Annotated in this window: 106 protein-coding genes and 2 tRNA genes (2 of these 108 running past the window's edge); 62 read left to right on the plus strand and 46 right to left on the minus strand. The window is 70.5% G+C overall.

Features of this window, described 5'->3' with window-relative positions; translation table 11 throughout:
* From ACLBXP_RS16105 to cyoA, 6 genes are all read right to left on the minus strand, one after another.
* Nucleotides 1–182, minus strand: the 5' end (the start) of a protein-coding gene (locus ACLBXP_RS16105) for a DUF47 domain-containing protein (RefSeq protein WP_447668741.1). The gene continues 475 nt to the left of window position 1, outside the view; the window shows 182 of its 657 coding nt (coding positions 1–182); it begins with the start codon at nt 180–182; its stop codon lies off the left edge, out of view.
* A 95-nt stretch (nt 183–277) separates the two neighbouring features.
* Nucleotides 278–1036, minus strand: a complete 759-nt coding sequence (locus ACLBXP_RS16110) for an SURF1 family protein (RefSeq protein WP_447668742.1) — start codon at nt 1034–1036, stop codon at nt 278–280.
* 37 nt (nt 1037–1073) lie between these two features.
* Nucleotides 1074–1490: a cytochrome o ubiquinol oxidase subunit IV gene (gene cyoD / locus ACLBXP_RS16115; RefSeq protein WP_447668743.1), complete on the minus strand. Its 417-nt coding sequence runs from the start codon at nt 1488–1490 to the stop codon at nt 1074–1076.
* The gene (cyoC, locus tag ACLBXP_RS16120) at nt 1487–2131 is read right to left on the minus strand and encodes a cytochrome o ubiquinol oxidase subunit III (protein WP_447668744.1); all 645 of its coding nucleotides are present in this window, start codon (nt 2129–2131) and stop codon (nt 1487–1489) included. Before cyoC ends, cyoD begins: the two co-directional genes overlap by 4 nt.
* A gap of 4 nt (nt 2132–2135) precedes the next feature.
* Nucleotides 2136–4139, minus strand: a complete 2004-nt coding sequence (gene cyoB / locus ACLBXP_RS16125) for a cytochrome o ubiquinol oxidase subunit I (RefSeq protein WP_447668745.1) — start codon at nt 4137–4139, stop codon at nt 2136–2138.
* 133 nt (nt 4140–4272) lie between these two features.
* Nucleotides 4273–5439 carry a ubiquinol oxidase subunit II gene (gene cyoA / locus ACLBXP_RS16130; RefSeq protein ID WP_447668746.1) on the minus strand — a complete coding sequence of 389 codons (1167 nt, stop codon included), beginning with the start codon at nt 5437–5439 and terminating at the stop codon, nt 4273–4275.
* Nucleotides 5440–5809: 370 nt separating this feature from the next.
* Here cyoA and ACLBXP_RS16135 point away from each other — a divergent pair, with 370 nt between their 5' ends.
* Entirely contained in the window at nt 5810–7144 is a 1335-nt protein-coding gene (locus tag ACLBXP_RS16135; RefSeq protein ID WP_447668747.1) for an MFS transporter, read from the plus strand.
* Between the two features lie 24 nt (nt 7145–7168).
* Here the strand turns inward: ACLBXP_RS16135 and ACLBXP_RS16140 are convergent, their stop codons facing one another.
* The 3 genes from ACLBXP_RS16140 to ACLBXP_RS16150 form a co-directional block, all read right to left on the minus strand.
* Nucleotides 7169–7912, minus strand: a complete 744-nt coding sequence (locus tag ACLBXP_RS16140; protein ID WP_447668748.1) for a Crp/Fnr family transcriptional regulator — start codon at nt 7910–7912, stop codon at nt 7169–7171.
* Nucleotides 7913–8033: 121 nt separating this feature from the next.
* A complete protein-coding gene (locus ACLBXP_RS16145) occupies nt 8034–11321 on the minus strand; it encodes a helicase-related protein (RefSeq protein ID WP_447668749.1) in 3288 nt (1095 codons plus the stop codon).
* Between the two features lie 308 nt (nt 11322–11629).
* Nucleotides 11630–12673, minus strand: coding sequence for a glutamine synthetase beta-grasp domain-containing protein (locus ACLBXP_RS16150; RefSeq protein ID WP_447668750.1), 1044 nt, complete (start codon nt 12671–12673; stop codon nt 11630–11632).
* Between the two features lie 402 nt (nt 12674–13075).
* Between ACLBXP_RS16150 and ACLBXP_RS16155 the strand changes: the two genes are divergently transcribed.
* A complete protein-coding gene (locus ACLBXP_RS16155; protein WP_447668751.1) occupies nt 13076–13270 on the plus strand; it encodes a DUF2735 domain-containing protein in 195 nt (64 codons plus the stop codon).
* A gap of 52 nt (nt 13271–13322) precedes the next feature.
* Here the strand turns inward: ACLBXP_RS16155 and ACLBXP_RS16160 are convergent, their stop codons facing one another.
* Nucleotides 13323–14258, minus strand: a complete 936-nt coding sequence (locus ACLBXP_RS16160; protein ID WP_447668752.1) for a glutaminase — start codon at nt 14256–14258, stop codon at nt 13323–13325.
* A 316-nt stretch (nt 14259–14574) separates the two neighbouring features.
* Here ACLBXP_RS16160 and ACLBXP_RS16165 point away from each other — a divergent pair, with 316 nt between their 5' ends.
* A complete protein-coding gene (locus ACLBXP_RS16165; RefSeq protein WP_447668753.1) occupies nt 14575–14886 on the plus strand; it encodes a hypothetical protein in 312 nt (103 codons plus the stop codon).
* A gap of 10 nt (nt 14887–14896) precedes the next feature.
* Nucleotides 14897–15304, plus strand: a complete 408-nt coding sequence (locus tag ACLBXP_RS16170; RefSeq protein WP_447668754.1) for a hypothetical protein — start codon at nt 14897–14899, stop codon at nt 15302–15304.
* Between the two features lie 104 nt (nt 15305–15408).
* Here ACLBXP_RS16170 and ACLBXP_RS16175 read toward each other — a convergent pair whose 3' ends face one another.
* Nucleotides 15409–17109, minus strand: coding sequence for a DEAD/DEAH box helicase (locus tag ACLBXP_RS16175; protein WP_447668755.1), 1701 nt, complete (start codon nt 17107–17109; stop codon nt 15409–15411).
* Nucleotides 17110–17320: 211 nt separating this feature from the next.
* Here ACLBXP_RS16175 and ACLBXP_RS16180 point away from each other — a divergent pair, with 211 nt between their 5' ends.
* Nucleotides 17321–18436, plus strand: coding sequence for a calcium:proton antiporter (locus tag ACLBXP_RS16180; RefSeq protein ID WP_447668756.1), 1116 nt, complete (start codon nt 17321–17323; stop codon nt 18434–18436).
* A gap of 16 nt (nt 18437–18452) precedes the next feature.
* Here the strand turns inward: ACLBXP_RS16180 and ACLBXP_RS16185 are convergent, their stop codons facing one another.
* The gene (locus tag ACLBXP_RS16185; RefSeq protein ID WP_447668757.1) at nt 18453–19172 is read right to left on the minus strand and encodes an FAD-binding oxidoreductase; all 720 of its coding nucleotides are present in this window, start codon (nt 19170–19172) and stop codon (nt 18453–18455) included.
* The gene (locus ACLBXP_RS16190) at nt 19165–19770 is read right to left on the minus strand and encodes a sulfite oxidase-like oxidoreductase (protein WP_447668758.1); all 606 of its coding nucleotides are present in this window, start codon (nt 19768–19770) and stop codon (nt 19165–19167) included. Before ACLBXP_RS16190 ends, ACLBXP_RS16185 begins: the two co-directional genes overlap by 8 nt.
* 218 nt (nt 19771–19988) lie before the next feature.
* On the opposite strand from ACLBXP_RS16190, the gene ACLBXP_RS16195 reads away from it, so the two are divergent.
* Nucleotides 19989–20294: a hypothetical protein gene (locus ACLBXP_RS16195; RefSeq protein ID WP_447668759.1), complete on the plus strand. Its 306-nt coding sequence runs from the start codon at nt 19989–19991 to the stop codon at nt 20292–20294.
* A gap of 3 nt (nt 20295–20297) precedes the next feature.
* On the opposite strand, the gene ACLBXP_RS16200 is transcribed toward ACLBXP_RS16195, so the two are convergent.
* The 7 genes from ACLBXP_RS16200 to ACLBXP_RS16230 all read right to left on the minus strand — a co-directional run bounded on the left by ACLBXP_RS16200 (nt 20298) and on the right by ACLBXP_RS16230 (nt 27162).
* Nucleotides 20298–21218: a DMT family transporter gene (locus tag ACLBXP_RS16200; RefSeq protein ID WP_447668760.1), complete on the minus strand. Its 921-nt coding sequence runs from the start codon at nt 21216–21218 to the stop codon at nt 20298–20300.
* Between the two features lie 80 nt (nt 21219–21298).
* Nucleotides 21299–22408 (minus strand): aldo/keto reductase, encoded by a 1110-nt coding sequence (locus ACLBXP_RS16205; RefSeq protein WP_447668761.1) that lies wholly within the window; start codon nt 22406–22408, stop codon nt 21299–21301.
* A 22-nt stretch (nt 22409–22430) separates the two neighbouring features.
* Nucleotides 22431–23114: a nickel pincer cofactor biosynthesis protein LarB gene (gene larB, locus ACLBXP_RS16210; protein WP_447668762.1), complete on the minus strand. Its 684-nt coding sequence runs from the start codon at nt 23112–23114 to the stop codon at nt 22431–22433.
* On the minus strand, nt 23111–23926 hold the full coding sequence (locus tag ACLBXP_RS16215) for an adenine nucleotide alpha hydrolase (RefSeq protein WP_447668763.1): 816 nt from the start codon (nt 23924–23926) through the stop codon (nt 23111–23113). Before ACLBXP_RS16215 ends, larB begins: the two co-directional genes overlap by 4 nt.
* Nucleotides 23923–25179, minus strand: a complete 1257-nt coding sequence (locus tag ACLBXP_RS16220) for a LarC family nickel insertion protein (RefSeq protein ID WP_447668764.1) — start codon at nt 25177–25179, stop codon at nt 23923–23925. Before ACLBXP_RS16220 ends, ACLBXP_RS16215 begins: the two co-directional genes overlap by 4 nt.
* A 141-nt stretch (nt 25180–25320) precedes the next feature.
* The gene (locus ACLBXP_RS16225) at nt 25321–26412 is read right to left on the minus strand and encodes a PAS domain-containing protein (protein WP_447668765.1); all 1092 of its coding nucleotides are present in this window, start codon (nt 26410–26412) and stop codon (nt 25321–25323) included.
* A gap of 477 nt (nt 26413–26889) precedes the next feature.
* Nucleotides 26890–27162 (minus strand): hypothetical protein, encoded by a 273-nt coding sequence (locus ACLBXP_RS16230; protein WP_447668766.1) that lies wholly within the window; start codon nt 27160–27162, stop codon nt 26890–26892.
* Nucleotides 27163–27404: 242 nt separating this feature from the next.
* On the opposite strand from ACLBXP_RS16230, the gene ACLBXP_RS16235 reads away from it, so the two are divergent.
* The gene (locus ACLBXP_RS16235; RefSeq protein WP_447668767.1) at nt 27405–27797 is read left to right on the plus strand and encodes a hypothetical protein; all 393 of its coding nucleotides are present in this window, start codon (nt 27405–27407) and stop codon (nt 27795–27797) included.
* A 168-nt stretch (nt 27798–27965) separates the two neighbouring features.
* Here the strand turns inward: ACLBXP_RS16235 and ctrA are convergent, their stop codons facing one another.
* Nucleotides 27966–28667 carry a response regulator transcription factor CtrA gene (gene ctrA / locus ACLBXP_RS16240; RefSeq protein ID WP_447668768.1) on the minus strand — a complete coding sequence of 234 codons (702 nt, stop codon included), beginning with the start codon at nt 28665–28667 and terminating at the stop codon, nt 27966–27968.
* Between the two features lie 421 nt (nt 28668–29088).
* Between ctrA and fliI the strand changes: the two genes are divergently transcribed.
* From fliI to ACLBXP_RS16255, 3 genes are all read left to right on the plus strand, one after another.
* Nucleotides 29089–30435 carry a flagellar protein export ATPase FliI gene (gene fliI, locus ACLBXP_RS16245; protein ID WP_447668769.1) on the plus strand — a complete coding sequence of 449 codons (1347 nt, stop codon included), beginning with the start codon at nt 29089–29091 and terminating at the stop codon, nt 30433–30435.
* Nucleotides 30436–30500: 65 nt separating this feature from the next.
* Entirely contained in the window at nt 30501–30908 is a 408-nt protein-coding gene (fliJ, locus tag ACLBXP_RS16250) for a flagellar export protein FliJ (RefSeq protein ID WP_447668770.1), read from the plus strand.
* Nucleotides 30909–31051: 143 nt separating this feature from the next.
* A complete protein-coding gene (locus ACLBXP_RS16255; RefSeq protein ID WP_447668771.1) occupies nt 31052–32104 on the plus strand; it encodes a lysylphosphatidylglycerol synthase domain-containing protein in 1053 nt (350 codons plus the stop codon).
* 111 nt (nt 32105–32215) lie between these two features.
* On the opposite strand, the gene flhA is transcribed toward ACLBXP_RS16255, so the two are convergent.
* Nucleotides 32216–34372 carry a flagellar biosynthesis protein FlhA gene (gene flhA / locus ACLBXP_RS16260; RefSeq protein WP_447668772.1) on the minus strand — a complete coding sequence of 719 codons (2157 nt, stop codon included), beginning with the start codon at nt 34370–34372 and terminating at the stop codon, nt 32216–32218.
* A gap of 151 nt (nt 34373–34523) precedes the next feature.
* Here flhA and ACLBXP_RS16265 point away from each other — a divergent pair, with 151 nt between their 5' ends.
* Entirely contained in the window at nt 34524–34862 is a 339-nt protein-coding gene (locus ACLBXP_RS16265) for a hypothetical protein (RefSeq protein ID WP_447668773.1), read from the plus strand.
* Nucleotides 34863–34896: 34 nt separating this feature from the next.
* A complete protein-coding gene (locus tag ACLBXP_RS16270; protein ID WP_447668774.1) occupies nt 34897–35628 on the plus strand; it encodes a hypothetical protein in 732 nt (243 codons plus the stop codon).
* On the opposite strand, the gene ACLBXP_RS16275 is transcribed toward ACLBXP_RS16270, so the two are convergent.
* From ACLBXP_RS16275 to ACLBXP_RS16285, 3 genes are all read right to left on the minus strand, one after another.
* A complete protein-coding gene (locus tag ACLBXP_RS16275; protein ID WP_447668775.1) occupies nt 35625–36785 on the minus strand; it encodes a diguanylate cyclase domain-containing protein in 1161 nt (386 codons plus the stop codon). The genes ACLBXP_RS16270 and ACLBXP_RS16275 overlap by 4 nt on opposite strands.
* 189 nt (nt 36786–36974) lie before the next feature.
* Nucleotides 36975–38216: a capsule biosynthesis protein gene (locus tag ACLBXP_RS16280; RefSeq protein ID WP_447668776.1), complete on the minus strand. Its 1242-nt coding sequence runs from the start codon at nt 38214–38216 to the stop codon at nt 36975–36977.
* Between the two features lie 109 nt (nt 38217–38325).
* Entirely contained in the window at nt 38326–38979 is a 654-nt protein-coding gene (locus tag ACLBXP_RS16285; RefSeq protein WP_447668777.1) for an ABC transporter ATP-binding protein, read from the minus strand.
* Between the two features lie 212 nt (nt 38980–39191).
* Between ACLBXP_RS16285 and ACLBXP_RS16290 the strand changes: the two genes are divergently transcribed.
* From ACLBXP_RS16290 to ACLBXP_RS16300, 3 genes are all read left to right on the plus strand, one after another.
* On the plus strand, nt 39192–39986 hold the full coding sequence (locus tag ACLBXP_RS16290; RefSeq protein WP_447668778.1) for an ABC transporter permease: 795 nt from the start codon (nt 39192–39194) through the stop codon (nt 39984–39986).
* A gap of 112 nt (nt 39987–40098) precedes the next feature.
* Nucleotides 40099–41355 (plus strand): N-acetylmuramoyl-L-alanine amidase, encoded by a 1257-nt coding sequence (locus ACLBXP_RS16295; RefSeq protein ID WP_447668779.1) that lies wholly within the window; start codon nt 40099–40101, stop codon nt 41353–41355.
* 170 nt (nt 41356–41525) lie between these two features.
* Entirely contained in the window at nt 41526–43949 is a 2424-nt protein-coding gene (locus ACLBXP_RS16300; RefSeq protein ID WP_447668780.1) for a penicillin-binding protein 1A, read from the plus strand.
* Nucleotides 43950–43974: 25 nt separating this feature from the next.
* Here ACLBXP_RS16300 and ACLBXP_RS16305 read toward each other — a convergent pair whose 3' ends face one another.
* From ACLBXP_RS16305 to ACLBXP_RS16325, 5 genes are all read right to left on the minus strand, one after another.
* Nucleotides 43975–44304 carry a DMT family transporter gene (locus ACLBXP_RS16305; protein WP_447668781.1) on the minus strand — a complete coding sequence of 110 codons (330 nt, stop codon included), beginning with the start codon at nt 44302–44304 and terminating at the stop codon, nt 43975–43977.
* Complete coding sequence (locus tag ACLBXP_RS16310; RefSeq protein ID WP_447668782.1) at nt 44301–45413, minus strand: NAD(P)H-dependent flavin oxidoreductase; 1113 nt, start codon at nt 45411–45413, stop codon at nt 44301–44303. The genes ACLBXP_RS16305 and ACLBXP_RS16310 overlap by 4 nt, the downstream gene beginning before the upstream one ends.
* 70 nt (nt 45414–45483) lie before the next feature.
* Complete coding sequence (locus tag ACLBXP_RS16315) at nt 45484–46551, minus strand: acyltransferase family protein (protein WP_447668784.1); 1068 nt, start codon at nt 46549–46551, stop codon at nt 45484–45486.
* 51 nt (nt 46552–46602) lie between these two features.
* A complete protein-coding gene (locus ACLBXP_RS16320) occupies nt 46603–47157 on the minus strand; it encodes a copper chaperone PCu(A)C (protein ID WP_447668785.1) in 555 nt (184 codons plus the stop codon).
* Between the two features lie 66 nt (nt 47158–47223).
* A complete protein-coding gene (locus ACLBXP_RS16325) occupies nt 47224–47583 on the minus strand; it encodes a hypothetical protein (RefSeq protein ID WP_447668787.1) in 360 nt (119 codons plus the stop codon).
* Nucleotides 47584–47825: 242 nt separating this feature from the next.
* On the opposite strand from ACLBXP_RS16325, the gene ACLBXP_RS16330 reads away from it, so the two are divergent.
* The 9 genes from ACLBXP_RS16330 to thiL all read left to right on the plus strand — a co-directional run bounded on the left by ACLBXP_RS16330 (nt 47826) and on the right by thiL (nt 55772).
* Nucleotides 47826–49130: a L,D-transpeptidase family protein gene (locus ACLBXP_RS16330; protein WP_447668788.1), complete on the plus strand. Its 1305-nt coding sequence runs from the start codon at nt 47826–47828 to the stop codon at nt 49128–49130.
* Nucleotides 49131–49371: 241 nt separating this feature from the next.
* The gene (locus tag ACLBXP_RS16335; RefSeq protein WP_447668789.1) at nt 49372–49554 is read left to right on the plus strand and encodes a hypothetical protein; all 183 of its coding nucleotides are present in this window, start codon (nt 49372–49374) and stop codon (nt 49552–49554) included.
* Nucleotides 49555–49974: 420 nt separating this feature from the next.
* Nucleotides 49975–51279: a serine hydroxymethyltransferase gene (gene glyA, locus ACLBXP_RS16340; protein ID WP_447668790.1), complete on the plus strand. Its 1305-nt coding sequence runs from the start codon at nt 49975–49977 to the stop codon at nt 51277–51279.
* Between the two features lie 124 nt (nt 51280–51403).
* On the plus strand, nt 51404–51940 hold the full coding sequence (gene nrdR, locus ACLBXP_RS16345) for a transcriptional regulator NrdR (protein WP_447668791.1): 537 nt from the start codon (nt 51404–51406) through the stop codon (nt 51938–51940).
* Nucleotides 51937–53118, plus strand: coding sequence for a bifunctional diaminohydroxyphosphoribosylaminopyrimidine deaminase/5-amino-6-(5-phosphoribosylamino)uracil reductase RibD (gene ribD, locus ACLBXP_RS16350; protein WP_447668793.1), 1182 nt, complete (start codon nt 51937–51939; stop codon nt 53116–53118). The genes nrdR and ribD overlap by 4 nt, the downstream gene beginning before the upstream one ends.
* Entirely contained in the window at nt 53079–53726 is a 648-nt protein-coding gene (locus ACLBXP_RS16355) for a riboflavin synthase (RefSeq protein ID WP_447668794.1), read from the plus strand. The genes ribD and ACLBXP_RS16355 overlap by 40 nt, the downstream gene beginning before the upstream one ends.
* A 101-nt stretch (nt 53727–53827) precedes the next feature.
* Nucleotides 53828–54322, plus strand: a complete 495-nt coding sequence (gene ribH, locus ACLBXP_RS16360) for a 6,7-dimethyl-8-ribityllumazine synthase (RefSeq protein WP_447668795.1) — start codon at nt 53828–53830, stop codon at nt 54320–54322.
* Nucleotides 54319–54780, plus strand: coding sequence for a transcription antitermination factor NusB (gene nusB, locus ACLBXP_RS16365; RefSeq protein WP_447668797.1), 462 nt, complete (start codon nt 54319–54321; stop codon nt 54778–54780). The genes ribH and nusB overlap by 4 nt, the downstream gene beginning before the upstream one ends.
* On the plus strand, nt 54777–55772 hold the full coding sequence (thiL, locus tag ACLBXP_RS16370) for a thiamine-phosphate kinase (RefSeq protein WP_447668799.1): 996 nt from the start codon (nt 54777–54779) through the stop codon (nt 55770–55772). Before nusB ends, thiL begins: the two co-directional genes overlap by 4 nt.
* A gap of 4 nt (nt 55773–55776) precedes the next feature.
* On the opposite strand, the gene ACLBXP_RS16375 is transcribed toward thiL, so the two are convergent.
* Nucleotides 55777–56079, minus strand: a complete 303-nt coding sequence (locus ACLBXP_RS16375) for a hypothetical protein (protein WP_447668800.1) — start codon at nt 56077–56079, stop codon at nt 55777–55779.
* Nucleotides 56080–56478: 399 nt separating this feature from the next.
* Between ACLBXP_RS16375 and ACLBXP_RS16380 the strand changes: the two genes are divergently transcribed.
* From ACLBXP_RS16380 to ACLBXP_RS16395, 4 genes are all read left to right on the plus strand, one after another.
* The gene (locus tag ACLBXP_RS16380; protein WP_447668802.1) at nt 56479–58626 is read left to right on the plus strand and encodes a sodium-translocating pyrophosphatase; all 2148 of its coding nucleotides are present in this window, start codon (nt 56479–56481) and stop codon (nt 58624–58626) included.
* 195 nt (nt 58627–58821) lie between these two features.
* Complete coding sequence (locus tag ACLBXP_RS16385; RefSeq protein ID WP_447668804.1) at nt 58822–59913, plus strand: alkene reductase; 1092 nt, start codon at nt 58822–58824, stop codon at nt 59911–59913.
* Between the two features lie 161 nt (nt 59914–60074).
* The gene (locus ACLBXP_RS16390; protein WP_447668895.1) at nt 60075–61961 is read left to right on the plus strand and encodes a PAS domain-containing protein; all 1887 of its coding nucleotides are present in this window, start codon (nt 60075–60077) and stop codon (nt 61959–61961) included.
* Between the two features lie 9 nt (nt 61962–61970).
* Complete coding sequence (locus tag ACLBXP_RS16395) at nt 61971–62660, plus strand: HAD hydrolase-like protein (protein WP_447668805.1); 690 nt, start codon at nt 61971–61973, stop codon at nt 62658–62660.
* A 29-nt stretch (nt 62661–62689) separates the two neighbouring features.
* Here ACLBXP_RS16395 and ACLBXP_RS16400 read toward each other — a convergent pair whose 3' ends face one another.
* Nucleotides 62690–63187 carry an outer membrane protein assembly factor BamE gene (locus tag ACLBXP_RS16400; protein WP_447668807.1) on the minus strand — a complete coding sequence of 166 codons (498 nt, stop codon included), beginning with the start codon at nt 63185–63187 and terminating at the stop codon, nt 62690–62692.
* Between the two features lie 181 nt (nt 63188–63368).
* On the opposite strand from ACLBXP_RS16400, the gene ACLBXP_RS16405 reads away from it, so the two are divergent.
* The 12 genes from ACLBXP_RS16405 to ACLBXP_RS16460 all read left to right on the plus strand — a co-directional run bounded on the left by ACLBXP_RS16405 (nt 63369) and on the right by ACLBXP_RS16460 (nt 75606).
* A complete protein-coding gene (locus ACLBXP_RS16405; protein ID WP_447668808.1) occupies nt 63369–63917 on the plus strand; it encodes a ubiquinol-cytochrome C chaperone family protein in 549 nt (182 codons plus the stop codon).
* The gene (locus ACLBXP_RS16410) at nt 63914–64423 is read left to right on the plus strand and encodes a YceD family protein (RefSeq protein ID WP_447668809.1); all 510 of its coding nucleotides are present in this window, start codon (nt 63914–63916) and stop codon (nt 64421–64423) included. Before ACLBXP_RS16405 ends, ACLBXP_RS16410 begins: the two co-directional genes overlap by 4 nt.
* 131 nt (nt 64424–64554) lie before the next feature.
* Nucleotides 64555–65589 carry a phosphate acyltransferase PlsX gene (plsX, locus tag ACLBXP_RS16415; RefSeq protein ID WP_447668811.1) on the plus strand — a complete coding sequence of 345 codons (1035 nt, stop codon included), beginning with the start codon at nt 64555–64557 and terminating at the stop codon, nt 65587–65589.
* A 105-nt stretch (nt 65590–65694) separates the two neighbouring features.
* Entirely contained in the window at nt 65695–66669 is a 975-nt protein-coding gene (locus ACLBXP_RS16420; protein ID WP_447668812.1) for a beta-ketoacyl-ACP synthase III, read from the plus strand.
* A gap of 140 nt (nt 66670–66809) precedes the next feature.
* The gene (locus ACLBXP_RS16425) at nt 66810–67124 is read left to right on the plus strand and encodes an integration host factor subunit alpha (RefSeq protein ID WP_447668813.1); all 315 of its coding nucleotides are present in this window, start codon (nt 66810–66812) and stop codon (nt 67122–67124) included.
* Nucleotides 67125–67207: 83 nt separating this feature from the next.
* Nucleotides 67208–67690 (plus strand): MerR family transcriptional regulator, encoded by a 483-nt coding sequence (locus ACLBXP_RS16430; protein WP_447668814.1) that lies wholly within the window; start codon nt 67208–67210, stop codon nt 67688–67690.
* 174 nt (nt 67691–67864) lie between these two features.
* The gene (locus ACLBXP_RS16435; RefSeq protein ID WP_447668815.1) at nt 67865–68263 is read left to right on the plus strand and encodes a hypothetical protein; all 399 of its coding nucleotides are present in this window, start codon (nt 67865–67867) and stop codon (nt 68261–68263) included.
* 104 nt (nt 68264–68367) lie between these two features.
* On the plus strand, nt 68368–68823 hold the full coding sequence (locus ACLBXP_RS16440; RefSeq protein ID WP_447668816.1) for an Ig-like domain-containing protein: 456 nt from the start codon (nt 68368–68370) through the stop codon (nt 68821–68823).
* Nucleotides 68824–69051: 228 nt separating this feature from the next.
* Nucleotides 69052–71004: a PrkA family serine protein kinase gene (locus ACLBXP_RS16445; protein ID WP_447668817.1), complete on the plus strand. Its 1953-nt coding sequence runs from the start codon at nt 69052–69054 to the stop codon at nt 71002–71004.
* 106 nt (nt 71005–71110) lie between these two features.
* Complete coding sequence (locus tag ACLBXP_RS16450; RefSeq protein ID WP_447668818.1) at nt 71111–72406, plus strand: YeaH/YhbH family protein; 1296 nt, start codon at nt 71111–71113, stop codon at nt 72404–72406.
* 32 nt (nt 72407–72438) lie between these two features.
* Nucleotides 72439–74010, plus strand: coding sequence for a SpoVR family protein (locus ACLBXP_RS16455; protein WP_447668819.1), 1572 nt, complete (start codon nt 72439–72441; stop codon nt 74008–74010).
* Nucleotides 74011–74505: 495 nt separating this feature from the next.
* Complete coding sequence (locus tag ACLBXP_RS16460) at nt 74506–75606, plus strand: HD-GYP domain-containing protein (protein WP_447668821.1); 1101 nt, start codon at nt 74506–74508, stop codon at nt 75604–75606.
* Between the two features lie 8 nt (nt 75607–75614).
* Here the strand turns inward: ACLBXP_RS16460 and ACLBXP_RS16465 are convergent, their stop codons facing one another.
* Nucleotides 75615–75896, minus strand: a complete 282-nt coding sequence (locus tag ACLBXP_RS16465; RefSeq protein ID WP_447668822.1) for a hypothetical protein — start codon at nt 75894–75896, stop codon at nt 75615–75617.
* 183 nt (nt 75897–76079) lie between these two features.
* Here ACLBXP_RS16465 and ACLBXP_RS16470 point away from each other — a divergent pair, with 183 nt between their 5' ends.
* Both ACLBXP_RS16470 and ACLBXP_RS16475 read left to right on the plus strand, forming a co-directional pair.
* Complete coding sequence (locus ACLBXP_RS16470) at nt 76080–77327, plus strand: amidase (protein WP_447668823.1); 1248 nt, start codon at nt 76080–76082, stop codon at nt 77325–77327.
* A gap of 101 nt (nt 77328–77428) precedes the next feature.
* Complete coding sequence (locus tag ACLBXP_RS16475; protein ID WP_447668825.1) at nt 77429–78007, plus strand: PepSY domain-containing protein; 579 nt, start codon at nt 77429–77431, stop codon at nt 78005–78007.
* Nucleotides 78008–78282: 275 nt separating this feature from the next.
* Here the strand turns inward: ACLBXP_RS16475 and ACLBXP_RS16480 are convergent, their stop codons facing one another.
* Nucleotides 78283–79359 carry a DUF2778 domain-containing protein gene (locus ACLBXP_RS16480; RefSeq protein ID WP_447668826.1) on the minus strand — a complete coding sequence of 359 codons (1077 nt, stop codon included), beginning with the start codon at nt 79357–79359 and terminating at the stop codon, nt 78283–78285.
* Between the two features lie 269 nt (nt 79360–79628).
* Between ACLBXP_RS16480 and ACLBXP_RS16485 the strand changes: the two genes are divergently transcribed.
* Together ACLBXP_RS16485 and ACLBXP_RS16490 are read left to right on the plus strand one after the other, a co-directional pair.
* Nucleotides 79629–79964 carry a PsiF family protein gene (locus tag ACLBXP_RS16485; RefSeq protein WP_447668828.1) on the plus strand — a complete coding sequence of 112 codons (336 nt, stop codon included), beginning with the start codon at nt 79629–79631 and terminating at the stop codon, nt 79962–79964.
* 147 nt (nt 79965–80111) lie between these two features.
* Nucleotides 80112–80912 (plus strand): lytic murein transglycosylase, encoded by an 801-nt coding sequence (locus ACLBXP_RS16490; protein ID WP_447668829.1) that lies wholly within the window; start codon nt 80112–80114, stop codon nt 80910–80912.
* A 181-nt stretch (nt 80913–81093) separates the two neighbouring features.
* Here ACLBXP_RS16490 and ACLBXP_RS16495 read toward each other — a convergent pair whose 3' ends face one another.
* The 4 genes from ACLBXP_RS16495 to ACLBXP_RS16510 form a co-directional block, all read right to left on the minus strand.
* Nucleotides 81094–82104 carry an SDR family oxidoreductase gene (locus tag ACLBXP_RS16495; RefSeq protein WP_447668830.1) on the minus strand — a complete coding sequence of 337 codons (1011 nt, stop codon included), beginning with the start codon at nt 82102–82104 and terminating at the stop codon, nt 81094–81096.
* Between the two features lie 92 nt (nt 82105–82196).
* On the minus strand, nt 82197–82613 hold the full coding sequence (locus tag ACLBXP_RS16500; protein WP_447668832.1) for a hypothetical protein: 417 nt from the start codon (nt 82611–82613) through the stop codon (nt 82197–82199).
* A gap of 47 nt (nt 82614–82660) precedes the next feature.
* Nucleotides 82661–82894, minus strand: coding sequence for a hypothetical protein (locus tag ACLBXP_RS16505; protein WP_447668834.1), 234 nt, complete (start codon nt 82892–82894; stop codon nt 82661–82663).
* A 100-nt stretch (nt 82895–82994) separates the two neighbouring features.
* Nucleotides 82995–83588, minus strand: coding sequence for a MucR family transcriptional regulator (locus tag ACLBXP_RS16510; protein WP_447668835.1), 594 nt, complete (start codon nt 83586–83588; stop codon nt 82995–82997).
* Nucleotides 83589–83973: 385 nt separating this feature from the next.
* Between ACLBXP_RS16510 and ACLBXP_RS16515 the strand changes: the two genes are divergently transcribed.
* Together ACLBXP_RS16515 and ACLBXP_RS16520 are read left to right on the plus strand one after the other, a co-directional pair.
* On the plus strand, nt 83974–85662 hold the full coding sequence (locus tag ACLBXP_RS16515; RefSeq protein ID WP_447668837.1) for a methyl-accepting chemotaxis protein: 1689 nt from the start codon (nt 83974–83976) through the stop codon (nt 85660–85662).
* Between the two features lie 279 nt (nt 85663–85941).
* Nucleotides 85942–86214 (plus strand): hypothetical protein, encoded by a 273-nt coding sequence (locus ACLBXP_RS16520; RefSeq protein WP_447668838.1) that lies wholly within the window; start codon nt 85942–85944, stop codon nt 86212–86214.
* 264 nt (nt 86215–86478) lie between these two features.
* Here the strand turns inward: ACLBXP_RS16520 and ACLBXP_RS16525 are convergent, their stop codons facing one another.
* On the minus strand, nt 86479–86772 hold the full coding sequence (locus ACLBXP_RS16525) for a hypothetical protein (RefSeq protein ID WP_447668839.1): 294 nt from the start codon (nt 86770–86772) through the stop codon (nt 86479–86481).
* A 335-nt stretch (nt 86773–87107) separates the two neighbouring features.
* Here ACLBXP_RS16525 and ACLBXP_RS16530 point away from each other — a divergent pair, with 335 nt between their 5' ends.
* Together ACLBXP_RS16530 and ACLBXP_RS16535 are read left to right on the plus strand one after the other, a co-directional pair.
* Nucleotides 87108–88355 (plus strand): calcium-binding protein, encoded by a 1248-nt coding sequence (locus ACLBXP_RS16530; RefSeq protein ID WP_447668840.1) that lies wholly within the window; start codon nt 87108–87110, stop codon nt 88353–88355.
* Between the two features lie 311 nt (nt 88356–88666).
* Nucleotides 88667–89827 carry an acyltransferase family protein gene (locus ACLBXP_RS16535; RefSeq protein WP_447668841.1) on the plus strand — a complete coding sequence of 387 codons (1161 nt, stop codon included), beginning with the start codon at nt 88667–88669 and terminating at the stop codon, nt 89825–89827.
* 301 nt (nt 89828–90128) lie between these two features.
* Here ACLBXP_RS16535 and ACLBXP_RS16540 read toward each other — a convergent pair whose 3' ends face one another.
* Both ACLBXP_RS16540 and ACLBXP_RS16545 read right to left on the minus strand, forming a co-directional pair.
* On the minus strand, nt 90129–90488 hold the full coding sequence (locus tag ACLBXP_RS16540) for a hypothetical protein (protein ID WP_447668842.1): 360 nt from the start codon (nt 90486–90488) through the stop codon (nt 90129–90131).
* A 703-nt stretch (nt 90489–91191) separates the two neighbouring features.
* Nucleotides 91192–91269, minus strand: a tRNA-Pro gene (locus tag ACLBXP_RS16545).
* A gap of 154 nt (nt 91270–91423) precedes the next feature.
* On the opposite strand from ACLBXP_RS16545, the gene ACLBXP_RS16550 reads away from it, so the two are divergent.
* The 5 genes from ACLBXP_RS16550 (at nt 91424) to ACLBXP_RS16570 (ending at nt 98863) form a co-directional block, all read left to right on the plus strand.
* On the plus strand, nt 91424–92713 hold the full coding sequence (locus ACLBXP_RS16550; RefSeq protein ID WP_447668843.1) for a glycosyltransferase family 4 protein: 1290 nt from the start codon (nt 91424–91426) through the stop codon (nt 92711–92713).
* 200 nt (nt 92714–92913) lie between these two features.
* On the plus strand, nt 92914–93234 hold the full coding sequence (locus tag ACLBXP_RS16555) for a rhodanese-like domain-containing protein (protein ID WP_447668844.1): 321 nt from the start codon (nt 92914–92916) through the stop codon (nt 93232–93234).
* 163 nt (nt 93235–93397) lie between these two features.
* A complete protein-coding gene (locus tag ACLBXP_RS16560) occupies nt 93398–94531 on the plus strand; it encodes an efflux RND transporter periplasmic adaptor subunit (RefSeq protein ID WP_447668845.1) in 1134 nt (377 codons plus the stop codon).
* 131 nt (nt 94532–94662) lie between these two features.
* On the plus strand, nt 94663–97875 hold the full coding sequence (locus ACLBXP_RS16565) for an efflux RND transporter permease subunit (protein ID WP_447668846.1): 3213 nt from the start codon (nt 94663–94665) through the stop codon (nt 97873–97875).
* Between the two features lie 106 nt (nt 97876–97981).
* The gene (locus tag ACLBXP_RS16570; protein ID WP_447668847.1) at nt 97982–98863 is read left to right on the plus strand and encodes an MBL fold metallo-hydrolase; all 882 of its coding nucleotides are present in this window, start codon (nt 97982–97984) and stop codon (nt 98861–98863) included.
* Here ACLBXP_RS16570 and ACLBXP_RS16575 read toward each other — a convergent pair.
* On the minus strand, nt 98860–99567 hold the full coding sequence (locus ACLBXP_RS16575; RefSeq protein ID WP_447668848.1) for a glutathione binding-like protein: 708 nt from the start codon (nt 99565–99567) through the stop codon (nt 98860–98862). The two genes, ACLBXP_RS16570 and ACLBXP_RS16575, sit on opposite strands and share 4 nt — an antisense overlap.
* 158 nt (nt 99568–99725) lie before the next feature.
* On the opposite strand from ACLBXP_RS16575, the gene ACLBXP_RS16580 reads away from it, so the two are divergent.
* A tRNA-Pro gene (locus ACLBXP_RS16580) sits at nt 99726–99802 on the plus strand.
* 36 nt (nt 99803–99838) lie between these two features.
* Nucleotides 99839–100150 carry an ETC complex I subunit gene (locus ACLBXP_RS16585; protein ID WP_447668849.1) on the plus strand — a complete coding sequence of 104 codons (312 nt, stop codon included), beginning with the start codon at nt 99839–99841 and terminating at the stop codon, nt 100148–100150.
* A gap of 31 nt (nt 100151–100181) precedes the next feature.
* On the opposite strand, the gene ACLBXP_RS16590 is transcribed toward ACLBXP_RS16585, so the two are convergent.
* From ACLBXP_RS16590 to ACLBXP_RS16600, 3 genes are read right to left on the minus strand one after another with little or no spacing between them, the layout of a single operon-like run.
* Nucleotides 100182–100643, minus strand: a complete 462-nt coding sequence (locus ACLBXP_RS16590; RefSeq protein ID WP_447668850.1) for a nucleoside deaminase — start codon at nt 100641–100643, stop codon at nt 100182–100184.
* A 22-nt stretch (nt 100644–100665) separates the two neighbouring features.
* Nucleotides 100666–101733 (minus strand): spore photoproduct lyase family protein, encoded by a 1068-nt coding sequence (locus ACLBXP_RS16595; RefSeq protein WP_447668851.1) that lies wholly within the window; start codon nt 101731–101733, stop codon nt 100666–100668.
* A 52-nt stretch (nt 101734–101785) separates the two neighbouring features.
* Nucleotides 101786–102544, minus strand: a complete 759-nt coding sequence (locus ACLBXP_RS16600) for an SHOCT domain-containing protein (RefSeq protein ID WP_447668852.1) — start codon at nt 102542–102544, stop codon at nt 101786–101788.
* Between the two features lie 130 nt (nt 102545–102674).
* On the opposite strand from ACLBXP_RS16600, the gene ACLBXP_RS16605 reads away from it, so the two are divergent.
* Together ACLBXP_RS16605 and ACLBXP_RS16610 are read left to right on the plus strand one after the other, a co-directional pair.
* Nucleotides 102675–103202 carry a DUF533 domain-containing protein gene (locus ACLBXP_RS16605; RefSeq protein ID WP_447668853.1) on the plus strand — a complete coding sequence of 176 codons (528 nt, stop codon included), beginning with the start codon at nt 102675–102677 and terminating at the stop codon, nt 103200–103202.
* 4 nt (nt 103203–103206) lie between these two features.
* A complete protein-coding gene (locus ACLBXP_RS16610) occupies nt 103207–103875 on the plus strand; it encodes a spermidine synthase (protein WP_447668854.1) in 669 nt (222 codons plus the stop codon).
* Nucleotides 103876–103879: 4 nt separating this feature from the next.
* Here the strand turns inward: ACLBXP_RS16610 and ACLBXP_RS16615 are convergent, their stop codons facing one another.
* Nucleotides 103880–104302 carry a CBS domain-containing protein gene (locus ACLBXP_RS16615; RefSeq protein ID WP_447668855.1) on the minus strand — a complete coding sequence of 141 codons (423 nt, stop codon included), beginning with the start codon at nt 104300–104302 and terminating at the stop codon, nt 103880–103882.
* A gap of 161 nt (nt 104303–104463) precedes the next feature.
* Here ACLBXP_RS16615 and glgX point away from each other — a divergent pair, with 161 nt between their 5' ends.
* From glgX to adh, 5 genes are all read left to right on the plus strand, one after another.
* A complete protein-coding gene (gene glgX / locus ACLBXP_RS16620; RefSeq protein ID WP_447668856.1) occupies nt 104464–106740 on the plus strand; it encodes a glycogen debranching protein GlgX in 2277 nt (758 codons plus the stop codon).
* A gap of 198 nt (nt 106741–106938) precedes the next feature.
* Nucleotides 106939–107319, plus strand: a complete 381-nt coding sequence (locus ACLBXP_RS16625) for a response regulator (RefSeq protein WP_447668857.1) — start codon at nt 106939–106941, stop codon at nt 107317–107319.
* A 38-nt stretch (nt 107320–107357) separates the two neighbouring features.
* Entirely contained in the window at nt 107358–109319 is a 1962-nt protein-coding gene (locus ACLBXP_RS16630; RefSeq protein WP_447668858.1) for an AI-2E family transporter, read from the plus strand.
* A 111-nt stretch (nt 109320–109430) separates the two neighbouring features.
* Nucleotides 109431–109727: a plasmid stabilization protein gene (locus ACLBXP_RS16635; protein ID WP_447668859.1), complete on the plus strand. Its 297-nt coding sequence runs from the start codon at nt 109431–109433 to the stop codon at nt 109725–109727.
* Between the two features lie 189 nt (nt 109728–109916).
* Nucleotides 109917–110175 carry the start of an aldehyde dehydrogenase gene (gene adh / locus ACLBXP_RS16640; RefSeq protein WP_447668860.1) on the plus strand. The gene runs 1265 nt beyond the window's last position, so the window shows 259 of its 1524 coding nt (coding positions 1–259); its start codon is at nt 109917–109919; the stop codon falls past the right edge of the window.

Consider the following 110175-nt stretch of genomic DNA (forward strand, 5'->3'; position numbering starts at 1 on the left):
GTGATGGCGTCGGCCGCCTGCTCCTGCTCCACGATCACCCGGCAATGCTCGGGAACCGTCGGGCCGCCGCGCAGGACGCCCTCCAGGGCCTCGGCGCCGGCCACCAGGGTGCGGGCATGCCGCTCGAACAGGTCGAAGAAGCGATCCTCACGGGGCATCAGCGCCCTGAACCAGCCGAGCATCGTCGTCCCCCGTGCGTCGCGTGCAACAACCCGGTGCGCGGCCGAGCGTTGCGCCGAGCGTTGCGGTTTTCAAGCCGGCTACGCTTCGCGCGGGCTCAAGGGTTGCTGCGCCGGCCGCGCAGGTCCCTCGGCAGCAGGTCCCGCAGCAGGTAGAGGGCCCCCGCCCCCGACATCGCCGCCAGCGCGAACCAGGTGAGGGCGTAGACGAGGTGGTCGTTGCGGAAGGCCACGATCGTGAGGCCGCCCACCGGGAGGGCCCCCGCGGGCGTGGCGTCGGCGTCGACGAAGTAGGGGGCCGCCTCGGGCAGCCCGCGCGCGGCCGCGATCGCCGCGACGTCGCGGGAATACCAGCGCCCGGCCCCCGGGTCGTTCGCGCGCAGGAAGGCGCCGCCGGGCTCGGTGAGGCGCAGGAGGCCGGTGACGGAGACCTCGCCCGCGGGCGGCTCGCGGGCGGCCGGGTCGCGCCGCTCCGCGGGCACGAAGCCGCGGTTGATCAGGAGGGTGAAGCCGCGCGTGTCGCGCAGCGGGGTGAGCACCCAGAAGCCGGCGCCGAGTTCGGTCACGGCCTGCACGAGGGTGTCCGCGTCCCGCAGGTAGGTGCCGGCGGCCGCGACGTGCCGGTAGGGGTCCTGCGCAGCCTTGATCCGCGTCCACTCCGCGGGCGGCGGGGCTGGCGCCGCCGGCGCGTGGATCCGCGCCTCGACGCGGGCGATGAGGTCGAGCTTCCAGGCCCGCCGCTCCACCTGCCAGATCCCGAGCGCCAGGAAGGCGCAGGCTGCCAGGAGGCAGGCGCCCGCGAGTGCGAGGGCGGCGGCGCGGCGCGGCGGCCGGACGTCGGATGGAGGCTGCGACACGGGACCGGAGCGGCGCGGGCGTCGGCCGGCGCCGACTTCAGGGCATGTGGTGCTTCATGTCCGCGGGCGACATCGGCATCATGTTCGCGTTGAGGTGGTACATCACCCAGAGCGAGCCGATCAGCGTGATCACCACCAGGGTCAGCGTGAAGATGAGGGCCAGGAAGGTCCAGCCGCCCTCGGACTTCGTGTTCATGTGCAGGAAGTAGATCATGTGCACGAAGATCTGCACGACCGCGAAGCCCATGATCACGAGGCTCGTGATGCGGGCATCGCCCAGCACGTCGGCCATCACCAGCCAGAACGGGATCGCGGTGAGGATGACCGACAGCACGAAGCCGGTCATGTAGCTCCGGAAGGTGCCGTGGGCGCCGCCCTCGTGGTGGTGGCCGTGCGCGTCGTGAGCGTGCGCGTCGTCCGCGGCGGGGTGGGCGGTCTTCGCGGCCGCGCTCATTGCAGCACTCCCATCAGGTAGACGAAGGTGAAGACGCCGATCCAGATCACGTCGAGGAAGTGCCAGAACATCGACAGGCACATCAGCCGGCGGCGGTTCTCCGGCACGAGGCCGCGCTGGCGCACCTGCACCATCAGGGTGACGAGCCAGACGATGCCGAGGCTGACGTGCAGCCCGTGGGTGCCCACCAGCGTGTAGAAGGCCGACAGGAACCCGCTGCGCTGCGGCGTCGCGCCCTCGTGGATCAGGTGGGCGAACTCGTAGAGCTCGATGCCGACGAAGCAGAGGCCGAACAGACCCGTCACCGCGAGCCAGCCGAGGGTCGCGCCCTGCCGGTCCCGCTCCATCTCCAGCATGGCGAAGCCGTAGGTGATGGAGGACAGGAGCAGCATGGACGTGTTCACGGCCACCAGCGGCAGCTCGAACAGGTCCTTGGGCGAGGGCCCGGCCGCGTAGTTGCGCCCGAGCACGGCGTAGGTCGCGAACAGGACCGCGAAGATGAGGCAGTCGCTCATCAGGTAGAGCCAGAACCCGAGGGCGGTGCCGTTCTCGGGGTGGTGGTCCTCCTCCAGGTGGAAGACCGGCGCGTCCTGGGCGGGGAGCTGCCGCGGGCTCACGACCGCGTCTGCGTGGGAAGCCATCGGATCAGACCCGTCCGCTCAGGAGGGCGGTCCGCCGGCTCTCGGCCCGGACCACCTCGTCCGCCGGGATGTAGAAGTCCCGGTTGTAGTTGAAGGTGTGCAGGATGGTGACGACCGCCATCGCCGCGAAGCTCAGGGCCGCGAGCCACCAGATGTACCAAATCATCGCGAACGAGAAGACCAGGCTCAGGGCGCCGAGGATCGCGCCGGTGCCGGTGTTGCGCGGCATGTGGATCGGCCGGTAGCCCTGGAGCGGGCGGCTGTAGCCGCGGCGCTTCATGTCGGACCAGGCGTCGTGGTCGTGGATCACCGGCGTGAAGGCGAAGTTGTAGTCCGGCGGCGGCGAGGAGGTCGACCATTCCAGGGTCCGTCCGTCCCACGGGTCGCCCGTCGTGTCCCGCAGGGCCTCGCGCCGCATGAAGCTGACGACGAGCTGCACGATGAACGACAGGATGCCGAGCAGGATCAGGAAGGCGCCGAAGGCCGCGATCACGAACCAGATCTGCAGCGATGGGTCGTCGAAGTGCTGCAGGCGCCGGGTCACGCCCATCAGGCCGAGGATGTAGAGCGGCATGAAGGCGAACCAGAAGCCGGTGAGCCAGAACCAGAACGACATCTTCCCCCAGAACGGGTCGAGCTTGAAGCCGAAGGCCTTCGGGAACCAGTAGGTGATGCCGGCGAGCAGCCCGAACACCACGCCGCCGATGATCACGTTGTGGAAGTGCGCGATCAGGAACAGCGAGTTGTGCAGAACGAAGTCGGCCGGTGGCACCGCGAGCAGCACGCCGGTCATGCCGCCGATCACGAAGGTGATCATGAAGCCGACCGTCCACAGCATCGGCACCTCGAAGCGGATGCGGCCGCGGTACATCGTGAACAGCCAGTTGAAGATCTTCGCGCCCGTCGGGATCGAGATGATCATCGTCGTGATGCCGAAGAACGAGTTCACGGAGGCGCCCGAGCCCATCGTGAAGAAGTGGTGCAGCCACACGAGGTAGGACAGGATCGTGATCACGACCGTGGCGTAGACCATCGAGGCGTAGCCGAAGAGCCGCTTGCCCGAGTAGGTCGAGACCACCTCCGAGAAGATCCCGAAGGCCGGCAGGATGAGGATGTAGACCTCCGGGTGACCCCAGATCCAGATGAGGTTGACGTACATCATCGGGTTGCCGCCGAGGTCGTTCGAGAAGAAGTGCGTGCCGACGTAGCGGTCGAGCGACAGCAGCGCGAGAACGGCGGTGAGGATCGGGAAGGCGGCGACGATGAGGATGTTGGTGCACAGCGACGTCCAGACGAAGACGGGCATCTTCATCATGGTCATGCCGGGCGCGCGCATCTTCACGATGGTCGCGATGAGGTTGATGCCCGACAGGAGCGTCCCGATGCCGGCGATCTGCAGGGCCCAGATGTAGTAGTCGACGCCGACGCCCGGGCTCGCGGCGGGCCCCGAGAGCGGCGGGTAGGCGAGCCACCCGGTGCGGGCGAACTCGCCCACGAACAGCGAGGCCATCACGGTGAGCGCCCCGCTCACCGTCATCCAGAAGCTGAAGTTGTTGAGGAACGGGAAGGCGACGTCGCGGGCGCCGATCTGCAGCGGCACCACGAAGTTCATCAGCCCCGTCACCAGCGGCATGGCGAAGAAGAAGATCATGATCACGCCGTGGGCGGTGAAGATCTGATCGTAGTGGTGCGGAGGCAGGTAGCCCTCGTTCGCGCCGAAGGCCATCGCCTGCTGGGCGCGCATCATCAGCGCGTCGGCGAAGCCGCGCAGCAGCATGACGAGGGCGAGCACCACGTACATGATGCCGATCTTCTTGTGGTCGACCGAGGTGAACCAGTCGCGCCACAGCGTGCCCCAGACCCGGTAGTAGGTGAGGGCCCCGAGCACCGCGAGGCCGCCCACGGCGACGACCGCGAAGGTCACGAGCAGGATCGGCTCGTGGTAGGGGATCGCTTCGAGCGTGAGGCGCCCGAAGATCAGCTTCTGCAGATCCAAGTTGGCGAACATGCGATCGACTCGTTGACGTGGCCGGGCTCTCGCGCCGGGTTCAGGGGTCCCGCGGGGCTTTCGTGCCGCGCGCCGCGGGGTGGTCGGACCGGACGGGCCCGGGTGGTCGCGGCACCGACGCCCGGACGCTTCCTCACTGGTTCATCTGGGCCGGCGCCGGGCCGTCGTGCTTCATGCCCGGCATCGAATGGCCGTGGTGCGGATCGTTCGAGACCGGGGGCTGGTTGACCTTCGGGTCCTGCCAGTCGGGCTTCATGCCCTCCGGCTGGACGTCGCCCCGCGCCGGTCTGCCCGAGGCCGGCGTCGTGGCGCCGGGCGCCTCGTGGCCCTCGCGGGCGTGGCGGTTGTCGTATTCGAGACGCTCGCGGTTCTCGTGGCTGTCCTTGCCGGCGCCGCCCTTGGCGTCGATGTGCATCATCTCGCTCATGCACATCTTGCCCGGCACGGCGCACATGTTGAGGATGGCCCCGTAGAGGCCGGATTCCATCGAGGCGTAGTAGCGCACCGGCTCCTGCTCGCTCGGCGCCTCGAGCTTCAGGTAGGCCTCGCGGCTGAGCGCCGAGCCCTCGGCCTTCACCTTGGCGATCCACTGCTCGAAACCCCGCCGGCTGAGGCCGTGGAACTTGAAGTTCATCCGCGAGAAGCCGGCGCCGCTGTAATTCGCCGAGAAGCCCTCGTAGACGCCCTCCTTGTTGATCACGGCGTGCAGCTTCGTCTCCATGCCGGGCATGGCGTAGATCTGGCCCGCGAGCGCCGGGATGAAGAACGAGTTCATCACGTCCGAGGCGGTGATCTTGAAGGTGATCGGCACGTCCACCGGAGCGGCGAGCTCGTTGACGGTGGCGATGCCCTGCTCGGGGTAGAAGAACAGCCACTTCCAGTCGAGGGCGACGACCTGCACCTCGAGCGGCTTCGTGCCGGCCGAGACGGGGCGGTTCGCGTCGAGGCGCGTCAGCGGCCGGAACGGGTCAAGGGTGTGGGTGCTGATCCAGGTCAGCGCGCCGAGGGCGATGATGATGGCGAGGGGCGCCGACCAGATCACCACCTCGAGGGCGGTCGAGTGGTGCCAGTCGGGGTCGTAGGTCGCCTTGGTGTTGGAGGCCCGGTAGTGCCAGGCGAAGAACAGGGTGAGCGCCATCACCGGAATGATGATGAGCAGCATGAGGCCCGTGGAGGCGATGATGAGGTCGCGCTGCTGGAGCGCGACGTCCCCGGAGGGGCGCATGAGCACCATGTCGCAGCCGCCGAGCAGCGCGAGCAGGGGAAGCAGCACGAGGCTGCGCATGACTCTGAGGGACATCCGATCGGCAAACGAGATGTGAGAACAGCCGGCGGCCGCCGCGCCAACGCTGGCACCGGCTCCGGACGGCGCCTTCTCCTGCGCTGCAATACGCCATCCTGACAAGTGCGGGCGCCTTGTCTCAGACCTTCCCGGGAAGCATGGCAAAACCGTCCGAGGCGGTGCACTATGCGTTTGCCTGCCGGGTCGGGCCCGAGTCGCGCTTCAACCCGCCGCACGTTGCTGCGCTTTGCCGCAGCGCGATCCGGCGGCATAACGGCCGCCGATCCCGGGATCGGAGGCCGCTCGATTCGGTTTCGCGCGCCCGCCCGCCAGCCCGGGGACCGCCGGCCCGAATCACCCGAACGCGACACCCTGCGAGTCCGCCCGCATGAGCTCAGACTACGCCCTGCCATCCTCCGATTCGGTCGAGCGCGACGCGCGGCTCGTCTCGACGGACCACAAGGTCGACCCGAGCGAGATCGCGATCGGCGTCATCATCGGCCGCACCTCGGAGTTCTTCGACTTCTTCGTGTTCGGCATCGCGGCGGTGCTGGTCTTCCCGAAGGTCTACTTCCCGTTCGCGGAGCCCCTGACCGGAACGCTCTACGCCTTCGGCATCTTCGCCCTCGCCTTCGTGGCGCGGCCGATCGGCTCCGTCGCCTTCATGGCGATCGACCGGCGCCACGGGCGCGGCACCAAGCTCACCGCGGCGCTCTTCCTCCTCGGCTTCTCCACGGCGGCCATCGCGTTCCTGCCCGGCTACGACCATCTCGGCGGGGCCTCCATCGCGCTGCTCGCCGCCTTCCGGATCGGTCAGGGCCTCGCCCTCGGCGGCGCCTGGGACGGCCTCGCCTCGCTCCTTGCCCTGAACGCGCCTGAGAACCGCCGCGGCTGGTACGCGGCGATGCCCCAGCTCGGCGCGCCCCTCGGCTTCATGCTGGCGAGCGCCCTGTTCTCGTTCTTCCTCGTCAACCTCTCGCAGGACGACTTCCTGGACTGGGGCTGGCGCTACCCGTTCTACGTCGCCTTCGCGGTGAACGTCGTGGCCCTGTTCGCGCGCCTGCGCCTCGTGGCCACCGACGAGTTCTCGAATTTGCTGGCCAAGCGCGAGCTCGAGCCGGTCCCGACCTTCGAGCTGCTGCGCGCCCACGGCCGCGACGTGCTGATCGCCGCCTTCGTGCCGCTGGCGAGCTTCGCGCTGTTCCACCTCGTCACCATCTTCCCGATCAGCTGGATCACGCTGTTCACGCAGCGCTCCGCCGGCGAGTTCCTGATGGTGCAGTTCGCGGGCGCCACCATCGCCTGCGGGGCGATCCTCGCCTCCGGCCTGATGGCGGACCAGATCGGGCGGCGCACCATGCTGGCGATCTCGGCCGGCATGATCGGCCTGTTCGCGCTGGGCAGCATCCTGGCGCCGCTCCTGTTCGGCGACAGCATGGCGGGGCAGACGATCTACGTCGTGGTCGGCTTCGGCCTGCTCGGCCTGTCCTACGGCCAGACGGCCGGTGCGGTCTCGTCGAACTTCGGCACCCGCTACCGCTACACCGGCTCGGCCCTCAGCTCCGACCTTGCCTGGGTCATCGGCGCCGGCTTCGCGCCCCTCGTGGTGCTCAGCCTGTCGAGCCGCTACGGCCTCGCCTGCGTCGGCCTCTACCTGCTCTCGGGGGCCGTCGCGACGCTCGCCGCGCTCGGTTTCAACAAGCTCGCCATGCGGGAGGCCTGATCCCGCGGCCCTCCGCCCGGGCGCTCAGCCGTCGTTCGCGTCGAAGTGGCGGCCCAGGCGATCGAGGTGCAGGTAGTTCGGGTTGAACAGGCCGGCCTCGGCCAGCGCCGCGAGATCCGGGATCGTGAGCAGGCGGTCCTTCAGCACGATGAGCCCGGCCGCGCGCAACTCCTGCAGCGTGCGGTTCACGTGCACGTTCGACAGGCCCATGGCGTCGGCGATGTCGAGCTGGGTCACCGGCAGCTCGCAGGAACGGCCGTCCGTGCGGCCGACGCTGCGCAGGCGGAAGAACAGCTCGCAGAGGAGGTGGCTCAGCCGCTCGAGCGCCGTGCGCTGGCCGAGATTCACCGTCCATTCCCGCTGGATCGCCGTCGCCACCAGCATCTCCCACCACAGGGCCTGCGTGATGCGCGGGTGGTTCTCGGTGATCGCCAGGATGGTGGTGCGCGGGATCTCGGCGAGGGTGACGTTCGTCAGGGTCCCGATCGAGTGGTCCATCTCCCGCAGCACGAAGACGTGCGGGTCGCAGAGGTCGCCCGGCAGGAAGAACGAGATCACCTGGCGCCGGCCGTCCACCAGCTGCTTGTAGCGGCAGGCCCAGCCGTCGAGGATCAGGTTGACGTGGCCCGGGTCGTCGCCCTCGCGGATGATGTCCTCGCGCGCGCCGAGGTGCCGGCGCTTCAGGGAGGCCGCCTTGCGCAAAGCCACCTTGTCCTCGTGCGAGAGCTTCGTGAACTGCTCAAGCTTCAGGATGAGATGATGCGGCATTCCGGCCCCGGCCCAGTGACGACCGGAGTAGAGCGAAACCGCGGGTGCCGATTTAACAAAGGTTATGTGTCGCGCGGGCGCCGAGCGCGTGCAACGGACTTCGTCCTGCGGGCACCCCGCATCACCCGGACCCTTCCGCGATCCGGGCGATCAGGCGCTCCGCGTGGCGGCTCCGGTCCTCGGCGCTCGTGCAGGGCGTGCGCAGGAGGATGCGATCCGCGCGCACCGTGACGTCGGCGTCGGCGAGGCCGGGGCGGGGGCGCACGCCCCGCCGGAGATCGGCCGCGATGCCCTGGGGGCCGCCGCTCAGGCAGGCGACGTCGAGGTCGCGGCAGGCCGTGCGCAGCCGCGCGATCGTGAGGAGCGCCCGGGCCGCCTCGGGGATCGGCCCGAACCGGTCCTCCATCTCGGTGGCGAGGGCGTCGATCTCCTCCGCGGCGCCGACGCGCAGGAGCCGAGTGTAGAGCCCGAGCCGCACCTCGGGCTCCGGCACGTAGCCGATCGGGATCTCCCCGCCGAGGCCGAGGCGGATCTCGGGGGTCCAGTCGCTGGCGGGCTCGCCCTTCGCGGCGCGCAGCGCGAGCTGGAACAGGTGCTGGTAGAGCCCGAGGCCGATCAGCTTGACGTGGCCGGCCTGGGCGTCGCCGACGAGGTCGCCCGCGCCGCGCAGGTCGAGGTCGCGGGCGCTGATCGTGAAGCCGGCGCCCAGCCTGTCGAGGGCTTCGAGGGTGCGCAGGCGTTTCTCGGTGGCCGCGGAGAGCGGGCGGTCGGGCTCGTTCAGGAGGTGCACGACGCCCCGGCGCTGGCCGCGTCCGACGCGCCCCCGGAGCTGGTGCAGCTGGGCGAGGCCGAAGCGCTCCGCGTCCCAGACCAGCATGGTGTTGGCCCGCGGCACGTCGAGGCCGCTCTCGATGATGCTCGTCGCCAGGAGGACGTCCCCGTCCCCATCGGCGAAGCGGACCATGATCTCGTCCATGGCAGCGGGCTTGAGCGACCCGTGCGCCACCGCCACGTCGAGCCCGGGGGCGATCGCGCGCAGGCGCTCGGCCATCGGCGCGATGTCCTCGATCCGCGGGCAGACCACGAAGCTCTGGCCGCCGCGCCGGTGCTCGCGCATCAATGCCGCCCGCACCGCGTCCGCGTCGAACGGGGCGATCACGGTCCGGATCGGCTGGCGCACGGCGGGCGGCGTCGCGATGACGCTGAGGTCCTGGAGCCCGACGAGGGCCGTCTGCAGGGTGCGGGGAATCGGGGTCGCGGTGAGCGTCAGCACGTGGCCGTTCCCCGCGAGCGCCCGCAGCCGCTCCTTCAGTTTGGCGCCGAAGCGCTGCTCCTCGTCGATCACCGTCAGGCCGAGCTCCGCGAAGGCGACGCCGCGCCCCGCGAGCGCCTGCGTGCCGACCACGATCCGAATGCTTCCGTCCTTCAGGCCCTCGCGGACGCGCTTGCCCTCCTTCGGCCCGACGAGGCGTGAGAGCTGCGCCACCGCGATGCCGAAGCGGCCGAGCCGGCGCTCCAGCGTGCGGGCGTGCTGGCGGGCCAGCACCGTGGTCGGCGCGACGATCATCGCCTGCCGGCCCGCGAACACCGTGGCGGCGACGGCGCGGAGCGCGACCTCGGTCTTGCCGAAGCCCACGTCGCCGCAGACCAGCCGGTCCATGGGCCGGCCAGAGGCGAGGTCGGCCAGCACCGCCGCGGTGGCGCTCGCCTGATCGGCCGTCAGATCGAAGCCGAAGCCCGCCGCGAAGCGCTCCATCTCGCGCTCGGAGGGCTTCAGCACCGGCGCCTCGGCGCTGGCGCGCGCCTGCGCCAGCGCCAGCATGGTGCGGGCGGTGCGGGCGATGCTCGCCTCCGCCTCCAGCCGGCGCCGCGCCCAGCCCCCGCCCTCCAGCCGGTCGAGGGTCACGGCCTCCTCCTCGGAGCCGTAGCGCCAGACGCGATCGGCCTGCGAGACCGGCACCATCAGGATGTCGCCCTTGGCAAAGCGCAGGCGCAGGGCCTCCTCGGCCGCGCCCGGGCCCGAGGCCACCGCCTCCAGGCCCTCGAACACGCACAGGCCGTTGTCGCGGTCGACCGCGACGTCCCCGACCCGGAGCTCGACCTCGCCCATCGGCAGCACCGGGGCGCGGTCCTCGCGTGCGCGGGCCTCCGGGCCCAGCAGGTCGGCCGCCGCGAAGACGCTGAGGCCGCGCTCCGGCACCCGGAAGCCGGCATCGATCGGCGCGCGGAGGGCCAGTACCTCGCCGGGCCTCGCCGCCTCGGCTTCGACCCAGGCGCCGATCATCCGCACGGGCCGGTCCGCCGCCTTCTCGGCCTGGCGCACGAGGCGGGCCAGTGCCTTGCGGGGGCCCGCCAGCACCACCCGGTCGCCGGCCTTGAGGCGGGCGGCGAGCGCGCGGGCGAAGGCCGCGTTCTGTCGGCCGTTGCGGGCAAAGGCCGGCATGGCGACGTCCTCGCCGACGTCCGGCTCGGCGACGGCGACGCGGCGGGCCGCGAGCGTCGCCTCCCACGCGTCCGGCGTGAGGTAGAGGCCCGCATCGGCGGGCGTTCCCCGCGAGCCCCCCTCGCGGCCCTCGGCGATCTGCTCGAAGAAGGCGGCGGCCCGCGCATCCGCGCCGGCCTCCACCACGAGGCGCGCCTCGGGCAGGTCGTCGAGCACGCCGGCGAGCCGCCCGTAGAGCGCCGGCAAACGGTGCTCCTGGCCCGTGAAGGGGCGCAGAGTCTCCGTCGAATCCGCCGCCAGGATAATCTCGGTGGCCGGGTCGATCACCAGGACATCGGTCTCCGAGAGGGAGCGCTGCGAGACCGCGTCGTAGACGCGGATGCGCCCGACCCGGCCGTCCTCGTGCTCGACCCGGCAGGGGAGGGGCGCCGCTGCCGGGAACACGTCGATGGTGCGGCCGCGGATCGCGACCTCGCCGGGCTCGTCCACCCGGTCGTCGAGGATGTAGCCGAGGCGCTGCAGAGCCTGCGCCAGGGCCTCCACGTCGAGGGTGTCGCCGAGGCGGATCTCGACGCGGGCCTCCGCCCAGGTCTCGGGCGGCGGCACGCGCTGGATCAGGGCGGGGGCCGTGGTCAGCAGGATGTCGGGCCGGCTCGCGGTATCCGTGAGCCACCGCAGGACCCCCGTGCGCGCGCCCATCACCCCGCGGCTCGGCGAGGAGGTATCGAAGGGCAGGCAGTCCCATTCGGGGTAGACCGCCACCGCGAGGCCCGGCGCGAGGGCGCGCAGGATGTCGGCCAGCGCGTCGAGGCCGCGCCCGTCGCGGGCGACATGGACCAGGGGGGCCGCCCCCTCGGTCAGCCCGAGGAGCGCCACCGCCAGCGCACCTGCCGGAATGAGCGGCGCCGTCGTCTCCGCGGCCTCGGGGCGCGTCCCGCGCCCGGCCGCTCGCTTCGCTTTGGCCATCTGACCCGCCGCAACCCCTGCCTGTCCTGGCTTCGGCAACTCGCGAGTCGGGGCGGTGGGTCCGCGGTTTCGGCGCCGTCCCCAGCTTCCGCGGTGCCGCACCGGGTGGCTGGTGCGGGGCCATCCTCGATGGCCCCTGAACTGCCCGCGGACGCGCCATGCCCGGTCACGCGCCAGGGCCGTCACCCGTGCGATGCGCGCCGCTGCTCAGGCATGAGGCAGGGTCCGAAACGCAGAGAGCGGCGCGGGCTCCCGGCCCGCGCCGCTCTCGGTCTTTATGGGGCTCCGCCGGGCGGAGCCGCCTCGGTTCAGGCCGCGGCCGAGACGCTCGACGCGCCGGTGGGGACGGAGGCGATCGTCTTCAGGATCTGCGAGGCGATCTGGTAGGGGTCGCCCTGGGAGTTCGGGCGGCGATCCTCGAGATAGCCTTTGTAGTCGTTCTTGACGAAGCTGTGCGGCACGCGGATCGAGGCGCCGCGGTCGGCCACGCCGTAGGAGAACTTGTTCCAGGGCGCCGTCTCATGCTTGCCGGTGAGGCGCATGTGGTTGTCGGGGCCGTAGACGGCGATGTGGTCGTGCAGGTTCTTGTCGAACGCCGCCATCAGCTTCTCGAAATACGCCTGGCCGCCGGTCTCGCGCAGGTAGGCGGTCGAGAAGTTCGCGTGCATGCCCGAGCCGTTCCAGTCGGTGTCGCCGAGCGGCTTGCAGTGGTACTCGATGTCGACGCCGTACTTCTCGGTCAGCCGCTGCAGCAGGTAGCGGGCCATCCACATCTCGTCGGCGGCCTTCTTGGAGCCCTTGCCGAAGATCTGGAACTCCCACTGGCCCTTCGCCACCTCGGCGTTGATGCCCTCGTGGTTGATGCCGGCCGCGAGGCAGAGGTCGAGGTGCTCCTCGACGATCTGGCGCGCCACGGCGCCGACGTTCGCGTAGCCGACGCCGGTGTAGTAGGGGCCCTGCGGTGCCGGGTAGCCGGTCTCCGGGAACCCGAGCGGGCGGCCGTTCTTGTAGAAGAAGTATTCCTGCTCGAAGCCGAACCAGGCGCCCTCGTCGTCGAGGATCGTGGCGCGCTTGTTCGACGGGTGCGGGGTCGTGCCGTCCGGCATCATGACCTCGCAGAGGACGAGCACGCCGTTGGTGCGGGCCGGATCGGGGAAGTGCCGGATCGGCTTCAGCACGCAGTCGGAGTTCGAGCCCTCGGCCTGCTTGGTCGAGCTGCCGTCGAAGCCCCAGAGCGGCAGCTGCTCCAGGGACGGGAAGCCCTCGAAGTCCTTGATCTGCGTCTTGCCGCGCAGGTTCGGGGTCGGCGTGTACCCATCGAGCCAAATATACTCGAGCTTGTATTTCGTCATCGCGAGTCTCTCGTGATTTAGCGATGCGACGTGTGAGGGGTCCTGAGACTGCACCTAGCCGCCGCTGGCCGCTGCCCCCGTAGCACAGGGTATGCCAAGCCGGAGGGCGCATGGGCCGCCGGCGGCCCGCCGAGCGCGTCCGCGGGCCGCTCGGGCACGAGAAGCACCTTGGGCGCAACCGTTCGGCCCGCATCGGCGCAGGCGCGAAATTCCGCCTCCAAAGCGAGCACTGCCTGAAAAACTTGCTCCCGTTCAGATGTCGCGCGGAAAGGCAAGGCAAGTCCTGCTGATATTGTTCGCAAAGGCTGGTTTTCTTGCGGGCAGGGCGCGCAAAGTCGAAGCAGAGCCGCTACGTTCGAGGCGATACGAAACGGCCAATCACGCACAAGAGGACATCGGGTGATGAGTTCGGATTTCCATCGGGAGACGGCGAAGATCTACCAGTTTCCGGTCAGGGTTCGGGCCGGGTCGGGCGACCGGCGGGAGGCGCTCCGGCCGGCGGCGCACGCGGGCTCCCGCGGATCGGACATGGCCTTCGGCGGCGCCTGGTACCACGAGGCGGCGATCCAGGAGACCGATCGCTCCCGCAAGTCCTGAGCGAACAAGTCCTGAGCGAACAAGTCCTGAGCCCACAAGTCCTGAGCGCGGCTCAGGGACCGAAGATCGACCAGCCGAGGCGGCGGGTGAGCGCTTCGAGCGCGATCCGCCCCAGATGCGAGTTGCCGGCCGCGTCGAGCCCCGGCGACCAGACCGCAATCGAGGCCTTGCCGGGGGCCACCGCCAGGATGCCGCCGCCGACGCCGCTCTTGCCGGGCAGGCCGACCCGGTAGGCGAACTCGCCCGATCCGTCGTAGTGGCCGCAGGTCAGCATCACGGCGTTGATGCGCCGGGCCCGCTCGGGCTGGACCACCTGCAGGCCCGTCGAGGGGTCGCGCCCCGCATGGGCGAGGAAGCGCCCGGCCGTCGCGAGCTGGCGGCAGGTCATCGCGATCGCGCAGTGGTGGAAGTAGACGCCGAGCGTGAAATCCACCGGATTGTCGATCACGCCGAACGACTTCATGTAGTTCGCGAGCGCCGCGTTGCGGAAGCCGGTGCGCTGCTCCGAGGCCGCCACCGCCTCGTCGATGGCGATTGAGGAATCCTGGGCGAGGTAGCGCATGAAGCGCAGGATCTCCCCCAGCGCCTCCCGCGGCTGGTGGCCGGACAGGATCACGTCCGTCACGGCGATGGCGCCGGCATTGATGAACGGGTTGCGGGGGATGCCGCATTCCCGCTCCAGCTGCACGATGGAGTTGAACGGGCTGCCCGAGGGCTCCCGCCCGACCCGGCGCCACAGGCGGTCGCCCACCATGCCGAGGGCGAGGGTCAGGGTGAACACCTTCGAGATGCTCTGGATCGAGAAGGGCACCTCGCTGTCGCCGGCCGCGGCCACGTTGCCGTCCGCATCGATCACCACGAGCCCGAAGGCGCCGGCATCGACCCGGGCGAGCTCGGGGATGTAGCGCGCGACCTCGCCGCGATCCGGCCGCGCGCGCATCGCCTCCGCGATCTCGGAGACGACCCGCTGAAGCTCGGCATGGCTCATGGACCCGGCACCTCGTTGCGAACGCGGGGATGGTTCGTGCGGGGCCGGACCGTCGCGGCCGCGCGAGCCCCGCCGCAAGCAACTCGACGGCCAAGCGTGGGGGAGGGCGGCGGCCCCCTTTCCGCCGGGGTTCCGCCCCCGCGGGACGATCCAAGGGGTTCGGGGGCGTTCACGAGGGCCCGCGCCGATGACGAAGTATAACTTGAGACGTTTATAAGTTGATCTCAGTCTAGCGCGTCCATAGCCTCGGCAAAAACTGCGGTCGTCCCTGCTCGCTGCGAATGGGCCGGCACGACCGGGCGCCCCGGGAGGTGACATGAGGACGTTCGCCATCGGCACCCTGGTGTCGGCCCTGCTCCTGACGGCTACCGCGAGGTCCGCCGACGCGGCCGGCACGTTGCGGATGGACGATCTGGCGAGCCAATGGCCGCGCGCGGGACGAAGCGAGAAGGTCGATTTCACCGACCGCATGGGCAGGGCCATGATCGCCCTGTCGCCGGACCTGACGAACACCTACTTCCTGAACTGCCTCGAAGAGACGGCCAACATCGGCGACACCAAGGAGCTGACGCTCGGCGATTTCGTGCGGACCTGCATCGCGATGAAGCTCGGGCGCGCGTCCGAGTAGCGGCCAGGCGATGCTCCCGAATCCACGCCGCCCGGGGATCCGGCTCCTCTGCGCCGCGGGGCTCGGCCTGGCGGGATGCGGTGCGGTCCTGGCGCAGTCGAGCCTCGACGACCCGGATCTGACGCTCGGCACGAAGCGATCCAGCCACCTGCTCGCGCTCGCGGACCGGCTCCTCGGCCCGTCGGATCACCGGATCGCCGCCCTGCGGGCGGGCCGGGCCGGAGCGGTCTGCGGGACCGTGGATTCCCGGAACCGGATGGGAGCCTATACGGGGCCGCGCGGCTTCGTGGCGGACCTGAAGGCCGGCTTCCTCGGGCGCCTGCCGGAGGGGCCCGAACTGCGCAACCCGGCGAGCGCGGCCGACTACCGCGCGATGGAACGCGCCCGGGACCTCTACGCCGCCAACTGCGCGGAGTGAGAAACCGGGGTTTCGGAGCTCCGGCTCGGCGTCGGCCGCCATGCCGGGACCTCCGCGGCCTGTCCCGACACCGGGGAGTACCCGCACCGGCGGGCCGCGGAACCCTACTTCGGGCCCCGGGCGGGCTTGCCGACGTGGCGGGTGTGCTTGCCGGCGCGGGGGCTCTTGAAGCCCTTCGGGCCCTGCTCGGGCGCGCCCGCCAGGGCCTCCACCTGGATCTCCGGGGAGCCGCTGCGGGCGAACGCCGCCGCGAAGCGCGTGGCGGCGTTGCCGCGGACCTCGAACTTGGTCTCGCGCTCGAAGATCCGGATGGCGCCGATCTCCTGCCGGTCGATGCCGCCCCGGCGGGTGAGCATGGGCAGCAGCCGGCGTGGGTCGGCGTTGTCGCGGCGCCCGAGGTTGAGGCGGAACCACACGGCCGGGCCCATGGCGGCGATGCGCTCCGCGTCCCGCGGGTCGTAGGGCGCCCGCTCGGGCCGGCGCTCGCGCAGGTCGCCGGGGTCCGTCACCTCCTCGGGGGCGGGCAGGCGGGTGCGGTAGACCCGGGCAAGCGCCGCGGCCAGGGCCTCGGGGCTGCTCTGGGCGAGGAGCGTGGCGGCGAGCGCCACGTCCTCCTCGGCCGGCTCCTCGGTGAAGAGGGGGTCGGACAGCATGCGCTCGCCGTCGAGGCGGCGGATCTCGTCGGCCGGGGGCGGGCCGCTCCATTCCGGGCTGACCTTGGCGAGGCTGAGCATCTGCTCGGCGCGCCGCCGGCGGGAGTTCGGCACGAGGAGGACGCTCGTCCCCTTGCGGCCGGCCCGGCCGGTGCGGCCCGAGCGGTGCTGCAGCACCTCGGCGTCGTGGGGCAGGTCGGCGTGGATCACGAGGCTCAGCGTCGGCAGGTCGATGCCGCGGGCCGCGACATCGGTCGCCACGCAGACCCGGGCGCGCCCGTCGCGGAGGGCCTGCAGGGCGGCGTTGCGCTCACCCTGGCCGAGCTCGCCCGAGAGCGCGACGACCGAGAAGCCGCGCTCGGTGAGGCTCGCCTGGAGGTGGCGCACCGCGTTGCGGGTGTTGCAGAACACGATGGCGGTCGGCGCGTCCGCCTCGCGCAGGACGTTGAGCACGACGTGCTCGATCTCCCGCGGCACCACCCGGATCGCCCGGTAGGCGATGTCGGCGTGGCCGCGCGTCTCGCTCTTGACCGCGATGCGCAGGGCCCCGCTCTGGTAGCGCTCGGCGAGCGCCTCGATGCCCTTCGGCAGGGTCGCGGAGAACAGGAGCGTGCGCCGCTCGGGGGGCGTCTGGCCGAGGATGAACTCGAGATCCTCGCGGAATCCCATGTCGAGCATCTCGTCGGCCTCGTCGAGGACGACGGCCCGCAGGGCCTCGGTGGCGAGGTTGCGCCGCTCGATGTGGTCGCGCAGGCGGCCCGGGGTGCCGACCACGATGTGGGCGCCGTCGGCGAGCACGCGGGCCTCGCGGCGCGGATCCATGCCGCCGACGCAGAAGGCGACGCGGGCGCCCGCCGGGGCGTAGAGCCAGGTGATCTCGCGGTGAACCTGCAGCGCCAGCTCGCGGGTCGGCGCGATGACGAGGGCGAGCGGCGCGGCCGCGGGCGGCAGCATCTCGGCCTCGCCGAGGAGATCGCCCGCGATGGCGAGCCCGTAGGCGACGGTCTTGCCGGAGCCGGTCTGGGCCGAGACCAGCAGGTCGCGGGCGGCCGGGGCGGCGTCGAGGACGGCGCTCTGCACCGGCGTCGGCTCGGCGTAGTTGCGCTCGGAAAGGGCCCGCGCGAGGGGGGCGGGCAGGGTGGGGAACGGCACGAACAGGTCTTTCCACGACCATCGTCGTCCCGGCGCGCGCGCGGCGCAGCTTGAGCGGAACGGATCGGTCTCGAATCGGTTGCGGAACCGCGCTTCTACCCGCAAAGGACCGTGCGCGCCACGCCGCGCCCTGCATGGGCCACCTGCGTCGCGGGGGCCCCGCGACGGGGCGGCAGGGATTCGTGCGGGCGGGCGAGGGGTGGACGGGACGATGGGCGGGATCCTGCGCTTGGTGGTGGCCTGGGCCACGGTCGCCGCCTTCCTGGTCTTCGGCAAGGGCTGGCTCGGCGGCCTCGGCGACCCGCTCTGGGCCACCGGCCTGTTCGCCTGGATCCTCGCCGTGATCCTGTGGGCCGCCTTCGGCGTCGTGCACGAGGCGGAGGAGCTGGCCGAGCGGCTCGGGGAGCCGCTGGGCACCCTCGTGCTGACGCTCGCCATCGTCATCATCGAGGTGGCGCTGGTCTCGGCCGTGATGCTCGGCGGCAAGGACGCGGCGACGCTCGGGCGCGACACCATGTTCGCCGTGCTGATGATCGTGCTGAACGGCGTCGTCGGCATCGGCCTGCTGATCGGCGGCCTGCGCCATCACCAGCAATCCTACAACCTCCAGGGGGCCTCGGCCTTCCTGTCGGTGATCATCCCGCTCACCACGATCGCGCTCATCATCCCGAACTTCACGAGCTCCACCCAGGACGGCAGCCTGACGAAGCTCCAGGCCGTCACCTTCTCGGTCTTCACCGTCGCGCTCTACGCGGTATTCCTGCTGATCCAGACCGGGCGCCACCGCGACTTCTTCATGGATGCCCAGGAGCGGGAGGCGCAGGCGGAGGCCGCACCCGGCCCCGAGGCGGACGCCGCGAAGCCCGCGGCCTCCGGCGGCATCGCCCTGCACACCGGGCTCCTCGTCGCCAACATCCTGCCGATCGTGCTGCTCTCCAAGAGCCTCGCGACGATCCTCGACCACGGCATCGCGGCCCTCGGCGCGCCCTCGGCGCTCAGCGGCGTGCTGATCGCCGCGATCGTCTTCACGCCGGAGGCGATCTCCTCGCTCAAGGCCATCGCCCGCAACGAGCTGCAGCGGGCGATCAACCTCTGCCTCGGCGCCGCGACCTCGACGGTGGGCCTCACCGTGCCGGCGGTGCTGGCGGTCGGCCTGCTCACCGGGCAGACCGTGGTGCTGGGGCTGAAGCCCACCGAGATGACGCTGCTCGCCGTCACCCTGATCCTCAGCACCCTGACCTTCTCGGGCCTGCGCACCACGGTGCTGGAGGGCGCCGTGCACCTGATCGTGTTCTTCGTCTACATCGTGCTGATCTTCAGCCCCTGAGCCCTACGGCCGGCCCTCAGCCCCCGAACCGCTCGGTGCGGATGCGGGCCGCCGGCACGCCGGCGTCGAGCAGCAGGTCGGAGGCCGCGGAGACGAACGGGTTCGAGCCGCAGACGAACACCCGGGCCGGCGCGCCGAGGGCCGCCAGGGCCTCCCGCACCGCCGCGGCGTCGATCCGCCGGCCGCCGCCCTCCCGCGTGGTGAGCAGGGTCAGGCCGAAGGCCGGATCGGCCGCCGCCCAGCCCTCGATCTCGGCGAGCGCGGCGGCCTCGGCCCGGGTGCGCACCGAGTAGATCAGGTGGGCCCGCACCCCCGGGGCCGCCGCGGCGCGATGGCGCAGCATCGCGAGGAGCGGCACGATGCCGGACCCGCCTCCGACGAGGAGCAGAGGACCGCCGTCGCCCGGCCGCCAGACGAAGGACCCCCCGATCGGCCCCCGCATCTCGATCCGGTCGCCGACCGCGGCGACCTCGCGGAAGAATCCGGAGACCTCGCCGTCGGCGAGGGCCTCGATCATCAGCTCGATCGTTCCCGACCCGTCCGGGGCCGAGGCGATCGAGTAGCTGCGCTGCGCCTGATAGCCGTCCTCGCTGGACAGCCGCACGTCCACGTGCTGCCCGGCGCTGGACACGCCGATGGACGGCGCCGCGAACAGGTAGCTGTCCAGCGTGGGTGTCAGCGGCGTGATCGCCAGGATCGTCGCCTCGCCCCAGCGGAGCCGGGCCGGCTCAGTCACCGGTGAAGCGCTGCTCGCGCCAGGGATCGCCGTACATGTGGTAGCCTCGCAGCTCCCAGAACCCGGCCTCGTCCTTCCGGGTAAAGCGCAAGCCCTTCAACCACTTGGCGCTCTTCCAGAAGTACAGGTGGGGCACCAGCAGGCGGGCCGGGCCGCCGTGGTCCGGCGGGATCGGGCGTCCCTCGTAGAGCGTCGCGACCATGGCCTTGCCGCCCGTCAGGTCGGCGACCGGGACGTTCGTCGTGTAATCGTCGAAACCTTCCGCCAGCAGGAAGTCGGTCGGAGCGCTGATGCCGGCATCCGCCAAGATGTCATCGAAGCTCACGCCCTCCCAGCCGGTGTCGAACTTGGACCACTTCGTGACGCAGTGGATGTCGCCCTTCCACTGCGTGCGCGGAAGTGCGGCGAATTCCGTCCACGACCAGCTCTTGACCGGGCGAGGACCATCGCGAAGCGTGAAGCGCCAGGTTTCGAGATCGATCCGCGGGGTCGGCCCGAGCTGCAGCACGGGGAAATCCTCGGTCAGGTACTGCCCCGGCGGCAGCCGCTCCTGGGTCGCCTCGGGCGGTCGGCGCCCGGTGAATCCTCGCGTCGCCATCGGCCGCCTCGCTCCATCCCGCACCGCGCCGAGGCCGGTGCCGTCGCGTCGGTTCGATCCCAGAAAGCCCTTCCGCGTCAAGGCTTGCGGCCGCTCCGGGCCGGGGTGCCGTGCCGCACCGCTTCGCCGAAGAAATGCCCCATTATGGCCGATGGTGCTGCTGCTCGCCGCAGAGGACGTCCCGCGGCGCATGGAACAATGCACCGGAGGGGTCGATCATGAACAAGCTACTCGCCACCACGCTCCTGGCCGGCGGCCTCGCCGCCGCTGCGGCGCCGTCCGCCCAGGCGCGCGACGGCATCGGCCCCGGCGGCGCGGCGGCCCTCGGCGTCCTCGGCGGCCTCGCGGTCGGCGGCGCCATCGCGTCCTCGCAGAACGGCTACTATCCCGGGCAGCCGGTCTACCGCGCGCCCCGGCCGGTCTACGTCGAGGAGGATTACGGCCCGGTCTGCCACTTCGAGCGCCGCCGCTACGTCGACGCCTACGGGGACGTCATCGTCCGCCGCGTCCGCGTCTGCGAGTAGGGTTCAGCGCCGCCCGAAGCGCTCGGCCACGAAGATGCCGCCGAGCACGAGGCCGAGCGCCAGGGCGTCGTTCCAGCGGAAGGGCTCGCCGAGGATCAGCACGGCGAGCCCGGCCCCGAAGATCGGCACGAGGTTGACGAAGAGCCCCGCACGGTTGGGGCCGATCAGCTCGACCCCGTGCATGAACATGAGCTGCGCGGCGAGCGATGGCCCGAGGCCGACGAACACCGTGATCAGCCAGCCCTCGGGCGTCGGCCAGATCAGCCGGCCCGCCGCCCACTCGATCGCCAGGGGCGGCAGCGAGGTCAGCAGGGCGGCGAGCGCCATGGCCGAGAAGAAGGTCAGCGCCGAGACCTTCGGGCGCGAGGGCAGGCCCACCGTGTAGCCCGCGTAGAGCACGCAGGCGCCGAGCATCAGCACGTCCCCTCGGTTCAGGTCGAGCGTCCGCAGGACGACCCAGTCGCCGTGGGTCGCGGCGGTGGCGGCCCCGAGCAGCGTGATCAGCACCCCGGCGACCTGCGCCGGACCGACCGCGATGCGGTGGACGACGAAGTTCATGAGGATGACCAGTACCGGAATCGCGCCCTGAAAGAGCGCGAGGTTCACGGCCGTGGTGTAGGCGCCGGCCGCGTAGAACAGGCTCGCGTAGATCGTGTAGCCGCACGCTCCCATCAGGAAGATGCGCGGCCAGTGACCGCGCAGATCCGGCCATTCGGCCAGGACGCGACGGCGCGCCACCAGGGCGAGGGCGAGGCAGGCGATGGCCCAGCGCAGGCAGGTCAGGGCCTGGGGCGAGACCTGCCCGGGCGCCACCTTGCCGGCGACGGCGTTGCCGGCCCAGAGCAGGGTCACGAAGGTCAGAATCGGGTAGGCCGCCGGGGCGCGTGCCGTCGTCTCGGGAGCCGTCGTCGGTCTGGCCGTCACGCGCCTGCTCGTCTCACGCCACGCCGGGTCGGCGCCCAGGCCCGCTCATGCCATGGCGGCCCGCGCGCTGGCCAGCCGCGTCATTCCATGGTGGGGGCGAGCTTCTTCACCGCCGCGACGTCCTCACCGAGCCAGGCGGCGTTCTTGGCGGTGCCGTCGAAGGTGGCGCTCGTCTTGAACAGCTCGTACTTGCCCTCGATCGCGTAGGGACGGCTGCGGGCGAGAAGCTCGGCCACGGCCTCGCGGGTCATCGGCACGAAGGTCCGCGTCGCCTCGAGGGCCTGGTCGAGGTCGCGCTGGTTCTGGATACCGGTGATGACCACGGAGGTCGGCAGGCTGAGCGAGAAGTGCAGGTATTCCAGGGGCTTGATCGGCGCATCGCTCTTCAGGATCACGCCGTCGCCGAACGTCTTCATCCCGAGCGCGGCGATGCCGTTCTGGACGAGGTAGGGCAGGACGAGGTGCCCGAAGCTCCGGAAATGCGCGTCCATGACATTGAGCGGCATCTGCACGGAATCGAAGTGGAAGCCGCGCTCCGCCGCGACTTCCAGCATCTGGAGGTGGATGCGCGGGTCTTTGTGCCCCGTGAAGCCGATGTAGCGGAGCTTGCCGGCCTTCTTGGCCTCCGCGAACGCCTCCATCGCACCGCCCTCCGCGAAGACGCGGTCGGGATCGTCGTAGCGCAGGATCTCGTGGTGCTGCACGAGGTCGATCCGGTCGGTCCGCAGCCGCTTCAGGGAGGTGTCGATCTGCTTCGTCGCCTCCTCCTTGGTGCGACCGTCCATCTTGGACATCAGGAAGACCTTGTCGCGGTACCCGCCCTGCTCGAGCGCCACGCCCATGCGGAGCTCCGAACGGCCTTCGTTGTAGTCCCAGCAATTGTCCATGAAGGTGATGCCGCGATCGATGCCCTGGTGGACGAGGCGTACCGCCTCGTCATCGCTCACGGCGTTCTTGCCGAGGTGGAAGCCGCCCATCCCGATCGCGGAGATCAGCTCGTCCGTGCGCCCGAAGCGGCGGTAGAGCATGTCGCCCCTGCGCTCGCCCGGGTCGGTCACGAGCGGAAGCGCCGCCGGATCGGCCGGGCGGCTGTTCGGCAGTCCGGGGCCGGTCACGGCCGCACCCGCGCTGCCGGATGCGGCGAGGCCGGCGCCGAGGGCGGCGCCCTGAAGGAAGCTGCGGCGTTCCATGGTGTGGCTCCACTGTTCTTCGTCATCGGGGAGAGTCCGCGAGGCGCCGGGCGGCGTGCAGGAGGCGCAGCGCGGCGCAGGCCGCCCCGTAGCCGTTGTCGATGTTGACGACCGCGAGCCCGGGCGAGCAGCTCGCCAGCACGGCATCGAGCGCGGTGCGGCCGCCGGCGGCGACGCCGTAGCCGACGGAGGTCGGCACGGCCACGATGGCGCTGGCGACGAGGCCGCCCAGCACGCTCGGAAGGGCCGCGTCCATGCCGGCCGCCGCGATGACGACCGGGTGCGCGCGGATCTCGTCGAGGCGTCGCGTCAGGCGCCACAGGCCCGCGACACCCACATCCGCGATGAAGGTCGAGGCGACCCCCTGATAGGTCAGGGTTCGCTCGGCCTCCCGCGCGACGGGCACGTCCGACGTGCCGGCCGCCACGATGGCCACCCGAGCGGGCCCCGAAACCTCGCGTCGCGCCCGGAAGAAGGCCGTACGCGAGAGGGGGCAGTAATCGAGGTCCGCGCGGGCGGCGGGCCGCAGGGCGGCGTGCTTCTCCGGGTCCAGCCGCGTGACGAGGAGGCTCGCATCGCGTTCGGCCGCTGCCTCCAGGATGGCGTCGATCTGGGCCGCGGATTTGCCGGCCGCGTAGATCGCCTCCTCGAGGCCGATCCGTTCCGGTCGGGCGAAGTCGAGAACGAACTCGTCGCTGGTGCTCATGAGCCGGTCCCGGTCAGGAAGGCGCTGCCGGTCCGGTAGGGCGCGAACAGGACGTCGCCGGACGCGAGCGCGGAGGGCGCACGTGCGCGGATGCGGGCGTCGAGGTCCGCGCGCGCGCCTCGATCGAGCGAACTCAGGCTCACCGGGTCGAGCTCGACGACGATCCCCGAGGCCCTCACCCGGCAGCGGACGGCGCGCGACGCATCGGCCGCCGCCTCGATCGCGCTGCCGACGAGGCCCTCGACGGCATGGATGAAGGCGAGCGTCTCGGGCTCGATCCGGATGCCGGTCTCGACGCGGCTCGACAGGCAGGGGGCGGCCGGCAGCTCGGCGATCGCTCCGAGGCCGAGATCGTGGGCGAGCGCCCGCACCGCCGCCTTGTCGAAGCCCGCCTCCAGGAAGGGATGGCGCACCCCGTGCTCACGCGCTGCATCGAGTCCCGGCCGGTACTCGCCGAGATCGTTCAGATTCGCGCCGGAGACGATCTGCCGGTCGGTCACCGTGCGCACGGCGCCGTAGAGGTTGATCTTGCAGAAGAAGCACCGGTTGACGGGGTTGGCGCGATAGGCCGGGTCGGCGAACTCGCCGGCCTCGATCACCCGCAGGGTCCAGCCCGCGCGCGCGGCCTCGGCTCGGACACGGGCCGTGGCTTCCGGCGGAACGGCCGGCGAGGCCGCATGCACCATCAGGGCATCCCCGGCTCCGAGGATCCTGTGAGACAGGCTGGCCAGGGTGAGACTGTCGACGCCGCCGCTCACCGCGATCGCGACGGGACCGATATCGGTGATGACGTCCGCGAGCCGCGCGTTCATCGCCGGGTCTCTCCGCGCGCGGCCGCCGCGTCCCCGAGGGCGATCCCTTCGGCCTCGCGGCGCAAGGCTGCGCGCTCCGCATGGCCTTCCCGCGCCAGGGCATCGCCGGCCTCGGCCTTGGCCGTGAGGCCGCCGGGCCTCATCGCAGTCTTCACCCGCACCGACGTTCCGGCGACCGAGACGGTGCTGTCCTGCCGTTCCAGCGCGCGCCCGTCGACGAGGCTGTGGCGCAGGCCGATTGTAGTCGTCTCTCGGAAGCAGGCTTCTACCGCAGCATCGAGGGCGTCCGCAGCGGCCAGAACGCGGACGTGGCTCATCATCCGCCCCTTCTTGCCGAAGACCGGCATCTGGACGACGTCGAGCACTCCCGCCTGGGCGCGCAGCCGGTCGAGGCCCATGGCGAGGTCCTCGCCCGACTGATCGTCGACCTCGAACTCGATCACGGCGATCGTACGATGCGCGCCTGCCTGCCGAGCGCCTGCCTCCGGCGTGAACACCAGGGCACGCACGCAGTTGCTGATGCCGGGCAGGATCCGGCTGCCGAAGCCGATCCCTGAGCGCGCGAGGACCCGCGGGTGCGCCGGAGGCGAGGCTTCGCCGCGGAGGTGGCGCAGGATCGCGGCCCCGGTCGGTGTCACCCGTTCGCCGGGGATGCCGTCGTTGAGGGTCCGGAAGCCTTCGAGCAGCAGCGCCGTCGCCGGGGCGGGCACCGGCAGCGGCCCGTGCTGGGTCGACACCCGGCCGCCGCCGAGGGGCAGGGCCGAGACGCTCCACTCGGTGGCTCCGCTCACGGCGATGAGATGGGCCGCCGCGACGATGTCGGCGATCGAATCCCAGGCCCCGACCTCGTGGAAAGCGACGCGTTCGACCGCGATGCCGTGCACCCGCGCCTCGGCCTCTGCGAGGTGCCCGAAGATCGCGAGGGCATGGGTCCGCACGGCCGGGTCAAGGTCCGCGCGGCTCAACTCCTCGCGGATCTCGGACCAGTGCCGATGGTGGTGGCCGCCGTGTCCGTGGTGATGTCGGCCCGAGGCCTCGTGCTGATGAGCCTGTACGGCATCGTTCGTGACCGCGAAGCGTCGCCCCCGCAGGATGCCGTCGTTGTGCGCGATCAGTTCGCAGGCGACGCCGGCGCGGCTCGCGGCGCGGATGCTCGCCCGGACGCCCGTCTCGTGCTCCGGAAAAGCATCGAGCAGCGCGGCGGCGAACATGTCGCCCGCCATGCCGCCGAGCGCGTCGAGGTGTATCTGCATCAGGTCCGGATGGATGTCGGGCGTCGTGTGGTGGAACGCCGGACCCTTCGGAAAGGTCCGCGCCGAAGCCCGGCGCGTCGGGTCGGATTGCCGCCGGGGCGGCGGTCGCGGTCGCGGGCGGTGGAGGGCGGTCCTCTGCCGTCAGCGCAGGGCCGGACGGACGCCCGGCGGAACCCCGGCCTCGAACGTGAAGGCGGCGCCCGCCTGCTCGAGCACCCGGCGCACGGCCATCAGCGTCTCGCGCCGGGCCTGAATACCCGAGGTCTCGTCCTCGAGGCGGCGGATGGTGGAGTTGGAAACCTCTGCGCGCCGGGCAACCTCGTCGGCCGAGAGGCCGATCATGCCCCGTGCCGCGCGGATCTGGGCCGGCGTGATCTCGCGCTCCTCGGTGGAGGCGGGCGGCCGGCCCTCCTGGCACCCCGTTCCGAAGCGGTTCTGGCCGGGAATGCTCAGGCAGACACCGACCCACTCCCGGACGGAGCCGTCCCGGTTGAGGATCGGGATCCCCCGCGAGTTGAACCAGCGGAAGATCCCGTCCGCGCACAGGATCCGGTAATCGGTGTTGTAGGGCGCGACGTGCGAGATCGCGGTGACCCATGCCGACCGTGCGCGCTCCCGGTCATCGGGATGGAGCGCGGCCAGCCATCCGCTGCCCTGGATCTCGGCGTGGCTCTGGCCCGTGAGGGCCTGCCATTGCGGCATGTCGAGGCTTTGGCCGTCGGGGCTCACCATCCAGACGACGGCCGCGGTCGCCGCGATCAGCGCGTTGAACCGATCCTGCTCCTGCTCGACGGAGTGTCGGCTCTCGTAGCGCAGGGTAACATCCTGCAGGATGCCGATGGCGCTGACCGGCCGGTCGTCGGCCCCGAGGATCACCTCCGCGCGGCTCGCGACCCATCGCTGCGTGCGGTCCGGCCGGATAACACGGAACTCCCGCTGCAGCGGTTGGCCGCTGCGCAGGAGGACCAAGGGATCGGCCTGCGACTGCCGATCGTCGGGGTGCATCATCTGCCTGACGAGCCCGAAGGTGAGGGCGACCCCGGAATCCAGCCCCAGAACCCGATAGAGCCCGACCGATCCGTCGATGTCATCGGTCCGGATGTCCGCTGACCAGAACCCGATCTCGCCCCGCTCCTCGATGAGCTTGAGGAAATGCTGCACGGAGGCGCGACGGCGTCCGGCATCAGCACCCTCGTTGAGCCAATCAGGCCGCATCAGGGATCGGGTCGGCATCACTGGCTCGTCGAAGCTCACACAGGCGAGGATGCCAGAATTCTCATCATCGGCAGACTAAAAAAAGTGTTATCCGTTTGGCAAGACACATAAAGACGCACGAGGCCACATCTTTTGAGTTGCATAAAAAATACCAATGCAACCATCGATTACTTCCAAGAGTCGCTGTCAGTACGCGATCGGTAGGACGTCCAAGTCCAACCATTATGTTGCGGAGCAAAGCCTACTGGTAGGCTGGTACTTTCGGACGCCCTGCGCCGATCTTCGTGAATGGCCGAGCCGCGCGGTCTCCAGCGACCTCCGGCGCTATCGATCCCGGCATGGAGGAAATTGGCCGCTCGATGCAGGCGCCCCCCGGCGATGTCGCCGATTTACAATTACAACTCGGCCTGTGAGCGGCTTGTCTGCAAAATCCAGCGCTCACATGTATCAGAGACTTACATGATGTGCCGGATGACAAAATTTTGTCAGATTAGACTAATTTCTGCAAGCAAGCGTGGCGGCACCAGGCGTGAGCCCGCTTTCGGCCTGGGCTTTCGTGCGGCTGTCGATCGTGATCCAGAGCACGCGGTTGCCCGCATTCGTCATCCAGATCACGTTCAACGCATCGCTGGTGATGCGCAGACCGAGGGCCCGGGCGTTCGCCACCGCCTCCGCATCATCGTCGGCGTGAAAGGAAGAGCGGTAGAGGATCGCATCGTGGGGGTCTCGAACCTCACGGCGGGCGCCCAGTAGCGTGTAGACAGGCATCCGTTCTCTCCCGGGTCGGGCCGCGTCAGGGTGCGGCGCATGCGGACGTCGTAGGAGCGGAGTGCCGCGCCGACTGTGACGCGGATCACGCATCTGCGTCGCCCTGGTGGAGACGGCCGCTCGTCTTGGCCGACCGGCGTCAGAGCCCCGCAGGTTCGGGTACAGGCCGTGGCGCGGCGGAACTCGATGCCGGGCGCGCGACGTTCTCCGGTGGCCCGTCTCGCGGGCGCCGGGAACGAGTCATGACAGCGACGATCGCGCAGCAACTCGAGGCGGCCGCGTCGGCCGCGCGACGTCAGGTCAGGGCCTTTCCGGGCGCGATCAGCCAGGACGAGTTGCCGTGGCGGGTCATCGCGGCGTTCGACGCGGACATCCGGGGCTTCGTCGAACGGGACCGGCGCATCGAGGACGAGCGGGACCGCGTCCTGATCACGGCGGTGACCTACGCGGAGACACCGCGCGACGGGGATCCGGACGCGGTCGCCGCGGCGCGGACACGGCTCCTCGATGCCATCGACTACCTGGAGCAGGCCGTGCTGCGCTTCGGCATCGTGAACCGTGCGGCCGCGAAGGGCGGCCATGGCCAGGCGGGCACCCCGGTGGCCGCGAAGCCGCCGGCCAACGACATTGCCTGAACCATCTCGTCCGACCCGGCCAGCGAACGGCGCGAGACAGGCTGATGCTGCCCTCGCTGTCGACCCGACCCGGTCCCGCTAGCGATCCTGCTGGCTCATCCCATGCCGTGAACGCAAACGAAAAGGCCTCGCCGAAGCGAGGCCCTTTCCGTCGGCGAGGGGCGGTGGTCAGACCGCGATGCGATCCTCGCTGTCCATCGGCTCGCGCAGGACGTAGCCGCGGCCCCAGACCGTCTCGATGTAGTTGCGGCCCTGGCTGGCGTTGGCGAGCTTCTTGCGCAGCTTGCAGATGAAGACGTCGATGATCTTCAGCTCCGGCTCGTCCATGCCGCCGTAGAGGTGGTTGAGGAACATCTCCTTCGTCAGCGTCGTGCCCTTCCGCAGCGAGAGGAGCTCCAGCATCTGGTACTCCTTGCCGGTGAGGTGGACGCGGGCGCCGGAGACCTCGACGGTCTTCTGGTCGAGGTTCACCACGAGGTCGCCGGTGGTGATCACCGACTGGGCGTGACCCTTCGAGCGTCGGACGATGGCGTGGATGCGGGCGACGAGCTCGTCCTTGTGGAAGGGCTTGGTCAGGTAGTCGTCGGCACCGAAGCCGAGACCCTTCACCTTGTCCTCGATGCCGGCCATGCCGGAGAGGATCAGGATCGGCGTCTTGACCTTGGCGACGCGCAGCGACCGCAGCACCTCGTAGCCCGACATGTCGGGAAGGTTCAGGTCGAGGAGGATGATGTCGTAATCGTACAGCTTGCCGAGATCGACGCCTTCCTCACCGAGATCGGTGGTGTAGGTGTTGAAGTTCTCGGACTTGAGCATCAGCTCGATGCTCTGCGCCGTGGCGCTGTCGTCCTCGATCAGAAGTACACGCATCGTCGGTCCCCAGCCCAGCCCGGCCGTTGCAGCGTTCGGACACGTCCCGCCGCTCGCCCGCCACCGGCCTGTGGACGGGCGCACCCTCGTCATTGACGTGAAACGCTAATCGTTAATCGTTAACAAAACCTGATTCTCGCTGGCAAGGACCCTGTAACGGTTCACCCTGCCATTTCCCGCAAACGTTGGCTCTCTGTTCTCGCGAGAACCACTGTTTTGCCGGGCTGCGAGGCAGGCCGCGCCGTCCAAGTGCCTCACCCGTAACGCGTCGGCGGCGCCTGTGACCGGCTGGTCACACCCCTACAGGTTGTCGGAGCACGGGCCAGCGGCCTGTTCCGGCAAAGCTTCGTCGGCCCGCTACAAGCCTGATGGCCGCAGTGTTAAGGAGGGAGGTAAACGAAACGTTGAGGGTCGCACCCGCATGACAGAGGCCTCCCGCGGAGCGACGCTGGACGGCGCGCGCGCCGCCCTGGAGCGGATCGAGAGCCTGGAAACCTACGGCCGCGTGATGGCGATCCGGGGCCTCCTCGTCGAGGTTGCGGGTCCGGTGGCCGCCATGCGCCTCGGGGGCCGCCTCGACATCGCCGGGGCCGGCTCGGCGGGGCTCATCCCCTGCGAGATCATCGGCTTCCAGGGTGAGCGGGCGCTCGCCATGCCGTTCGGCTCCCTCGAAGGCGTCCGGCGCGGCTGCCCGGCCTTCGTGCGCGACGAGGCAGCGGGCGCCGTGCGTCCGAGCGCAGGGTGGCTCGGTCGGGTGATCGATGCCCTCGGTCGGCCCGTGGACGGCCTTGGGCCACTGCCCTCCGGCCCCGAGATCTATCCGCTGCGCGCCGATCCGCCGCCCGCCCATGCCCGGCGCCGGGTGGGCGGTCCGCTGGATCTCGGCGTGCGCTGCATCAACACCTTCCTGACCATGTGCGCCGGCCAGCGCATGGGCATCTTCGCCGGGTCCGGCGTCGGCAAGTCGGTGCTGCTGTCGATGCTCGCCCGATACACCGCAGCAGACGTCGCGGTGATCGGTCTCGTGGGCGAGCGCGGGCGCGAGGTGCAGGAGTTCCTGCAGGACGACCTCGGCGCCGCGGGCCTCGCCCGGTCCGTCGTGGTGGTGGCGACCTCGGACGAGCCTGCCCTGATGCGCCGCAACGCCGCCTACGTGACCCTCTCGGTGGCCGAGCACTTCCGCGACCAGGGCGCGCGGGTCCTGTGCATGATCGATTCGATCACCCGCTTCGCCATGGCCCAACGCGACATCGGCCTCGCGGCGGGGGAGCCGCCCACCGCCAAGGGCTACACCCCGACCGTGTTCTCGGAGCTGCCGCGCCTCCTCGAACGGGCCGGCCCCGGCGTGGGTGCCGGCACGATCTCGGCGCTCTTCACGGTGCTCGTCGAGGGCGACGACCACAACGAGCCCGTGGCCGACGCGGTGCGGGGCATCCTCGACGGCCACATCGTGATGGAGCGGGCGATCGCCGAGCGCGGCCGCTACCCCGCCATCAACGTGCTGCGCTCCGTCTCCCGCACCATGCCGCGCTCCTGCGACCCGGCCTTCCTGCCCGTGGTGCGGCGGGCCCGGCGGGTCCTGTCGACCTACGCCGACATGGAGGAGCTGATCCGCCTCGGCGCCTACCGGTCCGGCTCGTCGCAGGAGGTGGACGAGGCGGTCGCGCTCATGCCCGATCTGGAGGCTTTTCTGGGGCAGGGTAAGGAAGAAGCAACCTCCATCGGCGAAGGTTACGCACGGCTCGCCCAGATCGTGGGCGTCGCCTGAACGCGGCCTGACCCGGTGACCCGTGCCGGAGCGAGCCGCAGGCGTTGCGTGGAGTGAGCGTTCCCATGAAATCGCGTGACACGCTGATCCGGCTTCGGCGGTTTCAAGTGGACGAGAAGCGCCGCCGCGTGACGCAGATCGAAATGATGATGGCCGACTTCAACCGGATGGCGACCGAGCTCGACCGGGAGGTCGCCCACGAGGAGGCCCGCGCCGGCATCTCGGACCCCGCCCACTTCGCCTACCCGACCTATGCCCGCGCGGCGGCCGGCCGGCGGGACAACATGCGCCAGTCCGCCGCCGCCCTCGAGGGCCAGCTCGCCGAGGCCAAGGCCGAGCTCGGCGAGGCCTTCGAGGAGCTCAAGAAGGTCGAGATCCTGGAGGACCGGGAGCGTGGGGCCGAGCGGGCCGCCGAGGCCGCCCGCGATCAGGCCGCCATGGACGGCATCGGTCTCTCCCGCGCCCGCGCCTGAGCGGGGCCGGGCAGACCGGCACGAAACCGTCATGATCCGGTGACATCAGCCTCGCGGGCGGCCCCGGCACGCAGCGCCGGCGCCGCTTGCGATGCGTGCGTTCCTGGCGCATCAGGGGCTCACCTCCCGAGGCGTCCGGTTCCATGAAGAAGATCAGCGAGTTCATCTGGCCGCTCATCGGCCTCGGCGCCGTGGTGGTGTCGGGCTGGCTCCTCTACCGGGAACTGAAGGGCATCTCCCTCGCCGACATCGAGGCGAGCCTCGCGGCCATTCCGGCGCATCGCTTCCTCCTCGCGGGCGTGTCGACCCTGGTCGCCTACGCGGCGCTCGCCTGGTACGACCGGATCGCGCTCCTCCATCTCGGGGTGCGCCACATCTCGTGGCTGTTCGTCTCGGTCTGCTCCTTCACCACCTACGCGCTGTCCCACAATATCGGGGCCTCCGTGTTCTCCGGTGCGGTGGTCCGATACCGGGCCTATACGGCCAAGGGCCTCTCGGCCGCGCAGGTCGCCGTGCTCGTGGCACTCTGCTCGTTCACCTTCGGCCTCGGCACGCTCCTGCTCGGCGGCATCGTGCTGGCGCTCAAGCCCGACCTGCTGGCGCGCCTTGAAGGGCACCTGCCGGCCGTCCTCACGAACCCGACCACCGCCTTCCTGCTCGGCCTCGCGCTGCTCGGTGCGGTGGGGCTCTACGTCGTGGGCTCGCTCCTGCACCTGCGGCCCCTCCACATCCGCAAGTTCAAGCTCGAATACCCGCGCCCGAACATCATGGGCCGCCAGCTCGTGGCCGCGCCCCTGGAGCTGCTGGGTGCGGCGGGCATCATCTACTTCGCCCTGCCCGAGGCAGGGAACCCGGGGTTCCTCGTGGTCCTGGCGGTGTTCCTGGCCTCGTTCTCCGCCGCCCTCGTCTCGCACGCGCCGGGCGGGCTCGGCGTGTTCGAGCTGATTTTCGTGCTCGCGATGCCGGAGGTCGCCCGTCCGCAGGTGATCGCGGCGCTGCTGGTGTTCCGGATCTTCTACTTCTGGCTGCCCTTCGCGATCTCGGTGATCGTCGTCGTCCTCTACGAGCGCTCCCGCCTCGCCTCGGCCTGGAAGGGCAGGGGGGCGCCGAGCGCACCGCCGCCCGAGCCGCCGCTGGTGGCGCCGGGGCTCGACGCCCACGTCATCGAGCAGCACCTCGAGAAGAAGGCCGTCTGAGGCAGGACGACCGGGGCGTGGGCGTAGGATGCTGAAAGCGGTGGCCGCCCGCAGCCCGCGACGAGCCTTCCGACCACCGCCGCGTGATCGATCTGCGCTCCGCCGGGCCGCCTAGACCGAACCCAGCGTCCTCAGCCGGGCGCGAGGATGAATCTCCGCCTGGCTCATCACCGGGGTCTCACGACGGAAGCGCTCGATGATGGAGCGCACGAAGGGCCGGGCCTGGACGGAGGTGACGAGGACCGGCATCTCGCCCATGCGCGCCGCCGTCTCGAAGCGGTCGCGGACGCTCGTGACGAACTCCGACAGCTTCGAGGGCTGCATCGCGAGGTAGCGTTCCTCGCGCTCGCCGACGATCGCTTCGAGGAAGGCCTGCTCCCAGGCGGGCGACAGGGTGACGATGGGCAGCTGACCGTCCGGCCCCTGGTACTGCGCGCAGATCTGGCGGCCGAGGCGGGCCCGCACGTGCTCGACGATGTCGCGCGGGTTCTTCACCGAGCCCGCCACCTCCGCGATGCCCTCGACGATGGTCCCGAGGTCGCGGATCGAGACCCGCTCGGCGAGCAGGAATTGCAGCACCCGCTGGATCCCCGTGGTCGCGATCTGGCTCGGGACCACCTCCTTGAGAAGGTCCCCGTGCTCCTTGGGCAGCTCGCGCAGGAGCTTCTGGACCTCGACGTGGTTCAGGAGCTCCGAGACGTGCGCCTTGATGATCTCGGTGAGGTGGGTCGAGACGACGGTCGCGGCATCCACCACCGTGTAGCCCTTGATCTGGGCCTGATCGCGCAAGGACGCGTCAATCCAGGTCGCCGGCAGGCCGAAGGTCGGCTCCATCATGTGCTGGCCGGGCAACTGCACCTGCCCCCCCATCGGGTCCATCGCCATGAACTGACCCGGGAAGATCTGGCCCGTGCCGGCCTCGATCTCCTTGACGCGGATCACGTAGGCGTTGGCGTCGAGCTGGACGTTGTCGAGGATGCGCACCGAGGGCATCACGAAGCCGAGCTCGGCCGCGAGCTGGCGGCGCAGCGCCTTGATCTGATCGGTCAGGCGGTCCTGGCCCTCCCCGTTGACGAGGGCGAGCAGCGCGTAGCCCATCTCGAGCTTGAGGTCGTCGAGCTTGAGCAGGTCGGTGACCGTCTCTTCCTTGCCGGCGGCAGCCGCGGCGCCCTCGGCGGAGGTGCCGTCGGCAGGGGCGGGCGGGGCCTCCCGGTTGGTCTTGGCGATCCGCCAGGCGGCGTAGCCCGAGCCGCCCGCGAGAGCGAGGAACGGCAGCATCGGCATGCCGGGCAGGAGCGCGATGAGCACCATCACGCCGGCCGACATGCCGAGCGCCTTCGGGTAGTTGGCAAGCTGCTTCCCGAGTGCCTTGTCGGCAGAGCCCTTGACGCCGGCCTTCGAGACCAGGATGCCGGCGGCCGTCGAGACGATCAGGGCCGGGACCTGGCTCGCGAGGCCGTCGCCGATGGTGAGCAGCGTGTAGCTCTTGGCGGCCTCGCCGAAGCCGAGCCCCTGCTGGGCGACTCCGATGATGATGCCGCCGATCACGTTGATGAAGGTGATGAGAAGGGCCGCCACCGCGTCGCCGCGCACGAACTTCGAGGCGCCGTCCATGGCGCCGAAGAAGCTCGATTCCTCCTCCAGCGCGGCGCGCCGGGCCTTCGCGGCCTTCTCGTCGATGAGGCCCGCCGAGAGGTCGGCGTCGATCGCCATCTGCTTGCCGGGCATCGCGTCGAGGGTGAAGCGGGCGGCGACCTCGGCGATGCGGCCCGAGCCCTTCGTGATGACCACGAAGTTCACGATGATCAGGATCGCGAACACGATGATCCCGATCACGAAGTTGCCGCCCATCACGAAGTTGCCGAACGCCTCGATGACGTGGCCGGCGGCGGCCGTGCCCTCGTGGCCGTGCCCGAGGATCAGGCGCGTGGAGGCGAGGTTGAGCGCGAGCCGCAGCATGGTCGCGATCAGCAGCAGCGTCGGAAAGACGGTGAATTCCAGCGGGTTGTCGATGAACAGCCCCGTCATCATGATCAGCACGGACATGATGATCGACACGGCGAGCAGCAGGTCGAGCAGCACCGCCGGCAGGGGGAAGATGAGCACCACGAGGATGCCCATCACCGCCGTCGCGAACAGCAGGTCGGAGCGCTTCGACAGGGCCTTCAGGTCGCCCCGCGTCGGGAGCGCCAAGCCGCCGAGCCGGCCGAACGACCCGGCGCCGGCCGTGGCGCCCGCCGTCCCCGCTGCCGTGCCGCCGTCGCTCATCTCAACCCTCGACCCGCGCCCGCGGCGCGCGGGACCCGGCAAGACTTGCCGGGTGCATGGTTAGCGCCGCGTTAACCGGACGCCACAGCTGGAACCAAGCCGGGACGGATCGCTTGTCCGGGACATGTCCGCGCCGATCGAGGATCGTCCGATGCGCTCGTCTCCCGTCCACATCCTGGCCGCTGCCGTCCTTGTCCTCCCCCTTTCCTTGCCTCTCGGCGTCCACGCGGCCACGGCTGAGGGCACGCCCGACGGCGGCGCGGGCACGGCGGTGCACCCGAACGGGCAGGGCGCCGTCGGCGAGCCGCTGCAGCCGGGGGCGAACAGCTTCACCGAGGCGCAGGTGAAGGAGCGCTTCGCGAAGATGGGCTTCGGCGAGGTGACCGATCTGACCAAGGACGATCAAGGCATCTGGCGGGGCCGGGCGAACCACGCGGGCCGCCAGCTCACCATCGGCATGGATTACCGCGGCAACGTCGCGGCCCAGTAGCGTCCGACATCCCCCTCGCTCCCAGGAGACCGCCATGGCGACCCGTGCCATCACCGCGCTGTTCGACGACTACGACGCCGCCGCGCGCGCGGTGGACAAGCTGGAGGCGGAGGGCATCCCGCACGGCAACATCAGCATCGTGGCCGGGAACGCCGAGGACCGGCACAGCGGCCGTGTGACCGCGCCCACCCAAGCCCCGCGGAAGGACACGGCCGAGGAGGGCGACGCCGCCGACGGCGCCGGCACCGGCGCGACCCTCGGCACCGTTCTCGGAGGCGGAGCGGGCCTGCTGGCCGGGCTCGGCCTCCTGGCGATCCCGGGTGTCGGACCCGTGGTCGCGGCGGGCTGGCTCGTCGCGACCGTGACGGGCGCCGGGGTCGGCGCCGCGGCGGGCGGCCTGCTCGGCGGCCTGACGGGCGCCGGCCTCAGCCACCACGAGGCCGAGGCCTACGCCGAGGGCGTGCGCCGCGGCGGAACCCTGGTCACGGTACGGGCCGACGACGACCACGCCGACCGGGCGATGGCCATCCTCGACAAGCACGGCTCGATCGACCTGGACGAGCGCGCGCAGGACTGGCGCGCGCAGGGCTGGACCGGGGGCACGGCGGCCACCGACGAGATCGGATCGCAGGCCATTGGCGCCGCGGCCTCGACCACGACCGGCCTCGACACCGAGCGCAGTCACACGCTGCTGACGGATGATTCGGTCCGCGCCGGCGGCGTGCCGACTGGCCCGGGCACGGCTTCGGACCGCGGCCCGCGCTAGGCGGCGAGGGCGGTCTCCAGCGTAAAGCCGTTTCGGCCGCTCGCCTTGGTACGATAAAGCGCGGCATCGGCGAGGGCGACGCAGGCCTGCAACCTGTCATTGCCCCGTCGGCGCGCGCCGCCGATGCTGATCGTCACGTGACCGCACCCGTCGGGCCGCCCGCCATGGGGAATGGCGAGCGCTTCCACCGCCCGGCGAAGGCGCTCGCCGACCTGCTCGATCTCGCGGGTCGAGGCCTCGCCGAGGACGACGGCGAACTCCTCGCCCCCGAACCGTGCCACGACATCCCCGGCCCGGACCGCCTGCGCGAGCGCCCGCGCCACGGCGATCAGGCAGGCGTCGCCCGCCGCGTGTCCGTGGAGATCGTTGTATTTCTTGAAGAAATCGACGTCCATCATCAGCACGGCGCTGTCGGCCCTGGGGTCCGCCTCCTCGAGGCACCGGTCCAGGGCGCGGCGGTTGGGGATGCCCGTCAGCGGATCGGTCTGCGACAGCTCCTGGAGCGCCAGGTTCCGCTCCGACAGGAGTTCGCGCAGGTGCTGCTCGCGGCGCTCGGCCGCGAAGGTCGAGCGTTCGACGACTTCGCATCGATGGGCGCCGATCAAGGTCAGGACCGCGCAGGCGTAGAGGCTCAGCACGGCATCGGCCTTCTGGGAGGTTTCCATGACCGTGATCAGCGGCATGGCAACGGCGAACAGCAGGCACATGACGACCGTGCCGAACACCTGGTCGACGAGGCTTCCGTAGCGAATGCTGTTGAAGGCGACCAGCACGACGAGGCAGCCGGTGAAGTATTCCGACGCCGTGACGGACCCCGTCGCCGACTGCAGGAGGATCACCGAAGCGAACATCACCACGGCGAGCAGGGCCGCGAGCTGCCCGGGTAGACGGCTCCCCGGCCGGCTCTTCCGGATCAGGCGCTGCGCGACGAAGCAGGCCGTGATCAGGGGCGTCACCACGGCGAGCCGCACGACGAGCGCCAGGTCGAACACGTCCGGGATGAGATCGCGGTCCGTCAGCAGAAAGGCGTTGTAGGCGACCGCGACCACCACGAAGGTGAGGCCGTCCGTTCGTGCGATGCGCCGGTTGCGGGCCACCCGATAGGCCTGCTCGGTCGCGGCATCGAAGGTCCGACGCGGCGTGAACGCTTCCGACATGCACCCCCCCGGGCCGGTCGCGACAGCCATTTTCGGCTGCCGCTCGGGAGGATGGCACTGAAGGGTTGCCGGTTCGTCTAATTCAAGCGCGACAATTGTCCAAAGCGGGAGCCGTTTGATCTGATACGGCTCGCCGGGATCTGATCTCGGGAAGATCCATTCCCGGTATCACGCGAAGTTCGTGCGGGCTTAGTTCATCGCCTTGCGAGCGAACAAGGCGCCGGCGCAGAGCACGGCGGCGCCCGCGGCGATCAGGCTCGTCATCAGGATCCGTCGCGGCTGCTGCGCAGATTCGGCGAGCACCGGTTGGACGATGATGCTGAAGAACTCGATCTGGCGCGCGGCGATGATGCGGGCGCGCTCGTTCGCGGCGAGCACCTTCGCGTAGTACTTCTCGGTGTCCTTGCGCTCGTTGTCGAGCGCCTCGAAGCGCATCAGCGCATCGGAGAGAAGCCGCTTCTGCTCCGGGTCCTGGCTCGCCGACGCGCGCTCGATGCGCGCGATGTTGTCGTCGAGGTCCTTGATCTGGGTCTTGAGGTCGAGGATCCGGCGCGATTCCGGCGCGAGGTCCTTGGAGGACAGGGCGAGCTGCACCGCGAGGTTGATGCGCGTGCTGCGCAGCTCCGCCACCACCTTCAGGTTGGTCTCGTTGGTCTTCTGCGCGTCGAGTATGCCGTCGCGGTTGCGCAGGTCGCGCACCGCGTAGCGGATGTTGCGCATGCGCTCCTCGACGAGCTGCAGCTCGCGGTTGCTCTCGGCGACGGCATCGTTGCGAGCGGCGGTGGACAGGTCGTTCACCATGCGCTCGCTCTCCTTGAGGATCGCTTTTGCGATGGTGAGCGACTCGGTCGGATCGAAGGCGTTGACCGACAGGGTCATGATCCCGGACGACTGCTCGATGTCGACCTCGACGCGATCCTTCCAGTACTTGACGAACTTCTCGATCGGCTTTTCCGGGTTGAACCGCGACAGGAGGTCGACGTCCTCGCGCGAGAACCATTGCCGCAGCGGCAGCTCCTTCTCGAGCACCTCGATCATCGGGCGGCTGTGGATGTAATTGTAGGTGATCAGCGTGTCCTGCGCGATCATCTGGTGCGGCACGCCGTTGTTGGTGCCCACCGAATCCGGGCTGGCCTTCTCGACGGCGCCGATGGCGGGCCGGAGGGCGAAGCGCGCCTCGGTGACGTAGCGATCGGTGGCGATCAGGCCGAAGTAGAGCGCGCCCAGCAGCGTCGGCAGCACGAAGAGCACGCCGATCAGGATCGGCGTCCAGGGGTCGCTCTTCACGTGGCTCTGGTAGGAGCGGATGCCCTTCTTGCGGTCGGCGAAGCGCGAGACCCGCGCGAGCTGCCGCAGCGACTCGGCGACCGCCTGGGACCGGTCTGCGGTCGTCAGCGGCTGGCCCTTGGGATTGCGGATCTCGACGGTCATGGGTCCCGATGGTTCCGATCAGGGCGCGGGCCCCGCGCGTGCAGGCCTCGCACGGGCTCGCGGCAAAAGCGTGTCCGCGGCGGCGCCATCCGCGAGGACCGGGCGCCCTTCAGGCGTTCAGGCGGCGGTACACCTCGATCGCGTCGTTCACGTCCTCGTAGACGATGGCGCGCCCGTTGAGCAGCACGATCCCCTGGTCGCACCACTCGCGGATCGTTTCCATCGAGTGCGAGACCATGATCACGTCCGCGTGCTGCCGGCGGGCCGCGAAGGCCTCGGTGCAGCGCTTCTGGAAGCGCGAGTCGCCGACCGCCGTGACCTCGTCGATCAGGTAGCAGTCGAAGGGGATCGCCATGCTCATGCCGAAGGCGAGGCGCGCGCCCATGCCCGACGAGTACGTCTTGATCGGCACGTCGAGGTAGCTGCCGAGCTCGGAGAAGTCCTCCACGAACTCCAGCACTCGCTTCGGATCCTCGCCGTAGATACGCGCGACGAAGATCACGTTGTCGCGGCCCGTCATCTGCGGATGGAAGCCGCCGCCGAAGCCGAGGGGCCAGGACACCCGCAGCCCGCGGCGGATGCGGCCGCTCGTCGGCTCCTCGGTGCCGCCGATGAGGCGCATGGTCGTGGACTTGCCGGCCCCGTTGATGCCCAGGATGCCGTAGCTGATGCCGGGCTTGAGCGTCAGCGAGACCTTCTCGAGGATGGTGCGGCGGTTGCCGTCCGTCCGGTAGATCTTGGAGACGTTCTCGAAGCGGATCACGGTCGGGGTCCCATAGGTCCGGCAGGCTCCGCTTCGGCAAGGGGCCGGAAAAGGTCCGGCAAGCCCCCGCGCGGTCCCGGGGCAGCCCCGATGCCGCCGTGCCGCCGGAAAGCGGCGATTCTGAGGTTCGGGGCGCCCGCGCGGGCGCTTCACAATTCGGTCGCCTTCCTGGGCGAGGGGAGGGCCGCGGCGCTCCGTCTCCCGAAGGTTCCATGCTCGTCGACCGGCAGACCATCCCACCCAAGCGCAGTGCGATGGACAGCTACCTGGGCGTGCTGCACGCCCTGATGCTGCGCGACATGCGCACCCGCTTCGGCGGCTCGCACTTCGGCTACGCCATCGTCGTGTTCTGGCCCGTCGTGCACACCTTCGTGCTCGTCGCGATCTACGTATTCCGCAAGGTACCGGCACCGGTCGGCGACAGCCGGGCGCTGTTCTTCGCCACCGGTGCCGTGCCGGCGCTGATCTTCCAGTACATCTCCCGCGAGGTGATGAAGGCGGTCATATCGAACCGGCCCCTGACCTACTACCCGCAGGTGAAACTCTTCGACGTCGTGTTCGCCCGCATCGTCGTGGAAATCGTCACCGGGTTCCTCGGCCTGATCCTCGTCTTCCTCATCCTGATCGCCATCGGCGTCGACCCGCGGCCCCGCGACCCGATCATGGCGATGGGGGGCTACCTCGCCGCGATCCTGCTCGGCATCGGCATCGGCACGATCAACGTCGGCATCATCTCGTTCTTCCCGGGCTGGATGATGGGCTACATGCTCTTCACCATCGTCCTGTACATCACCAGCGGGGTGATGTTCCTGCCGAACTACCTGCCCGATCAGATCTACTACATCCTGAAGTTCAACCCGGTCGTGCAGATCATCGAATGGGTCAGGGTGGGGTACGAACCGGGTCTCGGCGTGAAGGTGGACTACGTCTACGTGATCTGGTTCGCGTTGACCTCGCTCTCGGTCGGCCTCCTCATGGAGCGCCTCGTCGTCCGCAAGCGCACCTGAGCCTGTCGTGGCGGCGCAACACACCCTGGCGGAACGAACCGCAGCCGGAAACCAAGGGTTAACCACGTCGAACCTATGCCCTAGGCCACCGGCTTGGGAGACCACCGCGACGATGCCGAGACGCGCCCGCCTGACCTGCCTCGCCTGGCTCGCTCTGGTCCTCGCCGCCGGATCGCCCGCCGCCGCGCAGGACGGGGGCCGCAACCCGGCGGTCGCCATCGCGGCAAACCTCGCAGCCGGCCCGAACGGCGGCACCCGGCTCACCATCACGCTCTCGAAGCCCATCGAGGCCCGCGCCTTCGTGATGGAGCGGCCGGACCGGGCGGTCATCGATCTCGCCGAGGTCAACTTCCAGCTCGATCCCGAGGCCGGCCGGCACCGCGAGGGCCTCGTCCAGTCCTTCCGCTACGGCCTGTTCGCGCCGGGCCGCTCCCGCATCGTGGTGGACCTCGCCGGCCCCGCCACCGTCGGGCGCATCGAGACGACGCCGCGGCCCCGCGACGGCGCGATCCTGCTGACGGTCGACTTCCAGCGCGCCGATCGCGACGCCTTCCGGCGGGCTGCGGTGGCGAGCGACCCGTCCCCGCCCCAGCAGCGCAAGGCGGCCGCGGCGGAGGCGCCGGACCCGCGTCCCCTCATCGTGGTCGATGCCGGCCACGGCGGCACCGATCCCGGCGCGATCGCGGCGAGCGGTGCCTTCGAGAAGGATATCGTCTTCGGCTTCGCTCAGGCCCTCGTGGCCCGGCTCGAGGCGGGCGGACGCTACCGCGTGCGCATGACCCGCGACCGCGACCTGTTCGTGCCCCTGGCCGACCGCGTGCGCATCGCCCGCGAGGCCCGCGCTGACCTGTTCGTTTCGATTCACGCGGACTCGATCTCGGCCGCCCCGCAGGTGCGCGGGGCTACGATCTACACCGGCTCCGAGAAGGCGACCGACGCCGAATCGGCGCGGCTCGCCGACCGCGAGAACAAGGCCGACGCGGCCGCGGGCAGCGACTCCAGCGAGGCGCCCGCCGACGTCGCCGATATCCTGCAGGAGCTGACCCTGCGCGAGACCCGCGGGTTCTCCTCCGGCTTCGCCCGCAGCCTGATGGGCCAGCTCGGCCCTGTCATGGAGATGAGCACCAAGCCCCATCGCGAGGCGGGCTTCCGCGTCCTGCGCTCGCCCGACGTGCCGAGCGTGCTGGTCGAGCTCGGCTACCTGTCGAGCAAGCGCGACCTCGAGATGCTGCAATCGGCCGAGTGGCGGGAGAACGTGACGGGCGCCATGGCCAAGGCCGTGGACCAGTTCTTCACCAACCGCGCGACCCTCGTGCGGCCGTCCGGAGCGCCCCGCAGGGCAGCCGCACTCGCCCCAGTTTCACCATAGATCCGGTGTCGATACGGGGCACTGCGATGGCCCCGGCCGCGACGTCGAGAGATCGGCATCCGTCCTGAGGTCTGAACCCGGCCGGCGCGTCATTGATGCCCGCGGCCGACGGCCACGATGAGTCGCGCTCGGTCCACGAGGGACGGGCCAGCCGACGGGCGGGATACCGGATGCGCATCATCCTTCGTTTCTTCGGGTTCCTGTTCAGCGCGGCGGCCGTGCTGTTCCTGGTCGCCGCGGCGGGCGGGGCGTACTTCTACTGGAAGTACAGCCAGGACCTGCCGGACCACGCGGCGCTCGCCAACTACGAGCCCCCGGTGATGACCCGCGTCCACGCCTCGGACGGATCGCTGCTGGCCGAGTACGCCCGCGAGCGCCGGCTCTACTTGCCGATCCAGGCGATGCCGAAGATCGTGGTGGCGGCCTTCCTGTCGGCCGAGGACAAGAATTTCTACAAGCACGGCGGCATCGATCCCGAGGGCATCGTCCGCGCGGTGCTGACCAACGCCAAGAGCGGCAAGAAGCAGGGCGCCTCGACGATCACCCAGCAGGTGGCCAAGAACTTCCTCTTGTCGGCCGAGCAGACCTACGACCGCAAGATCAAGGAGGCGCTCATCGCGCTGCGGATCGAGGCGGCGTACTCGAAGGACAAGATCCTCGAGCTCTACCTGAACGAGATCTTCCTCGGCACGATCGTGCCGGGCCGCAACCTGCACGGCGTCGCGGCGGCCGCGCTCGACTATTTCGGCAAGTCCGTCCACGAGCTGACCATCAACGAGGCGGCCTACCTCGCCGCCCTGCCGAAGGGGCCGAACAACTATCACCCCTACCGCAAGACGCAGGCGGCGCTGGACCGGCGCAACGAGATCATCCGCCTGATGGCGGAGAACAACTACATCACCCGCGAGGAGGCCGAGGCGGCCAAGAAGATGCCGCTCGGCGTCAACCCGCGCGTCGCCTTCCCGAACGCGGCCAACGCCAACTACTTCACGGAAGAAGTCCGCCGCGAGATCTCCGAGCGCTACGGCGAGAAGAAGCTCTACGAGGGCGGCCTCTCGGTGCGCGCGACGCTCGACCCGAAGATGCAGGCCTGGGCCCGCAAGTCGCTCATCGACGGCCTCGTGCGCTACGACCAGTCGCACGGCTGGCGCGGCGCCCAGACCAAGGTCGACCTGACCGGCCGCGACTGGGGCATGGCGGTGGCCGAGGTGCCGGCGCCCGGCGACATCGCGCCCTGGCGCCTCGCCGTGGTGCTCTCGACGGCCGGCGGCGTGCAGATCGGCCTGCAGCCCCGCCGCGAGGCCGCCGGCATGGTCTCCAAGGAGCGCGAGACCGGCACCATTCCTCCCGAAGGCCTGCGCTGGACGGGCCGCGGCAACGGCGGTCTCACGGCGGGCGACGTGATCTACGTCGAGGCCATGGATGGCGGCCGCGGCCAGTACCGGCTGCGCCAGAAGCCCGAGGTCTCCGGCGCCATCGTCGCGATGGACCCCTACACCGGCCGCGTGCACGCCATGGTGGGCGGCTTCTCCTACGACGAGTCGGAGTTCAACCGGGCGACGCAGGCGATGCGCCAGCCGGGCTCGTCCTTCAAGCCGATCGTCTACTCGGCCGCCCTCGACAACGGCTACACGCCGTCCTCCATCGTGCAGGACTCGCCGATCACCATCGAGGCCGGGCCCGGCCAGGAGGCCTGGACGCCCTCGAACTACGACGGCAAGTCCGGCGGCCCGCACACGCTCCGCTACGGGATCGAGCACTCCAAGAACCTGATGACCGTGCGGCTCGCCAAGGATGTCGGCATGCCGCTCATCGCCGAGTATGCCCGCCGCTTCGGCGTCTACGACGACCTGCTGCCGGTGCTGCCGATGTCGCTCGGCGCCGGCGAGACCACGGTGATGCGCATGGTCACCGCCTACTCGATGCTCGCCAACGGCGGCCGGCGCATCCGCCCGACCCTGATCGACCGCATCCAGGACCGCACCGGTGAGACCATCTACCGGCACGACAACCGCAAGTGCGTGGGCTGCGACGCCGAGAAGTGGTCCGGTCAGGACGAGCCGAAGCTGGTGGATGATTCCGAGCAGGTGCTCGACCCGCTCACCGCCTATCAGATGGTCTCGATCATGGAGGGTGTGGTCCAGCGCGGCACCGCCACGATCCTGAAGCAGATCGGCAAGCCGCTCGCCGGCAAGACCGGCACGACGAACGACGCCAAGGACGCGTGGTTCGTGGGCTTCTCGCCCGACCTCGCGGTCGGCATCTACATCGGCTTCGACAAGCCGCGCTCGCTGGGCGACCGGGCCACCGGCGGCGGCCTCGCCGCGCCGATCGCTCTCGACTTCCTCAAGGTCGCCCTCAAGGACAAGCCGCCGACGCCGTTCCGCGTGCCGCCGGGCATCAAGCTGATCCGCGTCAGCGCGGCCTCGGGCATGCGCGCGGGCTCAGGGGAGGGCGGCGGCACCATCCTCGAGGCCTTCAAGCCCGGCACCGCACCGCCGGACGCCTACGTGGCCCAGCCCGCGAATGCCGGCCAGCCGGCCGCCGTCCCGGCCGACGCCGACCGCGCCGCGCAGGCCGGGGGCCTTTACTAGGCGAGCCGGAGACCGTCCGCCGCGCCTAATGCGCGGCGGAATCTGAGAACAGGTTGAGCACCAGCACGCCGGCCAGGATCAGGCCGATGCCGAGAAGCGCCGGCCCGTCGAGGGTCTGCCGGTAGACGAGCCAGCCGACGCCGGAGACGAGGACGATCCCGGCTCCGGACCAGATCGCGTAGGCGATGCCGACCGGGATCGTCCGCAGCGTCAGCGACAGGAAGAAGAACGCGATCGCGTATCCGCCGATCGTGAGCAGCGAGGGCCACGGGCGCGAGAAGCCCTCCGTCGCCTTCATGGCCGAGGTCGCGCAGACTTCGGCGACGATCGCCACCGCCAGGTAGAGCCAGTTCACCGCCCGTCTGCCTGCGCGCCGCCGTGCTCGGCCGGACGGGCCGCGGACGGACGCGCCTCCCGCAACTCATCCCGGAGCGTGGCGATCAGGTGCGCCGCCGGCATCGCCCGCGCCAGCGGCGCGCCCTGGCCCGCCCAATGCGCGCCAAATCCATGCTCGCCGCGCGCCTTGGCGGCGGCGTGCAATGCCTTTCCGGCATCGTAGGCAATCGGGTAGGCCGGGACGCGCGCGCCACCGAGGCTTTCCGCCAAGGCGGTGAAGCGGTTGGCGAGCGCGCGCGCCGGACGTCCGGAGATCAGCGGCGTCAGCCGCGTGTGCCACCCGCCCGGTCCGGTCAGCGCAGCCCGGTAGCCGTCGTCCGCGGCGCTCTCCGGACAGGCGATGAACGCGGTGCCCATCTGGGCGGCCACCGCGCCGAGTTCGAGCGCGGCGGAGATCCCCGCCCCGTCCATGATGCCGCCCGCCGCGATCACGGGCAGTCCGGTCCGGCGCACCAGGAGCCGGGTCAGCGCCAGGGTGCCGAGCGCGTCGTCCGGAGCCTCGGGATCGAAGACGCCGCGGTGGCCGCCGGCCTCGATCCCCTGGGCCACGATCGCGTCGAGGCCGGCCGCCTCGATGGCTTGGGCTTCGTCGAGGCTCGTCGCGGTCGCCAAGAGCAGGATGCCGCGATCCCGCAGGGCGGACAGCACCTCCGCGGCGGGCAGCCCGAAATGGAAGCTGACCACGGGCGGCACCGTCTCGAGCAGCATCGCCAGCATGTCCGGGTCGTCCGCGAAGCTCGTGTAGATCGTCCGCAGCGCAGCGGGCGGCACGGCGCCGAACTCGGCAAAGAGCGGCGCCAGTCCGTCGAGCCAGGCGGCCTCGCGCCCGGCATCCGCCTCGGCGGTGGCATGGACGAAGAGGTTGACGTTGAACGCCCGGGCGGTGCGCTCCCGCGTCTCCGCGATCATGCTTCGCGCGCCGGTCGCGTCCGTGGCGCCAACGCCGAGGGAACCGAGGGCGCCCGCGTTCGAGACGGCGGCCGCGAGCGCGGGCGTGGCGACCCCGGCCATCGGTGCCTGGATCACCGGGATCGACAGGCCGAGGCGATCCAGGAGCGGTTGCGGCATCTCGAAGTCTCCCTGGGGTCTCACGGGCGGAGCTGCGACGAGAACCGGCCGTTCGGAGGCGCCCCCTGCCTCAGACCGTCCGCTCGATGGCGTGCGGTTCGCGCCGCGCCCGCCGCCGAACCAGCGCCAGCGCCGGCCGCTCGTAGGCCAGGTGATAGGCGATTCCGACCGCTACGCCGAGGCCGATGCAGAGGGCCAGGCTGAGCGGCCAGGCCCGCAGGGGCTCGAAGCGCCCGGCAAGGCGTGCCGCGAACGACGCGACCGGGTTGTGGACGAGGTAGATCGCGTAGGACGCGTTGCCGAGCCCGATCAGCCAGCCCGGCGCGCGCAGACGCCCGGCCCGTTCGAGCCGCACGGCGCCGACGACCATGAGGGCCACCGCCACGCCGAACAGGGGCCGCAACGGCCCCGCCGGGTCGACGCCCAGCCCGAAGAAGGCCGCGAGCCCGATGCCTCCGAGGACGAGCAGGGGAAACGGCGGGGCGCCCGGCCGCCGCCGGACCGCATGGGCCGCGAGCATCCCGGCGACGAATTCGAGGTTGATGGGCGCGAGGACGCTCGCGAGCGTCGGCGCCGCGTAGGTGGTCTCCAGCCCCGCCAGCATGCCGGCGAGCATCAGCCCGACCCAGGCCGCGATGAGGAGGGGGAAGCCCCGCACGGCATAGAAGGCCAGGAACACGGCGTAGAACATCATCTCGTGGACGAGCGTCCAGGCCGCGGCGAGGGCCGGCGGCGCGCCGGTGGGAAGAAGGGTCAGGGAGGTCAGCAGGCTCCACGACCGCTGCGAGCCGCTGACCCCCGGCAAGGCGAGGTACAGTCCGATCAGCGCGAGCGCGACCGGCCAGTAGGGCAGGTAGATGCGGGTCACACGCTTCAGCACGTAGGCGCGCGCCGCCGTGCCCGTGCGGGCATCGTCCCCGTGCGCGTGCAGAATGATGAAGCCGCTCAGCACGAAGAAGAAATCGACCCCGAAGGTGCCGCGCTCCAGGAGCCGGAACGCACCCTCCGGCATCGTCCCGGCGAAGTCGCGCGTCGCGATCGCCGAGTGATAGGCGACGATCGCCAGGGCCGCGAGGGCGCGCCCCGCCTGGAGGACACTGAGGACCCGCGGCTCCCGTTCCGGTCCCTCCGCCAGCACGCCTGCCTCCCCGTGAGCTTGCGTCGGTATCGGCCGCCCGGCGGACAGACCCTAGTGGTGCTGGTGGCCGCCGGCCGCCCCGCCCGGGCCTTGCGCGCCGATCGGCGCGACCGTGAAGGTCACCGGCACGGTCCCGGCCCGCTCGAAGGTCAGACTGCCCTTTACGACGTCGCCGGCCTTGAGCGAGGCCTTGAGCGCCTCGAACATCAGGTGGAGGCCACCCGGCTTCAGCTCGACGGTCTCCCCCGGCTTGATCGGCAGGCCGCCGTCCAGCGGCGCCATCTTCATCACCCCGTTGTCCATCGACATGGTGTGGACGCTGGACTTTTCCGCGGCCGGAATGGCGGCGCCGGTGAGCCGGTCCGGCTGCGACCCGGTATTGGTGATGCGGACGTAGCCGCCCGCCACCGTGGCCCCGTTCGGCGTGGCGCGCAGCCACGGCGTCTCGATGGCGAGGTCGCCGGCCCTCACGGGACCCGCCTGTCCGGCCGCCAGGATGAGGAGCCCGGGGGCGCCCTCCTCCCGCGCGAGGGCGGCGTGGGGGAGGGTGGGGATCGACGTGGCGATGATTACCGCGAGGAGACAGGGGCGCGTGCAGCGTGTCATGGAGCAGTCCGATCGTCTGAAGGGATCCGGGCTCGGATATCGAGCCGCGATGTCGAGCGGAGAACTTCAGGCGTTCGGTGGCCCGCGCGGATGGGCGATAAACCGCGGCGGGCCGCGAGCCGGCAGGCCTCCCGCCGAGATCCAGGCGACCGGCTCCGCGGAGCGCCGGGCCCGGGCGAGCGGAACGGCGCCCGGGCGGGGCGCCGCGGCGCTTCCGGCGGGCTGCGCAGCGGTGCAGCAATCGATGGGGTGGGCCGGCCCCTCCGGCGGCGGGTCGCCCGCCGGGCCGAGGCAGATCAGGGCGCCGGGCCCGGCATGCAGCACGGGTAGCAGGCCGCCGAGGAGTGCCTGCATCGTCAACGCGTAGAGCGCGATCACCGCGATGACCGCGCGCGCCTGCCCCGTCCTGCCGATTCCGCGAGCCATGCCGACACCTCTACGCGATCGGTCCGGCCGCGGCCATCGGGCAGGGCAGCGCGCCCGGATTTGTTGCGGGCGGGCCGCACCCGCGCGCCGCGTGCGCCGCCGCACGGGCACGCCACAATCTGGCCCGAGGAACATGGAGTCTTAACCGTACCCCGACACCCTGGGGGCATGGGGATGCGCGGTGCCCGCGACGGGCGCCCGGCCGCCTCCCGCCTCCGCTACGGACCAGAGCACGCGCATCGATGCTGACACAGGCCCCCGCCCGCCGCTCGCTCGGCTTCGTCCTCCTCGCCACCGCCGCGCTCGTCGGGCACGGGGCCGCCGCCCGTGACGCCGGCGGCTATGCCCAGGCCGAATGGGCGCAGGACTACGCCTCGCCGGCCGCCATGCAGGTGCAGCGCTCGTCGACGCCGATCCTGTCGGCGCAGACGGTGGCGGCCACCGAGCAGATGGTCGAGCGCTATAAGGACATCGTCGCCCGCGGTGGCTGGCGTCCGGTCTCCGGCGCCGACCGGCTCCGCATCGGCGGCCGCGGCCCCGCCGTGGCGGCGGTGCGCCAGCGCCTGATCGTCACCGGCGACCTCGACGCGGTCGCGGGCACCAGCGGCGTGTACGATTCCTACGTTTCCGCCGCGGTGAAGCGCTTCCAGGCCCGCCACGGCCTCAGCCAGACCGGCAGCATGAGCCTCGCCACCGAGCAGGCCATGAACGTCCCGGCCGAGATCCGCCTGCGCCAGCTCGAGATCAACGCGATCCGCCTGCGCTCCTACTCGGGCAACCTCGGCAACCGCTTCGTCATCACCAACATCCCGGCCGCGCTGGTGCAGACGGTCGAGAACGGCCAGGTCGTGACGCTGCACGCCGCCGGCGTCGGCAAGATCGACCGCCAGTCGCCGATCATGAACACCAAGGCAACCCAGATCAATTTCAACCCGACCTGGACGGTCCCGGCTTCCATCGTGAAGAAGGACCTCATCCCGAAGATGCAGAAGGATCCGAACTACCTCACCGACAACAAGATCCGCATCCTCTCGGGCGGTGGCGAGATCTCGCCGAAGTCGGTGAACTGGTTCTCTGACGAAGGCACGCGCTACACCTACAGGCAGGATTCGGGCGCCGACTTCAACTCGATGGGCATCGTGCGCATCAACATCCCGAATCCCTATGGGGTGTTCATGCACGACACGAACACCAAGGGCGTGTTCGGCGACGATTTCCGCTTCATCTCCTCGGGCTGCGTGCGCGTGCAGAACGTGCGCGAGTACATCACCTGGCTCCTGAAGGACACGCCCGGCTGGGGCCGCGAGCAGGTGGAGCACGCGATCGAGAGCGGACAGCGTATCGACGCGACGCTGACCCAGCCGGTGCCGGTCTACTGGACCTACATCACCGCCTGGGCGACGCCGGACGGCCTCGTGCAGTTCCGGGACGACATCTACAAGCGCGACGGCGTGAACGTGCCCTCGACGATCTCGGCGCCGACCCCTGTCGCCAGCGCCGAATCGACCGCGCCGCAGAGCTTCGAGCCGGGCGACGAGGAGAACTGAGCAGTCGCCGTAACCGCCGGTTCCGCCTGGATACCGGCGTCAGGACGATCGGGAGCCCGCGCCGAGAGGTGCGGGCTTCCGCGTTAATGCACCTTGGGGATGCAACGGCAATAATTGCGCGCAAAAGTTGAGACGCTGGGACCAGTTTTTCGGACGCACAGACATTCCAGTGCCGGCACCGACCCATTAACCTTCCGCCCGCACGGGACTGCGCGTCCCGATGGGTGGGGTTGAGCGGACGATGGCGCAGGACAGGCGCGTACCCGGATGGCTGGCACGCCGGGGCTATTCCAGCGGCGTCGCGCGGTGGATCGCGAACGCCAACCGGGCGAAGCAGGGGCGCCGGCTCCGCGACAGCCGGGCCGAGGGTGGCGACGAGCGCTTCGAGGCCGTCGCCCGTGAGCTCAAGGAAGCGCGTCGCTGAGGCGCCGCGGCATTCTGATTTCGTCGGGCACTGGCGTGCGGGCGCGCGGTGCCCGCTTCACCGGCATGGCCCTGATGGCAGGCGATGCCGCCTCGATGGATCGCGTCCGGGCCGCGGACTGACGCGGCCGGCTCGCTCATCCCGCACACGACCCCGGCCTCGCAGCCCGATCCAGCGTCGGTGGCCGTCACCCGGAACCGATGCCGAGTTCCGTAGCGTCGAAGCAGCCGCAAACGCCCGTTTTCCGATGCGCCGCGCCGGCGCCGGGGGCCGTCCCGAAAATCTTTTTCACGGGCGCGGCAAATTCCCCTGTGCTTGGCGGCTCGCGCCCGCCCGTGTAGTAATTCACCCTCGAACGCCCGCCCGTGCACGCCGACGGGTCAGCCGGGTGCGTCACCCGTACAAGAACAGAGGCCTTCCATGAGCGCCGGTACTGCTGCCGACAAGCATTTCTCGAACACGTTCTTCGCCGCGTCGCTGGCCGATGCCGATCCCGAGGTCGCCAAGGCCGTCGAGCAGGAACTCGGCCGCCAGCAGCACGAGATCGAGCTGATCGCCTCCGAGAACATCGTTTCCCGCGCCGTGCTCGAGGCTCAGGGCTCGGTCCTCACGAACAAGTACGCCGAGGGCTATCCGGGCCGTCGCTACTACGGCGGCTGCCAGTTCGTGGACGTGGCCGAGAACCTTGCCATCGAGCGTGCCAAGCGCCTGTTCGATTGCGGCTATGCCAACGTGCAGCCGAACTCCGGCTCCCAGGCGAACCAGGGCGTGTTCATGGCCCTGATGCAGCCGGGCGATACCTTCATGGGTCTCGACCTCGCGGCCGGTGGCCACCTCACCCACGGCGCGCCCCCGAACGTCTCGGGCAAGTGGTTCAAGCCGGTCTCCTACACGGTGCGCGAGGATGACATGCGCATCGACATGGAGCAGGTCGAACGCCTCGCCCACGAGCACAAGCCCAAGGTGATCATCGCCGGCGGCTCCGGCTATCCGCGCCACTGGGACTTCGCGAAGTTCCGCGAGATCGCCGACGCGGTCGGCGCCTACTTCATGGTCGACATGGCCCACTTCGCGGGCCTCGTCGCCGCCGGCGTCCATCCCTCGCCGTTCCCGCACGCCCACGTCGCCACCACGACGACCCACAAGACCCTCCGCGGCCCGCGCGGCGGCATGATCCTCACGAACGACGAGGCGCTCGCCAAGAAGTTCAACTCGGCGATCTTCCCGGGCCTCCAGGGCGGTCCGCTGATGCACGTCATCGCCGGCAAGGCGGTGGCCTTCGGCGAGGCCCTCAAGCCCGAGTTCAAGATCTACGCGCGGCAGGTCATCGAGAACGCCAAGGCGCTCGCCGACACCATCATCTCGGGCGGCTACGCCATCACCTCGGGCGGGACCGACAACCACCTCATGCTGGTGGACCTGCGGGCGAAGGGCCTGACCGGCAAGGCGGCGGAAGCCGCCCTGTCGCGGGCCGACATCACCTGCAACAAGAACGGCGTGCCGTTCGACCCGCAGAAGCCAACCATCACCTCGGGCATCCGCCTCGGCACCCCGGCCGGGACCTCGCGCGGCTTCGGCGTCGCCGAGTACAAGCAGGTCGGCGGCTTCATCTGCGAGGTGCTCGACGGCCTCGCCGCGAAGGGCGAGGGCGGCGATCCGGAGGTCGAGGCCAGCGTGAAGCGCCGGGTCCACGAGCTGACCGACCGCTTCCCGATCTACGGCTGATCGCGCGTCCGCCGCGGGGCCCACCGCTCCGCCCGGACTTCCGAAACGTCGCGAACCACGATACGCAGCGGACGCGGATCCCCGATCCGCGGCCGCTTTGCCGTCACCCCGAGGCCCCCACCCGATGCGCTGTCCGTATTGCGGCGGCTCCGACACCCAGGTGAAGGACTCGCGCCCGAGCGAGGATGGAGCCGCGATCCGCCGCCGCCGCGTGTGCCCGGATTGCGCCGGCCGCTTCACCACCTTCGAGCGCGTGCAGCTGCGCGAGGTTGTGGTGCTCAAGCGCTCGGGCAAGCGCGTGCCGTTCGACCGGGACAAGCTGCACCGCTCGATCGACGTGGCGCTGCGCAAGCGCGCCGTGGATCCCGACCGGATCGAGCGCCTCGTCAGCGGCCTCACCCGCCAGCTCGAGAGCAGCGGCGAGGCCGAGGTCACGAGCGAGAGCATCGGCGAACTCGTGATGGCCGCCCTCAAGGGCCTCGACGACGTCGCCTACGTGCGCTTCGCGTCGGTCTACAAGAACTTCCGGGAGGCCAAGGACTTCGAGGAGCTCCTCGGCACCCTCAGCGGTGCGGACCTCGCGGCGGCCCCCGAGGACGTGCCGGGCAAGGGTACGTCGGAGGGGCCGCCCCGGCGTCGTCAGGCGCGCACCAAGACGTGAGCGCCCCGGCAGACGCGTCGGCCGAGGCGGATGCCCGCGACCATCGCTTCATGGGGCTCGCCCTGGCGATCGGCCGGCGCAACCTCGGCCGGACTTGGCCGAACCCTTCGGTCGGTGCCGTGGTGGTGGCGGGCGAGCCCGGCGCCGAGCGCATCGTCGGTCTCGCCGCCACGGCGGACGGCGGCCGACCCCATGCCGAGCCCGCGGCGCTGGCGATGGCAGGGGAGGCGGCGCGGGGCGCGACCCTCTACGTGACCCTCGAGCCCTGCTCGCACCACGGGCACACGCCGCCCTGCACCGACGCGACGATCGCGGCCGGCATCCGGCGCGTGGTGACGGCGATCGAGGACCCGGACCCCCGCGTCTCGGGACGCGGTCACCGCCTCCTGCGGGAGGCCGGCATCACGGTCGCCACGGGCATCCGCCGCGCGGAGGCCCTGCGCGATCACCTCGGTCACATCACGCGCGTGACCCTCGGGCGCCCGGCGGTGAGCCTGAAGCTGGCGCAGACCCGGGACGGCTTCGCGGCGGCCGCCGGCTCCGAGCGCCTGCGCATCACGGGACGAACCGCCGACGGCGCCGTGCATCTCTGGCGCGCCCACGCGGACGCCATCATGGTCGGGATCGGCACGGCGCGTGCCGACGATCCGTCCCTGACCGTGCGCCTCCCGGGGCTCGGCGGTCGCTCGCCGCAGCGTATCGTGCTCGACGCGCGCCTGCGCCTGCCGCCGTCGAGCGGCCTGGTTCGCACCGCCCACGACGTCCCGACGCTGGTCGTCACGACGCGCAGCGCCCCCGCCCATGCGAAGCGGGCCCTCGAATCCCTCGGCGTCACGGTCCTGCGCGTCGGCGCCGACCCGGCCGGGCGCGTGGATCTAGGGCAAGCGCTGGCCGCACTCGCCGCCCGCGGCCTCACGCGCATCTGCAGCGAGGGCGGTCCCGCCCTTGCGGACGCCCTGGCGGAGGCCGATCTCCTCGACACCTGCACCCTGGTCACGGGCCCAGCGCTCCTCGGAGCGGCCGGCGGCCTTCCCGCGGTCGGGCCGGCCCTGCGGGCGCGCCTCGCCGCGGACTTCACGCGCACGGAGTGCCGGCGGCTCGGCCCGGACGAGGCGTCCATCTACGAGCGGAGAGTTGCATGTTCACAGGCCTCGTCAGCGACGTCGGAACGGTCGTGAGCGTTGCGGGCGACGAGCGCCTGCGCCGCCTGACCATCCGCTCCGCCTACGATCCGGCCGGCATCGCGCTCGGCGCCTCGATCGCCTGCTCGGGTCCGTGCCTGACGGCGGTGGAGGTCGTCCCCGCCGAGGGCGGGGCGATCTTCGCGGTGGACGCCGCGGCCGAGACACTCGCGCGGACAACGGTCGGACAGTGGCGGACGGGCACCCGGATCAACCTGGAACGCTCCCTGCGGATCGGCGACGAGCTCGGCGGTCACCTCGTCACGGGGCACGTGGACGGGCTCGCCGAGATCGTCGCGCGGGAGCCGGTCACGGGCGGCGATGCGGCCTGGGGCGCGAGCGAGCGCTTCACCCTGCGGGCCCCGCACCAACTCGCGGCCTTCATCGCCGAGAAGGGCTCCGTCTGCCTCGACGGCACCTCGCTCACCGTCAACGGGGTCGAGGACGATCTCTTCTCGGTCCTTCTCATTCCCCACACCCTGGCAGTCACCACCTGGGGCGAGCGGCGGGAGGGCGACCGCCTGAACCTCGAGGTCGACCTGATCGCCCGCTACGCGGCCCGCCTCACGGAGCGGCGTGCCGCCGTGGATGCGACGGCGGCCTGAGCGAGCGCGCACCGGCCGTCGCGCGCCTTGCGGCGCGGGGGGCTTCGGTCTAGGGCTCGCCACCTCGTCCGGACGACGGCCGGACCGACCTGCAGGCCACGATGGTATCGACCGCACCGACCGCCCGCCGCGAGCCGGCGCCCTCACTCCGGGGCGCCCGGGTCCTCGTGGTCGAGGGCCGATTCTACGACGAGATCGCCGATGAGCTGCTCGCCGGTGCGCGCGGAGCGATCGAGGCGGCCGGCGCGCACGCGACGATCGTCACGGTGCCCGGCGCCCTCGAGATTCCCGCGACCGTGATCATTCTCGTGGAGGCCGCCGAGCGGGCGGGAGATCCCTACGATGCGGTGGTGACCCTCGGCTGCGTGATCCGCGGCGAGACCGGCCACTACGACATCGTGGCGGGAGAGAGCGCGCGGGCCCTGATGGACCTCTCGGTCGACCTCCGCCTGCCGCTTGGCAACGGCATCCTCACCGTGGAGACCGAGGTGCAGGCGCTCGCGCGGGCGCGGGTCGCGGAGATGAACAAGGGAGCCGGCGCGGCCGAGGCGGCGCTCGCCGTGCTCGCCCTCAAGCAGGCGGCGGAGGCCCGATGAAGACCAGCGAGCGCAGCGGCGCCCGCCTCGCGGTGGTGCAGGCCCTCTACGACATGGAGATCTCCGGCAAGGGCGTCCTCGAAGCGCTCGCCGAGTTCGAGGCCTTCTGGATCGGCCGGGAGGTGGACGGCATCGCCCATCCGCCGGCCGAGACCGCGTTCTTCCGCGATCTGCTGCGCGGCGTGGTGGACGAACAGCGGGCGATCGACCCGCAGATCGACAAGGCGCTGTCCCAGGGCTGGCCGCTCAAGCGGCTGGAGGCTGTGCTCCGCGCGATCCTGCGGGCCGGTACCTACGAGCTGATGTTCCGCCGCGACGTTCCGGCTCGAGCCGCCATCTCCGAGTACGTCGACGTGGCGCACAGCTTCTACACGGGGGACGAGCCCGGCCTCGTCAACGCCGTGCTGGACAAGGTGGCCCGTGGCACCCGGGCGAGCGAGCTGGCGCTGCCCACGTGAACGGCGCGGCGCGGCCCTCAGAGGACGCGCTCATCGCGCGATACTTCGCGCCGCTGGCCGGACCCGGTGCGGACAGCCTCCGGGACGACGCCGCGGTGCTGACGCCGAGCCCCGGCCACGATCTCGTTCTCACGGCGGACGCGATCGTCGCGGGCGTCCACTACTTCCCCGACGATCCGCCGGCCTCGGTCGCCGTCAAGGCGCTGGGCGTGAACCTCTCGGACCTTGCCGCCAAGGGGGCGAGGCCCCGCGGTTTCCTGCTCACGCTCGGCCTGCCCGACGATTGGACGGAAGCCTGGCTCTCCGACTTCGTGGACGGCCTCGCGCGGACGAGTGCTTCGCATCGCATACCCCTGCTCGGGGGCGATACCGTGCGCGCGGCAGGCCCCGCGCTGATCGGCGTCACCGCCGTGGGCGAGGTGCCGACGGGGACCATGGTGCCCCGCATGGCGGCCCGCCCGGGGGACCGCATCCTCGTGAGCGGTACGATCGGTGACGCGGCCCTCGGCCTCCGGCTACGCCTCGCGCCGGGCGCGCTCTGGGCGGGCCGCCTAACGGATGCCGACCGGTCCCATCTCCTCGATCGCTACCTGCATCCGCGCCCGCGTCTCGCCCTGGCCGAGGTGCTCCGGCGCCACGCCCGCGCCGCCATGGACGTCTCGGACGGCTTCGCGGGCGATCTCGCCAAGATGCTGCGGGGCGAGGGACGCGGCGCCGACGTGTCTCTCGCGCAGGTGCCGCTCTCCGCGGCGGCGGAGGCCGTCGTCGCGGTGGATCCAGGGCTCCGGGAGGCGGCGCTCACGGGTGGCGACGATTACGAGCTGCTCTGCTGCGTTCCGCCCGAGGCAGCGGCAGTGTTCGCCTCTGAAGCGGCGGCGTCGGGCGTCGCCGTCACCGATGTCGGGGTCGTCACCACGGGGGACGGCGTCCGGTTCATCGATGCATCAAATGCGCGGGCGTCGTTCGCCCGCGGCTCCTTCCGTCACTTCTGACGGATCAGCCTCGGCCGAGATGGGGCGCCGGCTCCGGCGGCAGTCCGAGCTGGGCGCGCACGTCGTCCATCATCCCCGTCGCGATGATCGGCATCCACATGGCAAGGTCGGCCTGCGTGAGCGCCGCCTTGCCGCTGAAGGCGTCGTCGCGCCGGCTCGGGGTCGACAGGGAGCGCTGGAGGACGCGCAGCAGGTCGCTCCGCAGGTCCTCCGGCTGCTGGTTGATCCGCTCGGCGATTAGGAACTGGACGGCGCTCGTCAGCACCTCGATCGTTGCGGCGAGCCGGGCAACCTGGTCACTGCTCATGCCATCATCCTGCCTGCGCCAACCGAAGATTTAGCAAGCGTTTAGCTTGCAACCTAGCTAGCGCAACATGCAGCCTGACGTAAGCTCCGCCGGCGCTCGTGAACGTTGGCTGCGGCCGGCGGGCTCGGGCCGCAGCGGCTCACCCGACCTCGCGATCAAAATATCCCGAATCAATGATTGGACCGTCTAAGCGCGAAACCGGGACGATCTATACTGCACTGCAGCAAAGCCCCGTGTTCGCAACGCGAGACGGCGTTTGCGCTCAAGCCTGAAGTTTGGCAATCAGAGCACGCGGTTCCGGGGAGGAGCGCACAGATCCGAGCATTACGTCCCATGGCCGCCCGGCCAAGCTCGGCAACGACAAGCCAACGCCAGGCAAACCCGAACAAGGACGGACGAATGACCGCATTGCTGTTGATTATCCTGGGCGGGCTCTGCGCCGTCGCCTACGGTATCGTCACGATCAACGACGTGATGAAGCGCGACGCCGGCACGCAGCGCATGCAGGAGATCGCCGGTGCGATCGCGGAGGGCGCGCAAGCCTACCTGCGCCGCCAGTACGCGACGATCGGCGTCGTCGGCGTCATCCTGTTCGTCGCACTCGCATGGTTCCTCGGCATCAAGGTCGCGATCGGGTTCCTGATCGGCGCCGTGCTCTCCGGCGTCGCCGGCTTCATCGGCATGAACGTCTCGGTGCGCGCCAACGTCCGCACCGCGCAGGCGGCTTCCACCTCCCTCGGCGGCGGCCTCGAGGTCGCGTTCAAGTCGGGCGCCGTCACCGGGATGCTGGTCGCCGGCCTCGCACTCCTCGGCGTCGCCCTCTACTATACCTACCTCACCCGCGGCGCCGGCCTGCAGCCCGCGAGCCGCGAGGTCATCGACGCGCTCGTCGCCCTCGGCTTCGGCGCCTCGCTGATCTCGATCTTCGCCCGTCTCGGCGGCGGCATCTTTACGAAGGGTGCGGATGTCGGCGGCGATCTCGTCGGCAAGGTCGAGGCCGGCATTCCGGAGGATGATCCGCGCAACCCCGCCACCATCGCCGACAACGTGGGCGACAATGTCGGCGACTGCGCCGGCATGGCGGCCGACCTGTTCGAGACCTACGCGGTGACCGCGGTCGCCACCATGGTCCTCGCCGCGATCTTCTTCGCCGGTCAGGGCGATGTCGGCGGTCGCAACGTGCTCGAAGCGATGATGCTCTACCCGCTGGCCATCGGCGCAGCCTGCATCGTCACCTCGATCGCCGGCACCTACGCGGTCCGCCTCGGCGCCAACCAATCGATCATGGGGGCCCTCTACAAGGGCCTGATCGTCGCCGGTATGCTCTCGATCGTGGCCGTCGCCATCGTGAACTTCACCCTGTTCGGCGGCTTCGGCACCGAGTTCCGCACGAACACCGGTCTGACCTTCACCTCGGGCGCCCTGTTCGGCTGCGCGGTGCTCGGGCTCGTCATCACGGCGCTCATCGTCGTGATCACCGAGTACTACACCGGCACGAACTTCCGTCCGGTGAAGTCGATCGCGGATTCCTCCGTCACGGGTCACGGCACCAACGTGATCCAGGGCCTCGCGATCTCCCTCGAGTCGACGGCGCTGCCGGCTATCGTCATCGTCGCCGGCATCATCGCGACCTACGCGCTCGCCGGCCTGTTCGGGATCGCCATCGCGGTCACCGCCATGCTGGCGCTCGCGGGCTTCATCGTGGCCCTCGATGCCTTCGGTCCGGTCACCGACAACGCCGGCGGCATCGCCGAGATGGCGGGCCTCCCCTCCGAGGTGCGCAAGTCGACGGATGCCCTCGATGCGGTCGGCAACACCACGAAGGCGGTCACCAAGGGCTACGCGATCGGTTCCGCGGGCCTCGGCGCCCTGGTGCTCTTCGCCGCCTACACGTCGGACCTGAACTACTTCATCGCGAACGCCAGCCCGACGCAGTACCGGTTCTATCAGGGCCTGACGGTCGATTTCTCCCTCTCGAACCCCTACGTCGTCGTCGGGCTCCTGCTCGGCGGTCTCATCCCCTACCTCTTCGGCGGCATGGCGATGACGGCGGTGGGCCGCGCAGCCGGTGCCGTGGTCGAGGAGGTGCGCCGCCAGTTCCGGGAGAAGCCCGGGATCATGGAGGGACGCGACCGGCCGGATTATGGCCGCGCCGTCGACATGCTGACCCGGGCCGCCATCAAGGAGATGGTCATCCCCTCGCTGCTGCCGGTGCTGTCTCCGGTCGTGCTGTTCTTCGTGATCCAGGCGATCGCGGGCAAGGGCCAGGCCTTCGCGACGGTCGGCGCCATGCTGCTCGGCGTGATCATCACCGGCCTCTACGTGGCCATCTCGATGACGTCCGGCGGCGGCGCCTGGGACAACGCCAAGAAGTACATCGAGGACGGCCACCACGGCGGCAAGGGATCGGACGCCCACAAGGCCGCCGTCACCGGCGACACGGTCGGTGACCCCTACAAGGACACCGCGGGCCCCGCCGTGAACCCGGCGATCAAGATCACCAACATCATCGCCCTGCTTCTGCTGGCGGTGCTGGCCCACAGCTGAGAACCGACGCCGTCCCCGCCCGTCAGGGGTGGGGACGGTCGCCTTCCGCGGCGGCGCAACCATGTGCGGCCGCGCACCCGCAGGGCCCTGGCACAAGGTCCGCTTGGCCCCACCTTACTCCGCGAACTCGACCCGCCGGCACGAAACGACCGGCGGAAGCCGCGCTGGCGCGGCGGCGATGTCTGCGGAGTCCCTATGCCCTCACTGTTCGATCCCATCCGCGTCGGTGCCATCGAGGCGCCGAACCGCATTTTCATGGCGCCGCTGACCCGCGGCCGTGCGACCCGTGCGCACGTCCCGACGCCGCTCATGGCGGAATACTACAGCCAACGTGCGGGCGCGGGCCTGATCATCTCGGAGGCGACCGGCATCACGCAGGAGGGTCTCGGCTGGCCCTTCGCGCCCGGCCTGTGGACGAACGAGCAGGTCGAAGCCTGGAAGCCGGTCGTGAAGGCGGTGCACGACGCGGGCGGCCGCATCGTCGCGCAGCTCTGGCACATGGGGCGCCTCGTACATCCGGACTTCCTGGCCGGCGAGAAGCCCGTCTCCGCCTCCGCCACCACGGCACCCGATCAGGCGCACACCTATGCGGGCAAGCAGCCCTACGCGGAGGCACGCCCCCTCGAGACCGACGAGATCCCCCGACTGATCGCCGACTACGAGCGGGCCACCCGGAACGCCCTGGCCGCCGGCTTCGACGGCGTTCAGATCCACGCCGCGAACGGCTACCTCATCGACGAGTTCCTGCGGGACGGCAGCAATCGGCGGACCGACCGGTACGGCGATTCGATCGAGAATCGCATCCGCCTCCTCGAGGAGGTGACCCGCGCGGTCGCCGGCATCGCAGGTCCGGAGCGCACCGGGGTTCGTCTGTCGCCCAACGGCGAGATCCAGGGCGTCAACGATTCCAATCCGGAAGAGCTGTTCACGGCGGCAGCCGCGGCCCTCGGCAGGATCGGGATCGCCTTCCTGGAGCTGCGCGAGCCGGGTCCGAACGGCACCTTCGGCAAGGCCGATCATCCGCCCATCGCGCCGGCCATGAAGGCGGCCTTCGGCGGAACGTTCATCCTCAACTCCGATTACGATGGCCGAAGCGCGCAGGCCGCCCTCGATGCCGGCGAGGCGGATGCCATCGCGTTCGGCCGGACATTCCTCGCGAACCCCGACCTCCCGGACCGACTCGCCCAGGACGCTCCCCTCAACAAGGACAACGCCAAGACCTGGTACTCGCAGGGCCCCGAAGGCTACGTCGACTACCCGCCCCTGAGCGCCTCGAAGGCCGCCTGATCCGCTGACGCGCCGGAGCCGAGCCCCAGCGGTGTGAACCGCCGGGGCTTCGTTCGTGCTCAAACTTGGGTGCTCAAACATGCGTGCTCCATGCTGGGCAATTCGTGAGTGGGTACTTATGTCACCGGCGTACGGCGGAGGATGATTGCTCTTTGACCGCGATGGGACCCGGTGCGAACGGCGGGCACGGCTTCACGCAGGCTGAGCGCCTTGCCGAGTTGCACGACCTTCAGATCCTCGACAGCGAGCCTGAGGCTGCCTACGACGACCTCGTCCAGGTCGCAGCCTACGTCTGCGCGGCGCCGGTCGCTCTCGTCAGCTTCGTCGATGCCGGCCGCCAGTGGTTCAAGGCGGAAATCGGCGCGGGCTGCAGTGAGATGCCGATCGACCGCTCGGTCTGTGCCATCGCACTGGAGGCCGGCGACCTACTCGTCATCCCGGACATGACGGCCGATCCCCGGACGAGCGGTAACGCGCTCGTTTCGGGACCGGATCATTATCGCTTCTACGCGGGGGCCGTGATCCGCAGCGCCGGCGTTCCCCTCGGCACGCTCTGCGTTCTCGACCGGACGGCGCGGCCGGACGGCCTCACGACCGCACAGGCGGCTACCCTCTGCACGCTGGCCCGCCAGGTTTCCACGCTGCTCGCCCAGCGGCGCACGCTCGCGCAGGTCGCCGTTCGCGAAGCGGAACTCGCCGCAAGCGAGCGCCGCTTCCGGGTGATGACGGCGGCGATGCCCCAGATGGTCTGGACGACCCTGCCAGACGGGTTTCACGACTACTACAACGACCGCTGGTACGAATTCACCGGGGTGCCCTACGGCTCGACCGATGGGGTTGGCTGGAACGGGATGTTCCATCCTGACGATCAGGAGCGCGCCTGGTCGCGCTGGCGGCACTCGCTCGCGACGGGCGAGCCCTATGAGATCGAGTATCGCCTCCGGCATCACAGCGGCGGGTATCGGTGGACCCTCGGGCGGGCCATGCCGATCCGTGACGCCGAGGGTCGCATCGAGCGCTGGTTCGGCACCTGCACGGACATCGAGGATCTGAAGCGCGCGGAGGCCGAGGCCCGCAAGCTCGCCGCCGTGGTCGCGGCGTCGAAGGACTTTATCGGGGTCGCTGCCGAGGACGGTCGCGTCCTGCACCTCAACGAAGCCGGACTGCGCCTCGTAGGGCTCGCGGACCTCTCCGCGACGCCCCAGACCCGCATCGCAGACTATTTCATGCCGGCGAGCCGCAGCATCGTCGAGGCCGAAGTGCTGCCCGCCGTGCGCCGCGACGGCTGGTGGGAAGGCGAGCTCGCCTTCCGGCATTTCCAGACCGGTGAGCCGATCGCCGTCCACTACACGATCTTCCCGGTGCAGGATTCCGCGGGCGTCCGCATCGGCTACGCGACGGTGACCCGCGACCTGCGCGAGCGAAAGCGCGCGGAGGAGGCTCAGACGCTGCTGATCCGCGAGCTGTCCCATCGGATCAAGAACATCTTCGCGGTCGTCGGCGGCATCGCGGCCCTGACGGGGCGCAGCGATCCGGCCGCGCGCAGCTTCGTGGCGGATTTTCGCGAGCGGCTCAACGCGCTGGCGCAGGCGCACGAATACGTCCGGCCTCACTCCCCGGACAGCGCCCCGAGCGTCCAGGGGCAGACGGTGCTCGGTCTCATGCGCCTGATCATGGCGGCCTACCGGCAGGAGGGGATGGAGCGCATCTCGGTGTCGGGCGACGACGCGGAGGTCGGCGAGCGCGCTTCGACGGCGCTGGCCCTGATCATGCATGAGCAGGCGACGAACGCGGTGAAGTACGGCGGCCTCTCGGCGGAGGGCGGCCGGGTCTCCCTCAGCGGCCGCGTCGTGGATGGGCGCTACGCCCTGACCTGGGCCGAGACCGGCGGACCGCAGATATCCGGCAAGCCGACGCGGCGCGGTTTCGGCACGGTCCTCGCCGAACGCAGCGTGGCCGGGCAGCTCGACGGCACGCTGGAGCACGATTGGTCGCCGGACGGGCTCGTCATGCGCCTGACCGCGCCGCTCGCGAACCTGCGCTTCTGACGCCGCCGCATGGCGACGGCGCGATGTGCCTACGGTCTCATCGTGCTCGATTTCGACGGCACGCTTGCCGACAGCTTTCCTTGGTTCTGCAGTGTTCTGAACGGCGTGGCCGATCGCTACCGCTTCCGGCGCGTTGAACCCGATGAGATCGATGCGTTGCGCCACCTGAGTGCGCGCGCAATCGTCGACCGCCTGGGTGTGCCGCGCTGGAAGCTTCCTTTCATCGCCCGCCATATGCATCGCCTCGCAGCGCGGGATCCCAACGCGCTGCGCCTCTTCCCCGCCATCGATGCGATGCTGGATCGGCTGGGAGAATGCGGGGTGGACCTCGCCGTCCTCAGCTCGAACACTGAGGACAACGTCCGGCGCGCGCTCGGACCCCATCATGCCGCGCGCATTCGGTCCTACGCCTGCGGTGCCTCCGTCTTCGGCAAGGCCCGACGCTTGCGCGCCCTCCTGCGTCGCACGGGCTTCGCACCGGAGAGCGTCCTCTGCGTCGGTGATGAATTTCGGGATGCTGAGGCCGCCCGCGCGGTCGGATGCGACTTCGGCGGCGTAGCCTGGGGCTACACGGCACCGGGCGCGCTGCGGGCGACGATCCCCGAATACTTCTTCGAGGACCCCTGCGAGATCGCCGCGCTCTTCGCCTTGGAGGAACCCGCGGACGGAGCGCCGGCCGAGCCGCGGGTGACCGGTTGAGGCGACGCCCTTGCGAAAGGGCGCTGCCGTCACATGCCGCGGTTGGCGCCCGGCACGACGCTTGCGCCGGACCCGGAGCCGAACGGCTCGTAGCGCGTCAGACCGCGGAACAGCTGGCTCAGGAATGCGCGGTCCTGACCGCTCGTCGGGGTCGTGCGCTCGATGAAATCGAACACGCGCCCGTCCTGCAGCCCGTAGAGCGCGACGCGCTCCACCTTGAACCCGGGGGTGAAGTACACCGCCGTCACTTTCTGGTCGTCCACGCGCTCACCGAGGAACATGACTGTGCGGCTGGTGTTCTGCGAGATGTAGTACCAGGACTTGTTGCCGACGGTGGAGACAGTCGAGGGCGTGCCGAGGGTTTGCAGCACCTGCTCGGGCGCCATGCCGGGCTTGATCGTCGCGAGGGCCGCCTGGTCGATCTGGTAGCCGTGGCGCAGCTCCTCGCCGATGCAGCCGGACAGGCCGGCGCCGACGAGGCCGACGAGGGCGAGACGAGAGAGCGACGAAACGAGACGGCGCGACATCGGCCCCCCTTGATCCTTGCGCGGACGAATGCGTTCTCGGCAACGACAGCGAGTGCCCCGCGGGACCCTTGCACCTTGGCCGTAGGTTGCCGTACCGCGGGGTTATGGCTTTGACAAGGCAAGCGCCGCCACACCGCCGCGGCGACGCACAGGTGCGGCGGTCGCGGCCACGGAAACCAGGATGATCGGACAGTTCTTCCGGCGTGGGAATGCCCGCCGCAGCATCATCGAGACCCTGCATCGACGCATCAACGACGCGGCGCGCCGACCCGCGTTGTTCACGCGGCTCGGCGTGCCGGACACCGTGGAGGGCCGGTTCGAGGCCCTGTGCCTGCACGTCATTCTGGTGCTTCGCCGTCTCAACCGGCTGCCCGAGCCTGCCGGGGATATCGCGCAGGACCTCGTGAATTCGGTCTTCCTGCAGCTCGACTCGGCGCTGCGCGAGCTCGGCGTCGGCGATTTCGGTGTACCGAAGCGGATGAAGAAGCTCGGCGCCGCCTTCTACGGACGTGCGGAGGGCTACGATGCGGCGCTCGACGCAGGCGACGTCGGCGCATTGCGCGCGGCGCTCGCCCGGAACGTGCTTGGGCGCGACGATCCCGACGCCGCCGCTGGGCTTGCCGCTTACGTCGTCGCGGTGAGCGAGGCCCTCGATGCCGCCGACCTCGCGACGATCACGGAGCAGGGGCCGCACTTTCCCGAGCCCGCTCCTTTCGGAGAAACGGCATGAAGCGCCCCGACGCCACCGGCCCCCTGTCCAGGCCGATCAATATCGAGCGACTGCGCAACGGGCCAGGCGCCGTGACCGTCGAGGCGACCCAGGCCGAGTGTGAGGCCCTTGCTGCGGATTTCGGGATTCCGGCCATCCGCGGCTTGGTCGGCCGGTTCGATATCTCGGGCAGCGCGAGCCGCCTCGTGGTGACCGGGCGGGTCGAGGCCCTCGTCACACAGGTCTGCACCGTCACCCTCGAACCGTTCGAGGCTGCAGTCAGCGAGCCGGTCGAGGTGGAGTTCACCGACCCCGACCGTTTCGCGGGCACCGACGCCGAGGACGTCGAGGTGCCGGATCCGATCGTCGGTGGACGCATCGATTTCGGCACCCTCACGGCGGAGTTTCTGGCACTCGGTCTTGACCCCTATCCGCGCAAGCCCGGTGTCGCCTTCGAGGAGGCGAGCTTCGGCGAGGATGAGAAGCCGCTCGCGGCCCTGCGCAGCCTGCGCCGCGAGGCGGACTGAACGACCGGGCGAGATTTCGTTTGCCCACGGGGCGTGGATCGCTATTTTCCGCCCCGCCGGCTGGGGTTTGAAATCCAGCGACACGAATACCCCGGCGGCGCCCCATCGCAAGAGGCTGCGATCCAGACACAATGCCCCAACGCGTGTGCATCTCGCTCGACGCCATGGGCGGCGACCATGGGCCGTCGACCGTCGTGCCCGGCGCGGCCATCGCTCGCGAGCGCCATCCCGAGACGACCTTCCTGATGTTCGGCGACGAGGCCGTGATCGGTCCGCTGGTGGCGGCCGAGCCCCGGCTGACGGGGGCGGTCGAGATCCGCCACACGACGGTCGCGGTGGCGATGGACGACAAGCCGAGCCAGGCGGTGCGGCAGGGCCGCGGCAAATCCTCGATGTGGCAGGCGATCCAGGCCGTTCGGGATGGGCATGCCGACGCCTGCGTCTCGGCCGGCAACACCGGCGCGCTGATGGCGATGTCCAAGATCTGTCTGAAGACCCTTTCGGGCATCGAGCGCCCAGCCATCGCCTGCCTGTGGCCGACCGTGCGTGGCGAGAGCGTCGTGCTCGATGTCGGCGCCACCATCGGGACGGATGCGGAGCACCTCGTCGAGATGGCCGTGATGGGCTCGGCGATGGCCCGCATCGTGTTCGATCTCGACCGTCCGACGGTCGGACTGCTCAACGTCGGGACCGAGGAGATGAAGGGCAACGAGGCCGTGAAGGAGGCTGCCCGGCTCCTGCGCGAGATGGAACTCCCGAATTTCGCCTACCACGGCTTCGTGGAAGGAACGGATCTCGGCCGCGGCACCGTCGACGTCGTGGTGACCGAGGGCTTCACGGGCAACATCGCCCTGAAGACCGCCGAGGGCACCGCCAAGCAGATCGGGACCTACCTGCGCTCGGCGATGAGCCGCACGCTCTCGGCGAAGATCGGCTATCTCTTCGCCCGGCAGGCCTTCACGGCCCTGCGGGAGAAGATGAACCCGAGCCGGGCCAACGGCGGCGTCTTCCTCGGGCTGGAGGGCATCGTCATCAAGAGCCACGGATCCGAGAACGCGCACGGCTTCGCGGCGGCGATCGACCTTGCCCACGACATGGCCCGGCACGACCTGATGCGCACCATCCGCGAGATGCTCGACCAGACGCCCGCCGTCGTGTCGGCGTGAGGTCGGCATGGCCCTGACCGCACCCGCGGCGCATCGACGTTTTACTACTTACAGGTGTAACGCCGCGCGAGACATTGCATTGTTCCGGGCGGGGGGAGGATCACCATGGTAGCCCTGCGCTCCGTCGTCGTCGGCACGGGCTCGAGCCTGCCGGCCCGGGTCGTGACGAATGCCGAGCTGGCGAACCGGGTCGAGACCTCGGATGAGTGGATCGTCCAGCGCACCGGGATCCGGCAGCGCTACCTCGCGGACGAGACCGAGACGACGTCGGTGCTGGGCGCGCGCGCGGCCCGGGCCGCCCTGGACGATGCCGGCCTGACGCCCGACGACATCGATCTCGTGATCTGCGCGACCTCGACGCCGGACCACACGTTTCCGTCGACGGCGACGCAGATCCAGGCGGCGCTCGGCATCCAGCGGGGCGCGGCCTTCGACCTGCAGGCGGTCTGTGCGGGGTTCGTCTACGCGGTGTCGACGGCGGACAAGTTCCTAGCGACCGGCGCGGCGCGGCGCGCGCTCGTGGTCGGCGCGGAGACGTTTTCGCGCATTCTCGACTGGGAGGACCGTACCACCTGCGTGCTGTTCGGCGACGGTGCCGGCGCGATCGTGCTGGAGGCGCGGGACGACCGGGAGGCCGAGGGGCGCGGGGTGCTGACCTCGAGCCTGCGGTCGGACGGGCGGCACCGCGAAAAACTCTACGTTGACGGCGGGCCCGGCTCGACGGGGACCACCGGCCACCTGCGGATGGTCGGCAAGGAGGTCTTTCGCTTCGCCGTGGGCCAGGTGACGGACGTCATCGCGGAGGTCTTCGAGAGGTCGGGCGCGAGCGCCGACGACCTGAACTGGTTCGTGCCGCACCAGGCCAACCGCCGCATCATCGAGGCTTCGGCCGACAAGCTCGGCATCGCCCGCGAGAAGATCGTGCTGACCGTCGACCGCCACGGCAACACCTCCGCGGCCTCGATTCCGCTCGCCCTCGACGTGGCCCGGCGGGACGGACGCATCCGCACCGGCGACCTCGTGATGATCGAGGCGATCGGCGGCGGCTTCACCTGGGGCGCGGCGCTGATCCGCTGGTAAGGTTTTGGTCTGGCCGCGCGGGCGCAAATTTTTGCTCAAAGCTTCTCGGGGTCCTGCGGTTGACCCCGCCGCAGCGGCCGATTAGCGTGGTGAATCATAGAGATACGTCGTAATCGGCAACCGCGCGAGGAAACACGGGCATGACGGGTAAGACGGTCACACGCGCCGATCTGAGCGAGGCCGTATACCAGCAGGTCGGCCTGTCGCGCACGGAGTCGGCGGCGCTCGTCGAGACCGTCCTGTCCGAGATCTGCACCTGCCTCGCTGGCGGCGAGACCGTGAAGCTGTCCTCGTTCGGCTCCTTCGTGGTGCGCAGCAAGGGCAAGCGCGTCGGCCGCAATCCGAAGACCGGCGTCGAAGTCGCCATCGAGCCGCGGCAGGTGATGGTGTTCAAGCCCTCGAACGTGCTCAAGGCGCGCATCAACGGGCAGAACGGCGAGCTGGAGGAGGATTGAGCCCGGTCGGGGCAGCCCGCGGATCCTCCGGTCCCGCATCGCGCTGACCGATGCCGAACGCCCCGAGCGAGGAGGGCCCGCCCATGGCCGCTGCCGCGAGTCCGACAGCCGGCGAGGCGGGCGACAAGCGCCCCGGCGCCTTCCGCACGATCAGCGAGGTCGCCGACGAGCTCGACGTGCCCCAGCACGTGCTGCGCTTCTGGGAGACCCGCTTCCCGCAGATCCGGCCGATGAAGCGCGCCGGGGGGCGCCGCTACTATCGGCCCGAGGATGTGGACCTGCTGCGCGGCGTGCGGCGCCTCCTGCACGGGCACGGATACACGATCAAGGGGGCGCAGCGGGTGATCCGCGAGGGCGGCGTGCGCTTGGTCCAGGCCGTGGGGCGGGGCGAGGCCGAGGTCGGCGCGCCGGCGGCGGGCGAGGTCGAGGCGCCGGAAGAGCGGCCGACAGGCGAACCTGAGGTGGCGGCCGCGGGGGCCGATCGCCGCGCGCTGCGGGAGGTTTTGCGCGAGCTTCACGCCTGCCGCGAGGCCCTCGCGGCCTTGCGCGCGACGCCGCGTGTCTAGCGCGTGTCCGGCGGAGCGTCCGCACCCTGTCCGGCGGCTGTCCGGCCGGCGGCACGCAATCGACCCGCAAGCCCTTGGGGCGATCCGCCTTTTCGCGTTCACGAATGCGGGAGGCCCGGTCGAACTTTGCCGGGGCACCGGCGTTAGGCGCCCATGGCAACCGCACGTCGTCAGATGTCGCCCACCCAGGAGCTGATCGCCCGCGTGATGCGGATCGTCAGAACCTGCCCGGATGCCGCGACCGAGGTGCTGGAGCTGATGTTCCTCGTGAGCCAGATCGAGGCGCTGACGACCGTCGACCGCGAGTACCGCGATGCCCGCCGGGTGATCAGCCGCCTGCGCAACCCGCTCTGGGAGATGGGGCCCGCCGACCGGGAGGCCCTGCTCCGGGCCGCCGAGACGATCCGGCGGGTCTGCGCGCTGGAGGAGAGCGACATTCCCTCGACCCCGATCGCCGATGTCGGCGAGCGCCAGCGGGTGGAGCGGGCGGTGGGCACCGCGCTCTCCGGCGAGTTCAGCGCGGCGCAGATCGCGCGCATCACCGGCGTGGTCGCGGCGGCGCTGCAGGAATAGGCGGGGCTCCCTCGACGGGGACGGTCGGCGTCCCCACATCGGCCTCGCCGGTGAGCGGCCCCGCCGGGGCGGCCGCCGGGAGAATTCCGGGAGACCGAACGCCGATGTACGCCCTTCGTCCGTACGCCCTTCGCATCCTCGTGCCGGCGATCGCCGCCGGTCTCCTCGCCGCACCGGCCTTGGGCCAGACCACCATCACCAAGAGCGAGACGGTGCAGAGCGGCAAGACCGTGCGCCTCGCCATCGTGCCGAACCTGAAGAAGGACTGCTCGGCCGGGCCGATGCCGGAATTCCGCATCTCCGGTGCGCCAAAGAACGGCGTCACCATCACCAAGGTCGGCAAGCAGACGACGCCCGCGAGCTACCGCTGCCCCAACAAGGAGACCGCCGTGCAGGGCCTGTTCTACCAGCCGAAGGCCGGTTTCACGGGTGCCGACGAGGTGACCTTCGAAATCAAGAACGCCGACGGTCAGGTGCAGACGCAGAACATCAAGATCACCGTCGAGGCCGCCACCGGCAAGAAGGACGCCGACGCCAAGAAGAGCGGCACCGATCTCTGATCCGGGACGCCCGTCGGGCCGACCTGCACAGTTCAGGCGCCGTCGCGGCCGGTCCGCGACGGCGCCTGCAGAGGGCGCAACTTGGTCGATCCTGTATCCTTCTTGTGACGGTGTTGCGCGCATCACACGCCGGTCGGGTGCGTCGCTCGCACTGCGACAAAAGCGGGCCTGTCGGTTGCATCCGGACCGGGACAGGATGAAGCTGTCCTGGTCGTGAAGGGGTTATCGATGCCGTTGCATGCGACGAACGACCTTTTTCAGAGCTTCGCCCGTGGCTACGAGGCGCGCCGCGACACGGAGATGACGCTCTCCGAGTACCTGGAGGCCTGCCGCGACGAGCCCCTGATGTACGCGAGCGCCGCCGAGCGCATCCTGGACGCCATCGGCAAGCCGGAATTCGTCGACACCGCCAAGGATGCCCGCCTAGGCCGGGTGTTCATGAACCGGACGATCCGGACCTACCCGGCCTTCTCCGAGTTCTACGGCATGGAGGAGACGATCGAGCGGATCGTCTCGTTCTTCCGCCACGCCGCGCAGGGCCTGGAGGAGCGCAAGCAGATCCTCTACCTGCTGGGACCCGTGGGCGGCGGCAAGTCCTCCCTCGCCGAGCGCCTGAAGGCGCTGATGGAGGTCCACCCCATCTACGTGCTGAAGGCCGGCAACGAGGTCTCGCCCGTCTTCGAGAGTCCGCTCGGCCTGTTCGACCCCGAGACCATGGGGGCGGAGATCGAGAAGCGCTTCGGCATCCCGCGCCGGCGCCTCACCGGCCTGATGAGCCCCTGGGCGCTGAAGCGCCTCGACGAGTTCAACGGGGACATCTCGCGCTTCACGGTGATCAAGGTGCGGCCCTCGCGCCTGCGCCAGATCGCCATCGCCAAGACCGAGCCCGGCGACGAGAACAACCAGGACATCTCGAGCCTCGTCGGCAAGGTGGACATCCGCCGCCTGGAGACCCTGAGCCAGGCGGACCCGGATGCCTACTCGTACTCGGGCGGGCTCAACCGCGCGAACCAGGGCGTCCTCGAATTCGTCGAGATGTTCAAGGCGCCGATCAAGATGCTCCACCCCCTGCTCACCGCGACGCAGGAGGGCAACTACGTCGGCACCGAGAACATCGGCGCGATCCCCTTCACGGGCGTGATCCTGGCGCACTCGAACGAGGCCGAGTGGCAGTCGTTCAAAACCAACAAGAACAACGAAGCCTTCATCGACCGCATCTACGTCATCAAGGTGCCCTACTGCCTGCGCGTGCAGGAAGAGCAGCACATCTATGACAAGTTGATCTCGGGATCGGAGCTGTCCGACGCGGCCTGCGCGCCCGGCACGCTCGAGATGCTGGCCCGCTTCTCGGTGCTCTCGCGCCTGCGCGAGCACGCGAACTCGAACCTGTTCTCCAAGATGCGGGTCTACGACGGCGAGAGCCTGCGCGAGGTCGATCCCCGCGCCCGCTCCATGCAGGAGTACAAGGACACGGCCGGCGTCGACGAGGGCATGGACGGGATCTCGACCCGCTTCGCCTTCAAGGTGCTGGCCGCGACCTTCAACCACGACACCACCGAGGTCTCCGCCGACCCCGTGCACCTGATGTACGTGCTGGAGCAGGCGCTGCGGCGCGAGCAGCTGCAGCCCGAGACCGAGAAGCGCTACCTGGAGTTCATCAAGACCGAGCTCGCCCCGCGCTACGCGGAGTTCATCGGCCACGAGATCCAGAAGGCCTACCTCGAGTCCTATCACGATTACGGCCAGAACCTGTTCGACCGCTACATCGACTACGCGGACGCCTGGATCGAGGACCAGGACTTCAAGGATTCCGAGACTGGGCAGCTCCTCAATCGCGAGCTCCTGAACCAGGAGCTGACGAAGATCGAGAAGCCCGCCGGCATCGCCAACCCGAAGGATTTCCGCAACGAGGTCGTGAAGTTCGCGCTCCGCTCGCGGGCCCAGCACGGCGGGCGCAACCCGAACTGGACGAGCTACGAGAAGCTGCGCGAGGTGATCGAGCGGCGGATGTTCTCCCAGGTGGAGGAGCTGCTGCCGGTGATCTCGTTCGGCTCCAAGAAGGACGGCGACACCGAGAAGAAGCACGGCGAGTTCGTGGAGCGCATGGTGGCGCGCGGCTACACCGAGCGTCAGGTCCGGCGCCTGGTGGAATGGTACATGCGGGTGAAGCAGGCGGGGTAGGGGGCTGCCCGCCGTCCGGGCCGTCTTCCCGCGCCGCCACAGTTTCGGACGACCGGCGGGTCACGATCCGCCGGCGGTCACCAGAGGGCGAGGGCGAAGACACCGGATGCACATCGTCGACCGTCGGCTCAATCCAGGGGGCAAGAGCCTCCCCAACCGGCAACGGTTCCTGCGCCGGGTGAAGGATGTGGCCCAGCGCGCGGTGCGCGAATCCGCCCGCGAGAAGGACATCAAGGACCTCGGCAAGGACGGGCGCGTCAGCGTGCCGGCGGACGGGGTGCGCGAGCCCCGCTTCAGCCGCCAGTCCGGCACCGGCCTGCAGGACCACATCCTGCCGGGCAACAAGACCTACGTGGAGGGCGACCGCATCGAGCGCCCGCCGGGCGGCGGCGGTGGCGGCGGGTCCGGCGAGGGCGGGGAGGGCGGCGAGAACAGCGAGGACGCCTTCCGCTTCGTGCTCACCCGCGAGGAGTTCCTGGAGCTGTTCCTCGAAGACCTCGAACTGCCCGACCTCGCCAAGCGGCGCCTCGCCGTGGTGGAGACCGAGGGCCTGCGCCGGGCCGGCTACACGGTGACGGGCTCGCCCGCCAACCTCGCGCTCACCCGGACCCTGCGCAACTCCATGTCGCGCCGCATCGCCCTGAAGCGGCCGAAGCCGGACGAGATCGCGGCGCTGGAGGCCCGCATCGCCGAGGCCCGCCCGGGCGACCCGACGCTGCCCGACCTCGAACTCAGCCTGACGCTGCTCCGCGAGCGCTCGAAGCGCATCCCCTACGTCGACCCGATCGACCTGCGCTACCGCCGCTTCGAGCCCTATCCGCGCCCCATCGCCCAGGCGGTGATGTTCTGCCTGATGGACGTCTCCGGCTCGATGACCGAGCACATGAAGGACCTCGCCAAGCGGTTCTACATCCTGCTGCACATCTTCCTCACGCGGCGCTACCGCCACGTGGAGATCGTGTTCATCCGCCACACGGACCGGGCGACGGAGGTGGACGAGGAGACCTTCTTCGGCTCCCGCGAGACCGGCGGCACGCTGGTCTCCTCGGCGCTCGTGGAGATGAAGCGCATCATCGCCGAGCGCTACTCCCCCGACGACTGGAACATCTACGCCGCGCAGGCGTCGGACGGCGACAACGTGTCGAGCGACGGGCCGACCGCCACGGACCTCCTGCGCACGCACATCCTGCCGGCCTGCCAGCACTTCGCCTACCTGGAGGTGGGGGACGAGAACGGGCCGCGGGCGGGCTTCGTCGAGCACCGCACGACGCTCTGGCGGACCTACGAGGCCATTGCGAAGTCCGGCGGCGGCATCGCCATGCGCAAGGTCAACCACCGGCGCGAGATCTACCCCGTGTTCCGCGAGCTGTTCGGCCGCAAGGACGCGAAGGCGGAGGCGTGAGCCCCGGGCGACGGCGTGAGGGAGAGGGCGAGATGGGGACCACCCTGAGCCGGGCGAAGGCCCAGAAGGCAGCCGCCAGCGGGCCGCTGTTCACGGGCAACGACTGGGACTTCGACACGATCCGGCGCATCCACGACGCCTGCGAGGCGATCGCCGGGCCGGAGCTCGGCCTGTCCTGGTACCCGAACCAGATCGAGATCATCACCGCCGAGCAGATGCTCGACGCCTACGCGTCGATCGGCATGCCGCTGTTCTACAAGCACTGGTCCTTCGGCAAGCACTTCGCCCAGCACGAGGCCGGCTACCGCCGCGGCCTGATGGGGCTCGCCTACGAGATCGTCATCAACTCGGACCCGTGCATCTCCTACGTGATGGAGGAGAACACGGCGACGATGCAGACGCTGGTGATCGCCCACGCCGCCTTCGGCCACAACCACTTCTTCAAGAACAACTACCTGTTCCGGCAGTGGACGGATGCCGAGGGCATCCTCGACTACCTCGACTTCGCCAAGGGCTACATCACCCGCTGCGAGGAGCGCTACGGCCACCAGGCGGTGGAGCAGGTGCTCGACGCCGCCCACGCCCTGATGAGCCAGGGCGTCCACCGCTACCCGCGCAAGAAGCGCCCCGACCTCGCCTCCGAGCAGCGCCGCGAGCGCGAGCGCGTCGAGCACGGCGAGCAGATCTACAACGACCTCTGGCGGACCCTGCCCGCCAAGGCTTCGGGCGCGAAGCCCGACCTCGCGGCCGACCGCCGCCGCGCCCTCCTGGAGCTGCCGCAGGAGAACATCCTCTACTTCCTGGAGAAGGCGGCCCCGCGCCTGCAGCGCTGGCAGCGCGAGATCCTGCGCATCGTCCGCCTCGTGGCGCAGTACTTCTACCCGCAGCGCCAGACCAAGGTGATGAACGAGGGCTGCGCCACCTACGTCCACTACCGGATCATGAACGCGCTCTCGGAGAAGGGGCAGATCGGCGAGGCCGCCTACCTCGAGTTCCTGCAGTCGCACACCAACGTCATCCGCCAGCCGAATTACGACGAGCGATCCTACGGCGGCCACAACCCCTACGCGATCGGCTTCGCGATGATGCAGGACATCGCCCGCATCGTGGAGAGCCCCACCGCCGAGGACCGCCAGTGGTTCCCCGAGATCGCCGGCACCGGCGACGGCATGGCGGTGCTGCGCGACATCTGGGCGAACTACCGCGACGAGAGCTTCATCGCGCAGTTCCTGTCACCCAAGCTGATGCGCGACCTGCGCCTGTTCCACGTGGTCGACGACCCGGACGAGCCGGAGCTGCGCGTGGAGGCGATCCACGACGAGCGCGGCTACCGGCGGATGCGGCGCTCCTTCGCCCGCCAGTACGACGTGGCCTGGCTCGACCCGGACATCGAGGTGATCGACGTCGACCTGGAGGGCGACCGCCGCCTGATCCTGCACCACAAGGCGCTCAACCGGATCACCCTGCAGAAGGACGACGCCCGGCGGGTGCTGCAGCACCTCGCCGACCTCTGGGGCTACGACGTCGTCATGCGGGAGATCGACCCGGCGACGGGCGAGACCCTCGCGGAGCACAGTGCCAGCGCGCGGCCGATCTTCTTCTGAGGCGCGCTTCGACCGGACGACCCCGCGGGTGACCGCGCTCTCGGGTGCCAGGGAGGGGCGGTGATCCCTGGAGCCCTCCTTCGAGGCTCCGCTTCGCTGCGCACCTCAGGATGAGGTCGCGGGTGGGGTCCACGGACAGTGCCTCCCACCCTCCCACCTCATCCTGAGGTGCCCCCGTGAGGGGGCCTCGAAGGAGCCCTCCAGGGATCGCGCGGCGGCCGGACCCCGCCCGCGGTGCTGCCCTGGAGCATCCAGGCAAGCGCGCACGCCGCACAGCTGCTCAAACCGGGCCCGGATGGACATAGATTGCGCCCCAGCCAGTCGAGCGGGCACAATCCAACAGAAATAGATCACTCAACACATCTACAAGTTGTATGATTCATTGTCGAATGCAGCAATTCGCGCAGCAATTGAGTGGGCGTTAAACTTTCAACGGCATGGTCGCCGACGCAGTATCGGTGGGTGGGGGACCGCCCGGTACGCGGGAGTGCGCGGTTGAGCAACATTCTCCTCCTGACGGACCGGCCCACGCAGGCGGGCCGCCTGTTCCGCGACCTCGAGCGTCTCGGGGGCTGCACGACGCTCGACCTCCTCGATCCGGAGCAGGGCCGGGCGGAGCCGCGCACCGCGGAGATCGACGCCGTGGTGAGCGACGTCTCGCTGGCGCATTCCGGCACGATCGCGGCGCTCCGCTTCCAGCTCGACCGGCTGAAGGCCCGCAAGGTGCCCTACCTCTGCCTGCTGCGCAGCGACGACCGCCGCAACCGGGTCCAGGCCGACGCCCTCGGGGCGAGCCGCGTGCTGCGGGCGGATGCCGGCGCCGAGGCGATCCTCGGCTGCCTCGGGGAGGCGCTCGGCACCCAGACGCCCGCCACCCAGGCGCCCGCCGCGCTCGACCTGTCCGGCAGCGTCGCCTCGGCGGGGCAGGTGCTGACGCGGCTGTTCGAGGCCGGGCGCAGCGACGGCACGGTGGAGCCCGAGCTGATCGCGAGCGGCGCGGCCTTCGTGGAGAACGCCCTGCAGCAGAGCGACGTGCGAGCCTGGCTCGACGTGGTCTGGCGCTTCGACGACGCGACGCACCAGCACTGCCTCCTCGTCGCCGGCCTCGCCGCGGGCTTCGCCAAGCGGCTCGGCGTGCGGCGCAGCGACTGCCAGCGCCTGACCCAGGCCGCCCTCCTGCACGACGTCGGCAAGTCCCGCATCCCCGGCGCCATCCTGAACAAGGCCGGCCCCCTCGATGCGGCCGAGCGCACGATCATGAAGACCCACGCCGAGGTGGGGCACGCGATGCTGATCGACAGCGGGTTCTCGGAGGAGATGCTCGCGGTGGTGCGCTCCCACCACGAGATGCTCGACGGCTCCGGCTACCCGGACGGGCTGAAGGGCCGCGAGATCCCCGACCTCGTGCGGCTCGTCACGATCTGCGACGTCTACGCCGCGCTGATCGAGCGCCGGCCCTACAAGGCGCCGATGGGCGGCGCGCAGGCCTACGCGATCCTGGAGGCCATGGAGGGGCGCATCGACGCGGCGCTCCTCGGCGCCTTCCGCCCGCTCGCCCTCGACATCGGCCCGCCGCCGATGCTGCGGGCCGGATAGGCCCAAGCTCAGCGCAGGCTCTCGACGCAGCTGCGCCCCTCGTCGGTGAGGCGCCACTCGATGGCCCGCGCGTTGCGCCGGCCCCCGACCTGGGTGATCAACCCCACCGTGTAGAGCTGCAGCACGGCGAGGCGCATCTCGTCGCTCTCCTCACCCGTGAGGACGACGGGCCGCGACCACATCCGGATCAGCAGCCGGCGCTGGGAATCGGTCAGCTCCGCGCAGGCCTCGCCCGGCGTGCGCCGCTCAGGGGTGGGTCCGGATGGGCCGTCGGGTCGCTCGCGCGTCATCGCTGTCCGGTTGGCGCGCGGGGAAAGGCGCGGGGAGGAGCCCCACCGCACAGGACGAATGACGGCCGGTGCAATTCACGCCCCACGTGCGTCGTGCGCGACCGATACGTGCGTCGTGCGCGACCGATCCGGCCCGGCCCGCTATAAGCGTCGCCGACACCAGCCCCCGCGCGAACGGCCGCCATGCTCTCACTCGTCACCCTCCGCTCCCGCATCGCCTCCGGCGCCCTGACCCCGGAGGGGGCCGTCGCCCTCGTGCGGGAGGCGATCGCCGCGCGGGAGCCGGAGATCCGCGCCCTCGTCTGCCAGGATCCGGCGCCGCAGGTCGCCGGGACCGGGCCGCTCGCCGGCATCGCGGTCGGCATCAAGGACATCATCGACACCGCCCACCTGCCGACCGGCATGGGCTCGCCGATCTACGCGGGCTGGCGGCCGCGGGCCGACGCGCCGGTGGTGGCGCGGCTGCGGCGCCTGGGCGCGGTGCCGCTCGCCAAGACCACCACCACCGCCTTCGCGTTCCTCGACCCGACCGAGACCCGCAACCCCCACCATCCCGGGCACACGCCGGGGGGCTCCTCGGCGGGCTCGGCCGCCGCGGTCGGAGCCGGCATGCTGCCGCTCGCCCTCGGCACGCAGACGGGCGGCTCGGTGGTGCGGCCGGCCGCCTATTGCGGCGTCGTCGGGGTGAAGCCGTCGTTCCGGCTGCTGCCGACGGTCGGCGTCAAGTGCTTCTCCTGGGCCCTCGACACGGTCGGTCTGTTCGCGGCCGGTGTCGCCGACGCCGCCCACGCCCTGGCGCTCCTCGCCGACCGTCCCGCCATCGACCTGCGCCCGAACGATCCCGGCGCGCCGCGGGTCGGCCTCCTCGTGCCGAATTACTGCGCGCCGGCCGAGTCGGAGGCCCTCGCGGCCCTCGTGCGCGCCGGCGCGGCCCTGGAGGGCGCCGGCGCCCGCCTGCGCGACCTCGCCCTGCCGCCCCTCTTCACCGAGGCCTTCGCGAGCCACGGCCCGATCCAGGATTTCGAGGCCGCCCGGGCGCTTGCCTGGGAGCACGCGTCGCACCGGCCGGACCTGCCGCCGCTGCTCGGCGCCCACCTCGACGCGGCGGCGGAGATCCCGGCGCCCGCCTACGACGCGGCCCGCCGCACCGCCCACCACGCGCGGCGCCACCTCAAGGACGTGTTCGCGGAGGGCGACCTCGACGTGATCCTGACGCCCTCCGCGCCGGGCCCCGCGCCCGAGGGCTACGCCTCCACGGGCGATTCGCGCTTCAACCGGCTCTGGACGCTGATGGGCGTGCCCTGCGTCAACGTCCCGGCCGGGCTGTCCGCGACGGGGCTGCCCCTCGGCGTGCAGGTGGTCGGCCGCTTCGGCGACGACGGCCGCACCCTGGCCGCCGCCCGCCTCGTCGAGCGGGCGCTCGCCGGGTGAGGCGCGCACGAATCGGTGTCGGATCCGCAGGCAACCATGCGCGCGGCCGGGGCGTTGCTGACGTCCTGAGAACCCCCCGACCCCGTCCGAGGAGACGTCCGATGCTGAAACGCCTCGCCACCACCGCCGGCCTGCTCGCCCTGAGCACCGGCCTCGCCCTCGCGCAGGCCCCCGACAAGACGCCCGCGACCACCGGCAACACCACGGCCAGCCAGGCCGACAAGGACATGAAGGAGTGGCAGGTCGCCAAGATGAGCAAGGTCAGCCTCGCCCAGGCGCTGCAGACCGCCGAGGCCCAGGGCGACAAGGGCCGCGCCATCGATGCCGACTTCGAGAAGGCCGACGGCAAGAACCCGGCCCACTGGAGCATCAAGGTCGTGTACCCGGACGGCAAGCTCGTGGAGCACGGCATCAACGCCGACACCGGCGCGCTCTACAAGAGCGAGAACCAGCCGATCGAGCGCTACTTTACCCGCCTCAAGGTCGCGGACTTCCAGAACGCCGGCGTTTCGCTGAAGGACGCCCTGGCCATCGCCGAGAAGAAGGCCGGCGGCGGCAAGGCCTACGAGGCCGAGGTCGAGCGCGACGGCAAGTCGGTCCAGTACGAGATCTCGGTGGCGCTCGCCGACCGCTCGCAGGAGGTGAAGGTCGGCCCCGACGGCAAGGTCGTCGGCGATTGAGGAGGCCTCGCCGTTTGCGGTGGCCTGGCGAGGGAGCCTTCCAGGATCCGTAGCGCTCTCTGGAGGCCTCCTTCGAGGCTCCGCTTCGCTTCGCACCTCAGGATGAGGTCGCGGGTGGGAATGAAGGATCGTTTCCCCCACTCACCTCATCCTGAGGTGCCCCCGTCAGGGGGCCTCGAAGGAGACCTCCGGAACACTCCGCGGTCTCTGGAGACCGCCCCGCGGCACGCTCACGGCGGGATCGCCCAATCGAGCAGGCCCCGGTGGAGCGGGCGCTAGCCCCCCGACCGGAACATTCGCTCCGCGAAGGACGGCAGCCCGTCCTGTCCGTTTCCGGCCACCACCACGAGGCGGCGCACCTCGCCGCGCAGGTAGGCCTGGAGGAAGCGGTCGTACTGGCGAAAGACCACGCAGCCGTTCGAGGCGCCGCTCGGGCCGAGCATGTAGGTGTGCGCGAGAAGCCCGACTCGGCCGTGGACGGCGCCGCTGCCGCCCACCGGGTTGAGGCGGATCGCCCGGACGCCGTGGAACAGCGCCTCGCGCTCGGTGAGGTCGTAGGTGCCGGGCGGCGTCGCGCCCCGCATCTTCACGTGGACGTGGCGCGGGGAATCCTGCGCGATGCCGAGGCCCGAATGGGCCTCCAGGCGCTCGCCGCTCGGCAGCGTCACGGTGCGGGCCGTGATGTCGTAGATCGCGACGCCCCCGCTCGGCGCGACGGGCCCGAGGGAGCGGCGCGTGGGCGACGTCATCGCTTCGTCGGGGGTACCCGCGTAGGCGAGTGCGGTCGGGGCCTCTGCGGCGGGCTTGGTCTCGGTCGACTTGGCTCCGAACACCGTCTCGAAGAACGAGCGCTCGGCTTCCGCGTCCTGCCGCCCCGCGAGCCGGGCCGAGGGCTGGGACGGGCGCCGGGCGAGGCGCAGGGTCTCGGGCCTGACCCGCAACTCGGCCGGGCGGGGCACCGGCAGCGGCACGGCCTGGGCGACGCGGGCGATCTGGTTGGGAGCGGACGCGGCCGGCGGCGCTGCGAGTGCGGCAACCGGCTGGACCGCGGGCACCGCCGCGACGGCGACCGGTGGGCGGGGCGCGGGCCGGATCAGGGTCGGGGCGCCGGCCCCGAGGACGGGCGTCGGGTCGAGCATCCAGGCGTAGACCGCCGCGGGCGCCGCCGGCTGCGCCGGGGCCTCGACCCGGGCCGGCTCGACGCGGACGGGGGCTGCCGGATGCGGCGGGAGCGGGGCGGCGACGCGGTAGAGGGCGATGGCCGCCGGCACGGCGAGGATCGGGAGCACCGCGAGGTGGCTGCGGATCCGGCGGCGCCTCGGCCTGCGGAGCTGGGGGTACGCGTCGGACATGGGGCGACTCGACTCGGGGTACGCGGGCCCCGCGCGGCCGCCGTCCGGCACACCTCGGTGCGCCGGTCCGGCCGGATTGCCCGTGCGGGGAACGATCAACCTTGACTGTCCACCATTGAGCGCCGGTTTGGTTAATCGCCGATAAATCGCGGCGCCCTTCGCGCGTCCCGGGCGACGATTGCTGAGGATGGCGTGCCCCGGACGCAGCAACGTGACTCGCACTCAGGTTGTACGTTGCTAAGCTCCGGCGACCATTCGGAGACGAACCCATGCGTCACGCACTCCCCCTCTGCCTCGCGCTGATCCTCGCCGCGCCCGCCGCCGCCCAGACGCCCTCGACTGCGCCCTCGGCCGCGCCCTCGGCCGGCCAGACCGCCCAGCGGGAGCGCATGAAGAGCTGCAACGCCGACGCGGGCAGCCAGAAGCTCTCCGGGGACGCCCGCAAGACCTTCATGGCCGATTGCCTCTCGGGCAAGGAGGCGTCCCCCGCCAAGGCCCTGACCCCGCAGCAGGCGCGGATGAAGAGCTGCAACGCCGACGCGAGCGCCAAGAGCCTCAAGGGCGCCGAGCGGCGCACCTTCCTGAGCACCTGCCTGAAGGGTTGAGGCGGGCGCGTCGCGCGGGCGCCTTACGGCGGCCACGATGTCCGGCCTAAGCGGTGCCGCAGGGCGCGGATCCGGTCGCGCGGCCCGGCGCGGCGACGCTCGCGCCCGGATGGGCCGCAGGTCCGCTGCCCCTGAGGAGTCTCTGGCATGGTCTCAAGCGGGTACAGGGCGTCGGCGTTCGCGGTGGGCTTCACGGTCATCGCCTGCGTGTCCGGCGGAGCGCAGGCGGCGCAGTGCGGCAGCACGGGCGCGGGCTTCGAGGCGTGGAAGCGCGACTTCGCGGAGGAGGCGCGCGGCCGGGCCAGCGCGGCGAGCCTCGCGGCCCTGATGGGGACGAGCTACTCCACGGCGACGATCTCCGCCGACCGCGGGCAGAAGAGCTTCAAGCTCTCCCTCGACCAGTTCCTGGCCAAGCGCGGCGGCCCCGCCATCGTCTCGCGCGGGCGCGCCCTCAAGCAGCAGAACGCCGCGATGTTTTCCGCGATCGAGCAGCGCTACGGCGTGCCGCCCGGTCCGCTCCTGGCGATCTGGGGCATGGAGACGGGCTTCGGCGCCGTGAAGGGCAACATCAACACCCTCTCGGCGGTGGCGACGCTGGCCTACGATTGCCGGCGCAGCGAGTACTTCACCGACCAGCTCTACGCGGCGCTCACCCTCGTGGACCGCGGCATCCTCAACCCGGGCACCCGCGGCGCGGCGCACGGCGAGGTCGGCCACACCCAGTTCCTGCCCAAGAACGTCCTGACCTACGGGACCGGCGGCAGCCTCGACAACGCCCAGACGGCCCTCGCCTCCACGGCGAACTTCCTGAAGGGCCACGGCTGGCGGGCCGGCGCCGGCTACCAGCCCGGGGAGCCGAACTTCGCGGCAATCCAGGGCTGGAACGCCGCCGGCGTCTACCAGCGCGCCATCGCACTCCTCGGCCAGCGAATCGACGGCGGCCAGTAGCGAGGCTGAGCCGCGCCCGCTTCGATCGAGCGACCGCGCATCGACCACCAATCCCGTCATCCCGGGTCTCGCCGGAGGCGAGAGCCCGGGATCCAGAGCCGCCGACGAGGCATGTCCTGGCGCCCCGGCGGGTCTGGATCCCGGGCTCCGCTGCGCAACCCCGGGATGACGGGGGTTGGTGTCAGAGGCGCGCGAGAAGGCGGCGCGGCGCCCGGGCGAGGGCCGCGGCCCCCGCGACGCCGAGGAGCGCGCAGCCCGCGATTCCTGCGACGAGCAGGTCCCGCTCGCGGCTCGTCCAGAACTCGCTGCGGGTCGTCTTCGTACGGTCGCCGAACCGGCCGTCGATGCCGGGCTCGCCCGCGACCGGCGCGAACAGGTTGCCCTCGCGGGGGGGCATCGGCTCCGCGTCGAGCTGGGCCGACCACATCGCGGCGGCCTTGCGGTCGGCGAGGCCCGGCGCGAGGGCCTGGGCCGCCGCCATCATCAGCGACGTGCGCCCCACCCAGATCTCCCGGCGCGGATGCTCCACCGCGAACAGGATCGCCTCGGCGCAGAGCCGCGGGTCGAACACGGGATCGGGCGCGTTCTGGTTGTGGCCGGTGCGGTTCCGGGCCCAGTCGAACTGGGGCGTGTTCACCGCCGGCAGGTAGACGACGCTCAGGGAGACGTCGACCTTGTCGTGAATCAGCTCGCACCGCAGGGCATCCGTGAAGCCCGAGACGGCGAACTTGGCGGCGCAGTAGGGTGCCTGGAGAGGCGCGGCCCTGATGCCGAGGCCCGACGAGACCTGCACGATGGCGCCGCGGTCGCGCGGCTTCATGTGCCGCAGGGCCGCGAGCGTCCCGAAGACCTGGCTCAGGTAGGTCGTCTCGGTGACGCGGCGGTACTCCTCGGGGCTGATCTTGTCGGCCGGGCTGACCACCGTCGACATGGCGTTGTTGATCCAGGCCCGGATGGGGCCGAGCTCGCGCTCGACCTGCTCGGCGGCGGCCTCCACGGCCGGCGCGTCGGCGACGTCCGCCGCGATGGCGAGCACCGGGCGGCCGTAGGCCGCGAGCGCCTCGCCGGCCGCCTCCAGGCGCTCGGGATCGCGGGCGATGACCGCGACCGACCAGCCGCGCGCGGCGAACAGGTGGGCCGTGGCGAGCCCGATCCCGGCGGTTCCCCCCGTGATCACCGCGACGCGTGCCATGCTTCACCCTCTATCCCGCTGCGCTCCGGCCCAACGGGGGGCGCCCGCATCGGTTGCGGCGGCCCCGCGTGCCCAAACGCCGCGTGGACGGCTCAGGCCCCGCGCTCGCCCCGCGGGGAGGTCAGGCGCAGGCGGAACGGGCGGCCCGCCACCGCGCCGCCGAGGCCGTCCGTGATGCTGATGGGGAAGCAGCGGGCGAGGTCGGCCAGCGCGTTGCCGATGAAGCCCCGCTGCGCGGCCTCGTCCCCGTAGAGCCGCGAGTAGGTGATGCGCGGCTCGCCCTGCAGGCTGCCGTCCCGGCGGATCGAGAACAGCACCGTGACCTCCGACCCGAGGGCGTCGACCGGCACGCGGCTGACCCGCGTGCAGGCGCCGAGCCGCCGCCACAGCTCGGTGAGGGTTGCGGCGGGCTCCTCCTCCCGCCTCGCATCCGTTCCGGCCGGGGTCTGGGTGGGCCCGAGGGCCAGCAGGATCGCGAGGGGGAGACCGAGGCGGCGAATCGACCACATCACCCTGTATGACCGCCCCGGTCCCGGGCCGCCAGGGCCCGGCCGCGCTACTGCGGCTGCGCCTGGCCGGGCTTGTCCTGACCCTGTCCGCCCTGGCTCTTCTTGTTCGCCTGGTGATGTCCGACGGCGCAGCCGGCGGCCGCCCCGGCCTTGCCGTGGCCGGCCATGTGCCCGGCGATGCCGCCGACGGCCGCACCCTTGAGGCAGCCCTTGGCGTCGGCGGGGGCGGCGAGCGCCAGCGTTCCGAGGGCGAGCGTTGCCGCCGCGAGCGTGGTCTTCATGTCGGATCTCCGTGCCGTGATGGGGATCCAACCGGCCATCGCGACCCGGCGTTCCGGGCCGGCGGGCACCGTTGCGGTGCGCCCGCCGCACGCCTGCCGGTCAGGCCGGCTCGCTGACCTTGCCGCGGGCGCGCTTGGGCGCCTTCTTGGCCTCGGCCGGGGCCTTCTCGGCGCCGGGCTCGGCGGCCTTGCGGCGGGTGCGCGCCTTCGGCGCCTCGGCCGGTGCCTCGGCGACCGTCTCGGCGGGGGCGGCCGCCTTCGTCGCCGGCTTGCGGCGCTGCAGGCCGAGGCCGAGGCTGCGGGCGAGCGACGAGCGCTGCTCGGAATAGGAGGCCGCCGTCATCGGATAGTCGGCCGGCAGGCCCCACTTGGCCCGGTAGGCCTCCGGCGTCAGGCCCCGGATGGTCAGGTGGCGGCGCAGCGTCTTGTAGGGCTTGCCGTCCTCGAAGCTGACCAGCGCGTCGTGGCTGATCGACTTCTTGACCTGCGCGGGCGTCGGGCGCTCGACGCCGGAGCCGTTGGCGGCCTGCGCGCGCACGAGACCCGTGAGCGCGCCGTGCACCTGGCCCAGGAGGCCCGGCAGCTCGGCGGCCGGGACCGGATTGTTCGAAACGTAGGCCGATACGATGTCGGCTGCCAACTCAACGTAGTCAGGCTTGGGCTCGTGAGTTGCTTCTTGTTGTGCGTCGTCCATGGCCGGTCCTTATATCTTTTCAGCGATCGCGATCTTTGAGCTTCTTGAGAGAAAATCAAGCAGTGTTGTGCGGTATCGGCCTCAAACGCGGACGATTTCACAAGATTGGCGCGGGTTCCAGCGTGATCGTTGCTCATATCGGCGCTGTCGGACGATGAAGATCTGTCAGTTCTTGCGCGCAATCGAGTTGCCCATGAGGGGTGCCCGACCGCGCCGCTTCGGCAACGCCGGCGTGTGTTTGTGCGGGTTCAGGCCCGCCCGTTCCAGCCGGCAAGGCATCGGCTGCGACCTCGACGCATCGGTTCGGTAACCTTTTCCGATCACAAACTCCGGCGGAGCCGTCAAAAATTGAGCACGAACGGCCCTTCTCCCCTCGGAGTCTGTCGTGTTGCTTCAAAATCTGCCCATTCGCACCAAGCTGATCGCAGCTTTCTGCGTCGTCACCGTCTTCCTGGTCGGGCTCGGCGGCATCGGCCTCGTCAGCACGCAGAAATTGCGTGATCAGGCCCTCGAGATCGAGACGAACTGGCTGCCGAGCGTGCGCAACCTCGGTGCCCTCGACACGCAGAGCGCCCGGCTCAACGGCGTGCTCCTGCGCCACATCCAGGCGACCGATCCGGCGCTCGTCGCGACGATCGAGCGGGACCTGGAGCGCTTCGGCAAGCGCGTCGAGGAGAAGCGGGCGGCCTACGAGGGGCTGATCGCCTCGCCCGAGGAGCGGGCCCTGTACCAAGCCTACCTCGCCGAGTTGCGGAACTTCGAGGTGCAGCGCCAGGCGGTGCTCGACCTCTCCCGCCGCGGCCTGAAGGCCGAGGCCTTCAATCACTACGAGACCAAGGCCATCGGCCCCCGCCGCGCGATGTCGGAGGCGCTGGAGAAGCTCGTCGCCTTCAACGACGCGGGCGCCGCGCAGGCCGAGGCGCAGAGCCGGACGGTGTTCGAGGAGGCGCGGGCCATCGGCCTCGGCGCGATGGTCCTCGGGCTCGTGCTGTCCGTCCTCCTCGCCGCGCTCATCATCCGCGGCGTCTCGCGGGGCATCGCCTCGGTGGTCGCGCCGATGCAGGCGCTCGCCGCCGGCGACCTCACCGCGGAGGTGCCCCACCGCGGCGCGCGCACCGAGATCGGCCAGATCGCCGACGCCGTGCAGGTGTTCAAGGACGGCCTCCTCCGCATGCGGGCGCTGGAGGAGGACACGGCGCTCGCACGCGCCGGCGCCGAGGCGCAGCGCCGGGCCGGGATGCACGAGATGGCCGACCGCTTCGAGCGCGCGGTCGGCGGCATCGTCGGCCTCGTCTCCTCGGCGGCGACCGAGCTCCAGGCCACCGCGCAGGGCATGGCGGGCGCCGCCACCCAGACCGCGAACCAGTCCACCAGCGTCGCAGTCGCGGCCGAGGAGGCCGCCACCAACGTGAACACCGTCGCGGCCGCGGCCGAGCAGCTCGGCGCCTCCGTGCAGGAGATCGGCCGGCAGGTCTCGGGTTCCGCGAGCCTGGCGCAGGGCGCCGTCGACGAGGCCGGCCGCACGGCCGCCTCGATGCGGGAGCTGAGCGCCGCGGTCGCCAAGGTCGGCGACGTCGTCACCTTGATCACCACCATCGCAGGGCAGACGAACCTGCTGGCGCTCAACGCCACCATCGAGGCGGCCCGCGCCGGCGAGGCGGGTCGCGGCTTCGCGGTGGTCGCCTCCGAGGTGAAGGAGCTCGCCAACCAGACGGCGCGGGCGACGGAGGAGATCGTCGGCCAGATCGGGCGCATCCAGGGCACCACCGACCAGGCGGTCTCGACGATCGCCGGCATCACCGGGCGGATCGGCGAGATCAGCCGGGTCGCCACGGCGATCGCCGCCGCGGTGGAGGAGCAAGGCGCGGCCACGCACGAGATCGTCCGCAACGTCGCCCAGGCGGCGGCCGGCACCGGCGCCGTGACGGCCAACATCGCGGGCGTCGCGAGCGCCGCCGAGGAGACGGGCGCCGCGGCGAGCCAGGTGCTCGCCGCCTCCTCCGAGCTGTCGCGGCAATCCGAGCAGATGAGCCGCGAGGTCGACCGGTTCCTCGCCAGCGTTCGGGCCGCGTGATCCGCGGGCGTTAACCCTTCGTTAACGCTTGCCCGGCACTCTGGCCCTGTCGCTACGGCCTCCCCCGGGAGGCCGAACGGCCGGCGCGCTCGGCGGCTACGGTTCCAAACCGAACCGCCCGCGCGCCGGACTTCGTTTCAGACGTGCGCAATCCCGGCGCGCGCGGTGCCGCCCGGTCGGCGCGGCCCATCCTCCTCGTCGACGGGTTCATGGCCGGATCGCTGAACGATCCCGGCCTGCTGACGTTGGTCAGCCACCCGAAACAGGAGGAGACACCCCATGCGAATCACAACGCTCGCGCTCGCCGCCGCCCTGCTGCCGCTGGCCGGCGCCGCCTCGGCGCAGACCGGCACGACCGGTCCGGCGACCGGACGCGACGCGGCACCCGCGGCCACCACCGCTCAGCCCTCGGCCGCCGACACGACCGGGACCGCGCGCGGCACCCCCGGCCGCGAGGGCGGCATGGGCAACATGGGCGGCGGCACCGGCACCAGCTCGAACACCGGCGTCGGCCTCGGCAACCAGGGCGCCAACCAGGGCGCGCGGCAGTAGCGGCACCCGTCGCGGGGCGGCCCGTCGCCGTTCGGGCGAGGGGCCGCCCCGCACCAATTTTTCAGCGGATTACGTCCTCGGCGGTATGGCGCTCCGGTGCGCGCCGCGATTTCCTGGCCGCGTCGGAAACGGCGCAGCAGGATTGTGGCGATGGCAAAGGAAATCGGTCCCGATCGTCCGATATGGCCCCCGGTCCCGGAGAACCCGCGGCCGAACCCCGCGCAGGCCGGGGCGTCGCGACGTCCCTGAGCCGGCCCTCAGGCCTCAGGCTGCAATCAATGATTGCAGATCGGCGACGGGCGCCGCGCCCCCCTCGGGCGGCGTCGCCACGGCCCAGATCGTGCGCGAGAACGCCCGGGCGAGATCATCGCCCCGTGCCAGCTCCGACCACGGCACGGTCGCGACGCGGCTGCACCGCCGATCCGTCGTGTAGGCCGTGAGCCCCAGTACGGTGAGCCGCAACTCGACCGCCGTGCCCGTCTCCCGGCCTACCTGCTGCGCGTAGGTCCAGGCGGCCTCGAGCATCTCCGCCATCGCCTTCTGCGTGAGACCCGTCATCCTCTGCTCCGAAGATTCAACCGACAGTAGAATGTCTAGATCCCCCCGGCGCGTTGCGCAGTCACCGCGCCGCAACAGCCGAGGGCTTCCACGCGAGCCCTCGGCAATGCAGGGTGCGCAATAGGAATGCAGGCTTAAGATGAGGCCGAATACAATCTTCACGGAATCGAATATTGCGTAGCTGCGGATCATGCGCTATGACCGTTTGCGACGGATAAGACATCAGAATTTCCCGTAGAGTCACCGACAAAAAATATCGGTAGTTTCTACGGACATAGAAAATTCAAATCCGTTACTGAGCGAACTTCGGGGAAATTCTGGAGGAGAACTCAGTCATGGCTACGTATTTTCTGTCAAGCAATCCTGTAATCGCCAATTTCACGACGTCCGGTGCGACACTCGACAACTTCATTAATGATGTAGGTCCGGCCTCCGGACTTCTAGTTCTGCAGAGCGGGACCGATACGGTCATCACGAACGGCGTCAACACGGCGACGCTGCAGAACTTCTCGATCGATCAGGTGTCCGTCTCCCGCTTCACGTCGAGCGACGGTTCGAAGCTGCAGGTGGGCGACGGGTCCTCGGCCATCAACGCGAATTCCGCGGATACCTTCACGGGCACGTCGCTCGGCGACTTCTTCCTGGGTCTCGGCGGCAACGACGTGGCCGCCAACATCGTGGGCAACGACGCGCTCTACGGCAACCAGGGCGACGACACCTTCACCAGCGGCGCCAATGCGGGCCAGGCCACCATCTATGGCGGGCAGGGCATCGATACCATCAACTTCAACACCTATACGGGCACGGGCCTGCTCTTCGGCAACATCGGCAACGATGTCTTCACCGGCAGCGGAGCCGTCGGGAACAACACCGTCTTCGGCGGTCAGGACAACGACCAGATCAACTTCAACGGCGCCACCGGCGCGAACCAGCTCTTCGGCAATCTCGGCGAGGACGTGATCGTCGGCGGCAGCGGCGCCGACAGCTCCTTCGGCGGCCAGGGCGCGGACCGGGTCAGCGATACCGGCGGCAACAACTTCCTGTTCGGCAACATCGGCAACGACACCGTGTCGGGCGGCGGCGACAACGACACGATCTACGGCGGACAGGACAACGACCTGCTGTTCGGCTTCAACGGCAACGACTTCGTGTCGGGGGACCTCGGCAACGACACGATCCAGGGCAACATCGGCAGCGACACGCTGACGGGCGGAGCCGGAGCCGACGTATTCAGCACCGATTTCAACCTGCCCGTCGATGCCGGCAACACCTCGGCGACGGCCGACACCATCACGGACTTCGTGACCGGTACCGACAAGCTCAACTTCACCGGCACCGGCAGCGTCTCGACGACCTACACGGAGTTCCAGGGCGGCACGGTCTCCAGCGTCGAGCAGGCGGTGCAGGCCTACGCGGCGAGTGTGCTCCCGCGGACGAAGTACACCTTCATCGCCGGCGCGACGGACGGCTACCTGATCATCGACAAGAACACCGCCGACGCCGCTGCCGATGGCGTGCTCGTCCTGAAGGGCGGCGCGAGCCAGGACTTCCTGACGGCCTCCGACATCACGACGGTGTCCTGAAGGCGCTCCGGGCGATGCCGTCCGCGCATCGCCCGGAACCCATCCGTCCGCGCATCGTCCGATAACCATCCCGGCGCATTCCACGGGATGGCGCCGCTGGAGTGGCTGACGGTCCATGGGGGATTCGAGATGATCAGACCTTAAGCTGAGCGATGTTTATCAGGCATAGGCACTTATTGACGACTTCAATATCTTTATCCTTAGTCTTCACGACTGCCGGTCTCGGCATCGGAACGATTTAACCGACTGCTTGACTCTCGGCTGCCGCATATACAACCTGTCGTTGAATATGGTCGGCTCAACGGTAGGTCATGGTCGCGTCCAGCCCCCAAACCTTCGGGACGCGCCTCGCCGATGCGCGGGGCATGCCGGAGGGGTTCGACGCGCTCAGGATCGTCCTGGCGCTGATGATCGCCTACTGGCACGCCGGCGGCATCCTGGGGGCCCATGGCGGGCAGGCCATCGACGCCCTGCTGCAGCCCGTGGCGCCAATCGTCCAGGACGGCTTCCGGACGCCGCTCCGGGCGGTCGTGGCGGCCTGCGTGCCGATGTTCTTCGCGCTGAGCGGCTTCCTGGTGGCGGCCTCCGCCGAGCGGAACTCCGTGCGGATCTTCCTGTCGCTGCGCGTCATCCGGATCCTGCCGGCCCTGATGGTCGAGGTCTGCATCTCGGCCCTCGTCATCGGCCCGCTGCTGACGACCTACGACCTCGGCCGCTACGTCTCCGATCCGCTGTTCGCCGCCTACTTCGCCAACATCCTCGGTCAGGTGCAGCTGTTTCTGCCGGGCCTGTTCGAGGGCAACCCGGTCCCGCGCATCGTCAACGCGAACCTCTGGACGCTGCCGGCGGAATTCTACTGCTACATTGCGCTCACCGCGATCATGATGCTGCGGCTGTTCCCCAACACGGCCTTCCTGGCCGCGGCCTTCGCGGCGAGCACGGTCGCGCTGCTGGTGGCCAACCTCTGGTACGGGCAGAGCGTGCTCAACGAGGAGCAGTTCCGCATCCTGCCCCTGGTCTACATCTTCCTGTGCGGCTGCATCGCCTACAAGCTGCGGCACCGGCTGCGGGCGAGCGTGCCGCTGCTGTGCCTCGCCCTGGCGGCGTCCTTCCTCACCCTGTGGGCGCGCAAGTTCGTGATGCTGTCACCGCTGCCGCTGACCTACGCGACGGTCTACCTCGGCACCATGCGGTTCCGGCTGCCGGCGTTCCTGCGCCGGAACGACTACTCCTACGGCGTCTACCTCTACGGCTTCCCGATCAGCCAGTGCGTGGCCGCCACCGCCCCCTGGCTCACCGGGTACCGGTTCCTCGGCCGCATGGTCTGCCTCGCGCTCACGATCGCCTTCGCGGCCCTCTCGTGGCACCTCGTCGAGAAGCGCTGCCTCCGGCTGAAGGCGCGCATCAAGGCGATGCCCGCGGCACAGCGCGTCGCGCTCGCCGCCGACCCGACCGCGCCGTCGTCACGGTGAGGCCCCGGGCCTGCGCCCATCAGGCGGCTCTCAGGGCTGGTTTGCGACCCAGCGCAGAAATAGCGGAGAGGCTCGCTTGGATGGCTGTGAAGAATGTAGGGGCTGCTGCGCCCGCGCGAGGACCGTAAGGGTCAGCTTGCGATCACGGGCGTGCGGCACGCTAGAAGGCGGCTGCAAGTAGAGCACCCGCCACCGCGACGCCTGAGCGGTCGCCCTCGAAACCAGACAACGGCTAGCGTGGCGGCCGAACTCAGCCCGTCGCCCCCCGGCAAGCTGCCCTGCCGCGAGCTTGTAGGGGCGGTTATGGTCCCCCGACGGCCTTTGCTGCTTGGGATGCCGTGCCGAAATAGGCCTGCAGCTTCGGCGCCAGGGTAACGAGAGCGCCAACGGCCGTAAGTGCCGTGAGGATCACGCCGACAGCCCACCCCTTGGTAGGCAGATGGCTCACACGTTCCTCTAGCTTGATGGAGCGGTCGCGGACATCACGGATGTCCGCTTTCAACGCGGCTACATCCGTTCGCACGACCTCCATCCAGGTCTCAAGTTTGGCAATCCGCTCCATGTCAGGAGGTGTGCCACCGCCTGTGGGCGGCGGCAAGCGGGTGTTTGAGCCGTCGCCTGATCCCTCGCTCGGCACGAGGCGGAGGTGCAAGCGGCTCATTCCGGCTTCCTCCCCTTAGCAGCGAGCCACTTACGCAACGGTTCCATACTGAAATCATGGATATGTCCGCAGTTTAGGCACGTGCCGCGCATTACATCTCTGCCGCCGAGACCATACTCTCCAAAATTTATGAACGCGGTTTGAGGGTAACCGCTTGATTCACCGCCCACATCAAGGCTGATTTCCTGTCCCTTGCAGACGGTGCAGGACCAGTCCGACGCTCGCTCTTCGAGAAACTCGGCCGCCTCTTCGAATGTGGGCCAAATGCGCTTGGGCCGGCCTGCCGGAGGGGTGAATTCCATCAGCGCGGCTCACCAATGGGTAGGCCGTCTCGTGCAGATGCCTGAAGCGATGCCATCGTGCGATTCGATCCCTCCGCTCCTTGAACAGTGAAACCGATCGGAGATGGCAGGGGAAGTCTGACGATCGCACGGCCGTCGCTACGCGCGGCGTCCGGCCTTCCGCGCATCCTCCGTGCAGAACCAATGCAGGCTGGTTATCAGGCCGCAACGGCGGATCGTGGCAGGGCGGTATTTCGGTCTGGCCGGGTGATCGCACCCCACCAAGAAAACCTCGTTAGACATTCACACGAATGAATGTGGGCGCGCGGGCGGCATGTTTGCCCCCGAACTAAGACACCCTGAGAACGACGAAGGCCGCCCGAAAGCGGCCTACCGTAACGTTTCATCGGGCTGAAAATTAATGGTCGGAGCGAGAGGATTCGAACCTCCGACCCCTAGTCCCCCAGACTAGTGCGCTAACCGGGCTGCGCTACGCTCCGACGCCCCGACGGGCAGGCGCGTCTTAGCTTTCCGGCGGGGGGCACGCAACCCCTTCCTGGGCCTTCTCGTCGGCCGCCGAGACGCCGATCGGGTAGCCGGCGGGCCGGCGCCGCGCTACCGCTGCCCGGCCACGCCGCGCAAGCTCCGGGGACCATGACCCAGCGACCGATCGCCTTCGACCTGACGCGCCTCGTCACCCGCCTGCGCCACGCGAGCCCCACCGGGATCGACCGAGTGGACCTCGCCTACGCGCGCCACGTCCTGGCGGGGGAGGGGCCGCGCTTCGGCCTGGTCTCGACGGCGTTCGGGCCGCGGGTGATCGACCGCGCCGCGGCCGCCGGCATCGCCGAGGCCGTAGCGGCGGGCTGGGTCGAGGACCGCTCGGCCGAGGCGGATCCCGTTTATGCCCGCCTCGCCGCCCGCCTCGGCGCCGGCGACGCGGGCGGGCCGGCGCCTGCACCCGGCGGAGCGGCGGGCGCCGATGCGCGCCGGCGCCGCCGGATCCAGGCCGAGACCTACGCGCGGCTGGTGCTGGCGCCGGGCCCGCGGGTTCTGCCAGAGGGCACCACCTACCTGCACACCTCGCACCTGCGCCTGGAGCGGCCGGAGCGGTTCGACTGGCTCTACGACCGGCGGGACATCCGTCCGGTCTTCTTCATCCACGACCTCATCCCCCTCACGCACCCGGAATACGGACGGCCGGGCGAGGCGGAGCGGCACGCGACGCGGCTCGGCACCGTGGCGCGCCACGCCGCCCGCCTCCTCGTCAATTCCGGGCCGGTGGGGGCCGAGACACTGGCGCACCTCGAAGGGCTCGGCTACCCGGCCCGGCCGGTGACGGTCGCGCATCTCGGCGTCGAGCCGGTCTTCGCGCGCGGGGGCCCGCGCCTCGCGCCCGACCGGCCGACCTTCGTGGTCTGCGGCACCATCGAGCCGCGCAAGAACCACCTCATGCTTCTCCACCTCTGGCGGGCGCTGGCGCAGCGCCTCGGGCCCGCCACGCCGCGCCTGGTGCTCGTCGGGCGGCGCGGCTGGGAGGCGGAGAACATCGTGGACATGCTCGAGCGCTGCGCGGCGATCCGCGAGCCCGTGGTCGAGGTCTCGGGCCTGTCCTCGCACGGCCTCGCGGCGCTCCTGCGCGGCGCCACGGCGCTGCTGATGCCGTCCTTCACCGAAGGCTACGGCCTGCCCGTCGTGGAGGCGGCGGCCTGCGGCCTGCCGGTGATCGCCTCGGACATCCCCGTCCACCGGGAGATCGGGGGTGCCTTCGCGACCTTCCTCGACCCCCTCGACGGGGCGGGCTGGCTCCGGACGATCGAGGCGTTCGGCCAACCCGGCTCCCCCGAGCGCGCGCGCGCGGTCGAGCGGCTCGCCGGCTACACGCCGCCGGCCTGGGCCGACCATTTCGTCGCGGTGGACGCCGCGCTCGCGGGCGAAGCCTGAATCCCACGGTTGCACGAGCGCCGGCTGACGAATAAGAAAAACCGTCAGCCGGCAGAGCGCCGAATCCTGGATGACGCGCGCCTGTCGCGTTCCGCCCCCATTCGCCTGTATGGGTTTCGGAGGGCCGCCCGGAGCACGGCTCCGGGGCGCCGCTCCGGGAACCGACCCGCGCCGCGGCCGTCCGCCAGAGAGGTGCCCGCATGAAGATCGTCGACCTCGACCGCGAGGACCTGAAGCGTGGCCTGGCCGAGGATTCGATCCTCGTGATCGACGTGCGCGAGCCGCACGAGTTCGAGGCCGGCCACATCCCCGGCGCCGTCACGCACCCGCTCTCGGCCTTCGACACGGACGCGCTCGGCGCCCTCCTGGCGCAGGACAAGCGCCGCCCGGTCTTCTCCTGCGCCTCCGGCGTGCGCTCGGTCCACGCCCTCGCGGCGGCCCAGAATGCCGGCCTGCCGATCGAGGCGCATTACCGCGGCGGCTTCAAGGACTGGTATGCGGCCGGTGAGACGGTCGCCTGAGGCCCCAGCGCTCCGCTCCGTCGCGCGCGGCCAGCGCGCCGGGGCCACGTTCGACCCGCGCATCCCGCGTTCGGCCGGGCTCGCCCGGCGAGACGCTTTGTGCGCCATCGCACCACCCGTCGCGCGCCGAGGGACTACGGCGCGAGACGCAAGGGAACCCAACATGCGCACGCGCCGGCTTGTCAGCCTCCTGCTTCCACTGAGCCTCGCGCTCGCCGGCCCGGCCCACGCCCAGGCGCCCGGCGGCCCGCCCCCCACCGTCACGGTCGCCAAGCCGGTCGTGAAGGACATCGTCGAGCGCGACGCCTACACGGGCCGCTTCGACCCGATCGAGTTCGTGGAGGTGCGCGCCCGCGTCACCGGCTACCTCGAGAAGATCGCCTTCCAGGACGGCGCCACGGTGAAGAAGGGCGACGTGCTCTTCATCATCGACCGGCGGCCCTACAAGGCGGCCCTCGACCAGGCCCAGGCGACGCTGACCTCCGCCAAGGCCCGGCTCAACTTCAGCCAGACCGATCTCGACCGCGCCCAGACGCTGAGCCGCTCGGGCAACATCTCGGAGCAGGTCACCGACCAGCGCCGGCAGGCCTCGCAGACCGCGCAGGCCGACGTCGACAGCGCCGAGGCGCAGGTCCGGCAGGCGCAGCTCAACTACGACTTCACCGAGGTGAAGTCGCCGATCAACGGGCGCATCAGCCGCCGCCTCGTCACCGAGGGCAACATCGTCATCACCGACCAGACGATGCTGACGACCATCGTCTCGCTCGATCCGATCTACTTCGGCTTCACCGTCGACGAGCGGTCCTTCCTCAAGTACCAGGGCAGCCTCGGCATCGGCATGGGCCAGACCCAGGCCGGCAAGGGCGTGCCGATCCTGATCGCACTCACCGGCGAGGAGAAGCCGACCCGCAAGGGCACCCTCGACTTCGTGGACAACCGGGTCGACAACGCCACCGGCACGGTGCTCCTGCGCGCCACCGTCGAGAACCCGGACGGCTTCATCAAGCCCGGCCTGTTCGGCATCGTGTCCTTGCCGGCGACGAAGCCGTTCCAGGGCATCCTGATCCCCGACGACGCGGTCTCGGCCAACCAAGACAAGCGCATCGTCTACGTGCTGGGCGAGGGCGACACGGTCTCCGCCCGCGAGGTCAAGCTCGGACCGAAGGTGGACGGCTACCGGGTGATCCGCGAAGGTCTGAAGGGCGACGAGACGCTGGTGATCAACGGGCTGTCCCGCATCAGGCCGGGCGCGAAGGTCACCCCCGAGACCAAGACCCTGCCGCCGACCCGCAGCTAGGGCCGCAACCCCGGGCCGTGGGGGCGCGGCCCGAACCGAATGGACCGTCGCGCCCGCCCGGGCGCCGCGCCGATGCCGACGCGAGGCCGCCGGAGCGCCAGTGAGCGCCGAGGCGGCGAGAGGTTTGACCGATGCGTTTTGCCCACTTCTTCGTCGACCGGCCGATCTTCGCCTCGGTCACGTCGATCATCTTCCTGCTCCTCGGCTTCGTCGCCTACGAGTCGCTGCCGGTCTCGCAATATCCCGAGATCGTGCCGCCGACCGTGACGGTGCGCGCCTCGTTCCCGGGCGCCAACGCCGAGACGGTGGCGGCCACCATCGCGACGCCGATCGAGCAGGAGGTGAACGGCGTCGACAACATGCTCTACATGACGTCGCTCTCCACGAACGACGGCAACATGCTGCTGACCGTCACCTTCAAGGTCGGCACCAACCTCGATATCGCGAACGTCCTCGTGCAGAACCGCCTGTCGGTGGCCCAGCCGCGCCTGCCGCCGGACGTGCGCAACCTCGGCGTCACGGTCCGCAAGGCCTCGCCCGACCTGATGATCGTCGTGCACCTCCTGTCGCCCAACAGGACCTACGACCAGAACTACCTCGCGAACTACATCTACCTGAACATCCGTGACGAGATGCTCCGCCTCGAGGGCGTGGGCGACATCACCATCTTCGGCGGCAACGAGTACGCCGAGCGCATCTGGCTCGATCCGAACAAGCTCGCCGCCTACGGGCTGACCACCACCGACATCACCAACGCGCTGCAGGAGCAGAACGTGCAGGTGGCGGCGGGCGCCCTCGGCGCCCCACCGGCACCCTCGTCGAACGCGTTCCAGCTCGTCGTCCAGTCGCAGGGCCGCTTCCAGACGCCCGAGGAGTTCGCCGAGGTCATCGTCAAGGCCTCCGACGGGCGCCTCGTGCGCATCAAGGACGTGGCCCGCGTCGAGATGGGCCAGAAGGACTACACGACGAACTCGTTCCTCAACGACACGCCCGCCATCGGCATCGGCGCCTTCCAGCGCCCGGGCACCAACGCGCTGGACGCGGCGGCCTCCGTGCGCGCCACCATGGAGCGGTTGAAGAAGAACTTCCCGCCGGACGTCGAGTACCGCATCGCCTACAACCCGACCGAGTTCATCGAGGAATCGATCCACGAGGTCTACAAGACGCTCTTCGAGGCGGTCGTCCTCGTCGTCGTCGTGGTGCTCGTCTTCCTGCAGAGCTGGCGCACCGCGCTGATCCCGGTGATCGCGATCCCGGTCTCGCTCGTCGGCACCTTCGCGGCGATGTCCGCCTTCGGGTTCTCCCTCAACAACCTGACGCTGTTCGGCCTCGTGCTGGCGATCGGCATCGTGGTCGACGACGCGATCGTCGTGGTGGAGAACGTCGAGCGCAACATGGAGGCGGGCCTCTCGCCCGGCGACGCGGCGCACAAGACCATGGACGAGGTCGGCGGTGCCGTGGTGGCCATCGCCCTCGTGCTCTCGGCGGTGTTCATCCCCACCGCCTTCATCCCCGGCATCTCGGGGCAGTTCTACAAGCAGTTCGCGCTGACCATTGCGGCCTCGACCATCATCTCGATGTTCAACTCGCTGACGCTGTCGCCGGCGCTCTGCAAGCTGCTCCTGAAGCCCCACCACGCCCGCAAGGAGCCGAAGTTCTTCCTCACGCGCTTCGTCGCGTGGCTCGCGCGGATGTTCAACAAGGGCTTCGATGCCCTGTCGCACGGCTACGCCCGGGTCATCGGGCTGCTCACGGGCTACACGGTCTCGCTGCTGGCGATGTTCCTCCTCTACGCGGGCATCATCGCGGGCACGCTCCACCTCGCCCAGACGACGCCCACGGGCTTCATCCCGGACCAGGACCAGGGCTACCTGATCGGCGTCGTGCAGCTGCCCGCGGGCGCCTCGCTCACCCGCACCACCGAGACGGTGAACCGCGCGGCGGCCGAGGCCCGCAAGATCCCGGGCGTGACGAACACCGTGATCATCGCGGGCTTCGACGGCGCGACCTTCACGAACACCACGAACAGCGGCGTCATGTTCATCACCCTCGCTGGCGCCAAGGAGCGGGCCGCCCAGGGCCGCTCCGCTGCGGTGATCACTGGCGAGGTGCTGAAGGCGACGGCCAACATCCAGGAGGCGCGGGTCATCGTGATCCCGCCGCCCCCGGTGCGCGGCCTCGGCAACGGCGGTGGCTTCAAGATGCAGATCGAGAGCCGCCAGTCCTCGTCGATCGGGCCGCTCCTCGCCGCCACCGGCGAGGTCCTGGGCAAGGCCAACCAGAGCAAGGAGGTGCAGCGGGTCTTCACGACCTTCGGCAACGACACGCCGCAGCTCTACCTCGACATCGACCGGACCGTGGCGCGGATGCTCAACGTGCCGCTCTCGAACGTGTTCGCCACCGTGCAGGCCAACCTCGGCGGCGCCTACGTGAACGACTTCAACACGCTGGGGCGCATCTACCAGGTGCGCGTGCAGGCCGACGCGCCCTACCGCCTCTCGCGGCAGGACATCGAGCAGCTGAAGGTCCGCTCCTCCACCGGCGCCCTCGTGCCGATGGGGACGCTCGCGCAGATCCGGGAGATCACCGGGCCGCAGATCGTCCAGCGCTTCAACCTGTTCTACTCGGTGCCCGTCCAGGGCGTGGCCCAGCCCGGCATCTCGACGGGCCAGGCGCTCGACGCCATGGAGGCGATCGCGCAGTCCTCGCTGCCCGAGGGCTACGCCTACGACTGGACCGAGATCGCTTTCCAGCAGAAGGCGACGGGCAACACCGCGATCTACGTGTTCGGCCTCGGCGTGCTGCTCGTCTTCCTGGTGCTCGCCGCGCAGTACGAGTCCTGGACGCTGCCGCTCGCGATCCTTCTCGTGGTGCCGACCGGCGTGCTGGCGGCCCTGTTCGGGGTGCAACTCAGGGGTCAGGACAACAACATCCTGACCCAGATCGGACTGATCGTGCTGATCGGCCTCGCGGCCAAGAACGCGATCCTGATCGTGGAGTTCGCCCACGACATCGAGCAGTCGGAGAACAAGGGGCCGGTCCAGGCCGCCATCGACGCCTGCCGCCTGCGCCTTCGCCCGATCCTCATGACGGCCTTCGCCTTCATCCTCGGCGTGCTGCCCCTCGTGGTCGCCACGGGGCCGGGCGCCGAGATGCGCCAGGCGCTGGGGACCGCGGTGTTCTTCGGGATGATCGGCGCGACGGTGTTCGGCCTGTTCCTGACGCCAGTCTTCTACGTGGCGATCCGCAACATCGCGATCTGGGTCCAGCGCAAGCGGGGCAAGGATCCGAAGCAGCCGACGCCCGGGCCGCACGACGTCGCCCACGGCGAACCGGCGCACTGAACGCCGGCCTCCGACCCTTGCGGGCCCGCTCATCCGAGCGGGCCCGTTTCGTTTGGCGCACCGCCCTGCTAGGGAGCAGGCCCCTTCGCGAGGTCAGACGACGCCCGTGCCCGGATATCTCCCCTTCGCGGGGGCGCTGCAGCTCCCGGCCTACACCTGCGACAATTGCGGATTCTGGCAGCGCCACTTCGACCGGCCGCCGCAATGCCCGATGTGCCTCGACGCCCGGCACGTCGTGCCCCAGGACGGCTGGCGGTTCTGGACCGCCCGGGAGGCGCAGGAGCGCTTCCCCTGCCACTGGCAGGAGCTGGAGCCCGGGGTCTGGCGCTTCTGGAACGAGCCGGTCTCGGGGATCGGGCCGAGCGCCTACCTGGTCCGCACGGAGGCCGGCAACATGGGCTTCGAGGGCTGCCCGGTCTTCAGCGAGGCCGCCCTCGATCACATCGCCGCGCTCGGCGGCATGCAGGTGCTCTCGGCCTCGCACCCCCATTCCTACGGGGCGCTGGTGCAGCTCCAGGACCGGTTCGACCCGGAGCTCTGCCTGCCGGCCGCCGACTTCACCTGGAGCGCGGCGCTCCAGGTCTCCTGGCCCTACGACGACTTCCTGGAGCCGCTGCCCGGGCTGGAGCTGCACCGCACCGCCGGGCACTTCGACGGGCACGCCGTGCTGTTCGACCGGGCGCGCAAGATCCTGTTCTGCGGCGACGCCCTCAAGTTCGAGCTCGACCCCGAGGATTTCCGCCGCGCGGTGACGATCTCGGCCCACAAGGCCTTCGTGCGCGGCGTGCCGCTCACCACCAACGAGCTGCGGCGCTACCGGGACGTCTTCGCGCAGCTCGACTTCCGCCAGACCTGGACGCCCTTCGAGCCGGCCGCGAATTGCGGCCGGTCCGAGGTGCTGGCGCTGATCGACGGGATGCTGGCGACGCGCCCGCACGCGGCGCCCGTCCCCCTCGACCAGCTCAAGGGGGCGTCGACCTCCCGCTAGCGCTTCGTGTTGGAGGCGGTCTGGCCGAACATCACCTTCTTGGCGTCCTCGCTCATGGTCTTGCCGTGGTCCGGGTTGACCTCGGGCGCCCGGGCGTAGGCGGCCTTCGTGCCCGGCCGCTCGGCGATGGCCGTGAACCAGCGCTTCAGGTTCGGATGGTCGTCGAGGGACTGGCCCTGCTTCTCCCAGGGGACGATCCAGGGATAGGCCGCCATGTCGGCGATGCCGTACTCGGCGCCCGCCACGAAGGGCCGGTCGGCGAGCCGCCGGTCGAGCACCCCGTAGAGGCGGTTCGTCTCGTTGACGTAGCGGTCGATCGCGTAGGGGATCTTCTCGGGCGCGTACTGCGAGAAGTGGTGGTTCTGGCCGAGCATCGGCCCGAGGCCGCCCATCTGCCAGAACAGCCATTGCAGGGCCTCGGCCCGGCCGCGGAGGTCGGCGGGGATGAACCGGCCGGTCTTCTCGGCGAGGTAGAGGAGGATCGCGCCCGATTCGAACAGCGAGACCGGGGCGCCGCCGTCGGCCGGCGCGTGGTCGACGATCGCCGGCATCCGGTTGTTCGGGGCGATCTTCAGGAAGTCGGGGTTGAACTGCTCGCCCTTGCCGATGTTCACCGGCTTGATGGTGTAGGGCAGCCCGGCTTCTTCGAGGAACAGGGTCACCTTGTGCCCGTTCGGCGTCGGCCAGTAGTGGAGATCGATCATGCTTCGTCCTCGTCGCGTGCCCGCTCGCCGCGGCAGGTGGGCCGCCGCGGGGCCCGGGTCAAGGCGCGCCGGGCCGCCGAAGCAACGGCCCGCGGTCAGCCGTCGCCTTGCACCGTCCCGGCCGAGAAGCTAGACGCAGGGAGGGCCGTTCGGCCTGTCGGGGTGTAGCGCAGTCTGGTAGCGCACCTGGTTTGGGACCAGGGGGTCGTAGGTTCGAATCCTATCGCCCCGACCATGCTTGTCCGTGTGCCTTGTGAGCCTTGGAACGGTGATGTCGAGCGCCCGCATCTATCAGCCCGCGAAGGATGCCTCGCAGTCCGGGCTCGCCCGCACCAAGCAATGGCTCCTGGAGTTCGACCGCACGAGCCCCCGCGAGACCGATCCGCTGATGGGCTGGACCGGCTCCTCCGACATGCTGCAGCAGGTCCGCCTGGAGTTCGACACCCGCGAGGAGGCGATCGCCTACGCCCAGCGGGCCGGCATCGCCTACCGGGTCGAGGAGCCGCAGAAGCCGGTGATCCGCAAGGGCCTGTCCTACTCGGACAATTTCAAGTTCAACCGCACGGCGCCCTGGACGCATTGACCGCGGCTGAGAGCCGCCCCGGGACCGCGGCTCAGCCGCCCCTGCGGTCCCGCCAGGCGGCGTAGGGCTCGGCCTCGCCGTCGGGGCGCAGGTGCGACAGGCGCATCGGCTGCTCGTCGAGGGGCCGGCACAGCTCGGCGTAGATCCCCGCCGAGAGCAGCCCGAACCCTTCCGCCTCCTGCGCCGAGTAGGCGAAGTAGCCCTCGCGGATGCCCGCGAGCCGCATCGCCGCGTGGCACATCGGGCAGGGCTGGCCGCTCGCGTACATCACGCAGCCGTCGAGCTTCGGCGTGCCAAGGCTGCGGCTCACCGCCCGCAGCGCCACCATCTCGGCGTGGTCGGTCGGGTCGTTGGTGGCGTGGATCGTGTTCACCGACCGCGCCAGGACCGCCCCGTCGCGGACGATCACCGCCCCGTACGGGCGGCCCCCGGCGGCCACGTTGTCGCAAGCGAGGGCGACGGCCTCGGCGATGTGCTGGGCGTGGTCGATCATGGTTTCCTCCTCTCGTGGCGCATCAGAACGCGTAGCGCACCGTGCAGTAGGGCATGGTCTCGGCGAGCAGGCCCTTGAAGCGGGCGATCCAGCGGCCCTTCCAACCGGCGCGGTAGCGCAGGTTGTCGCCGCCGCCCTCCGAGCGCTTGGCCTCCTGGATGTCCGGCCGCCAGAGCAGATCCTCGGCCCGCGGGTGCCAGCCGAGATTGACCTCGTGGAGCGCGGCGTTGTGGGTCAGCAGGATGACCTCGCACTTGAGCTGCGCGCGGGCCGCGGCCGAGATCGTGCCGTCGATCTCGGAGAACAGCGCGCGCCAGTCCGCCTCCCAGCCCTCGTAGAGGATCACCGGCGAGAAGTTCACGTGCACCTCGTAGCCCGCGGCCACGAACGCGTCGATCGCCGCGATGCGCTCCGGGATCGGGCTGGTGCGCACGTCGACGACCCGGGCGATGCGCGCCGGCATCAGCGAGAAGCGGATGCGCGTGCGCCCCTGCGGCTCGTAGGCGAGGAGGTCGGGATTCACCGCCTTGGTGGCGAAGGAGGCCTTGGCGTTCGGGATCTCGCGGAACAGGGCCACGAGATCGCGCACGTTGTCGCTCAAGGTCGCGTCGACCGAGAGGTCGCCGTTCTCGCCGATGTCGTAGACCCAGGCCGCCGGATCGATCAGGTCTGGCTCCGGCAGCGGCCCCTGCCGCGCGGCGTGCCGGCGGATCGCGGCGGCGATGCCCTCGACGTTGGCAAACAGGGTGATCGGGTTCGCGTAGCCCTTGCGGCGGGGCACGTAGCAGTAGGCGCAGGCCATCGCGCAGCCGTTCGAGGTCGAGGGGGCGATGAAGTGCGCGCTGCGCCCGTTCGGCCGCATGGCGAGCCCCTTCTTGACGCCGAGCACCAGCGTCGACCGCTTGATCCGCAGCCAGTCCTCCACCGAGCCGGCATTGCCGTGGAGCGCCGGGATGTTCCAGTGCGAGGGCACGAGGATCCGCTCGGCCTCGGGGAAGCGGTCCAGGATCTCGCGGCCGCGCGCGAACTCCGCCGCGGCGGCCTCGTGGTAGATGGTGCGGATATCGAGAAGGTCGGTGCTGCGCGTCATGTCCTGTCCGGGCGGCCCTGCGCGGGCCGCTCGGCGCGATATGGCGCGCGCCTCACAGCCGGGCGAGGAGCTCCGCCTTCTTGTCCGAGAATTCCCGCTCGGTGAGCACGCCCTTGCGGTGCAGCTCGGCGAGGCGCTCGATCGTCGCGAGGACGTCGTCGCTGCGCCCCCCGGCCGGCGCGGCGGGCTCGGGCGCGGGCGCGCGGATCGGCTCCGCGGGCGCGTGCCGGGCGCCCGCCACATGGCCCGATGCCTCCCCGCCGGACGCCTCCCCGCCCGCGATCCGCCGCAGCCGCGTGAGATCGACCGCGCCGAGGCTGCTCGTGAAGCTGAACGCCCCGTTCGACTGCGCGGCGCCGGAGATATGGTGCTCGCCGGTGTCGTAGAGCGTGACGCCCTCGGGCGTCTCCACGGCGAGCCGCCGCTCGGCCGGGAAGTAGGCGTAGCGCAGGCCGTTCTGCGAACCCTCGGTCGAGGGCCGCCCGAGGCCCGCCGGCCACCAGTGCGCGGCGCCGCGCGCGCCCGCGCTGCGGGGTGCGTCCCAGCCCCCCGGCGGGAGCGCCTCGGCGAGTTCCGCGCAGAGCGCCGCGACCTTGGCCTTCAGGCCGTCGTCGAACATCCGCCCGACCATCACCATGCCGCCCAAGAACCATTGTCCCAGGCCGCCGAGATCCGGGTGGTCGAACTGCGCCATCGTGCCGTTGCCGGCCTCGAGTGCCCGCATCAGGTGCCGCACCGCCTCGATGCTGACGCCGTGCCGGTCGGCCACGCTCTGCAAGCCGGAGGCGTGGTCGGGTCCCTCGTCCGTCATCCGCCGTCTCCCACGGGCCTGCTTGCGCCCTGGGGATACTATGGGCTCTGCGCGGGCCCGGCGGAAGCGTCCTCGACGCCGGGACCCGCCGCTTGTAGGCAGGCGGGATGCCGAACAGCGTCTCGCCCCCATGATCCCCGGCCTCGGCCGCCTGCTGGGCGCCCGGCCCGTCGCGGCGGAGCCGGCGGCCGAGCCCCTGCGCCGGCCGGGCGAGCGCGCCCGGGCCGTCCTGCACGAGAGCATCGGGCAGAAGGTGCTGCACGCCTGGCTGCAGAACCGCTACCAGACCCTGCTGCCGCTGACCCTCAATCTCCGCTCGCTCGCCGTCGAGGAGCGGGCCCTGGTGGTGCGGGTCGTCGCCCGCGCCATCGCCGCGGGCCGGCGCCGCGACCTCCATCTCGCCGAGGCGGCGCTCGTGCGCATCGGCGCGGGCGAGCGCGAGCGGCGCATGCTGCGCGACGCCCTGGAGGCCGGCGAGGGCGCCGAGCTGTTCGAGGCCGTGCAGGCGGCGGGGCTCGCGACGCTCGCCTACGGCTCCGCCCTCCTGGCGATCGACCAGCGCGACCGCGTGAACCAGCTCTACCTCGCCTACCTCGCCGCCCGCCTCGCCCTGTCGGAGGACGCGGTGGCGAGCCTGCACCGGCGCTATCGGGCCTGACCGGATGCTGCCCTGGATCCACCTCGACAGCGCGGAGATCCCCGGGGGCGAGGGCACCCTGCGGCTCCTGCGTCGCGGCACCGAGTTCTCCATCCAGCTCGGCCACAACGAGCTGATGAACAGCCGGGTCAAGGGCTCGGAGGAGGCGCTGGCCGCGCTCGCCTGCGCGCGCCTCGCCGGCCGCCCGCGGCCCCGCCTGCTGGTCGGCGGCCTCGGCATGGGCTTCACCCTGCGCGCCGCCCTCGCCGGGCTGCCGCCGGAGGCGCGGGTGACAGTCGCCGAGCTCGTCCCGGCCGTCGTCGCCTGGGCGCGCGGGCCGCTGACTGAACTCTTCGCCGGGTGCCTCGACGATCCGCGCGTCGAGATCCGCGAGGCGGACGTCGCCGGGCTGATCCGGTCCGGCGCGGGCGCCTACGACGCCATCCTGCTCGATGTCGACAACGGGCCGGACGGCCTGACCCGCGCCGCCAACGACCGCCTCTACGACGCGGCCGGGCTCGGGGCCGCGCGGGCCGCTTTGCGGCCGGGCGGCACCCTCGCGGTGTGGTCGGCCCATCCGGACGATGCCTTCACCCGGCGCCTGCGCCAGGCGGGCTTCCAGGTGGAGGAGGCGAGCCCCCGGGCCGGCGGCCGGCGCGGGGCCCGCCACCGCATCTGGCTCGCCCGGCGCTGAGCGCTCAGGCCTCCTCGGTCATCGCCCGCAGCGAGGTCTGCAGGGCGTCGCTGCCGAGGAGCAGGCTGCGCGAGAGGTCCGCCAGGGTGATCCAGCCCGTCACCGTCCCGCCCGCGTCCCGCACCGGCATGCGGCGGATGTGGTGGGCCGCCATCAGGTCCATCGCCGCCCGCACGGTATCACCCTCGCTGCAGGCGATGACGGGCCGCGACAGCACGGCCCCGACCGTCGTCGCGTTCGGGTCGAGCCCCGCCGCGACCACGCGGTAGAGGAGGTCGCGGTCGGTGACCACGCCCTCGAGGGCCGTCGCGCTGCCGACCGGCAGGGCGCCGACGTCGAGTTCGCCCATCAGGACGGCCGCCTCGCGCGCGCTCTCGTCGGGTCCGATGAACTCGACATCCCGGCTCATCACGTCGGCCACGCGCATCGCTTCCGTCCTCGCCGCATCGCAAAAAATCTGGGGCAAAAATCTGGGGATGGGCGGACCTTCGCCCGCCCCGGCACGTTCACGTTCCGGTTCGGGAACCCCGGCCCGCCGCACCGCGCGGCGGCGACCGTGCGATCGGGACCCGACCACCCGGAGTGACCATGGACGACCATAGCAGATACGGCGCCGCCACCTCCTCCGCCACCCGCCCCGCACGCTCCCGCATCCGCGAGGGCCTGCCCTATCCGCGCGGTGCGACGTGGGACGGCCTCGGTGTGAACTTCGCGCTGTTCTCCGCCCACGCCACGAAGGTCGAGCTTTGCCTGTTCGACGATGCGGGCGAGAAGGAAATCGAGCGGATCGAGCTGCCCGAGTACACCGACGAGGTCTGGCACGGGTACCTGCCGGATGCCCGGCCCGGCACGATCTACGGCTATCGCGTCCACGGCCCCTACGAGCCGAAGGCTGGCCACCGCTTCAACCCGAACAAGCTCCTGATCGATCCCTACGCCAAGGGCCTCGTCGGCTCCATCACCTGGAACCCGGCCCTGTTCGGCTACCAGATGGAGACGGGCGACGACCTCACCTTCGACGAGCGCGACAGCGCGCCCTACACCCGGCGCTCGCGGGTGATCGACCCGGCCTTCACCTGGGGCCGCGACGTCAAGCCGGACGTGCCCTGGGAGAAGACGATCTTCTACGAGGCGCACGTCAAGGGTCTCACCAAGATGCACCCGCGCGTGCCCGAGCACCTGCGCGGCACCTACGCGGGCCTCGGCACGCCGGACGTGCTCGACTACATCAAGAGCCTCGGCGTCACCTCGGTGGAGCTGCTGCCCGTGCACGCCTTCGTGCAGGACGACTACCTCCAGCAGAAGGACCTCGTGAACTACTGGGGCTACAACACGATCTCCTTCTTCACCCCCGCCCGCCGCTACGCCGCGGTTCCGGACTTCGCCTTCTCCGAGTTCAAGGAGATGGTCGCCCGGCTGCACGGCGCCGGCCTCGAAGTGATCCTGGACGTCGTCTACAACCACACGGCCGAGGGCAACGAGAAAGGGCCGACCCTGTCCTTCAAGGGGATCGACAACGCCTCCTACTACCGCCTGATGCCCGGCGAGCCGCGCTACTACATCAACGACACCGGCACCGGGAACACCTTCAACCTCTCGCACCCGCGGGTGCTCCAGCTCGTCACCGATTCGCTGCGCTACTGGGCGACGGAGATGCGCGTGGACGGCTTCCGCTTCGACCTCGCCACGATCCTCGGGCGGGAATCCTACGGCTTCGACGAGGGTGGCGGCTTCCTCGACACCTGCCGCCAGGACCCGGTGCTGAACTCCGTCAAGCTCATCGCCGAGCCCTGGGATTGCGGCCCCGGCGGCTATCAGGTCGGCGGCTTCCCGCCGGGCTGGGCCGAGTGGAACGACCGGTTCCGCGACGACGTGCGCGGTTACTGGAAGGGCGATGCCGGGCTGCTGCCGTCGCTCGCCTCGCGCATCACGGGGTCGGCCGACAAGTTCAACAAGCGCGGGCGCAAGCCCTGGGCCTCGGTGAACTTCCTCACCGCCCACGACGGCTTCACCCTGCACGACACGGTCGCCTACAACGACAAGCACAATGAGGCCAACGGCGAGGGCAACCGCGACGGGCACTCGCACAACCTCTCGTACAATTACGGCGTCGAGGGCCCCACCGACGACCCGAGCATCCGCGCCGTCCGCCTGCGCCAGATGCGCAACATGCTGGCGACGCTGTTCCTGTCCCGCGGAACCCCGATGCTGCTCGCCGGCGACGAGTTCGCGCGCACCCAGAAGGGCAACAACAACGCCTACTGCCAGGACAACGAGGTTTCGTGGATCGACTGGGAGGCGATCGGCGCGGAGGAGCGCGATCTCGCGGAGTTCACCCAGCGCCTCATCCTCCTGCGCAACGCGCTGCCGATCCTGACCCGCGGCCGCTTCCTCACCGGCGCCTACGACGAGGATCTCGGCGTGAAGGACGTCACCTGGCTCCGGCCGGATGGCGGCGAGATGGAATCGGGCAACTGGGGCGAGGGTGGCGCCCGGGCGCTCGCGGTGCTCCTCGACGGACGCGCGCAGGCGACCGGCATCCACCGCCGCGGCGGCGATGCCACGCTGCTCATCCTCTACAACGCCCACCACGACCTCGTCGGCTTCACCCTGCCGGAGACCGTGGGCGGCAACGAGTGGACGCGCCTCCTCGACACCAACCTGCCGGACAGCCAGGACATCGAGAGCTTCCGGGCGGGCGACCGCTACGACGTGACCGGCCGCTCGATGCTGATGTTCGTCCTGAAGCCCGAGGACACGCCCGGGGATGCGCCGACCGAGATGGAGCGCTCCTACCAGCACGTGATGCAGGCCTTCGAGCGCGCGAACATCGAGACGGTGCGCTTCCACCTCGACGAGGCCTGAGGGCGCGGATCGCGACCGGCCCGTGGGATCCCCGGGCCGGTCGCCGCGCGGAGCCACGGCCGGTCGCCGCAAAGCCTGCAACTTTTGCGACCATCTTCGAGGGCCGCGCGTTGACGGGCGACGCACGCCGCAGGATTCGTGCTCAGGAGTCGTGTACCGGCCCGCGCCCGGGCCTTTGCGCGTGAGGAACCAGCGTTCATGGCGAAAATCCTGCTCGTCGAGGATCACGAGGAGATCTGGGACTTCCTGTCCCGCCGCCTGAAGCGGCGCGGGTACGACGTGATCCTCGCCCATGACGGCGAGGCCGGCGTGCAGCAGGCGCGGGCCGGGCAGCCCGACGTGATCCTCCTCGACATGAACCTTCCGGTCCTCGACGGGTGGTCGGCGGCCCGCGCCCTGAAGGCCGGCTCGGACACCCGCGCGATCCCGATCATCGCGCTCACCGCCCACGCCATGTCGGGCGACCGCGAGAAGGCCATCCAGGCCGGCTGCGACGACTACCACCCGAAGCCCGTCGATTTCTCGAAGCTCCTCAGCCAGATCAGCGCCGCGCTGGGCGAAGCCGCTGCGGCCGGCTGAGGCGCCCAAAGTCCCGCGTCGCGTCACCGAGGTTTGCCATGGCCGATGATCCCGTCACCGCCCGCCTGATGCGGCAGGGTCTGCCGGTGTTCATCGGCGTCGGCTCGTTCCTGCTCGTCGTCGGCACCATGGCGGCGCTCTACTTCGGCCGCGACATCCTCGTCCCGGTGACGCTCGCCATCCTGCTCAGCTTCGTGCTGGTGCCGGCGGTCCGGGCCCTGCGGCGCATCGGCCTGCCGCGGGTGCCGGCCGTGATCCTCGTCGTGCTGGTGGCGTTCTCCGCGCTCGTCGGCGTCGGCACGCTCATCGCCAACGAGGGCGCCCAGCTCGCCGCCGACCTGCCGCGCTATTCCATCACCATGCGGGACAAGATCACGGCCCTGCGCGGCGCCACGGCGAGCGAGGGCACGCTCTCGCGGGTCTTCGACCTCGTGCAGGACCTCGGCAACGCCCTGCAGCCGTTGCACGACGTGGCGCGGGAGGGCGTGCCGGGCACCACCGGCAACCCCTACACGGTCGAGATCAAGGCGGCGAAGGCCGGCCTCTTGGAGAACCTCGGCACCTTCGCGGGCCCCATCCTCCACCCGCTTGCGACCACCGGCCTGATCCTGATCTTCACGATCTTCATCCTGCTGCAGCGCGAGGACCTGAGGAACCGAATGATCCGCCTCGCCGGGTCGAGCGACCTGCGCAAGACCACGGCGGCGATCGACGATGCGGTGCGGCGCCTCAGCCGCTTCTTCCTGGCCCAGCTCGCCCTCAACATCGCCTTCGGCGTGGTGATCGGTGCCGGCCTGTGGCTGATCGGCGTGCCGAGCCCGACCCTGTTCGGCGTGCTCGCCGCGATCCTGCGCTTCGTGCCCTACATCGGCGCGGCGATCAGCGCGCTCCTGCCGCTCATCCTCGCCGCGGCGGTCGACCCCGGCTGGTCCATGGTGGTGGCCACCGCTGCCCTGTTCCTCGTGGTGGAGCCCATCGCCGGCCACGTCATCGAACCGCTGCTCTACGGCCACTCGACCGGCCTGTCGCCGATCGCCGTGATCCTCGCCGCCACCCTCTGGACGTTCCTGTGGGGCCCCATCGGCCTCGTGCTCGCGACGCCGCTCACGGTCTGCCTCGTCGTGCTCGGGCGCCACGTCGAGCGGCTCTGGTACCTCGACGTGCTGCTGGGCGACCAGCCGGCCCTCGACCCGCCGGAGATCTTCTACCAGCGCATGCTCGCCGGCGACCCGGCGGAGGCGATCGACCAGGGGCTGGAGTTCCTGCGCGAGCGCGCCCTCGTGACCTACTACGACGAGGTGGCGCTCGCCGGCCTCCTGATGGCCCAGGACGATTTCTCCCGCGGCACCCTCGACCGGGCCCGCCAGGACGAGGTCGCGCAGGCGATCCGCGCGGTGGTGACGCGCCTCGGCACGGTCTCGGTGCGGCGGCGCGCGCGCTCGGGCAACACCCGGACCGGCTCGACGGAGACGGCGGCCGCGGTCGCGGCGGCGGGCCCGGACCGGCAGGCCGCCGGCATCGTGCTCGCCCGCGAGGAGCTGAAGCCGAACTGGCGGGGCGGGACGCCGGTGCTGTGCGTGTCGAGCCGCGGCCCGTTCGACGAGGCGGCGACGCTGATGCTGAGCCAGATCCTCGGCCGCCACGGCCTGCCCGCGCAGGTGATGTCGATGAGCGCGATCCGCGCCGGACAGCGGCCGGACAACATCGGCGGCATCGCGCTGATCTGCTTCTCCTACCTGGAGCCCGTGAGCCTGTCGCAGATCCGCTTCACGGTCCGGCAGGCCCGGGCCGCGGTGCCCGGGGTCAAGGTGCTGGTGGGCTTCTGGCGGGAGCGCGATCCGGCGACCCTCGACCGGCTGCGCCGGGCGACCTCGGCGGACATCCTGGCCACCTCCCTGAACGAGGCGCTGGCAGCCGCGCTCGACGCTTCGCGGCTCCCCGCCGCCGAGCCGACCGCCGATCGACCGGCGCCCGCCGCCGCCCTGGTGCCCGCGGCCTGATACGCGACGCACGCCCGAGGCGAACCGACCCCGGCGGCCCCGCGTTCGGACTGCTGAGCAGGCCGTCCGCCCACGAGGGGGCGGACCGGCAGCGCAGGCGAGGGTCCTCCCATGTCCCAGGGCGACAAGTCGAAATACACCGACAAGCAGATCCGCAAGGCCGGGCACATCGCGGAGTCCTACGAGGCGCGCGGCGTTCCGGAAGACGAGGCCGAGGCGCGCGCCTGGGCGACCGTCAACAAGGACGACGGCGGCGGCAAGAAGCCCGGCGGCTCGGGGCGGGGCAAGGCGACGGGCCACCCCGCGGCCCATGCCGGGGGCGCGGCCTCCGCCGGCCGCACGGCGGCGCAGCGGTCGGCCTCGGCCAAGAAGGCGGCGGCGACCCGCAAGGCGCGCGAGACCGGCTGAGGCCGGCGCGGGCGAGCCCGCCGGCCGGTCGCCTTCGGCCGTGTTCGGGGCTAGGATGGGCCGCCGCAGGCTCAGGGCGCCGGGCACTGCCCGGCCCGAGCCTCATGGACAAAAGTCCAACTTGATTTGGCGCACCAAAAGCCATTGGCTGCGGCCAGCCGGACAAGAGCCAAAACGGAGGAGACATCCATGAACAAGCCGGAATTCCTGGCTGACGCCAAGACGAAGTCGCCGTTCTCCGCGCGCTACGACAACTTCATCGGCGGCCAGTGGGTCGCTCCCGCCGCCGGCCGCTACTTCGAGAACACCTCGCCCATCACCGGCCGGGTGATCTGCGAGGTCGCGCGCTCCGATGCGCAGGACATCGAGAAGGCGCTGGATGCGGCGCACGCCGCCAAGGACGCCTGGGGCCGCACCGCGCCCGCCGAGCGCGCCCGCATCCTGAACA

It is taken from the genome of Methylobacterium sp. A54F (genome assembly GCF_053346035.1).

What these genes read in the sequence shown, in the direction of transcription:
- cyoD (WP_447668743.1), bottom strand. Translation starts at nt 1,490, where the DNA reads ATGAGCGCGGCCGCGAAGACCGCCCACCCCGCCGCGGACGACGCGCAC.
- cyoC (WP_447668744.1), bottom strand. Translation starts at nt 2,131, where the DNA reads ATGGCTTCCCACGCAGACGCGGTCGTGAGCCCGCGGCAGCTCCCCGCC.
- cyoB (WP_447668745.1), bottom strand. Translation starts at nt 4,139, where the DNA reads ATGTTCGCCAACTTGGATCTGCAGAAGCTGATCTTCGGGCGCCTCACG.
- cyoA (WP_447668746.1), bottom strand. Translation starts at nt 5,439, where the DNA reads ATGTCCCTCAGAGTCATGCGCAGCCTCGTGCTGCTTCCCCTGCTCGCG.
- ACLBXP_RS16135 (WP_447668747.1), top strand. Translation starts at nt 5,810, where the DNA reads ATGAGCTCAGACTACGCCCTGCCATCCTCCGATTCGGTCGAGCGCGAC.
- ACLBXP_RS16140 (WP_447668748.1), bottom strand. Translation starts at nt 7,912, where the DNA reads ATGCCGCATCATCTCATCCTGAAGCTTGAGCAGTTCACGAAGCTCTCG.
- ACLBXP_RS16145 (WP_447668749.1), bottom strand. Translation starts at nt 11,321, where the DNA reads ATGGCCAAAGCGAAGCGAGCGGCCGGGCGCGGGACGCGCCCCGAGGCC.
- ACLBXP_RS16150 (WP_447668750.1), bottom strand. Translation starts at nt 12,673, where the DNA reads ATGACGAAATACAAGCTCGAGTATATTTGGCTCGATGGGTACACGCCG.
- ACLBXP_RS16155 (WP_447668751.1), top strand. Translation starts at nt 13,076, where the DNA reads ATGAGTTCGGATTTCCATCGGGAGACGGCGAAGATCTACCAGTTTCCG.
- ACLBXP_RS16160 (WP_447668752.1), bottom strand. Translation starts at nt 14,258, where the DNA reads ATGAGCCATGCCGAGCTTCAGCGGGTCGTCTCCGAGATCGCGGAGGCG.
- ACLBXP_RS16165 (WP_447668753.1), top strand. Translation starts at nt 14,575, where the DNA reads ATGAGGACGTTCGCCATCGGCACCCTGGTGTCGGCCCTGCTCCTGACG.
- ACLBXP_RS16170 (WP_447668754.1), top strand. Translation starts at nt 14,897, where the DNA reads ATGCTCCCGAATCCACGCCGCCCGGGGATCCGGCTCCTCTGCGCCGCG.
- ACLBXP_RS16180 (WP_447668756.1), top strand. Translation starts at nt 17,321, where the DNA reads ATGGGCGGGATCCTGCGCTTGGTGGTGGCCTGGGCCACGGTCGCCGCC.
- ACLBXP_RS16190 (WP_447668758.1), bottom strand. Translation starts at nt 19,770, where the DNA reads ATGGCGACGCGAGGATTCACCGGGCGCCGACCGCCCGAGGCGACCCAG.
- ACLBXP_RS16195 (WP_447668759.1), top strand. Translation starts at nt 19,989, where the DNA reads ATGAACAAGCTACTCGCCACCACGCTCCTGGCCGGCGGCCTCGCCGCC.
- ACLBXP_RS16205 (WP_447668761.1), bottom strand. Translation starts at nt 22,408, where the DNA reads ATGGAACGCCGCAGCTTCCTTCAGGGCGCCGCCCTCGGCGCCGGCCTC.
- larB (WP_447668762.1), bottom strand. Translation starts at nt 23,114, where the DNA reads ATGAGCACCAGCGACGAGTTCGTTCTCGACTTCGCCCGACCGGAACGG.
- ACLBXP_RS16215 (WP_447668763.1), bottom strand. Translation starts at nt 23,926, where the DNA reads ATGAACGCGCGGCTCGCGGACGTCATCACCGATATCGGTCCCGTCGCG.
- ACLBXP_RS16220 (WP_447668764.1), bottom strand. Translation starts at nt 25,179, where the DNA reads ATGCAGATACACCTCGACGCGCTCGGCGGCATGGCGGGCGACATGTTC.
- ACLBXP_RS16225 (WP_447668765.1), bottom strand. Translation starts at nt 26,412, where the DNA reads ATGCCGACCCGATCCCTGATGCGGCCTGATTGGCTCAACGAGGGTGCT.
- ACLBXP_RS16230 (WP_447668766.1), bottom strand. Translation starts at nt 27,162, where the DNA reads ATGCCTGTCTACACGCTACTGGGCGCCCGCCGTGAGGTTCGAGACCCC.
- ACLBXP_RS16235 (WP_447668767.1), top strand. Translation starts at nt 27,405, where the DNA reads ATGACAGCGACGATCGCGCAGCAACTCGAGGCGGCCGCGTCGGCCGCG.
- ctrA (WP_447668768.1), bottom strand. Translation starts at nt 28,667, where the DNA reads ATGCGTGTACTTCTGATCGAGGACGACAGCGCCACGGCGCAGAGCATC.
- fliI (WP_447668769.1), top strand. Translation starts at nt 29,089, where the DNA reads ATGACAGAGGCCTCCCGCGGAGCGACGCTGGACGGCGCGCGCGCCGCC.
- fliJ (WP_447668770.1), top strand. Translation starts at nt 30,501, where the DNA reads ATGAAATCGCGTGACACGCTGATCCGGCTTCGGCGGTTTCAAGTGGAC.
- ACLBXP_RS16255 (WP_447668771.1), top strand. Translation starts at nt 31,052, where the DNA reads ATGAAGAAGATCAGCGAGTTCATCTGGCCGCTCATCGGCCTCGGCGCC.
- flhA (WP_447668772.1), bottom strand. Translation starts at nt 34,372, where the DNA reads ATGAGCGACGGCGGCACGGCAGCGGGGACGGCGGGCGCCACGGCCGGC.
- ACLBXP_RS16265 (WP_447668773.1), top strand. Translation starts at nt 34,524, where the DNA reads ATGCGCTCGTCTCCCGTCCACATCCTGGCCGCTGCCGTCCTTGTCCTC.
- ACLBXP_RS16270 (WP_447668774.1), top strand. Translation starts at nt 34,897, where the DNA reads ATGGCGACCCGTGCCATCACCGCGCTGTTCGACGACTACGACGCCGCC.
- ACLBXP_RS16275 (WP_447668775.1), bottom strand. Translation starts at nt 36,785, where the DNA reads ATGTCGGAAGCGTTCACGCCGCGTCGGACCTTCGATGCCGCGACCGAG.
- ACLBXP_RS16280 (WP_447668776.1), bottom strand. Translation starts at nt 38,216, where the DNA reads ATGACCGTCGAGATCCGCAATCCCAAGGGCCAGCCGCTGACGACCGCA.
- ACLBXP_RS16290 (WP_447668778.1), top strand. Translation starts at nt 39,192, where the DNA reads ATGCTCGTCGACCGGCAGACCATCCCACCCAAGCGCAGTGCGATGGAC.
- ACLBXP_RS16295 (WP_447668779.1), top strand. Translation starts at nt 40,099, where the DNA reads ATGCCGAGACGCGCCCGCCTGACCTGCCTCGCCTGGCTCGCTCTGGTC.
- ACLBXP_RS16300 (WP_447668780.1), top strand. Translation starts at nt 41,526, where the DNA reads ATGCGCATCATCCTTCGTTTCTTCGGGTTCCTGTTCAGCGCGGCGGCC.
- ACLBXP_RS16310 (WP_447668782.1), bottom strand. Translation starts at nt 45,413, where the DNA reads ATGCCGCAACCGCTCCTGGATCGCCTCGGCCTGTCGATCCCGGTGATC.
- ACLBXP_RS16320 (WP_447668785.1), bottom strand. Translation starts at nt 47,157, where the DNA reads ATGACACGCTGCACGCGCCCCTGTCTCCTCGCGGTAATCATCGCCACG.
- ACLBXP_RS16325 (WP_447668787.1), bottom strand. Translation starts at nt 47,583, where the DNA reads ATGGCTCGCGGAATCGGCAGGACGGGGCAGGCGCGCGCGGTCATCGCG.
- ACLBXP_RS16330 (WP_447668788.1), top strand. Translation starts at nt 47,826, where the DNA reads ATGCTGACACAGGCCCCCGCCCGCCGCTCGCTCGGCTTCGTCCTCCTC.
- ACLBXP_RS16335 (WP_447668789.1), top strand. Translation starts at nt 49,372, where the DNA reads ATGGCGCAGGACAGGCGCGTACCCGGATGGCTGGCACGCCGGGGCTAT.
- glyA (WP_447668790.1), top strand. Translation starts at nt 49,975, where the DNA reads ATGAGCGCCGGTACTGCTGCCGACAAGCATTTCTCGAACACGTTCTTC.
- nrdR (WP_447668791.1), top strand. Translation starts at nt 51,404, where the DNA reads ATGCGCTGTCCGTATTGCGGCGGCTCCGACACCCAGGTGAAGGACTCG.
- ACLBXP_RS16355 (WP_447668794.1), top strand. Translation starts at nt 53,079, where the DNA reads ATGTTCACAGGCCTCGTCAGCGACGTCGGAACGGTCGTGAGCGTTGCG.
- ribH (WP_447668795.1), top strand. Translation starts at nt 53,828, where the DNA reads ATGGTATCGACCGCACCGACCGCCCGCCGCGAGCCGGCGCCCTCACTC.
- nusB (WP_447668797.1), top strand. Translation starts at nt 54,319, where the DNA reads ATGAAGACCAGCGAGCGCAGCGGCGCCCGCCTCGCGGTGGTGCAGGCC.
- ACLBXP_RS16375 (WP_447668800.1), bottom strand. Translation starts at nt 56,079, where the DNA reads ATGAGCAGTGACCAGGTTGCCCGGCTCGCCGCAACGATCGAGGTGCTG.
- ACLBXP_RS16380 (WP_447668802.1), top strand. Translation starts at nt 56,479, where the DNA reads ATGACCGCATTGCTGTTGATTATCCTGGGCGGGCTCTGCGCCGTCGCC.
- ACLBXP_RS16385 (WP_447668804.1), top strand. Translation starts at nt 58,822, where the DNA reads ATGCCCTCACTGTTCGATCCCATCCGCGTCGGTGCCATCGAGGCGCCG.
- ACLBXP_RS16390 (WP_447668895.1), top strand. Translation starts at nt 60,075, where the DNA reads ATGGGACCCGGTGCGAACGGCGGGCACGGCTTCACGCAGGCTGAGCGC.
- ACLBXP_RS16395 (WP_447668805.1), top strand. Translation starts at nt 61,971, where the DNA reads ATGGCGACGGCGCGATGTGCCTACGGTCTCATCGTGCTCGATTTCGAC.
- ACLBXP_RS16400 (WP_447668807.1), bottom strand. Translation starts at nt 63,187, where the DNA reads ATGTCGCGCCGTCTCGTTTCGTCGCTCTCTCGTCTCGCCCTCGTCGGC.
- ACLBXP_RS16405 (WP_447668808.1), top strand. Translation starts at nt 63,369, where the DNA reads ATGATCGGACAGTTCTTCCGGCGTGGGAATGCCCGCCGCAGCATCATC.
- ACLBXP_RS16410 (WP_447668809.1), top strand. Translation starts at nt 63,914, where the DNA reads ATGAAGCGCCCCGACGCCACCGGCCCCCTGTCCAGGCCGATCAATATC.
- plsX (WP_447668811.1), top strand. Translation starts at nt 64,555, where the DNA reads ATGCCCCAACGCGTGTGCATCTCGCTCGACGCCATGGGCGGCGACCAT.
- ACLBXP_RS16420 (WP_447668812.1), top strand. Translation starts at nt 65,695, where the DNA reads ATGGTAGCCCTGCGCTCCGTCGTCGTCGGCACGGGCTCGAGCCTGCCG.
- ACLBXP_RS16425 (WP_447668813.1), top strand. Translation starts at nt 66,810, where the DNA reads ATGACGGGTAAGACGGTCACACGCGCCGATCTGAGCGAGGCCGTATAC.
- ACLBXP_RS16430 (WP_447668814.1), top strand. Translation starts at nt 67,208, where the DNA reads ATGGCCGCTGCCGCGAGTCCGACAGCCGGCGAGGCGGGCGACAAGCGC.
- ACLBXP_RS16435 (WP_447668815.1), top strand. Translation starts at nt 67,865, where the DNA reads ATGTCGCCCACCCAGGAGCTGATCGCCCGCGTGATGCGGATCGTCAGA.
- ACLBXP_RS16440 (WP_447668816.1), top strand. Translation starts at nt 68,368, where the DNA reads ATGTACGCCCTTCGTCCGTACGCCCTTCGCATCCTCGTGCCGGCGATC.
- ACLBXP_RS16445 (WP_447668817.1), top strand. Translation starts at nt 69,052, where the DNA reads ATGCCGTTGCATGCGACGAACGACCTTTTTCAGAGCTTCGCCCGTGGC.
- ACLBXP_RS16450 (WP_447668818.1), top strand. Translation starts at nt 71,111, where the DNA reads ATGCACATCGTCGACCGTCGGCTCAATCCAGGGGGCAAGAGCCTCCCC.
- ACLBXP_RS16455 (WP_447668819.1), top strand. Translation starts at nt 72,439, where the DNA reads ATGGGGACCACCCTGAGCCGGGCGAAGGCCCAGAAGGCAGCCGCCAGC.
- ACLBXP_RS16465 (WP_447668822.1), bottom strand. Translation starts at nt 75,896, where the DNA reads ATGACGCGCGAGCGACCCGACGGCCCATCCGGACCCACCCCTGAGCGG.
- ACLBXP_RS16470 (WP_447668823.1), top strand. Translation starts at nt 76,080, where the DNA reads ATGCTCTCACTCGTCACCCTCCGCTCCCGCATCGCCTCCGGCGCCCTG.
- ACLBXP_RS16475 (WP_447668825.1), top strand. Translation starts at nt 77,429, where the DNA reads ATGCTGAAACGCCTCGCCACCACCGCCGGCCTGCTCGCCCTGAGCACC.
- ACLBXP_RS16480 (WP_447668826.1), bottom strand. Translation starts at nt 79,359, where the DNA reads ATGTCCGACGCGTACCCCCAGCTCCGCAGGCCGAGGCGCCGCCGGATC.
- ACLBXP_RS16485 (WP_447668828.1), top strand. Translation starts at nt 79,629, where the DNA reads ATGCGTCACGCACTCCCCCTCTGCCTCGCGCTGATCCTCGCCGCGCCC.
- ACLBXP_RS16490 (WP_447668829.1), top strand. Translation starts at nt 80,112, where the DNA reads ATGGTCTCAAGCGGGTACAGGGCGTCGGCGTTCGCGGTGGGCTTCACG.
- ACLBXP_RS16495 (WP_447668830.1), bottom strand. Translation starts at nt 82,104, where the DNA reads ATGGCACGCGTCGCGGTGATCACGGGGGGAACCGCCGGGATCGGGCTC.
- ACLBXP_RS16500 (WP_447668832.1), bottom strand. Translation starts at nt 82,613, where the DNA reads ATGTGGTCGATTCGCCGCCTCGGTCTCCCCCTCGCGATCCTGCTGGCC.
- ACLBXP_RS16505 (WP_447668834.1), bottom strand. Translation starts at nt 82,894, where the DNA reads ATGAAGACCACGCTCGCGGCGGCAACGCTCGCCCTCGGAACGCTGGCG.
- ACLBXP_RS16510 (WP_447668835.1), bottom strand. Translation starts at nt 83,588, where the DNA reads ATGGACGACGCACAACAAGAAGCAACTCACGAGCCCAAGCCTGACTAC.
- ACLBXP_RS16520 (WP_447668838.1), top strand. Translation starts at nt 85,942, where the DNA reads ATGCGAATCACAACGCTCGCGCTCGCCGCCGCCCTGCTGCCGCTGGCC.
- ACLBXP_RS16525 (WP_447668839.1), bottom strand. Translation starts at nt 86,772, where the DNA reads ATGACGGGTCTCACGCAGAAGGCGATGGCGGAGATGCTCGAGGCCGCC.
- ACLBXP_RS16530 (WP_447668840.1), top strand. Translation starts at nt 87,108, where the DNA reads ATGGCTACGTATTTTCTGTCAAGCAATCCTGTAATCGCCAATTTCACG.
- ACLBXP_RS16535 (WP_447668841.1), top strand. Translation starts at nt 88,667, where the DNA reads ATGGTCGCGTCCAGCCCCCAAACCTTCGGGACGCGCCTCGCCGATGCG.
- ACLBXP_RS16540 (WP_447668842.1), bottom strand. Translation starts at nt 90,488, where the DNA reads ATGAGCCGCTTGCACCTCCGCCTCGTGCCGAGCGAGGGATCAGGCGAC.
- ACLBXP_RS16550 (WP_447668843.1), top strand. Translation starts at nt 91,424, where the DNA reads ATGACCCAGCGACCGATCGCCTTCGACCTGACGCGCCTCGTCACCCGC.
- ACLBXP_RS16555 (WP_447668844.1), top strand. Translation starts at nt 92,914, where the DNA reads ATGAAGATCGTCGACCTCGACCGCGAGGACCTGAAGCGTGGCCTGGCC.
- ACLBXP_RS16560 (WP_447668845.1), top strand. Translation starts at nt 93,398, where the DNA reads ATGCGCACGCGCCGGCTTGTCAGCCTCCTGCTTCCACTGAGCCTCGCG.
- ACLBXP_RS16565 (WP_447668846.1), top strand. Translation starts at nt 94,663, where the DNA reads ATGCGTTTTGCCCACTTCTTCGTCGACCGGCCGATCTTCGCCTCGGTC.
- ACLBXP_RS16575 (WP_447668848.1), bottom strand. Translation starts at nt 99,567, where the DNA reads ATGATCGATCTCCACTACTGGCCGACGCCGAACGGGCACAAGGTGACC.
- ACLBXP_RS16585 (WP_447668849.1), top strand. Translation starts at nt 99,839, where the DNA reads ATGTCGAGCGCCCGCATCTATCAGCCCGCGAAGGATGCCTCGCAGTCC.
- ACLBXP_RS16590 (WP_447668850.1), bottom strand. Translation starts at nt 100,643, where the DNA reads ATGATCGACCACGCCCAGCACATCGCCGAGGCCGTCGCCCTCGCTTGC.
- ACLBXP_RS16595 (WP_447668851.1), bottom strand. Translation starts at nt 101,733, where the DNA reads ATGACGCGCAGCACCGACCTTCTCGATATCCGCACCATCTACCACGAG.
- ACLBXP_RS16600 (WP_447668852.1), bottom strand. Translation starts at nt 102,544, where the DNA reads ATGACGGACGAGGGACCCGACCACGCCTCCGGCTTGCAGAGCGTGGCC.
- ACLBXP_RS16605 (WP_447668853.1), top strand. Translation starts at nt 102,675, where the DNA reads ATGATCCCCGGCCTCGGCCGCCTGCTGGGCGCCCGGCCCGTCGCGGCG.
- ACLBXP_RS16610 (WP_447668854.1), top strand. Translation starts at nt 103,207, where the DNA reads ATGCTGCCCTGGATCCACCTCGACAGCGCGGAGATCCCCGGGGGCGAG.
- ACLBXP_RS16615 (WP_447668855.1), bottom strand. Translation starts at nt 104,302, where the DNA reads ATGCGCGTGGCCGACGTGATGAGCCGGGATGTCGAGTTCATCGGACCC.
- glgX (WP_447668856.1), top strand. Translation starts at nt 104,464, where the DNA reads ATGGACGACCATAGCAGATACGGCGCCGCCACCTCCTCCGCCACCCGC.
- ACLBXP_RS16625 (WP_447668857.1), top strand. Translation starts at nt 106,939, where the DNA reads ATGGCGAAAATCCTGCTCGTCGAGGATCACGAGGAGATCTGGGACTTC.
- ACLBXP_RS16630 (WP_447668858.1), top strand. Translation starts at nt 107,358, where the DNA reads ATGGCCGATGATCCCGTCACCGCCCGCCTGATGCGGCAGGGTCTGCCG.
- ACLBXP_RS16635 (WP_447668859.1), top strand. Translation starts at nt 109,431, where the DNA reads ATGTCCCAGGGCGACAAGTCGAAATACACCGACAAGCAGATCCGCAAG.